We start from the raw sequence: 115,343 nt of genomic DNA, 5'->3' as shown, positions 1-115,343 counted from the left end.
AACAATAATTTTGTACCTTGTCGATTCAGAATAGAACAACAATGGAAGCATTAACAATACATCCGCAAAACAACGAACAATTGAAGGCGATTAAATCTGTTTTAAAAGCTATGAAAATACCTTTTGAAAAAAGCCCTTACAATCCTGATTTTCTAAAAAAAATTCAAGAATCAGAAAAACATCAGGAAGGTGCAGTTATCTTAAAATGCGAGGAAGATGTCAGCAACTATTTAAAAAATCTTGATACCGATGTACAAGATTAAAATTTTGCCGCAAGCAGACAAAGATATTCGAAGCTACCATAAAGCCGGAAATAAAAAAACAATAGGGAAAATCCGCAAGATTTTAAAAGAGTTACAACTTCATCCAACAACAGGGATTAGTCAGCCGGAACAATTGAAATATGAACTTTCCGGTTACTGGAGCCGACGAATTGATAAAAAAAACTTTATTGGCTGGTATACCCGGAGGTTTTGGTTTCTTGAGCAAAACTACAGGCAAAAAATTTTCTGTAAGCGCTGTTCGGGTGAAAAAGTTTTGTGCCACCACTCGATTTGATTCCACAAAGGCACACAACATTAGATTATTTGGATAAAAACCGGACAAAAAGAGAAATCTTGCAATTCAGTCAGAAAACTGAAATTATAATACAATCAAATAAAAAAATCCGGAAATTTTTGCCCGTTCATCGAAGCATGCCAATATTCGAAAAGTGATCATTGATAAAAATAATTCACTCTTTTATCAGGTTGACAATAAACGAAAAAGAATATATTTATTAACTTTCTTCGACAATCGCCAAAATCCGAACAGTCTAAAACTAAATCCAATTTAATAAATTAATCCACGTTGTATACAGCATCGGGAATTCTATCCGGCCACTGATGGGAAAAGATAAAAAGAAGGAATAACCTTTGAGTTGGAGTAGCCCATCCACTCCGGGCTTCTTTCATCTGGTGACTGGAGTTCACCTGATGAATATTGTTGAGTTTTGATTGAAGCGAGCAGAAAATTGTTATATCCGGTAATATTATTGTCTTTTCCAGTATCATTTTACCCTCTTCCAGTTGAACAGGAAGCGTCCCTGTACTTACAGGACCAGTCCGGGAAACAACAGGAGAAGGCTGAAAGTGAAAAGGAACGGAAAAAAAGGTACAGGAGAACCTGTTTGAACTTACAGGGAAGAGAATAAGTGCTACAGGGAAGGCGGGAAAACAACAGGGCGCCCCGTTCGCTTACAGGACGCCCCAAGTTTCAACAGGAAGTTGTTAATCAGTGTTTTCCGAAATGGATGCTTCCTTTTGGTTGTTTTTCTTTTTCCAGTACTGGCTGGAATAGCCTTTTAGCCTTTGCGGATTTTTCCAGAACAGGTATTTCCCGGCTTCCCGGATTTCATCCACCAATTCTTTGAGGTGGGTATAGGCCTGGTCACGCAAAACCTTTGCTTCATTTTGTTCGGCTTTGTCGCCGTTGGCAGTGGCCAGCAGGTCGGCCATTTCATCGGCCATTGTTGCAGCCTTATCCAGTTTGGTTATATCAAAACCAATAGCGCTTAAAGCATTGGCATTTTCACGCCCCAGGACTGCTAAATTGTTCAGGTCTTGTAGCATATCTGCATGTCCGCTACCTTCGGCAACTTCTGCCACTCGGTTCAAAATTGCCGCATCATCCCGATAGGCAAAACGAAATACATGAAGCAGCTCGTCACGCAGGTCATAGGCCAGGGGTGATAGTTCGCCCCAATCCCGTTGAGCCTCCTCCTGTGAATAGCGCTGTTTAAACCACAATGATTGTGCTTCACGTAAAGCTCCGGCCCGAACGGGAAGGTCGTTTATCTGTTCTTCGCTGATACCGGTAATCACCAGTTTTTCCTTGTCGGCCAGACACCAGTGGTAAAGATTCTCAGCTTCCTGCAGAAAAACATCCACAGGCAGCGTAGGGGTTTGTACTTGTTCGTTGGGGATGGCTTTGAGCACATCCAATTTCGTTTGAAAATCATCAGAATTACTCATAATAATAGATTTAAAGTTTAACATATACCATCAGGTCCCGGGGTAAAAGTTGTGGAAAAAGATTTACCGGAAAGTGAATCTGGTGGTTTTTTTCACTTTTATGAATTAATTGTGTTTATGGTGATTTAAAAGTAGAATCTTTTTTTGTAATTAAGTAGAAAATCAATCAGTTATGTAACATATGGATTTTTGTAACCCTGGAGGAGAGTGCTGTGTTTTCGTTGCACCGAATAAACCCGGTAAGGGTTCAATAACAATAGTCCCCGGTTTTAACCGGGGGAAGGAATACCAATACGCAACCCAGGCCGGCGAGGCTACCCGGATTGAAAAGGCGCCCTTCTCCCGGCCGCAATAACAGACCAAACAAAAGAATCATTTGCACAAATCTAAATTCTGCGTAGCTGGTCAACGAAGCAAAGCGAGTCTATATCAAATGAATTCAGGATATTATCAGGAAGCACATTGAAGGCCCCTTTAGGGGTTTGGGGTAGCTGGCAGCAGTGTTTGCGGCGCATACCACGCCTCTTTTTCAAAACGCTGGCTACGGTGCACCTGTTTTTTGTGCGGCACTTCCTCCCCGGCATAAATGCCGGAGTTATTGTAGTCAAACCCGCTGGAGTTTATATTGGGGAATGACATGATGAAGAAATAATTCCTCATGGAATACAAATCACAAAAAATTGTATCTTACAAAACCCGGTAAGGGTTTAATAACAATAGCCCCCGGTTTTAACCGGGGGAAAATAGACGGGAATACAACCCCGGCCGGCGAGGCTACCCTGATTGAAAAGGCGCCCTTCTCCCGGCCGCAATAACAGACCAAACAAAAGAACCATTTGCACAAATTTAAATTCTGCGTAGCTGGTCAACGAAGCGAATCTTTATCAAATGAATTCAGGATATTATCAGCAAGCACCTTAAAAGCCCCTTCAGGGGTTTGGGGGAGCTGGCAGCAGTGTTTGCGGCGCATACCACGCCTCTTTTTCAAAACGCTGGCTAGCGTGCGCCTGTCTTTTGTGTAGTTGCTTCCTCCCCGGCATAAATGCCGGAGTTATTGTGGTCAAACCCCGATAGGGTTGATTGAGGATGAGATGATGTGAAAGCAATCTGCCTTGGAACCCGAATCACAAAAAATTGTACAAGTATAAACCATAAGGGTAAATAAAAATAACTCTGGTTTTAGCCGGGAGGCCACAATTCAATTCTTTTTTTTGAAAAAGAATTTTATCGTTTTTCTTTCGTTTTACTTTCTTAAAGTTTTTACTTTTGACGACTTTTTTGAACAAGCGTCATACTCCTTTTCGTTTGAGATTTCCAGGGCCCAAATGTAATTGAGGTGGCGGAGCATTGAAAAGGGGTATCATTTTATTATTAAATTACATATGATAAAGGGAAACACTCGTTTGAGTAAAAATCTTAAAGAGACCAGCTAATCACTAATCGTTTTATCTTTGCAAAACAATGATTACGTTAGAATTTTAGTCGGATTAGCAATCTTTGTGCTGGCTGTAAAAAAAAGCAAGGGAGTACGATTGATTCAAACATATGAAAGACCAAGCGGAAATAAGATATCATTCAAGGGAAACTGATATAGAAGATGATTTTGTTGAACTTGTAAAAACGATATGGCAAGGTCGGAAAGTTATTGTTATATCTGTTGTTATAAGTACCTTTCTTGGACTGATGGTAGCCTTACTTTCTCCAAAAGAATTTACAGCCTCTGTTACGTTGGTACCCCAAACATCTGGGAACAGCGGAAATCTCGGCGGACTTTCGTCGTTGGCCGACATGGCAGGGTTTAATTTGAATTTGACTAATGGAATGGCAGAGCTTTCACCTCAAATATATCCACAAATAGTGCAGAGTATACCATTTCAGATGGAAATAATGAACACCTCTTATACATTTCCGGGAATAGATAAAAAGATGAGTCTGTATGCCTATTATACAGAAGTGTACAAGCCGGGAATCCTTGTTCATTTTAAAAAATACACCATTGGCCTGCCAGGGGTTGTTTTGAAAATGATTAGAGAAGAAAAAGATGTTCCTTTAGAGAAAAAGGAAAGTGAAAACAGCGGGCCGTTGAAACTCACAAAAGAACAGAATGATGTTCTAAGAATTATTGCTCAAAATATTTTGCTTTCAGTTAACGACAGGGATGGTTTTATGGTTTTATCAGCGCGATTTTTTGACCCGGATTTATCGGCGCAGGTTGCTCATAAAACACAAATATTGCTTCAGAATAGTATTACCAAAATTAAGATTGAAAAAGCCGTCGCTCAATTGCAATTTGTCGAAGAACGTTATGATGAGAGCAAAAAGGAGTTCGAAACAGCACAGAAAAAATTGGCTACTTTCAGGGATAGAAATAAAAATGTAGTCAATGCTATGGCTCTTGCAGAGGAAGAGCAGTTGCAAAATGAATATCAACTGGCATTTAACGTTTATTCCCAACTGGCTCAGCAGCTTGAACAGGAACGAATCAAAGTTAAAGAAGACACACCGGTGTTTTCAGTGGTTAGTCCCGCTGTCGTCCCGCTCAAAAAATCAAAGCCTAACAGGCTCTTGATTCTTGTCATATGGATTTTCCTTGGTGCGATAACAGGTGTGGGCTGGATTTTGGGAAGAGAATTTTTTAATGGGATCAGGGAACTGGAATAGAAAATAGAACGGTGCCCTAATGATCGAATTGTTACATACGAACTGTTGAGGAAAGTAAACGAATGTATGCGCCAGATAGTTTACCAAATAAATAAATGTGAAACAGTAAAAGCCATTGGTTTTCTTGCACCAAATTTTTTCTAGAGAATTTCATACGTAACCATTAATACAGGGGAATAGTTTTTTATAGCAGGAATGGTACAATGGCTTTTATCCCACCTATAGTTAAATTCTAAAGGAGTAGTCGGTTAACTAAAGAAATATTTAGAACAGGAAGACAGGTTTGTGGAGCTATATAAAAGTGCAGGAAGGAATGTTCAAAAAAATAGAAAGGCGAATACGCAGACAAAATAGTAAGGGACCTTATGTCAAATTAATATAAGTAGCAGAAAGCGATTAATACCATTTTTAAATGTAATAATGGGAGAAATTTCAGAAAAAAAATCCTACAGACAAATATTTAAAGCAACGACCATTTTTGGAGGAGTTCAGATTATATCAGTTTTAATAAACCTCCTGAAATCCAAAATAATTGCAATATTTCTGGGGCCTGAAGGAATGGGCATTTTTTATTTGCTTCAAAATCCGATAAAGCTTATTTCGCAGGTTTCAGGGCTGGGAATTAATATTAGCGGAATCAGAGAAGTTTCAAAATCAACAAACGAACACGATATTGATGAACAAACAAAATCAATCATTACTGTTCGTCGCTGGACGCGTGTATCCGGGCTGATCGGAACAGTTTTAACGATTATACTATCAAGCAGCCTAAGCAAATGGTCGTTTGGAAATACTGACTATACCTGGTCTTTTTGCCTGTTATCCGTCGTAGTGTTGTTAACGGCTCTGGGAAATGAAAATGACGTTATCCTAAAAGGAACCAGACAAATTAATAATATTGCCAGGGCAGGTATATACAGTGCAGCATCAAGCTTGGCAGTAACATTTCCTTTATACTATTTTTTTAAGCTTCAGGGAATTATTCCTGTTCTTATCTCTACAGCTTTATTTGTTTATGTTTTTAATCGAAATTATTCCCGTAAAGTACCACTTGGCAGAGCCTCTTTATCCTACACAGAAACATTTCAACGCGGAAAAAAAATGGCTTCACTGGGAATAATGCTTGTAATTGCGGGTTTTGCAGAGACACTTGCTATGTATCTTGTCAATATATTTATTCGTAATGCGGGAAATATTGAGGATGTCGGACTTTTTCAGGCTGGAATGCAAATTACAAATGTTTCCATTTCACTCGTCTATACTGCAATGGCAGGAGACTATTTTCCCCGGCTGTCAGCTATTTGCCACAGGACAGGTGAAATGAATAAGCTGGTTAATCAACAAGCTGTAATAGCGGCATTAATTAGCACTCCAATTTTAATGATGATGATTACATTCGTTTCCCTGCTAATACAGGTTTTTTTATCAAAGTCATTTTTACCCGTGAGTAATTTTATTCACTGGATATTGCTCGCTGCTGTGTTTAGAGCCTCTACATGGACTATTCATTATATTATCCTTGCGAAGGGAGATTCAAAGCTTTTCCTGAAATTAGTGCTGCTGACAAATTCTCTTCAATTGATGTTTTATATCGGCGGGTATAAAGTATATGGATTAATGGGACTTGGTTTAGGATATCTTGTTACTATGACGAGTAATGCCGCTTTTATGTATTATATCATTCATCGAAAGTATCATTTCTCATTCAAAAGGGAATTTATACAATTGCTAACTTTTGGTTTTATAATGACAGCAATGTGCATTATCTCAGGTTTTGTTTTCAATGATTTATATAAATACATAACGAATTCTTTTATTATTGTAATAACAATAATTATTTCGATCCGAAAATTAAATCAAAAAATAGATCTCCTTGATATACTTAAACAATACAAGAAAAATAAATGAAACCTAGACAATTGATAAACAAGGTTTTTTCAAAATTGGAGCATTACATAAGCAAAAAGAAACTCCACATCTGGAACACTTTTTATTTTAATTTTCGAACACTACCTTTTAAACAAGCGCGAAAATTTCCGGTATATATCTACGGGAAGGTAAAATTTCTTACTCTCGGGGGGAAGGTAATTATTAACAGTAAGGAAATAAAGCCGGGTATGATAAAGTTAGGCAGAAATACTGATGTATTTGGTGGTTCGAATGGAGCAGCTATTATTTTGTTATCACAAAAAAGCCAAATAATATTTGATGGTTTTTGTTCTATCGGTATTGATTATGCTTTAAGAGTAACGGGTGGAAAATTGCATTTTGGAAATTATTCTCGTTTGGGGTCATATGTTTTAGTTTCTTGTAGTACATATGTTCGAATTGGTGCAAATACAGATGTAACATTTGGATGTCAAATTTTGGATTCAAATTTTCACTACATTCATTATATTGAAAAAGGTTTAACAAAAAGACATAGTGAACAAATAATAATTGGAGATTCCAATTGGATTGGAAATCATTCGTCGATTATGAAAGGCTCAAAAACAGCTGCAAATACGATTGTTTCACTTAATAGTCTTCTCAACAAAGACTATTCAAAACTTTATAACCAAGAGAATATTTTATTGGCAGGTTCTCCTGCTCAAAAAGTGATGGACAACTGTAAACGAATTTTTTCATACAAAAAAGAAGCTGAAGTAAATATATTTTTCAAAAAAAATCCTAAAATTCATACTTATGATGTCAAAAGTGAATATCGGGATAAAATTAATGATATGATTAGCTTTTTTGAATAAGAATGTGGTCGGATTCATTATGTTTTAAGACAAAGAACATGAGAAGAATTATTTATTTTATCTTTTTATTTTTCCCGGTTTCGAATTTTTTTGAGAAGTTTAGAAACAGGAAAAAGGCATTGTTCGGAAAGAATTCAATAATTAAAAATTGTTGTTTTGAGGAGCGGAATACAATTAGTCCTAATGTATTTTTGTTCAATTCTGAAATAGGATACGGCACATATATAAATCATCGTTCCAAAATTTTTAATGCAAAAATTGGTCGTTTTTGCAGCATTGCCGATGATGTGAAAGTTGTATTAGGCAATCATCCAACCTCGAAAGTGGTTACTACACATCCATCGTTTTACAACAATACCCAAAGTCACTTCAATTTTACATTTCATAAAGGCCCGGAGCCAAAGTTCCAAATTAACAGACTGGTTAATAATAAGTACAGCGTTATTATTGGAAATGATGTATGGATTGGATCAAATGTAAAAATAATTGAAGGTATTACCATTGGCGATGGAGCAGTAGTTGCGGCGGGAGCAGTCGTGACTAAAGATGTAGCTCCATATGAAGTTGTAGGAGGTGTGCCGGCCCGAAAAATCAAAAGCCGTTTTACACAGGAACAAATTAATTGGCTGTTGGAATATAAATGGTGGAACAAAGACTTTGAGTGGCTCAAGAAAAATAAGGACTTATTTCTGAATATAGATGATTTTATTTTTCAAAACAGCTAGAATCAATGAAGAAGAAAAAGATATCAGAGTTGCAAATCTCTCCTGTTAAAACTAACAATCTGGATATAAATAGAGAATGAAAACATTAATAATCAAAGTGATTACCAGGCTAAGATGGAAACTTCAGTACGGGAAATACGAATCCCGAATTCATTCTGGTGAAGAATTGGATAAAAGGGTGGCTAAAAACCAACGTGTAAATATTATATACAGAATTAGTGACGCAGGTTATAAAAAAAGAAAGCCGGATTATATCAATAATGAAAATTGTTTAGCCAATGCAGTAAAAAATTTTCCACTGACCCAGCATAACTGGGTTATTATTGCTGATAATTGCTGTGATGCAACACTGACCATAATCGAAAAATATATTCCAAAAGAAAACATCAAAATTGTAAGCATTGGACACGGTGCCGGAACTTTTAATCTTGCATTAGACATTGCACTGGGCTTGGGCAAAAATGAGGTTGTATATTTTTTGGAAAATGATTACATACATCGCTCTAATGCTTCCAAAGTTCTTGGCGAGGGATTTTGTTTAGACGATGATGGCTATTTTACGTTGTATGATCATCCGGATAAATATTATATCAGGGAAAGAAGCATTATGCATTTCACGAAAAGTACGCATTGGAGAGAATCAAACTCAACAACAATGACTTTTGCCACAAAGGTAAAGACATTAAAATGTGACGAAAAAGTATTGAGGAAATGGACAAAAGGTAAACATCCGCTTGACTGGCAAATGTTTTTAGAGTTAAAGTACTTCAACAAGAGAAAACTTTACTCTTCTGTACCTGGATATTCGACACACGGTGAGACAATTTGGCTTTCTCCTGTAATTGACTGGGATATCGTTAGTTCGGAATTTGAATAAAACTGACAAAATAATGGAAAGTGTACTTATTACCGGCGGAGCCGGATTTATCGGTTCTAAATTAGCATTACAATTGATTAACAAAGGATACAAAGTAACAATCCTTGATAATTTGTCTCCTCAGATTCATGGTGATAATCCGGAGCAAACTTCACCGCTTTATCAATCGATAAAAGACAAAGTTCATTTTATCAAAGGTTCAGTTACAGAGCAAGATGACCTAATACGGGCTGTCGATAATCAGGAAATCATTGTGCATCTGGCGGCAGAGACAGGAACCGGCCAGTCAATGTATAAGATACATAAATATACTGATACGAATGTTGGCTCAACGGCACTTCTTTTGGATATATTAACAAATGAAACTCATTCTGTTAGAAAAGTTGTTGTTGCAAGTTCCAGGGCAATTTACGGAGAAGGCCGTTATTACTGTGAGGAAATAGACAGTTATGTCTATCCTACGGTTCGCCTGCAAAAACATTTAAGTGTTGGAGACTTTGAAGTAAAATATCCAGGATGCAAAAATATTCTCAAACTGGTTTCTACCGCTGAAGATTCCAAAATTCATCCGACTTCTGTTTACGGGATTAGCAAGCAGGTGCAGGAACAATTGGTAATGACCGTATGTCCGAGTATTGGAATTGCCCCCGTTGCTTTTCGGTATCAGAATGTTTACGGACCGGGGCAATCACTAGCAAATCCATATACCGGTATTTTATCTATCTTCTCTACACGTATCAAAAATGGGAATGGCATCAATATATTTGAAGATGGTAAAGAATCACGTGATTTTGTGTTTATTAATGATGTCGTGTATGCTACAATTTTAGGAATTGAAAAAGAAGAAGCCAATGGTTTTGTTTTTAATGTTGGAACTGGCGTGCCAACAGATGTATTAACAGTCGCAAATATACTTATTGATAAGTACGGTATCAAGGTTCCACTTAAGATATCAGGAAATTACCGATTAGGCGATATTCGTCATAATTATGCTGACATTAAGTTAATTAATAAGAGATTAGGTTTTTCCCCTAAATGGAGTTTTGAAAAAGGAATTGAGCAGTTTGTAAAATGGGTCAATGAGCAAAATGTTCAAAAGGATAATTATGAACAATCAATCAAAGAACTAAAAGAAAAAGGATTATACCAATAATGATTATACCAAAAACTGCTAAAATCGGGATTGTAACCGTATTATACAACAGTGAAGAAGTCCTTCCTGATTTTTTTAAATCGCTTGAAGAGCAGAATTATCAAAATATTGAATTATATGTGGTTAATAACGCATCTCCAGACAATTCATTACCATTAAGTAAAGACCTAAGCAAAAAAGTTTGGTTTCCGGTAAAATTTATCGAGTGTCCGGAAAACTATGGAATTGCAAAAGGAAATAATCTTGGAATATTTGAGGCCTTATCCAATCGATGCAGCTATATACTTCTTGCAAATAACGACATTGAACTGAATCCCAATACCATTTCAATACTTTTTGAAGAAATGATGCAAGAAGATGCAACAATGGCTGTTCCTAAAATATATTATCATGGAACAAATATTATCTGGGCAGCAGGGGGGAAATTTATTTACCATACAGGAAGTGTCAGACATATTGGTGTAAGAGAAGAAGATAAAGGACAATTTGAAAAACGCTGTAATATTCCTTATGCACCAACCTGTTTTATGCTAATTGATGCGTCTGTATTTCAACGTATAGGTTTCATGGATGAAAGATACTTCGTTTATTTCGACGACACTGATTTTGTTTATCGTGCTGTGATAAAAGGTAAAGAGAACTTAATATATATACCCAGAAGTATTGTCTGGCATAAAGAAGGAGGCTCAACGGGTGGATTTAAGAGTGATTTTAGTATCAGATATCAAACGCGAAACATGGTGTATTTTACATTAAAACAATATACATTTTTTCATCAACTCGTTGTATTTGCTTTTAATTTTTCTTATTACTTACTGAAAGCATCTTTTAAGATGTCTGCCCGCCAGCGTAGAATAATGCGTCGCTCATATTGGGATGGGGTAAAAGTTTATGTGCAAAGTAAAAAGGAGTCGTCTTCGATTTCATATTCAGAGCGTATTTCTAATATAACAGGAAGAAACGATAATGGGGGAAGCCTATAGCTATTTGTATTCAATTCCATATGTTATATACATGCTCTTCCTTATTGGCTGTTTTTATTTTGAGAAGAAGAGGTTAGCACAGGGAGAAAATGCAGAAGACATTCGTAAGGTCGTTTTGTTCAGTGCGTTGGTATTTATTGGCTTGAGAGGTCACGTAATGACCGATTATATTTCCTATTATCCCTATTTTAAAGAAATGCCAACTTTTCAAAATGGGAAACTAACCGATTTTAGCAGGTATGGAAGAATTGAATTCGGTTTCTTGTATTATACTTATTTTATTAAGTCAATATTTCGTAATTATTTCATTTGGGTTTTTATCAATACGCTCATTGATTTATTCATTATTAATCAAATATTTAAGAAATACACTTCTTATTATGCACTGGCATTTATTGTTTTCATTGGTTTTCAAGGATTGGGGCTGGAAATTAATACCTATCGGAATATAAAAGCTATTGTTCTTTTTATGCTGTCTCTGCAATACATTCGGAAGAAGAAATTTGTTCCGTATTTATTGCTCAATTTATTAGGCTTTACTTTTCACGCGAGTGCACTAATCTACATCCCAATGTACTTCATTTTGAACCGGAAGATTTCAAAAATGATGATATGGGCTCTCTTTGTTATTAGTAATTGTATCTTTCTTTTACATATAAAGCTTAGTAGTGTCATTATCCCTCCGCTAATTGATTTAACAGGAATGAGTGTTTCTATCTCTAAAATTATGACATATCTGAATACTTCGAGTTCTTACGGAATATCAGTTGGGTATGTGGAACGTATCCTCTCTTTTACTCTTTTTACGATTTTTAGTGATAAGATGATTGAGAAGACAGAAATGAACAGGATTTTTTATAATTCTTATTTGTTGTACTTTTTCTTTTTCTTTTTCTTTTCAGACATGAGTGTTTTTGCCGAAAGGTTTTCGGGATTATTTGTTTTTTCATACTGGGTCTTATATCCCAATGTCTATAAGTGCATTAATAAAGTTGAAATAAAGAAAGTATTCATTTCATATTTATTGTTTTTAAGCCTGTTTAAAGTGATAACGGGTAATTCTGTAATTTTTTCAAAATACGACAACTTATTGTTTGGAATACAAAGTTTTGAGCAAAGGGAGTCTGTTTTTAATCAGTACAACAAACAAATATTCAATCAGTAGGATGAAAGTTATTTTTGATCACCAAATATTTTCATCGCAAAAACATGGAGGCGTTTCGAAATATTTTGTCGAATTAATCAGGCATCTCCCAAAGGAATACTGGAGAACTACGACTTTTTTCTCGAATAATGAATATGTGAGACATTATCGCCTGTTTCATACGTTCCCGTTTTTCCCGGGAATAGAATTTCCCGGAAAGGGGCGAATTATTTCCGAATTGAATAAGCCTTATTCGATTATAAAGTTGGGGAGTCAAAAGTATGACGTGTTTCATCAGACGAATTTTGATCCATACTGTATCAAACCAATCGGTTCAAAGCCTATGGTTACCACTTTTCATGACATTAATTTTGCAACTATAGACAAAAATGAGTCAAGGGTGGTATTTCAGAGAAAATCGCTTAATCGGGCCGATAAAATTGTGGCTATCAGCCACAACACAAAAAAGGATTTGGTGGAACATTACTCTGTAGAACCTTCAAAAATAGAAGTAATTCATCATGGTGTGTCACAAACCACAATTCCGGGGGGACTAAATTCTCGTATTCTGAAAGCTCCCTATCTGTTGTTTGTAGGATTAAGACGTGAGTTTAAAAACTTTAAGCGATTTATTGAAGCATTTGCAGTTTTTCATCATAAATACCCTGATTTACATGTGATATGCACCAGGAATGATTTTTCAAAAGCAGAGTTGATTTTATTTGAAGAGTTGAAGATACGTAAAAAAATCCATCATATTAACGCCGATGAAATAACAATGGCCCGACTATACAGAGATGCAGAACTTTTCGTTTTCCCATCTTTATATGAAGGCTTTGGAATGCCTATTCTCGAGGCAATGATCAATAACTGTCCGGTAGCTATTTCTAGTACCAGCTGTTTTCCTGAAATCGCAGGTGACGCTGCGTCTTACTTCGATCCATATCAAGTTGATGATATAGTTTATGCAATTTTAAAAGTTCTGGATAATCCCTCTTATAAAAAAAGACTAATACAAAGAGGAAAAGCCAGGGCACTGGAATTCACATGGGAAAAAAGTGTAGAAAGACACGTTAAACTTTATGAATCTCTTTTATAAACAATCTTAACCTTTTGAAACCTTAAAATAGTTATAAGGACAGACGGATATACCCACCAATTTATGTCAGGAAATAAAAAAAATACCTCGTAAAAAAAAGTAAATTAAACAAATATATTTTGACGCGAGAAGCACAAATGTTGCTCTTTCGTATGAATATCTGGAAACAGATGCACTTGGTTTAAGTTTGGAATATTTAATGTTGTTTGGGAGAGGGATTACGTTTCTGTAATTTAGAAGTTCTGTCTATGTTTCCTTTTAAGAAATTCCTTGTAGTCTATAAAATGATGAATTGGGGATGTAGGCCATATCTAAAGAACGGTTTTGAGAAAAATATTCAATTAGGGAAAATCTAACTTAACTTTGTAGAAGTGTTATCTTAATTAAGGGAAGTAACATCAGTTTATAAAAGGCTAAATCATTAATTATTTTTAATATCAGTTTGTTATGGAAGTGGTTTTTTTGACTAAATATTTTTCAGAGGGGCCTTCCTCCAGATATCGATCTTTCAATTATTCCAAATTTTTTGATGCTGAAGGAGTTTTTTATACATTTTCTCCTCTTTTTTATGATGGATATGTTTCCGATTTGTATTTAAAGGAGATACCTTTTTATAAGGTAGTAAAGTCCTACCTTAAAAGATTTTTGTTTTTAGCGTTTACGCCCAAAAAAAATAGGTTTTTTGTTATCGAAAAAGAATTATTTCCCAACATACCTTTTTTTATTGAGCAGATATTGTTAAGAAATAAAAATTACAGTATAGATTATGACGATGCTGTTTTTATCAAATACAATAAAAATTTTTTGTTAAAAAACAAGCACTTAAAGTTAGCCCGAAAAGCAAAATTTTTGTCTGTTGGAAATTACTGGTATTTTACGCAGTTTTCCAAAGACAAATGCGTGTATTTACCAACTGTAATTGATATAGGAAAGTATCCGCCTGTTTATAAAAAGGAACAAAATAAGCCTCTAATAATATGCTGGATTGGAACACCTTCGAATATTAAATACTTAAAAGCGCTTATACCGGTTTTTAAAAAGCTTCGTGATTCAAAAATTGAATTTAAGTTACGGATAATAGGAGGAGAACTATATGAGCCGGATTTAAATATCGAAAACATTGAATGGCGTGAAAAAACAGAACACTTAAACCTTGCTGGCAGTGACATTGGTATTATGCCACTTTTCGACTCAAAATGGGAAAGTGGAAAATGTGGATTCAAACTCATACAGTACATGATATCGCACTTGCCTGTAATAGCCAGTCCTTCGCCGGCAAATAAAGAAATTATTTCCCATGGCGAAAACGGTTATATCGCTTCAACGGATACGGAATGGATATTTTATCTTTCAAAACTATGTGAAGACTCAAAATTGAGAGAAGAAATTGGGCAGAGAGGACATGACACAATAATTGAAAACTATTCTTACCAGAAATGGGGTCCTAAATATGTGAATTTAATAAAGCAACAAACAACAAATTAAAAGATGGAATGTAAGAGGCAGATGGTGGAGTAAATTTGTTGAAATCTGCTTATAGATGGAATCACATTTTGATAAAAAGAAAAACGGACGAATCGTAAGTACGGGAGATCGGAAATAGTTGAAATGGAAATAAAAAATAAATTTTTACAGAAGAAAATCAGTTTAAGGTCCTTTGTGTTATTTTGGGTGTTGTAAACTTGATTGGTTACCCATTATTTTTTAATTTCTATTGTTTTTAAATAGTCAATAGTTTATTTATTCACGCAACCTTATTTGGGATCTCTTCATCATTAAATTTTACGTTTTTTATGGCGATTAGAAATTAAAAAATTATGGCCAGCACTTTTTTTATTAATTTTGGGTCAAAGTTTACATTTAGAATTAAATATTTACATTTTAAATTATGTCTGTCGAAGCTATGGAAATCAATTAAAACAATTGATATAGTGGGAGCTTTGATACATGGCTTGAAATTTGTTAGACAAAGAAAAACTAAGAACGCTAAAATTTTTTATTGTAAAATAGCGTTATATTTAAAAGGTTATAACAGGCTGGTTTTTCTTTCAGGACAAGAGAAGGAAATTGAACGTTTGTTAAAGTTTTCATTTAAGGATTAGCTCTCAAATGATGGAAAAGAAAATAGTTATACTACTCAATACTTCCTGGTATATTTACAATACGCGGAAGAATCTGATAAAAATACTTATCGCAGAAGGGTTTAAGATATATACTGTTGCTCCTTATGACAGTAATTATTCAGAAAAACTTAAAGCGCTTGGTTGTGAGCACCATGATTTGCCCATCGATTCAAAATCAAAAAATCCATTTTCTGAAATTGCTTTAATTTGGAGGATTAGACGCAAGCTGAAGGAAATAAAGCCGGATGTTCTTTTAAATTTTACCATAAAGCCTAATGTTTATGGGACCATTGCGGCATCGAGTTTGAAAATTCCGTGTATAAATAACATCTCAGGTTTGGGAACTCTTTTTTCCGAAAATCCGGTGTCCAGAACTATTTTCAAAATTTTATTTAAATTTTCTCAAAATAAAGCTAAAACTGTATTTTTTCAAAATCCAGAGGACTTGCAGCACTTGACCGGACAAAGAATTGTAAGGAAGGAGATTGCGCGTTTGCTGCCTGGTTCTGGTGTAAGTTTAAATGAATTTTCATTTTCTCCTGCAGTAACCAATGGAACCACAAAATTCCTTTTGATGGCAAGAATGATATATCCAAAGGGGATTGATGAACTCGTTTCGGCTTCGCATATATTAAGAGAAAAAGGATATGATCATTTTAAGGTACTTCTTCTGGGAGAGCTTGGGGTAAATAATCCTTTGGCTATATCGCAGAAAAAGATGGACGAGTATTGCCGGAACGAATATGTTAATTATCTGGGAAAAACGGATGACGTAAAAACAGTAATTCAAAAGTCGGATGCAGTCGTTTTACCTTCTTATTATAAAGAAGGAACCCCCAGGAGCCTTTTGGAGGCGCTTTCTGTGGGGAGACCGGTAATCACTACGAATATGCCCGGATGTAAAGATACGGTGGTTGATAACTCTAATGGTTTTATCTGTGCTCCTAAGTCGGCAAAAGAACTTGCACAAAAGATGGAGTTATTTTTAAAAATGGATCAAGTGGCAAGATTGAAAATGGGGGAGCAATCCAGAAAAATAGCAGAAGAGAAGTTTGATGAAAAGATCGTTATTGATTTTTATTTAGATGCCATTCAAAGTGCTATTTAGATATAAATCAATTATTGATTTGCCGCAAGAGATATCCGATTGTCAAAATACGTTAATTTTTATTTTTGTATTGTCTCTTTCCCCTGGCATAAATGCCGGAGTTATAGCAGTCAAACCTTGCTATGGTTTATGTTTGGAATGACCTGAAATGAAGTAATCCATACCGGGGATTCAAATAACAAAGAACTGTACCAGTTAAAAACCCGGTAAGGGTTTAGTAACAATAGCCCCCGGTTTTAACCGGTACCAAATCCCGTTCGTAACAACAAATAGAAAATAATCCTGAAAACTTTTTTTTTTGATCGTTGTTTAACGATATATCACTGGTCATTCCTATTTTTTTAAGTAATTTTAGTAAAACTCAAATCAGTGAATGAAGCTAATAATCAAAAAAATAACAATACCAATGCTTCGGTTTGTGTTCCCCCGACAGACATAAACCGGTTTTTAAATCCAAATTTTTTTAAATAATGAAAAAAGCACTTATTACAGGAATCACAGGGCAGGATGGAGCCTATCTGGCTGAATATCTGATAAAAAAAGGATATGTCGTTCACGGTATCAAACGCCGTGCCTCCATGTTTAACACGGAACGAATAGACCACCTGTACCAGGATCCCCACGTGGAAAACCGGAATCTGATTTTACATTATGGCGATCTTACCGACAGTATGAACCTTACCCGTATTATTCAGGAGGTGCAGCCGGATGAAATATACAACCTGGCTGCGATGAGTCATGTAAAGGTAAGTTTTGATACACCGGAGTATACCGCCAATGCCGACGGAATAGGAACCCTCAGAATTCTTGAAGCCGTTCGTTTGCTGGGTTTGGTTGATAAAACCAGGATCTACCAGGCTTCTACCTCTGAACTCTACGGAATGGTGCAGGAAGTCCCGCAAACCGAAAAAACACCTTTTTATCCCCGGTCGCCTTATGGTGTGGCAAAACTTTATGGTTACTGGATTACGGTAAACTACCGCGAAGCGTATAATATTCATGCCAGCAACGGGATTTTGTTTAACCACGAATCGCCCATCCGGGGTGAAACTTTTGTGACCCGGAAAGTGACAAGGGCAATTGCCCGGATTGCACTCACCCAGCAGGATGCTCTGTTTTTGGGGAATATGTCTTCAAAACGCGACTGGGGACATGCAAAAGATTATGTAAGGGCCATGTATCTTATTCTTCAGCAGGAAAAACCGGATGATTATGTGATCTCAACCGGTGTTACAACTACCATTCGCGACCTTGTGAAAATGGCCGCCGCAGAAGTGGGACTGGAAATTACCTTTACCGGAGAAGGAGTGGACGAAAAAGGTTTTCTGACTGCTGTGGATGAGAAAGTATTTGTTAAAAAAGTGGGAGAAAAATACCTGGAGGAAAATAAAAAGCGCATCTCAACAAACCCCGCAACGGAAACCGATAAATCAAAGGTGATTGTTGCTGTTGACCCGACTTATTTCCGCCCCACAGAAGTGGATTTGCTGATCGGCGATTCAACAAAAGCACGTAAACAACTGGGCTGGGAACCGCGTTACGATTTAAAAGGATTGGTGGAAGACATGATGCTGTCGGATGTAAACCTGATGAAAAAAGACAGCTACCTCAACGAAGGTGGCTATCGTACACTGAATTACTTTGAGTAAATGTTTGAATACCGGTTAACGCGGATGAAATCCGTTTAGGAAACATGAGACCACTTCATCGTTACACTTTTTCGTGGAATCAGTTTACCGGACAATTTTTACGGAATGATTTCCCGGAGAGCTAAAACGACATAGAATCTTTTTTATAACGAATGTCAGGCTGGGCTTACATAACAACAAACAGAAATAATCGTGTTTTGTATACAGGTGTTACAGGGGATCTCAGAAGCAGGATGGAAAACCATAAAAAGAAAAAAAATCAAAGCGGGGAACCGTGCAAAAAAGCTGTGGTTGACTGATGGGATGAATCCGGACTGGAATGATCTTTATGATGAAATGTATTGATACCGGTAGGTGGCTTTGTCAGCTTCTCTTTCAAAAGAATTTATAGAAAAAAGATTTTGCGAGCGGAGTAATCTTATTATTAACCATACCAGGTGATTTAAAATGAAAAGAGATGAACAAGAATTCAAAAATATACATTGCGGGCCACAGGGGACTGGTAGGGTCGGCTATTTGGAAAAACCTGGAAAATAAAGGGTACAACAATTTGATTGGCCGTACATCGGCGGAACTGGATCTTCTGGATCAAAATGCCACAGCGGCTTTTTTTGCGGAAGAAAAGCCGGAGTATGTCTTTCTGGCTGCAGCAAGGGTTGGAGGCATTGTTGCCAACAACACCTATCGCGCCGACTTTATCCATCAGAATCTGACCATTCAAAACAATGTGATTCATAACGCCTGGAAAACCGGTGTAAAAAAACTCTTGTTTTTGGGAAGTACCTGTATCTATCCGCGTGAGGCAACCCAGCCGATGAGAGAAGACTCGCTTTTGACCTCGCCACTGGAATATACCAATGAACCCTATGCCATCGCTAAAATTGCGGGGATAAAACTTTGTGAAAGTTACAATATACAGTACGGGACCAATTTTATTTCCGTGATGCCTACCAATCTGTACGGGCCAAACGACAATTTTGATTTGGAGAAATCACATGTACTGCCTGCATTGCTGCGTAAAATTTATATCGGGAAATGCCTGGAGGACAATAACTGGGAAGCCATTCGGAAGGATTTGAATCAGCGGCCGATAGAAGGAATTGATGGCGGGAGCGACCAAAAAGATATGGAAGCAATCCTGCAGAAGTACGGTGTAACAGCTCCCTCGGAAAACAACAAGGGGGCCGTTGAAATATGGGGGACAGGAAAACCCATGCGCGAATTTCTGTGGAGCGAGGAAATGGCCGATGCCTGTGTATATATAATGGAGAATATTGATTTTTCAGATGTAACTCCTCAGTCTGATCATCCGGATAAAAAGGTTGAAATAAGAAACACCCATATCAACATTGGAACAGGAAAAGAGATCAGCATCAAAGAGTTGGCTGAGCTGGTGAAAAAAACAGTCGGATTTAAAGGTGACCTGGTTTTTAACACTTCCAAACCCGATGGTACCCTGCGAAAATTAACCGATGTTTCCAAACTCAATGCCCTGGGCTGGCGCCATAAAATTGAAATTGAAGAAGGTGTACAAACGATTTTTGAGTGGTATACGGGAGAGGGTGAGAAGTGAGAGGGTGAGCACTGTGAGAGATGAGAGATGAGTTGTGAGACTGTGAGCACTGAGAAGATGAGAAGTGAGACGGTGAGATTGTGAGAAGAGAGATGAGAATAGGATTAAAATTTGTAGGAGGAAATTAGGAAAGGATTCGGAGATTTAACGGCTAAAATATTTATTTTTGTGTTATGGTTCAAATTAATAGTTTTCAGGATTTAATTGTGTACCAAAAAGCATATAAAACCTCAATGGAGATATTTTATTTGACCCATACTTTCCCAAAAGAAGAAAAGTATTCACTCACCGACCAGATACGAAGGTCATCCCGTTCTGTTTGTTCCGGTATATCAGAGGCTTGGGCAAAAAGAATTTACCCGAAATCATTTGTTAATAAACTGACAGATTCCCTGGGAGAAGAATACGAAACTGAAACATGGTTAAATTATTCAAAAGATTGTAAATATATTGACGAAAAAACATTTGAAGAGCTAATGGATAGGTACAACGAAGTGCGCAGAATGCTAATATCTATGATTAATAATTCTGATAAATTCTGTAAAAACAGAAGTTGAATATGGTTTTTTCAAATCTGTTTACTCATCTCTCATAACTCATCTCTACTTTATGAAGCATCTTATATCCCTTCCTCCGAACGTAGTAAAACATTTTCACTCGATATCCGGATTATCACCTGACAATTGGTTTGTCGCTTCCGATCCTGAAAATAAAAGAGTAGGTTCGGGTGGTGGTACTTCCTATATTCTCTCTGAAATGTGGGAGACGGAAAAAACAGGCAGTTTTGAAAAGTGGCTAACAGCGGAAAAACGAATGATTGTCCATGCCGGGGGAAACAGCAGGCGTTTACCGGCCTACGCACCGGTCGGGAAAAGCCTCATGCCTATGCCCGTATTTCGCTGGTCGCGCGGGCAGGATTTATCCCAGCGCCTGATACATCTTCAGGTGCCGCTTTTTGAACAGATACTGGAAAAAGCTCCGGAACGTTTAAATACCCTGGTTGCCAGTGGCGATACATTGATTTTTAGTGAAAAAACGGTTCCGGAGATTCCCGATGCCGATGTGGTTTGTTTTGGAATGTGGCTGGAACCTGAAAAAGCAACGCATCACGGTGTTTTTTTTACCCAAAGCGATGCCCCGGACAAACTGCAGTTTATGCTGCAGAAACCCTCCATCTCAAAAATAAGGGATTTGATTCAGAGTTATTATTTTCTGATGGATATCGGTATCTGGTTGCTGAGCCCCAAAGCGGTTCAGCTTCTGATGCAAAAAAGCGGCTGGGATGGGAGTAAATATAAAAATACAATTCCTGATGAGTATGACTTGTACAGCGAGTTTGGGATTTCCATGGGCAATAATCCTGAAGGCGATGACAATAAAATAAATGCACTAAAGGTTGCTGTTGTTAACCTGGAGGGAGGTGAGTTTTATCATTTGGGAAATACCTCTGAACTGGTTTCTTCCAATCTGGCGATTCAAAACCGGGTTACCGATCAACGGGAAATATGGCATAAACGAATTAAACCACATCCGTCAATTTTTACACTGAATGCGGATACCCATGTGGAATTTAGCATCCAAAACAAAAATATCTGGATTGAAAATTCCTCTATCCCCGCTACCTGGAGTCTGACCGAAAACCATACATTGACCGGGGTGCCGGAAAACACCTGGAAGATTGAACTGGCTCCCGGGGCTTGTCTTGATTTTGTCCCTCTGGGTGGCACGGAGCTGGTTATCCGGAATTATGGCTACAGCGATCCCTTCAGAGGCGGGTTAAACGATCCGGATACCCGTTTTATGGAAGAACCGCTGCAGCAGTGGCTGGCAAAACGTAAGCTCTCAGAGGCTTTTGATACCATCTCTCCGGAGACAGATATCCATCATGTACCATTGTTCCCGGTGGTAGCAAAGAAGGACATTCAACAGGAGTTTATTCAGTGGTTGCTGGAAAAAAATCCAAAGGAGAACAAGACATTTTCAGAACAGTGGATTTTATCCAAACGGATGAGTGCCGCCGGTTTAAGCGAGGCCTGCAATTTACAGCAATTGGAAAAGCAGCGGAAGAGAAATCACATTCAAAACCTGGAGTTTCTGGCCAAAAATCACAAACGGTCGGTCTTTTACCAGCTGGATCTAAAACGACTGGCTCAGGAATATGCCGGAACAGGCTTGTCTCTGCCTCCCGTGTTGGAGGATACTTCGTCGGAATGGACACCCATCCATGATCAGATGTTCAGGGCCGCTTGTTTGCGTTTAAAAGATGAGGATGCAAGTGCTTATGAAGAGAAATCCTTTTTGCTCTTACGCAACAATGTACTCCGCCCTTTTTATCAGAACACGGTGGATCCGCGTATCAACCTGCTTCCCGATCAGATTGCCTGGGGACGAAGCCCGGTGCGACTGGATATGGCTGGCGGATGGACCGATACACCGCCCTACTGTATGTTGCATGGAGGCAAAGTGTTAAATGTGGCGGTGGAACTTAACGGGCAACCCCCATTGCATTGTTATGTCAGGGCAATTGAAAAAACGGAAATTGTATTACGTTCGATTGATTTGGGAGCACGCGAAGTCCTGACCACATTTGAAGAAGTCAATTCATTTACCAAAATACAATCCGCTTTTTCGATACCTAAAGCCGCACTGGCTCTGGCCGGTTTCCTGCCGGAATTTTCTACCCGCAAATTTTCGTCTTTAAAAGAACAGCTGGAACATTTACAAAGCGGGCTGGAAATTACGATTCTTTCAGCAGTGCCCAAAGGTTCCGGACTGGGAACGAGCTCGATTCTGGCAGCAACTGTTTTGGGAACACTCTCGGAAGTATGCTGTTTGAAATGGGATAAACAGGAAATCGGAAACCGCACACTGGCGCTGGAACAGCTTTTAACAACAGGTGGGGGCTGGCAGGATCAGTATGGTGGTTTATACGAAGGAATAAAACTACTGGAAACCATTCCGGGAAAACAACAACTTCCACGCGTGAAATGGCTACCCGATTCGCTGTTTTGTGATCCCTTTTATAAAAAAAGAATGCTCTTGTATTACACCGGGATTACCAGGGTGGCAAAAAATATACTGGCAGAAATTGTCAGGGGAATGTTTCTGAATTCCAGACAGCATCTTTCTGTTTTGGAGGAAATGAAACAGCATACCGAACAAACCTATGAAGCGATTCTGCAAAAAGATTTTGACCGGCTGGGAGATAAAATAGCCAAAAGCTGGCAACTCAATCAAAAACTGGATGAAGGAACCAATACGACCGAAATTCAGCGGGTTATTGAGATGATAGAACCCTATATTTTAAGCCAGAAACTGCTGGGTGCAGGAGGTGGCGGGTTTATGTTTATTTTGGCAAAGGATGAAGCGGCAGCAAACCTTATAAAAACTATTCTGCAGCAAAACCCAACCAATAAACGCGCCCGGTTTGTTGATTTTAAAGTATCTCAAACCGGACTGCAGGTAACGAAAAGTTGATTTCGAGCCGGGAGAAGAGAGAGATGAGAAGTGAGTTGTGAGACAGTGAGCACCGAGACGGTGAAAAAAGGCAGATATGAGAGATGAGTTGAGAGACAGTAAGCACTGAGACGGTGAAAAAAGGCAGATATGAGAGATGAGTTGTGAGACAGTGAGCACTGAGACGGTGAGAAAAGGCAGATATGAGAGATGAGTTGAGAGACAGTGAGCACTGAGACGGTGAGAAAAGGCAGAGATGAGAGATGAGTTGTGAGACAGTGAGCACTGAGACGGTGAGAAAAGGCAGAGATGAGAGATGAGTTGAGAGACAGTAAGCACTGAGACGGTGAGAAAAGGCAGAGATGAGAGATGAGTTGAGAGACAGTGAGTGCTGATACGGTGAGAAAAAACAGAGATGAGAAATGGTTAAGAGATAAGAAAATAAAATAGAAATAAAATGATAAAAAAAGGCCCCTGCTTTTATTTGTTTTTGAGTTTTTTGATTTTTTATTTGTCCGTAAAAGGGCAAAATGAGCCGCAGTTTTCAATTTCAAATTCGACCTTTGCTTCTTCCGAATCCAGCCTTCCTTTTGGCCTGTGGGCCAATCAGGACGGGATGGTAAAACCGGGAGAATCGTTTCTGAATCTAACGACCATAAGTGGCAGCGTAAGTGGTGCTTTTACCAACAGCAATTCCTGGCACTATAAAGCGGGAACAACACTGGCGGGTGCTTTGGGGAACGACAACTATTTTCAGTTTAATCAGCTGTTTGCCGGTGTTGATTATAAAGGATGGGCGCTGGAGGCTGGTATGTTTTACGATGAAATGCGGTTTGGAGGACTTTCTTCATCCAACGGGAATCTGGCCCGCAGCAGAAATGCGCGACCGGTGCCAAAGATACGAATTTCCACTTCAGGATACAAGCCTGTGCCCGGTTTGCAAGATTGGTTGTTCTTTCGTTTTGAATTTGATGAAGGATTTTTAAATGATGAACGATATGTGGATAAAGCACACTTGCATCACAAGTCCTTGTATTTAAAAATAGCGCCTGCTGAAAACTGGACCATTGAAATGGGGGCCGAGCACTTTGTTATGTGGGGAGGAACTTCAAGGAATCCGGAATACGGAGCACTTCCTGATGATTTCTCTTCTTATCTCAAATATATTACCGGGAGGTCGGGAGGCAGTGAATTTCCGACAACTGATCAAAAAAATGTGGCGGGAAACCAATACGGAACCTATCAGTTGGAAATTTCCAGAGAGTTCAGAGACTTTTCCGTTCATTTTAACCTCAGTCACCCCTTCGAAGACCTCTCCGGAGTAAACTGGAGAAACTGGCCGGATAATTTACTGGGCTTGCATATCAAATTTAAAGACAATGAGCAATTTTTGTCTGAAGCTATATATGAATTAACAAATACAAGGCAACAAAGTTATATAGAAACATCCCAGAGATGGGACAATTATTATAACAATAGTGTCTATAATTCGGGTGTTACCTATTTTCAAATGGCGATGTCCTCACCTTTGTTTTATCCCGTAAAAATTACAGATGGTATCAGCCGGGGTTTTGTTTCAAACCGTTTTTATGCGCATCATGCGGGAGGGAAAGGACGACTTCTTCCCTATATATACTGGAAAGCGCAGGTTACTTATCTGGAACATTTTGGTACTTATTCCAGTCCTCTGCATGAAGAAGAAGTGCTGCTTATGGCGAAATTTGACTACAAAAATCCCTCTTTCCCATTCTGTGTGGCACTAAGCCTGGCAGCGGACTTGGGATATAACCCGGGGGATATTTACGGGGCGCAACTTTCCCTTTCCAAAAGCTGGTAAGATTTATTATATGAGTAAAGGTCAAAATCCTGTCGTTTTTTACAGATGCTTTTGTTTCTGAATTTCGAACACGCTTCTGTTAATGTTCCACAATCAGTGCTTTACTTGCTCAAACGATGTAAATAAACGTGTACTTTAAACTTAGGTGTTTTCAATGCATCGTGTTGTTTTCAATCCTTTCATTGGGAATAAAACTTAAATGCGATGCCGGTACTTCGGCCGTAAAAACACTGTTGATTTGTTGAAAACGAAGAATAAATTTGTTTTTTCCCCTTATCTCCATCAGTTCCCCGCGCATACCCAACATTGGCCCTTCAATGATTTCTACCTGTTTTCCGGGTTCAAACGTTTCATGACTTACCGAAACCTCAAAATCCTGTTGTTTTAACATCTGTTTTAGTGCATCAATCTGTTGGTCGGGTATAATGGCTGCCTTTCCTTCAAAAGTGATATAACAAACCACGTTGTTGGTCTTTAGCACTTCATCGTATTCTTTTAGGGAGATTCGTACAAAACAGTAGCCCGACATCAAAGGCATTTCCACCCATTTTTTTCTGTCTTTCCACTGACGAAGTTTTTTTTGAAGAGGTAAAAAACTCTCAATTCCCTTGATTGTCAGTTCATCCCATACCTTTTTTTCTGCCCTTGAGCGGGTATATATCACATACCAGTATTTTTTTTTATTGATATTTATTGTCCTCATTGGGTTAAAACGATGCTAACATATTTTTATTTCGAGCGTCAAAAGTAACACTTTTTTATCACAGTCGGTTTTATTGTCCGGTTAAAGGTAAAACCCCGAATTTTGAACCTGTGCATTTTCAATGTATGGTGTTTTCGTTTTATATCCGTATTATATTTCGTCTTTTTGTACAACGAACTAAATGAAGTAAGCTTTTTGGGGTTAATACGCAGTAAATTGCCGGTAAAATCCTGAAGGTAAATTCCGCTGCAAGATGATTTTGGGTATAAACGGGATATAAATAGGTTTAGAAACTTTTTCTTTAGAAAGCGCTTCTGTTATTTTTGTTAAAAATTTAAAATAACAGCGATATGGCAGTTTTAAAATTTGATGAAATTCCTTATGAAAAAGTAAGGGAGGGTTTACAAAGAAAGATAATTCACCGGGATAATTTAATGACCGTGTTGATTGATTTCAGTGATGGTCCCTGGGATGAACCGGAACCTCCGCATTCACATCCGCACGAACAAACTTCTTATGTGGCAAAAGGAGAAATTATTTTTTATTGCGAAGGAGAAGAGGATCAACACTTAAAAGCGGGAGACATGTTTGCTGTTCCTTCGGGCAAAATGCATACGGTAAAACTTCTGACACCCAATGTAAGACTGGTCGACAGTTTTAGCCCCATCAGGGAGGACTTTTTATAAAGCGGATACGGTTTAAAAGGTATAAACCAGTGTCAGTCCTTTTTGATTTCCAATTTGGAATGGGAAAATATCCAGGTTTTTGATGTGTTTGTTATCCCACTTATATTGGTGGGTGAGGTATATCAGTTCTGTGGATAATATGCCGGTACCTGCACCCGCCAGCACATCAGAAATCCAGTGGGCATTTTTGGCAATCCGCATCAAACCGACTGTTGTTGCACACGAGTAGGCGCCAATACTAAACCATATACTTTTTTCGCCATATTCTTTGTGCATGATATGTGCCAGTGTAAAAGCCTTTGAAGTGTGTCCTGAAGGAAAGGAATATAAATCTCCCCCGGGGCGCTCTTCTCTGACCCAGCGTTTAACACCGGTTGTTAATACGGCGTTTAGTGCAAAACTTTTTAAGGCAATAGCAGTCATGTTGCCAAAATTGTTTTTGCCTTTTATTCCAAGCGCATGAAGTGAATACATAACCACGACCGGCGTATAATAGGCGTAGTCGTCAAAATTACCATGCCAGGCAAAATGTTCCTGGGCAAAATCCCTGAATTGGCGTTTGGTTTCGGGCATAAAATGAAGCGCCGTTCCGGTGCCAATCAAAAGCGCAGGAGCAATGTAGGGGCTGAGGCCTCTTTTTTTGTCGGCATACCGGAAATTTAGTTTATGGATCGAGTCGTTGTGAAACGGCTTTAGAAAACTTTCTTTTTTTAACTCAGATTCAGATAAAAAGAACGATTTGCTTTTTGTTTCCGGCAGGGATACTTCCCCAAAATCAGGAGAAAATGAAATTCGTTTGTGCAGGTAATTAAATTGCTCAATTGTTTTGGGCAGATTTGCACCGTGTGATTCTTCCCGAAAAAGGACAATCAGTATCACGATACTAAAAATAAGCAGAATACTCTTTTTTTTCATTGACATGGGTTTTCCGCGTAAAAATAGGGAATAATTTTGAGCTTGAAACTATCCTTTTTTTGCGGGTACCTGTCATTTTAAACAAGATGAAAATGTTCTTAATAACAGTGGATTAGCTATTTTTTCGTTTAATCCCATTTTTGTTAAAACTGCTCTGCAAAAATCCATGGATTGTACACTGTTGTTCTTTTCGGCTACTTTTTGAACAGTATTTCTGATTTGAGAGACATAATTTTTGCTTTGCTCAAGCAAACCCGGAATTTCATTTTGAAAGCGCGGTTCGTCCCATGCGGAGTAAATTACTTTCGGTTGAATTGTTTTAATTTTGTCCAAAGACCTGAAATAAGCTTGAATGTCATCAAAAATGGGAATTTCTCCCGGCAGTAAAATGGCATCTCCGGAAAACAATGCTTTTTGTTCTTCGAGAAAAAATGAAACCGAACCTGCTGAATGACCGGGAGTGGAAAGAACCCTTATGGTTGTATGTTCCTCCGGTTTAACGATATCTCCTTCTTTTACCGGTAAGTCAACTTTTACCGAACCTGCAACCAAATGGTGAAATCCCGGAACCGGACGTTGCTCGTATTGCAGTTCTGTGTCTTCAATCCAATTTAGATCCTCTTTTCCTGCTATGATTTTACATCCTGATTTTTGTTGAATCAGTTTTGCGGCTCCAATATGATCGGGGTGGGCGTGTGTAAGCAGAATATCTTGCACTTCAGAAAGTTTCTTTCCTTTTTTTTCCAAAAAAGTTTTAATCTGGTGCAGTCCGTCAGCTACACCGGTGTCGATAAGATGAATTTTCTCCCCGGTGAGGATAAAAAGGTAAACAAAACGGGGCAGTCTGATATCTTTTGAAAACGGAATTTCAAAATTTATTTTAAGGGGATAAATAGCAGCAGGAGTTGTCATTGGTTTGTTTTTTAAGATAAAAAAAAACCTGCCCGAAATTATCCGGACAGGTTGGTATTTATGAATCGTTGGATAATTCTATTGTCCTGGTCTCAGTTTACGGACGGCAGCACCTGCCTGCCACAATTCTGATTCACGCATTTCTGTGAGTTCAGCATTAAGGCTGGTCTTGTAATCCAGACTGCTGGTAGAGTCAAGTACCCGTTTTGTTTCGGCACCTGTTTTAACACTGTTATACAAGTCGTTAAAAACAGGAAGAGTTGCTTCACGGAATTTATGTCTCCAGTCCAGCGCTCCACGCTGTGCAGTAGCACTACAATTGGCGTACATCCAGTCCATACCGTTTTGGTCAACCAAACGGATCAAACTTTGTGTCAATTCTTCCACTGTTTCGTTAAATGCTTCCGAAGGGCTGTGGCCATTGTCGCGCAATACTTTGTACTGTGCTTCAATAATACCGGCCAGGGCACCCATTAAAACACCACGTTCACCGGTTAAATCTGAGTATACCTCGTTTTCAAAAGTGGTTGGGAAGAGATAACCCGACCCAATGGCAATTCCCAGTGCAATAGTGCGTTCTTCAGCTTTTCCTGTGTAATCCTGGAAAATCGCATAGCTGGAGTTGATACCGTTTCCGGCGAGGAAATTGGTACGAACACTGGCCCCAGATCCTTTCGGCGCTACCAGGATAACATCAACATTTTTGGGAGGGATAACTCCGGTTTGTTCTTTGTAGGTTACTGAGAAACCATGAGAGAAATAAAGGGCATCTCCTTCATTCAGACAAGGTTCCAGAGCAGGCCACAGGATACGTTGTGCTGCATCGGATACCAGATACTGGATGATGGTTCCTTTTTTAGCCGCTTCTTCTACCGGAAAAAGTGTCTCTCCGGGAACAAATCCGTCACGGATAGCTTTGTCCCAGTCTTCTTTAAACTCTGGAGCCTGTCCGATAATAACGTTAAATCCGTTATCTTTCATATTGAGCGCCTGGGCTGGTCCCTGCACTCCGTAACCAATAATTGCAATCGTTTCGTCTTTTAATACTTCCCGGGCTTTTTCTACCGGAAACTCTTCGCGGAGAACAACATTTTCCATTTCACCGCCAAAGTCAATCTGTGCCATAATGTTTATTTGTTATTGTAAATTTTTAATTTTTATTCTAATGCGCTGCAAATCTATAATTTTTTTATCAGAAATGCTTTTGAATTATAAGTAAGCTTTCGATATTAATAAGAATTAATCTAAACTATTTAAAAAAGCATCTCTTTCTTTCAAAAATTCTGAAAGCCGTTCAATCGGGTCACGCGTAATGGCTATCCTTCCTGAACGAATAAACTGCATAACTTTAAATTTGTTCAGCTCGTTAAATAAAGCCTGCGTTTCTTCCTTGTGACCGGTTTTTTCAATCACCGTGTATTCGCGTGTAATTTCCAGAATTCTCGCCCCGCCGTTTCGGACAATCTTTTCTATTGTATCATTTTCATAGAGCGATTCTGTTGCTACTTTGTAAAGCGCAATTTCCTGATATATCATCTCTTCGTTGGTGTGATAAAAAGCCTTTAAAACATCGATTTGTTTTTCTATCTGGCTTACAATTTTTATTGTTTGCTCTTTTGTAGCTTTTATTACTATCGTAAATTTAAACACTCCGGGTATCGCCGACTCTGATACGGTAAGACTTTCTATATTCACTTTTCGGCGGGTGAAAACGATGGTAATCCGGGTCAATAATCCAATATGGTTTTCGGAATAAACGGTTATAATAAATTCTTGTCTCATTTCAATTCGTTTTTTGATTTCTTAATCTTTACCTTCATCATAAATCCTTAATTTCCTGTCAGGGTTCAAGAATTACTTCAGAAACTGAAGCACCAGTGGGTACCATCGGGAACACGTTGTCCTCTTTTTCGATAACCACCTCCAATAAATAAGGACCATTATGATCAAGCATCTTTTGAATTCCACCGTCCAAATTGTCTCTTTTCTCCACTTTGTGACCGTCAATTCCAAACCCTTTGGCAATGGTTATAAAATCAGGGTTTTGTAACTCGGTAAAGGAATATCTTTTTTCAAAGAATAACTGTTGCCACTGGCGTACCATTCCAAGAAAATTGTTGTTTAAAACAATAATTTTTACCGGAAGTTTATTTTGTGCTATCGTACCTAATTCCTGTATTGTCATTTGGAAACCACCATCACCAATTACCGCAATAACAGTACGTTCCGGTTTTCCGAGTTGCGCCCCCATGCTGGCCGGAAGACCAAAGCCCATGGTTCCCAATCCGCCGGAAGTAACGTTACTTTTTGAGTTTCTGAACTTAAAGTAACGTGAGGCTATCATCTGGTGCTGCCCAACGTCGGTAACCAGAATGGCTTCATGATTGGTTTTATCTGCCGCTATCCGGATAACTTCACCCATGGTCAGACCCGGTTTTTCAGGATAAAGATCTTTGTGAATGATTTTTTCATTTTCAATCATGTCGCACTTTCTGAAACGTTCAATCCATTCATCGTGACTGTTTTCCTTTACGTTGTCAGTAAGCATTTTTAACGACTTTTTTGAATTTCCCAGAACGGCAACAGTAGCTTTTACGATTTTATCTATTTCTGCTGGATCTATTTCCAGATGAATAATTTTTGCATTTGTTGCATAGCCGCTAACCTTTCCGGTTACACGGTCATCAAAACGCATCCCCACGGCAATGATTACATCCGCTTCGTTGGTTAGCAGGTTGGGCCCGTAATTTCCATGCATGCCCAACATCCCCACATTTAAAGGATGGTCGGTAGGGATAGCCGAAAGTCCAAGCAGGGTCCAGGCTGCCGGGATACCGGTTTTTTCAATAAATGCTTTTAATTCATCTTCTGCATTACCGATAATAACGCCTTGTCCAAAAAGTATCAGCGGCTTTTTAGCCTGATCGATAATTTCGGCGGCTTCTTTTACTTTGAACGGATCAACCGGCATTTCCGGAACATAACTTCTGATTTTGGTACATTGTTTATACTCAAATTCCAGTTCTCCAAACTGTGCATCTTTGGTAATATCAATTAAAACAGGCCCCGGGCGCCCGGTTTGTGCGATATAGAATGCCTGAGCAATGGCTTCCGGAATTTCTTCCGGAGTTGTAATCTGGTAATTCCATTTGGTTACCGGCATTGAAATGCCCACCACATCTGATTCCTGAAATGCATCTGTTCCCAAAAGCGGAGAGGCTACCTGTCCGGTAATACAGACCAAAGGAGTGGAGTCGATCATCGCGTCTGCAATACCTGTAATCAGGTTGGTTGCCCCCGGACCTGATGTGGCAAAACATACGCCGGCTTTACCTGTGACTCTCGCATACCCTTCGGCCGCATGGACAGCTCCCTGCTCATGACGGGTTAGAATATGTTTCACATTTTTGTCAAAATCATACAAGGCATCGTAAACGGGCATTATCGCTCCGCCCGGATATCCAAAAATGGTATCTACTCCTTCCTCCAGTAATGAAAGGATAACTGCCTGTGAACCGGTAACTTTTTTTGTTGTCATATGTTAAAAATTTAGCTTTTAGCTATGAGCAATTAGCCACTAGCTTTTAATTATTTTTCTTGCGTTATTTAATCTATTAAACGTATGGCACCTTTGTCGGCTGAAGAAACCAGGCTTGCATATGCTTTTAATGCTTTTGAAATATTTCTTTCACGTCCTGCGGGCGTAAAAGCTTCATTGCCTTTTGCTTCCTCTTTTTTTTTGCGTTGTGCCAGCTCCTCTTCTGAAATAAGAAGATTTATCGAACGTTTTGTAATATCGATTTCAATTTTGTCGTTGTTTTGAATCAGTCCAATCGCTCCTCCCGCAGCCGCTTCCGGCGATACATGCCCGATGGATAACCCGGAGGTTCCGCCGGAAAACCGGCCGTCAGTAATCAATGCGCAGTATTTATCCAGCTGTATCGATTTCAGGTAAGAAGTCGGATAAAGCATTTCCTGCATTCCAGGACCACCTTTCGGACCTTCGTAACGGATAACAATAACATCACCTTTTTGAACCGTATCTCCAAGTATGCCGTTTACTGCTTCTTCCTGTGAGTTAAAAACCTTAGCTGTTCCGGTAAACTGAAAGATTGACGCATCTACCCCCGCTGTTTTTACAATACATCCGCTTTCTGCAATATTTCCGTATAAAACAGCCAAACCGCCATCTTTGTTGTAGGCATGTTCAACATTGCGGATACATCCTTTTTCGCGATCGGTATCAAGTTGGGTATAATAGTTATCCTGTGAGCCCATAACCAGGTTTCTGGACCCATCTCCCGGAGAGGAAGAGAAGCGTTTTTTTGCATCTTCGGTTGCGGTGTCACTTACAATATCATATTCCAAAATGGCTTGTTTAAGGCTTCTTCCATCGATACGGTTTACCGATGTATCGATCAATCCGCCGCGATCAAGTTCAGCCATAATGGATAAAATTCCTCCGGCGCGGTTTACATCCTGAACATGATAACTCGAACTGGGTGCAACTTTACAAAGGTTAGGTGTAATTCTTGAAAGATTATCGATGTCTTCCATTGTAAAATCAACACCGGCTTCATGAGCAATGGCCAGCAGGTGAAGTACGGTATTGGTTGAACCGCCCATTGCAATATCCAGTTTCATAGCATTAAGAAAAGCTTCCCGGGTGGCAATATTTTTTGGCAGAACTGTTTCATCGCCTTCAAAATAATAGGCTTTCACCGCATTCACTATTTTTTCCACCCCTTCTTCAAAAAGTTTGGTACGGTTGGCATGAGTGGCTACAATTGTTCCGTTTCCGGGAAGTGCCAGACCAATGGCTTCCGCCAGACAATTCATTGAATTGGCGGTAAACATACCTGAACATGACCCGCAGGTGGGACAGGCATTTTGTTCAATAACCGAAAGTTCCTGGTCGGAAATGGATTTGTCGGCTGCCAAAACCATCGCATCCACCAGGTCGTAATGTTTGTTACCAATTTCCCCGGCTTCCATTGGTCCGCCGGAAACAAAAACAGCCGGGATGTTCAGCCGCATAGCCGCCATTAGCATTCCGGGAGTAATTTTATCACAGTTTGAAATACAAACCATTGCATCCACCTTATGCCCGTTGCACATATATTCCACACTGTCGGCAATAACATCGCGCGAAGGAAGTGAGTATAACATGCCGTCGTGTCCCATGGCAATTCCATCATCAATAGCGATGGTGTTAAACTCTGCAGCAAAAAATCCCTGCTTTTCAATTAGTCCTTTTATGTACTGTCCGATTTTATGTAAATGGGCATGCCCGGGAACAAATTGCGTAAATGAATTGACAACCGCAATAACCGGCTTTCCAAAATGTTCTTCTTTCATTCCGTTGGCACGCCAAAGACTTCTGGCCCCGGCCATTCTTCTGCCTTGAGTAGTTGTGTTGCTTCGTAATGGTACTTGCATTTTTTAAGTCTTTTTAAACTGTTTATTCATTAAAAAAGCCTTTCCCGAAATTGAGAAAGGCTTAAATTTATATCTTTTGCTCTATATAATACGCTAACCTTTCTCAGTGAAACCAAGAATGACCACTAGAATGACTAGAATATATGTAGAGAATAATTTCATTTCAAAACGTTGTTGAGGCAAATGTAAAAAAACTATTCAAAAACCAAAACGATTTATAAGTAATATTCGATATTTCCTGCGAAAATTAAATTTTAAGTTCATTTTTAATTAGAAATATTGGTAAAAATCATCATTTTGTTTCCAATATAACTTCTGAATTCTTTTGGGTACTTCTAACTTTTACAAGATAGTTTTGGTCTGATTCTTCTATTTCGTATTCAAAATCACCCGAACTTTTTACAAGCGGTTCCCCATAGTTTTTTGCCCATTGGATTTGTTGTTCTCCCGGTACCGTCGTTTTTATTGATAATTTGTTTTTGAGAAATGTTATATCGTTAACAGGGACAGTTGAAGAAATAACGGAAATCCCCGCATTTGTGTTGTCATTTGGCAAAATATAAGCCGCAAGTGAAGATTCCTTTTCTTTAAAAGAGAGTGGTATTTTTACATTATTCCCTCCACTGGTATAGGAGCAATTTAAAACACCCAATAGTTGTTTTGTGTCTAATTCAACAGTATGTTCCTCTCTGGAAGGATTTTCAGAAAAGGCGATTACCTGCCCGGCTGCTTTTTCCGGGTTTACGATCGTATATATTTCAGGCGAATCACCAACTTTACCCAAAACCAGAGGTTTGGTATCAAGAATATAGGGCAAAATTCTTTTTGAATTGATAAGCTGTGTATTGACCCATTGTCTGTCTTTAGTTGACATAAGTTGCAGGTTTCCCCAAAATCCATGCCCCGCCAGAACGGAGTTGTGTACATTATAATTCATTGCACTTTCTTCGTTTTGCGGATAGTTGGCATAAGTAAAAAGTTCAAGCGGAATAGTACCGTTAAATTCGTTGGCAATCGTTCGCATCGATTTTGCGCGGTAAGTGCTGTAGTCGTTATACCAGCTGGCTCCGTTATTCATCCAGAACAGTTTACCCTGGCTTAATGGTGCCAGTCCGACCATTACCCGGCGTGCTTCTGTAAGATCAACTTCTATAACCAGTTCGGGTTCATAATTGGTGAGGATTTCCATCGCACGCACAACATATATGGGGAGTAAATATTCATAACGTGCCCGCAATTCTTCTTTTGAGTAGCTATCGGAACCATGTTCCAGATTTGGCAGGCTGCTGTAAAATGTATTTATCGCATCCCATTTCATAAACCGGCATCCCACGTCGATCATTTTTTTACAATCGTTGATAAAAACGTCAAAGAAGCCACTTACAAAATCAAATGCAGGATGCCCCCACTGGGCCTGAATCGGGTTTCCTTCAGAATCCTTGATTACCCACCCGGGATGTTCTTTATAACGCTGTGTAGTAGAGTCAATACCCATCGGCGAATACCAAAGCCCCATTTTTATTCCGTACTTATCCAGCTGTTTTTTTATTGGCGCCAATCCTTCAGGAAATCTTTCCTTGTTTGGAAACCATTCGCCCATGGCATTTTCCCAGCCATCATCAAGAACAAAAATATCAACCCCAAGCTCTGCTGCATATTCAATTTCTTCAAATATCCGTTCGTAAGTTAAAATGCCCCGGAGTGGTTTGTTTCGGTCTTGCCGTTGTAAACCCCAGGTATTGTAATAGTACTCGGGAATTCGAGAAGCCGGTTTTTCGCATATTTGGTTAAAAAGATAATTGCGCAACATTGCTTTACCCGTCTCCAAATCTTTACCTGTATAGAAGCCAGCCGCTGTCCAAACCGTGGAATAGGGACGTTTGTTCTCTATCTTTTCTCCGTCAAGATACCCTCCCCGCAAAATATCTACGGAAACGGAAAATGTTTCCTTCTTTGTTTCTGCACCAATCCCTATAAATTTGAAATCATCTTCGGAAATAGGAAAGTTAAAGATTCCTTTTGTTCCCTGCATGGCATCGTTTATCATATTTCCTGAACCTTTTTTCTGTTCGTCAAACAAACCGTTCAGGTCGTCCTGCGATGCGTGTTCATAGGCGGTAAACCAGCTGATGTCACCGTTGGAAACTATGCTAACCGGGCCCTTTACGGGAGAAAGATTTTGTATGGCTGGGTGCTGAATGATATCGGGGTAGTACATGTGGTTGCCTTTTTTTTCATCTCCAAATGTAACCGGTTCTTTTTCCCATGAAGCCATTCTTATTTCGGTTGCATCAACATGCTTTGTGTTTGTGTTTAAAATGGAATAGACCGGAAATTTAAAATAAAGCTTTCCGTCTTTCTTATTCAATTCAAACGTTTTGTTCGGGGGTTGAAGTACCATTTTTTCTCTCATTAATGTTGAATTGGGAAAAATTTGCTGAAAAAGGATAATTTGTAGCCCTTTTACAGGATTCTTCTTTCCTTCAAAAACAAGGCGGTATTCTGTTCCTTTGTTTTGCATCTTCCGGCTTGACTGTTCTTTAAATACCCAAAGCGGGTCGTTGGCCGTAATAATTTGTTTATCAATTACAAATTCAAAATAAGGTTCCGGTTGTTTCGATGTCAGAATCTTATTTCCCGGTTTTGATCGGAATAAAACTTCGATTTTATCCGGCTTTTCAGCGTTGGAAAAAATTGTTTTTGAGAAAACGTTATTTTCGATAACTATTTTATCCGTTTCCGAGGCATTTATATTTCCGCTAAAAAGGCAGACCGAAATAAACAGAAAGAAAATGAGTATTCTAAAATTCATACGGGTTTAATTGATTTACAGCAACAAATCTAATCATTCAAAGCAAAAAGTAAAACCTTATGCTAAATGAATTCGATCTTTATTTATTCCAATAGAGAAAACCTATAAAGAGTTTATCTCTGTTGTCGATTGTAGTGTATTTTAATTATTTTTGCTGAAATTCTACGCTTATGGAAATGAGAAGATTGGCATTTTGGGTGGTATTGCTTGTTGTCTTTAGTGCCTGCAAAAATAAGCCGGATGGGACAAGTGCAAAAGTAAACAAAACCCCTAAAATTAGTCCTGATTATTCCCAGCTCACTTTACCCTTGAATATTGCACCTTTAAATTTTAAGATTGAAGAAGAAGGAGATGCTTATTTTGTTGAAATAGGAAACAATCCGGAGACATCGATTAGAATCTTTTCATCTGACGGAATAATAAAAATTCCCGAAAGGAAATGGACAGAATTGCTGGCGAAAAATGTAAATGGTGAAATTGAGTATGCGGTTTTTGTAAAAAAAGAGGGAAGTTGGAATCAGTTTCAGTCGTTTACAAATCAGGTCTCTGAGTCAAAAGTTGATCCTTATTTGTATTATCGTTTGTTATACCCGGGGTACGAAAGCTGGACCGAAATTAGTATTAAACAACGTAGTTTGGAAAGTTTTAAAGAGCGAACGGTGGTAGAAAACAATGCCGTAAGCCAGAATTGTGTAAACTGTCATGCTTTTAACCAACAAAATCCTGACAATTTTATGTTTCATATGCGTGGTTCGATGGGCGGAACTTATTTTGTGACCGATGGAGATTTGGAAAAGTTTAACTTAAAAACCAGCGAGATGGAAAATGGGGCGGTTTATCCCCGGTGGCATCCCTCCGGAAGATATGTGGCTTTTTCTTCCAATAAAGTGGTACAGCAGTTTCATTCCATGGCAAGTAAAAAAATTGAAGTTTCGGATTTAAATTCAACTTTAATTTTATTTGACCGGGACAAAAACGAGATATTGGACATACCCGTGAATAAAGAGAGAAAATTTATGGATACCTATCCTGAATGGTCTCCCGACGGAGAGTTTCTTTATTTTTGCCGGGCAGCACAGATTGGGCCGGGCTACGATTACAGGGATACAAGATACGATTTGTATCGCGTACATTTTGACGCTGAAAATTGCGAATTTGCTGAGCCGGAACTGGTGTTTGACGCTTCCGGCAAATCCAAAAGTGTATCGTTTCCAAGAGTTTCACCCGACGGGAAGTCGCTGGTATTTACCTATCACGATTACGGCTGCTTCCCAATTTGGCACAAAGAAGCTGATTTGTATCGTGTTAATCTTGAAAATCTGCAAACAAACAAACTGGATTTAAACAGCAATTTTACCGACAGTTATCACTCCTGGTCCTCCAATGGAAGATGGATGATTTTTAGCAGTAAACGCGGAGATGGCCTCTCGGCACGACCATATATTTCGTATATCGATGATACAGGGAAAGCACATAAACCGTTTGTTTTACCTCAGGAAGATCCGACATTTTACAGTCATTTTTTAAAAACATTTAATATTCCTGAATTTGCCAAAATGGAAGTTTCATTTACTCCCGGTGAATTAAGAAAAGCAGCAGCAAAAAAGGCAGTACAGCCGGAATGGGCGTCAAACTAAAGAACGGAAATTAAAATGAACAACAAAAACCAAAAGTCCAAACTATTTTTTATCTATTTTCCTTATCTCCTGTTTTTTATTTCAGGAGTTTTTTATTTGTCGTGGTTTACGAGTTATATTTTTTTCTATCAGGAGAAAGCCGTTTTATTTCAAACCACCTATCCCTTTTTTATTGAGAAGGTAAGTCAACCCGGAGGCTTTCTGGAGTACCTCGGAGAATTCCAGACTGCCTTTTATTATTATCCTTTGCTGGGAGCAGTAGTGGTAACATCTGAACTGGTAGCTGTTGTTTTTGTTATTGCCGCTATCGGACGAAGAATATCCGGAAACCGTACTTTTGTATTGCCGTTTCTGGTAGGAGGAGTTTTGTTTTTTTTGCAAACGCACTATCAATACCGAAGTTTGAATACTATTGGAGTACTCGTTCAATTGTTTTTCTTTTATTCAACGGTTAAGGCTTTTAAGAAAAAAACCGAATGGGTTCCGGTGTTTTTATTTCCTCTTAATTATTTCCTTTTTGGCAGCTTTTCCTATCTGTTTTTGGTTTTGTATATTCTATGGCAGATTCAAAAGGGAGGAAAATACGGGTACTACAAAATTACAGGGATGCTCACAGCGGGAATTTTGTTTTTCTACATAGGGGAAGAGTTTTTATTTTTCCAAACCGTTGGGCATTTGGTTGTGTTTCCCTATGAAACTGCTAAAACCGGCAAGCAGGTGCAGGTGTTTTTGCCTTTAATTTTTCTGATTTCAGTTCTTCCTTTGTTATTTAAGATCAAACTCAAAATAATTGAAAAAATAAGGAGCAAAAAGTTTCCTTTTTTACAACTAGTGCCACTTGTTTTGATTTTGGCGCTTACCATACTTAGCGTGGGCAGAATTGATAAAAAGAACAGCCATTATTTTTATGTGGAAAAGCTTTTTTATCAGCAAAAATATGATGAGATCATTGCCTTTAATTCAGAATTTCCGTCAAATAATATCCTGACAAACTACCTGAATAATATAGCATTGGCTGAGACAGGGCGGTTGGATGATATGTTTTTTAGTTTTCCCCAAAGTGTAGACGGTGCTACATTATTTTTAAAGTGGGATTTGGTGACAGAAGTTTTGAAACGGGGTGGTTACTATTACTATACGCTTGGTATGATCAACGAGGCACAACGCTGGGCCTATGAATTTATGGTAATGCATGGTTTAACTCCGGAAGGTTTGAAGATGTTGATAAAAACAGAGTTGATAAACGGGAATTACAAAGTAGCGCAGAAATATACATCAATCCTGGGAAACACCATTTTTTACCGAAACCAGGCTAAAGAATTCGAGATACTTCTCTTCAACGACGAAGCGGTAAATAAACACGTGGAATTAGGAAAGAAGAGGGCCTCAAAAGTGCAACAGGACTTTTTTGTTCTTTCAGATGACCCGGCTGCCAATCTTGATTTTATTATTGAAGCAGACTCAACCAATTATACTGCGCTGGAATACAAGCTGGCCTGGTTGATGCTACAGAAGGACATGGCGCAGGTTGTTAAACAATTGCCCATTCTTGAAAGATGTGGCATCCGGAAAATCCCTAAGAATGTAGAAGAGGCCGTAGTTGCTTATCAGCAGCTGAAAGTGGGGGAGATGCCGGAGCTGGAGAGACTGACAGTAACCCGGGAGACGGTTCAGCGTTTCAGACAGTATTATCAGGTTTTTCAACAAAACAGTTCAAACAGAGAACAGGCCAAACGGGCACTTTCACAGAATTTTTCAGATACATTCTGGTTTTATGTGTTTTTTAGCTAAGATTTCTTTTGGTAAAAGAGCTTTTTTTCGCAGGAAGCCAGATAATAATCGCGGCGTATCAGATGTATTTTAAAGCATCAACAATTACAAAAAAACCAAACAACGAAATTACCACTGCAAGAATAATAAAGAGCCGGCTTTGTTTTTTATTTTTTATTTCAAAATACAATGCAGGTATCGCTGTTATTCCTGAAATAACAAAACTCCAGTAGGCCGGTAAAATCATCCCTTCAAATGGAATTTCTTCCACCAGTTCGCCATCCAGCTCCTCATTGATTACCTCGTCGGGTGTTAAAAAGTTGTGGGAGTCGAAATAACCTTTCATAATGGCATACAAAGAAAAAAGGGCCAGCGCAATTAAAATAATCAACCCGATAATACGGAATGGTTTCTTTTTTTCAACCCATCCGTAAACCATTACAAGTACCGAAGAAAAAATAAACCATTGAGGTAGTGTATATAAAAAAACGTTTTCGTGCATTAAATATTAATTTACCGAGAACAAAATTGTCAAAATTTAATTAATAAATAAAGGAAAACAGACACTGAATAAATAATATTAATTTTGAGCTCTTTCTTGAAAATTATGGATAACAAAATACTGGATATTTTTCCCGGAACAAAAGCGATCATTTTTGATTTGGATGGTACACTGGCTGATACAATGCCGGTTCATTTTTTAGCGTATAAACAAGTTTTAAAAGAATATAAAATAAATTTTACACCTGAATTGTTTGCTACACTGGCCGGTATTCCTGCTGTTGAAACCATCGAAAAAATAAACGAGATGTTTGGCACCAATATGGATGCCAAAACGGTGGGATATACCAAGGAAAATGAATATGAGAAGCTGATGCATAAGATGAAGCCTGTGGAGCCCGTAGTAAAGCTGATGAAGAAATATCACGGGAAATTGCCCATGTCGGTCGGAACGGGGGGATACCACCGGCTTGCCTGGAAAACCATGGAGATTCTTGAGCTGGATAAATATATCGATATTCTTGTTTCAAGTGAAGATGTTACCCAACCAAAACCCCATCCGGAGACATTTCTTAAATGTGCTGAAAAGATGGGTGTTGCTCCGGAGGCCTGTCATGTTTTTGAAGACGGCGAACCGGGAATGCAGGCTGCCGGCGCTGCCGGAATGAGAGCTACCCTGGTGACTGATTTTTATCAAGTTACGATTGGCCAGGAATTATAATTTTGTAATTGATTTCTGAACTTATATTTTTTGATCCCATGAAACATAAGTTGTATTTATCTTTTTCTGTTATCATTTTTATCGGATTCGTACTTTTTTCATCGTGCTCAAAAGAAAAAAGTGAAAACAGAAAGAACCTTACCATTGCGTTTTACAATGTTGAAAATTTGTTTGATACTGTTGATGAACCCGGAAAAATGGATGAAGAGTTTACTCCCGGAAGTGATAAGCAGTGGACGGATGAACGCTACCGGAAAAAGCTGCAAGATATTTCTGCCGTATTAAGTTCAATAGATAAAAAAGAACTGCCGGAGATCATTGGCTTGTGTGAAGTGGAAAATAAAAAGGTAGTATCAGATTTGGTTCATACCGACAAATTGGCTGCCGGGAAATACGGGATAGTTCATTACGAAAGCCCTGATGTGCGCGGTATTGATTGTGCATTGGTTTATCGCCCCGATGAGTTTAAAGTGCTTGATTGCCTCCCGGTTCACATCACTTTTAAAAATGAACCGGATTATAAAACCCGTGATATTTTGTATGTAAAAGGAAGAACAAAAAACAGGGAAGTGTTTCATCTTTTTGTCAATCACTGGCCTTCACGGATTGGCGGTGAAGAACAAACGGAACCCAAACGGGTGGCAGTGGCTGCTGTTCTTCGCGCTAAAATTGATTCCGTTTTGCACGTCAATCCTAAAGCAAAAATTATTGTAATGGGGGATATGAATGATGAGCCTGTCAATAAGAGTTTGTCCGAGACACTGAGTGCAGGAATTCCCGGGAAAAGCAACAAGGAATTGGTAAACCTGATGTATCCGGATGATTTGCAAAATTTAGGATCTTATAATTTTCGGGGAAACTGGAATATGTTGGATAACCTGATCGTTTCGACTAATCTGCTTGATGAAGAGGGTTTTCAATGCAAGGATAAAAAAGGTTTTGTTTTTCACGAGGAGTGGATGGAATATAAAAACAACCGAGGAGAGGTATCGCCCAACCGCACCTATGGAGGACCCAATTATTACGGTGGTATCAGCGACCATTTCCCGGTCTATTTTAAACTTCAGCGATAATTACAAAAATAAAGGAGCATATAAAAATTATACACTCCTCTGCTTTTTATTAAAATAAGTTTTTTTACCATCCCATATCGTCACAGATACTTTGGCTGAATTCCTTTCTTACATTGACTTTGATTCTGGCTTTGTTTTCAATGTATTCCGAGGTGATTTCTGTGTCCGCATAATCAGGACCTGCATAACTTCCGTCAGATTCGTTAAAAATTGTTGAGAAGGTTGCATATTCCCATTCACTGTCCCAGAGCAGCCGCATTTCATATTCCTGATCGGGTTTTGCAAGAATATCAACTTTCCCGCCAATCATATCTATTCCCTGCCATGGTTCACTGCTTCCTTTTATTTTTATTTCTCCGCTGTAGGTTGGTGCAACTCCCACAGTCATATTGTCCGGGCAAAGTGCTCTCAAAACGATCTGGTATTGTTCGTATCCACTGGCCGGAGTTACACTCACGTTATAATCTCCCGTGCAAAAATTATCAATTTCTAAATCAGAAATTTTGTTAAATGAAGGATTATTGTTCCTGAATACCAGTTTTACGGGAGCTGATTTTGCGTTTTCAACAGTAAAAGTTTCAGGGAAATTTCCTTTGAAGTTTATCGCCTTAATTTTTGCTCCATCAGCGTTAAAGACGTCGGCATCAATTGAAAAACTTGAAACAACAGAAGAGCTGAATGTTATGTTACTTCCGGTCCCGCAAAGGCCTTCACTTGAAGCTCGTGCAAGTGTGTAATTGAAGTTCAGAGTTTCATATAAAACAGTATCTTTAAGATCATCAGAAGGTTCATAAAAATACCATGCGCCATCGTTTGTGTCAAAATCAGTAAAACCAAAAAGATCATACTCGGCATCTCCGGCGTAGCTTCCCAGTACTTTTATTTTTGCCCCGTTTAAGTTGGTTACTTTATATCCGTTTATTTTTAAACTGACCAGGCTTCCTGTTTCCAATTTATGAAAAGAAGTAAAAATAAAGGCTCCTTCGTTATATATTACATCTTCATCCTCGTTGTATGCGGAATATTTACTGACAGTAAAAATCACAGATAAAGTTCCTACATCGTTTACACTCTCAAAAGGAACAACGCTCCCGTTTTCATATTCCATATTTACAATGTAGGACTTGTCGGGTACTGAAAGCAAATATTTAATCTCATAATCTCCGGCTGTGCTTGCCGATTTAACTGAAGTTCCCGCTATTTTCGAAATTGCAGCTGATTTACTGGCACCTGTTATTTCGATTCCTCCCTCAATATCGGATTCTTCTTCATCCGATTTATTGAGCAGGTATAGTTCAAATGTTTTTTTCCCTGTTGTATTTATTTGAAAACCTTTGCTTAAACTGTTGTATCCATCGATGTCAACATTAATCGCAAACTCCAGAGGCGACGACGTTGAGAAATCAATATTTGGATCAACGGTTAATTCCATTTGCCCTTGAGTAGTGGAATGTGTCGTCTTTTTTTCGCCGGCAAAAGTAACAATGTCATCGCCGTTTTTTCCTGAAAATGAGATTTCTGCGGTGGAGGTAATTAGCGAGCTGTCTTTTGCATCATAAAGTTTAAAAGTCATTCGCGTAGTGAAAAAATTGAAGTCAACCAGAAGGAGGTTAACATCATCGCCGGTTTCTTTGTCTTTTAACGGATTGTCAAAATATTCACTACATCCGGCCAGTAGAACTGCAACCACAGCCAGTGAAACAATTTTGTTTACATATTTTTTGAAAGAATTTTTCATTGTTTTACAAATTTTTGAATGGTTTACATTTAGAAAATTTTGAAAGCAAGATTAAATTTTAGAACAGGATAAATCTTATAAGCATCAAATTGATTTTCCAAATATTCAGCCTGTCCGTGAGCCGGATCACTTGTGGGCAATAACAGCCCTGTAGTTTCAATTTTTAGCTTGGGTGCTCCCATATAATACATGCCTACTTCAAAACTGTAGACCAGTTTTTCGTTTTTGCCAATAAAATGTCGGATACCTGCTCCTGCATAAGGAGAATATTTTAGCCCGGATTCAACACCAAAATTAAATGTCCCAACTTCTTCTGCGGGGATTACTATATCACCGTATTCCAAATCACTTATCGCATATCCTTCCATGTTGGGTTTAAAAGAATTTACCAGGCCGCCAAGCGTAACATAAAGCCGCGATGTGTAATAGTAATCGGCAAGCAGAAAAATGCCCCCTGTTTTGTAATGCAGATCTGCATTGTAAGAAATATCGTTTTCGTCAAAATCGAAATTGCTGTTTAGTTTCATTGTTTCAAAACCGGTCCTAAAAGTAAACCGTTTATTTACAACATAACCAACATTAACGCCAAGACCATTTGTTGAAGCGTGTCCTCCGGTATATAAACCAACATTCTGCGGATGAATCGTTCTATCCGGTATCAGTTCCTGTGCATTGGAATTAAAAATCACACACAGAAATAAAAACAGTAAACCAAGTGTTTTTACTTTTTTCATTATTTAAAAGGGTTTTAAATTTATTCTACGTCCACATTATCACCGAACAAATTTACAATTCCAAACTAAATCGAAAACGAAATTTTATAAAATAAACAAGTTTATAAACAAATTTCAGCTTTATAAACCTTTCATATCAGAAAATATGGAATTATTGTCTAAGTAAAATGCAAAAAGAAGCAAACTTGAGTCTGATCATTTTACGTAACTTCTTTGTTAAGACTTGTTTTTATATGGTCGGTTGATTTTACAACTACTTGTTCTTTAGATAGCTTTGCAAAAAAAAAACAAATGATTTGCAGCGTAGAGAGGAAAGAGATTGAAGCAATCAAACCAACCAATGTTTTGCCGCAAACCCCTTTTTGGGGGCGGGTAAAAGGAAGCCAGGGATTTACACCCGGCGGATTTGAACTTACAGTTTCAAACAAGTTGCCTGATTCTTCCCTTAAAGCATCAACAAACAGCCAGGAAGATTTACTGATACTCGTAAAGTATATCAATAGTACCCAGTGTTATGCATATGTTCCTTATGGTCCAAAGATGGAGCCTGATTTTGAAGACCACGGTGTTTTTTTAGAAGAGCTGTCGGAGACATTGCGAAGTTATTTGCCGGCTAATTGTATTTTTATTCGTTACGATTTGTTGTGGCAAAACCAGTGGGCACAGGAAGAGGAATATTTTGACAGGAAGGGGAATTGGATTGGTCCACCTGAAAGCAATATTCAGGAATTTAGGGTAAATTTCAAAACTGCTAAGTGGAATCTACGAAAAAGTCCGGTTGACATTTTGCCTAAAAATACCTTTTTTCTGGATTTAAACATAGAAGAAGATGATTTGCTCTACAACATGCGATACAACACCAGGTATAATGTCCGGCGCGCAGAAAAAAAAGGCATAAAGGTAACGGAACATGGCATGGAGCATATGGATGAATGGTACCGGTTGTATGTCGAAACAGCTAGCCGTCACAAGATGCCGCTTCAGGATGAAGAATATTTTTCCACCATTTTAAAAAATCAGGATAATAAAAAAAACGGTGTTCATGTTAAAATGCTGATGGCAGAGTACGAAGGCCGGTTTTTAGCTTCCATGTTTCTTGTATTGTCCAACAAAAGAGGAACCTATCTTTACGGAGCCTCTTCAACACACAACCCTCATTCGCTTGCAAGCTATGCCCTTCAGTGGGAAGCCATAAAAACAGCAAAAAAGTGGGGGTGTTCAGAGTACGATATGTTTGGTTCGGCTCCCAACATTAATCAAAGACATCCGTTACACGGTGTTCACGTTTATAAAAAAGGTTTTGGTGGTAACTTGTATCACCGAATGGGATGCTGGGATTATCCTTTTTTGCAAAATGATTACGAGATGATTAAAATGCAGGAGATGAACAATTAACAACATCGTTGCAGGCACATTCACTGCAATGTCCACACTACACGTTTTTTAGTCTTTTAAGAAAAGCAGAGCGGCTTTTGTGTCAGGATAATTTTTATTGAACGCAACCCAATCGCCCGCAAAAGTATCTGTAAGGCAGAAACTTTAGAGTGGTATGAAAATATTCCTGTATTTGGTCTTTTTTATCCTGGTGTTAAACAGCTGTAACGATAGTGATGGGTTGGTAGGATACCAGAAAATCGATTTGGATCCTTATATCATTGAATCATATCTGCATGATGCCAAGCAATTGTATATGGATGAAATATATCATAATGAAAATCATTTTAATTACAGCGACCCTTCTCTGGATAATGAAGAAATTGATAAAATTCTGAAAATAATTCAGGCAGTCTACGACTCCCGTTCTCCACAGCGAGATACGGTCTTTGATGTTTATCAGATTCACGGTTATTACTGTTACAGCTTTAGTTCTGTAGGTTTAATGGTAGAAACAGAACGACCTGAAATTCAAAGTTTGTCAGAAAATGTTTTCCCGACCGGAGACGAGGAATTGGATAATTTATTAACTGCTTACGGCTTTGATTCGGTAAGAACTGCATACAGTTATCCAAATTTTCCGTGGTTAACGGTATATACGCAACAAGAGTTTAATATGCTTCCTGTTGAAAAGGAGTTTATGGAAATAGAGTCAGTTGTACTTGCAGAGTTTAACAAGGGTTGTATCGGAGACGGGAACAACATTACCCTGAAACGAGACAGTGATTCAGCTGTTATTACTTTTAGTATTGGTATGGGCGACTGTCCGGCCGGATGTATATATCATAAATATTGGGAATTTAAAGTTACAAACGGAAAAGCCAGATTTATTAAAACATATTAAAACCAATAACAATTGCAATAATCCAAACCAATGAAACCAAAAAAACTGATCTTTTCCTTGCTGTTTATCTTTCCTTTTTTGCTAAATGCCCAGTCCCGGTTTTATTATGGAATTACTGCAGGCGGTGGTTTAACCGGGTGGCACGAGAAATATAATTCGAATTACAGTGAACAGGGAAGAACAGAAGGACACCAGTTTACATACGGATGTGGAGCAGGTGTTTTTGTGAAATATAATTTATGGAAGAGATTTTCCATACATTCAGAACTTTTATATCTAAACAGCGGCAGTAAATTTGTTGATAACTGGCAAGGCGGAGTTACTGAAGTTTCAGGAGAACCTTTTAAAAGAATTACGGAGATAAAGTATAGGCTTCATAATGTTCAAATACCGATCAGCTTGTCCTTCGATTTTTATAGAAGCGGTGTTGTGCCCTATTTAAAATTGGGTGTCGTTCCCAATTATGTTGTTGGCGGTGAAAAAGATTATTCCTTTTATCTTTCCACCACCGGAGAAAATACACATACCAATGAAAAACTCAATTTTAACGGGAAGAATAAGGATTTAAAATTTGAAATAAAGCCGTTGCTGGGAATTGGAGTAAGCCTGAAAGAACATATTTCTGCGGAGGTAACTTTGAGCATGGGTGAGTCTTTTACATATTATCTGAACCCAAAAGCAGTTTATAATTCACTACATCGTATTGACATGGCTGTTGAGACAGATAAATCATATGTGAATCGTTCCATTATGTTTATGATAAAATATAATCTAAATTGATAATAAAACTACCCGGATACACTGATAAATAGTATATTTCGAAATAGTGTTCACCCATAAAAAAGGCTGGTGAAACGGATGTATCTTTATTTGTATCTAAAGATTCTGGTTCAGGAGGGATTTCGTGTTCCCTGACTCATTTGTTCACAAAATTTGAAAACAGACTGATATGGAAAATTCAGAATATGTTCATGGTTATTCTCCGAGAGAAGCGTTGAGATTGAACGATCAGGCAAATACGCTCGATGAAATTATTCATAATGATTCGCTTTTTGCAAAAGACAGTTTTGTTTTGGAAGCAGGATGCGGAGTGGGGGCACAAACAAAAATTATTGCTGCAAAAAACCCCGGTTCGCATTTTATATCTGTTGATATATCTGAAGAATCCTTAAAAGAAGCCGGGAAAACCATCAAATCTTTGGGGATACAAAATGTTGAATTCAGACGAGCTGATATATTTGAACTACCATTTAAAGATGAAACTTTTGACAGTGTAATCATCTGTTTTGTGTTGGAACATCTTCATAATCCTCTGTTGGCACTCCGGGAGTTAAGTCGGGTGTTGAAAAAAGGCGGAATAATGATGGTTATTGAGGGAGACCACGGTTCAACATTTTTTTACCCCGACAGCAAATATGCTCACATGGCCGTCGATTGTCAGGTAGAGCTTCAAAAACAAAATGGCGGAAATTCAAATATAGGAAGGGAATTATATCCCTTGCTTGTTTCTGCGGGGTATTCAGATGTTGCGGTATCGCCACGTATGGTTTATGTTGACGCAAGTAAACCTCAGCTTGTTGAAGGATTTATAAGAAATACTTTTACTGCAATGATTGAAGGTGTGGGAGAACAGGCAGTCCGGACAGGTATAACGGAAAAGTCAGTCTTTGAACAGGGAATCAAAGATTTATATCGCACGGCAGAACCGGATGGCGTATTTAGTTACACTTTTTTTAAAGGATTTGCTGTAAAAGAATAGCTTTTTATGTGGTTAATTTTTTAAACCGTTAAACCTTCTGTTTTCTATTTCGTTTTTATCAACCAGTATTGTAGTTTTACCACATGCAATTTAAAGTAGTTTCAACTTATCAGCCTACCGGGGATCAGCCGGAAGCAATCCGTCAACTGGCAGATGGAATTGACGAGGGGGAGCGGTTTCAAACCTTGTTGGGGGTTACCGGCTCGGGAAAGACTTTTACAATGGCCAATGTCGTGGAAAAGGTGCAACGGCCAACATTAATATTGAGTCATAACAAAACGCTGGCGGCACAATTGTACGGGGAAATGAAACAGTTTTTTCCTAATAATGCCGTTGAGTATTTTGTTTCATATTACGATTATTACCAGCCGGAAGCCTATTTGCCCACAACCGATACGTATATCGAAAAAGACCTTTCCATCAATCAGGACATTGAAAAATTGAGGCTAAGTACTACTTCTTCTCTGTTGTCCGGCAGGCGGGATGTGATTGTAGTCTCATCGGTGTCGTGTTTGTACGGAATCGGAAATCCCGAAGATTTTCATGCCAATATCACCGAATTGAAAGTCGGACAGACTGTTTCGAGAAATGCCATGCTACACCAGCTCGTGGAAGCACTATATTCGCGAAGTGAGGTTGATTTTCAGCGCGGGACATTTCGGGTAAAAGGTGACACGGTTGATATTTTCCCCGCTTATGCCGACACTGCAATCCGGGTTGTTTTTTGGGGCGATGAAATTGAAGAAATTGCCGGTTTTGATCCCGAAAGCGGGCAGCTGTATGAAACACTTGATGAGATAAAAATTTACCCCGCCAATATTTTTGTTACCACAAAAGATCGTATGAAATCAGCCATCCACACGATCCAGGATGATCTGGTTGCACAGGTAGATTATTTTAAAGATATCGGAAAACCTCTGGAGGCGAAACGTATTTTGGAACGTGTGGAATACGATATGGAAATGATGCGCGAACTGGGGTATTGTCCGGGTATTGAGAATTATTCCCGTTATTTCGACGGGCGTGCGCCGGGCACCCGTCCTTTTTGCCTGCTTGATTATTTTCCTGATGATTTTCTTTGTATTATCGATGAGAGCCATGTTACGATTCCACAAATCAGAGCCATGTACGGCGGTGATAATTCACGAAAAGTTACGCTTGTGGAATATGGTTTCCGTTTACCGGCTGCCATTGACAATCGCCCTCTAAAGTTTGAAGAATTTGAAAATCTGACACACCAGGTGGTTTATGTAAGTGCCACACCGGCTGATTACGAGCTGGCAAAATGCGAAGGGGTGGTAGTGGAGCAAATTATACGGCCAACAGGATTGCTCGACCCAATCATTGATGTCAGGCCAAGCAACAATCAGATTGATGATTTAATGTATGAAATCAATCTCCGGATAGAACGGGATGAAAGAGTACTGGTAACCACGCTAACCAAACGCATGGCCGAAGAGTTATCAAAATACCTGGTAAATATGGGCGTAAAAACCCGTTACATTCATTCAGATGTGGATACGATGGAACGTGTTGAAATTATGGAGCAACTTCGCAAGGGGGAATTTAACGTTTTGGTGGGGATTAACCTTTTGCGTGAAGGTTTGGATTTGCCCGAAGTTTCGCTGGTGGCCATACTTGATGCGGACAAGGAAGGATTTCTTCGTTCCGAGCGCTCACTGACACAGACTGCCGGAAGGGCAGCGCGAAACCTCAACGGAATGGTAATTATGTATGCCGATAAAATTACCGACTCTATGCAAAAGACAATCGATTCTACCAATTACCGTCGCGGAAGGCAGTTGAAATACAATGAAGAAAACAACATCACACCAACACAAATTGTAAAACCAACGCGGGAAATTATTGGGTACGAATACCGAAGCGATAAACAACCGGAATATACGGGAGGTATGGGACAACCCGATATCGCCGCCGATCCGGTAGTGCAATATATGAGTATAGACGGGCTTGAGAAAGCCATCGAAAAAACAAAAAAACAAATGCAGGCTTCCGCGAAGGAGCTCGACTTTATTGAAGCTGCGCGTCTTCGCGATGAAATGTTTGCCCTTCAGAATATTTTAACAGAAAGGAAACATAAAAAGTAATCGGTGCAATTCTTTTTGTGTTCTGTTTTTAAATGTAATTTTGCCGGCAAACAGGGAGGAATGGAAGCAAATAACAAAAAAAAGATAGTTACAACCCTAAAAGAAAATATTCTGAATCCAAAGGATTTTTGGATGACACAGAAAGAATCAACAGAAACACATGCTCAACGAATTACCGGCTTTTTTCTTCCGCTTTTGGGGCTTGCTGCAGTAGCTGTTTTTTTAGGAGAATTTTTTAGAAGCTCGCATTTTTATATGGGGTATGCCGTGCTAAAGGCAATGCGTGAAATTGTTCTTTTTGTATTGCAGTATTTGTTGGCTGTATATTTTACAAACGAGTTGATAAAAACTTTTAAGGGAGAAAAGAATATCGAAGTAGTGAGAAAACTCGTGCTTTTTTCGATGACACCTTTTTTAGTGGTTTCAATATTAACGGGGTTGTTTCAGTTTTTATATGTTCTTGATATTCTGGGTATTTATAGTTTCTATATTTTTTGGTTGGGTGCAAATGAGTTGCTTGAACTCCCCAAAGAAAAAAAAGACAGCTATATTATCATTACCATTTTGGTGAACTTTTTTGTATTTAGTTTTTTAAGTATAATACTTTCCAAACTTTTAACCGCATATTTTTAAATGGCACACAAACAGGCAAATATTAATATAAAAAACCGAAAGGTTACTTTTGAATACGAACTGATTGAAAGGTTTACGGCGGGGATGCAATTGCTGGGCACCGAAATAAAATCCATCCGCAACGGAAAAGCAAATCTTTCTGATTCGTATTGTCAGTTTTACGGTTCCGAGTTATACGTGAAAAATTTGCATATTTCAGAATACGAAATGGGAACTCATAACAATCACGAAGCAAAACGCGACAGGAAATTGTTATTAAACCGAAAAGAACTCCAGAAACTGGAGAAAAAAGTTAAAGAGTCGGGACATACTATTGTTCCCGTTAAACTTTTTGTAAACGACCGTGGCCTGGCAAAGTTGGAAATCGCCCTCGCAAAAGGTAAAAAGGTGTATGACAAACGTGAAACCTTAAAGCAAAAAGATGCCAAGCGGGAGATAGACCGTATGATGAAAATGTAGTTTTAATAATTGATTACAGAAATTTTAGGGTTGTTAAAACGAATTCGCAGCCATTCATTTATCTTTTGGTTTTCATCAGCAGCTATTTGCGGACGAATTTCTGATTTGTAGTTTACAAGAAAAGTAGGAATAGTATCTATCCTCATAGTATCGTTTATCACTTTTAATTGCCTGATGTTTGCGAAAGCGAATTTTTCGATGTTATCAAAATGGAACTTTAATTCTGAATTTATCTGTTTAAAAGGAATCGTATCCTGTACACTGAGTCGCATAATTTCTGCTTCCAGCAATTGGATTTTTAACTCCTTGTCGTTTATAATTTGTTCGTTTTTGGTATAAATATCCTCCAGGATTTTAAGTCTGAGATCGTTATTCATGTCGGTCATTCTTTGTTCAAAGTCAGCCTCGTTATTTTTATTCTGATGTACCCGGACCCGGGTTTTTTTTGTAATAGCAAATGTTTTTTTTCCATTTAAACCGTAGGTTGTTAACATATCCTGTAAAAACATCTCTTTTTCCTCCGAAATTTCTTCCCCGATATAATAGAGGTCTATGGTAGAAAGCGTATCGGAATATGTAATTTTTTTGTTGATAAGCTCGCTTCCGGAAAAGCTTGCTTTATCGTTTACAAAATTTTCAGCTGCAATTGAAAAGCGGGTTTCCTGAATAACATTGTAGAAAATAATCCCACTGGGAATAATTGTTACAATTATAAATGCGGTAACAATTATCTGGTAACGTTTGGCTTTTAACGGATTTAGGTAGTTGACAAGCGGGAATTTCAGATATTTCACCACAAGAAATGTGGCGAGGCTGATAAAAACAGAATTGATAAAAAAGAGATAAAATGCACCCAGAAAATAATGCATTTTGAAAGTAGCCAGGCCATAACCGGCGGTACAAAGTGGCGGCATAAGTGCAGTTGCGATAGCCACACCCGGAATAACATTGGTTTTTTCCTTTCGCGAACCTGCTACAATGCCGGCAAATCCGCCCAAAAGTGCAACCATAACATCCAGGATTGTTGGCTTTGTACGGGCCAGCAGCTCCGATTGTTCAATATTTAAAGGTGTTACTAAAAAATACAGAGTAGATGTAATTAGCGCGATGGAAACAGCAATACCAAGGTTTTTAAGTGAACGGATAAGCGTTTCAAAATCGTTGGTTCCAATGGAGAGCCCAATCCCAAGAATAGGACCCATTAACGGAGAAATTAACATCGCGCCGATTATTACTGCGGTTGAGTTTACATTGAGTCCGATAGAAGCTATAAAAATCGAAAAAATCAGAATCCAGGCTGTGGGGCCACGGAAACTAATGTCTCGTTTTATTCCGGCAATCGTAGAATCAATATCTGTGCCATCGGTAATGCTTAAGATTGAACGTAAAAATCTTCGTGCCGCAATAACCAAATATTGTAATTCGTTCTTTTTTTTCATTTTTTTCAATAAAAAGCGGCGAAAGATAGAAAAAAAAGAAATACAAAAAACTCGTTTTTTCGACGACTGGTGATAAAATACCTGTTGTTGTTTCTGGGTTGATTAACAGTTGGTTGTAAATTACGTTTGCTAGACGCTAACCAGGTTTTCAAAAGGTATTATTTTGTCTCCTTTGTATTTTAGTAAAAGGTTGGCAACTGCAAGTGTGTCTTTTTCACAGTAACGAATAATACGGTCAATATCATTTTCTTCCCAGTAAATTTTAGCTACCTGGCTTCCATCAATATCATCCTTGGGAGTTGGAATGTTAAATAATTCACATAGAAGAGAGAGCGAAGTGTAGTGTTTGTAATCACCAAATTTCCATAGCTGGAGTGTATCAATTAACTGCTCTTTTATTTCCCATGGTTTTGCTCCGGCAATATCCAGAATTTTTGGCAGGGGAACATTATTTACCAATGCGCGCCGGGCAATATAAGGGAAATCAAATTCCTGTCCGTTATGCGCACAAAGTCTCCTTTTACCTGCCTGAGCAAATTTTTTCCAGGCATTAAAAAAGTTTTTTATTAGTTTCTTTTCATCATCATCGTAAAATGATTTTACCCTGAAAAATGGCTCACCTTTTTTTTGTGTTACATATCCTGCTGAGATACAGATAATCTTTCCAAATTCGGCATAAATTCCTGCACGATCGTATAAATCTTCAGCAGGCTCTCCATTGGTAATGTGGTATTGCATTTTGTGTTCCCACAACTCTTTCCATTTTTCTGTTAACTCTCCGTATTCCGGAGCCAGCGGCACTGTTTCAATGTCGAGAAACAGAATTTCTTCAATGTTCAAATTTTCAAGCATTTATAATGTTTTTAGTGTTTGGTTTATATGATTGGTTAAAATATTAATTGCAACCTGGTTCATCCCTCCCTGAGGAATAATAATGTCAGCAAATCTTTTAGTTGGTTCAATAAATTGTATATGGCTCGGGCGAACTGTTTTTTCGTAACGGGTCAGCACCTGTTTTACATTTCTTCCCCGTTCGAGAATATCACGCATTATCACTCTTGACAAACGGATATCAGAGTCGCAGTCAACAAATACTTTAATATCCATTAAATTACGGAGTGCTTTGCTGGTCAGACATAAAATTCCTTCAATTATCAGCACTTTTTGCGGTGTGACGAGGTTGGTTTCTTTTGAGCGGGTACAGGTAATAAATGAATAAATTGGTTCTTGTATACTCTCTCCGTGTTTTAGCTTTTTTACATGCTCAATCATTAAATCAAACTCAATTGAATCCGGGTGATCGAAATTTTTTTTTCGTCTTTCTTCCAGGCTTAAATCACTGTTGTCAAAATAATAGGAATCGTGGGATAAAACGGCAACTTCCTTTTTGGGAAACTGTTCGGTTATTTTTTTTACCACGGTTGTTTTTCCTGATCCTGTGCCGCCGGCAATGCCAATTACGAGCATTTTCTTTGAAAGTTTATTGTTATATTTAACTAATTAATGACGTCGGTTTTAAAACGTACCGCTAAGAAAACACTATTTTCGCAGCGATAAAAATACAAGATACAAAAAATAGACAGTAATGATTAATCACGTAGTTCTTTTTAAGCTGAATGACTATTCAAAACAGGAAAAGCAGGCTGTGATAGCAGAATTGAAAGCTGCTCTTGAAGGGTTAAAGGGAAAAATTGAAGAAGTAAAGTACCTTGAGGTTGGTGTTAATTACGAGCTTGAAGCCAAAAGTTACGATCTTGTTTTAATTTCTCATTTTGAGTCACTTGAGGATTTGGATGTTTATCGTGTTCATCCCGAGCATTTGAAGGTGGTGAAACGGATTGGTGAGACCACTTCGGCACGTGCTGCCGTGGATTATGAGTTTTAATGCTGTTTTTCTTGTATCAATTTTTAAAAAGTAAACAAAATGAGTGGTTTATATCCTTTAAAATTTAAACCCCTTTATCATGAAAAGATTTGGGGCGGAAACCGAATGAAGTCGTTGCTGAATAAAGATTACGGTTCTCTTTCCAATTGTGGTGAGAGTTGGGAGATTTCGGGCGTGGAAGGAAATATTTCAGAAGTGTCTAACGGATTTCTTGCCGGAAATAATTTACAGGAACTGGTTGAAATATATATGGGCGATCTGGTTGGGGATAAAGTTTTTAAAAAGTTTGGAGTTGAGTTCCCGCTGCTTATTAAATTTATCGATGCTGCTGATGATTTGTCGGTGCAGGTTCATCCGAATGATGAACTGTCGAAAAAACGGCACAATGCTTTTGGGAAAACTGAAATGTGGTATGTTGTTGGCGCTGAAAATGACGCACTGATAAACTCGGGATTTAGCCAGGAAGTGACAAAGGAAAAATACCTTGAATATTTTAGTTCCGGGAAATTAATGGACTTGCTCCATTACGACAAAGTTTTGGAAGGCGATGTTTTCTTTATTCCTGCAGGACGTGTCCATGCGATTGGAAAGGGTGCTCTTGTTGCAGAAATCCAGCAAACCTCGGACGTGACCTATCGTATTTTTGATTACAACCGAAAGGATGCCAACGGTAACGAAAGAGAATTACATGTTGATTTGGCGCTCGATGCCATTGATTTTTCGTATAAAGAAGATTACAAAACAAAGTATACGAAGGAGAAAAACTTGTCATCCGAGATTGTAAGCTGCGAGTATTTTACAACAAATTTCCTTGAATTTGATAAAATGCTTGAAAAAGAATATAACCGGCTTGATTCATTTATAATTTATATGAATCTTGACGGTGAGTTTGAAGTTGAATTTGAAGACGGAAGGGAACAGGTGAAAAAAGGCGAAACAGTTTTAATTCCTGCAAGTCTGGAAACCTATAAGTTGAAGCCGCTTTCAGCCGGTGTAAAAACACTTGAAGTTTACATAAAGTAGAAAATTCCATATTTTCCTTTTTTTCATTAAATTCAGAAGGTAAAATCATTAAATTAATTTTCAGAAATGGAAATTAAAGAAGCACGTTTTATTGTTAGCAACACCGATGTGAAAAAGTGTCCGAAGCCGGACAGGCCGGAGTATGCATTTATTGGGCGATCCAATGTTGGAAAGTCCTCGCTGATAAATATGCTGACCGACAAAAAGTCGTTGGCAAAAACATCAGGAAAGCCAGGTAAAACACAACTAATTAATCATTTTTTGATTAACGAAGAGTGGTATCTTGTAGATTTACCTGGGTATGGCTATGCAAAAGTACCCAAAACGGAACGGTTAAAATGGGAAAAGTTTCTTCGGAAATACATTCTTCGACGCGAAAATTTATATTGTCTGTTTGTGTTGATCGATATCAGGCATAGTCCGCAGAAAGCCGATCTGGAGTTTATGGAATGGCTGGGCGTAAACGGAATTCCGTTTGTGATTGTATTTACCAAAGCCGATAAATTAAAACCCGAAGAACAAGAGAAAAATTTAAAAAACTACCAGGAGGAAATGTTAAAAACATGGGAAACAATGCCTGGTTTTTTTGTGACTTCGTCTACTTTGGGAAAAGGAAAATCAGAGATCCTGAATTTTATAGAAACAACAAATCGTTCTGAATCAAAATAAGTTTTAAAGGAAATGTTCTAACTTTTTAACAACAAAAAATATGAATAGCAAAGTTTATTAACTTTGCAGCAAATTCGATTTTAATGAATAAAAATAGTGAAATGGGCAGTAAAAGTCACCCTTTGAAAATTTTTTCCGGAAGGAACACACGGTATTTAACAGAAAAAATTTGCGACAGTTTAAATGTGGATTTGGGTTTGTCCTCATGTCCGGTTTTTGCGGATGGCGAATTTGAACCCTGTTATGAAGAAACCATTCGTGGTTCTCATGTATTTATTGTACAATCTACTCCGCCTCCCGGTGATAACTTGCTGGAATTATTATTGATGATTGATGCAGCCAAAAGAGCCAGTGCATATAAAATAATTGCAGTAGTTCCTTATTTTGGCTATGCCCGTCAGGACAGGAAAGATAAACCCCGTGTTTCAATCGGAGCTAAACTTTTTGCTGACGTTTTGTCTGTTGCCGGAATCGATCGGCTGATTACACTGGATTTACATGCCGACCAGATTCAGGGCTTTTTTAATGTACCGGTAGATCATTTATATGCTTCGGCAATGTTTGTTCCTTTTATCGAAAAAATGGGACTGGATAATGTTGTGATTGCATCGCCTGATGTTGGTGGAACAAAAAGAGCCAACACCTATGCGAGGATGTTGGAAACCGAAATGGTGATTTGTCATAAAACAAGGGCAAAAGCCAATGTTGTTGGCAGTATGTCGGTAATCGGCGATGTTAAAGATAAGGATATCATTATTGTTGACGATATGATAGATACAGCCGGCACGATTACAAAAGCAGCTAATTTAATGAAAGACAAAGGGGCGGCAAGTGTAAGGGCATTTGCAGCGCATGGAGTGCTTTCCGGTCCGGCAATTGAGCGAATAGAAAAATCGGCATTAACTGAAGTATATTTTACCGATTCAATTCATCCAAAAACTGAAAGCGAAAAGATAAAATATATATCCGTGGCTGATGCATTTGGGGAAGCTATTCAACGGGTTTATAAAAATCAATCAATTAGTTCGTTATATTACAGGTAATTTATATATTTGCACCGCTTTTTCCATAGGCAGAGGCATTAATAATATGCATGCTGTTTGTCCCGAAACCTCGGGAAGGACTGAGTACCATAATTATTAACGTAAATTATTACAAATGAAATCAGTAACAATTAAAGGACAGGTTAGAGAGTCCTTAGGTAAAAAAGAAGCTAAAAAACTTCGCGCTGAGGAGTTGGTTCCGGCTGTATTGTATGGCGGAGAAGATGTATTACACTTCACAATTCCTTTTAGTGAATTAAGAAAATTGATCTATACACCCAGTGTATATTTAGTGGATATTGACATCGATGGTAAAACTCATCAGGCCATTATGCAGGATATTCAGTGGCACCCTGTTGAAGAAGTTGTTCTTCATGTCGATTTTATGAAAGTTGTAGAGGGAAAACCAGTTAAAATTGCAGTACCGGTTAAATTGAATGGTTTGGCCAGAGGAGTAAAATCGGGTGGTAAACTCAAACAAAACCTTCGTTTACTGAAGGTAAAAGCATTGGCTGAGAACCTGCCGGATGTTATTAACGTCGACATTACGAAATTAGCAATTGGTCAGAGTATAAAAGTTGCCGATTTGAAAGTTGAAAATATTGAGTTTTTGGACAGTAAATCAAATATGGTGGTTTCAGTAATCACTTCAAGAGCTGCAAAAGCTGGTATGGGAACACTTCCTGAAGATGAAGAAGATGAAGCCGCTGAAGGAGAAACAGCTGAAGGTGAAGCAACTGAAACACAGGCCAGCGAAGAATAATCTTAAAATACAAATTCTGTGAAGTACTTAATTGCCGGTCTCGGTAATATAGGGCCAGAATACAAAAATACTCGCCATAATATTGGCTTTCAAATATTGGACGCACTCGCTGAGGCGTCCAATATTAGTTTTAATGACAAGCGATACGGATTTGTAGCTGAGTATAAATTTAAAGCCCGAACGTTTATATTATTAAAGCCAAGCACTTATATGAATTTAAGTGGCAGGGCTGTAAATTATTGGATGCAAAAAGAAAATATTGGTATTGAAAATATACTGGTGCTGGTTGATGATATTGCACTACCATTTGGAACGATTCGGCTAAGGGCAAAAGGTAGTGACGGTGGCCACAACGGATTAAAAAACATTAATCAGGTGCTGGGCAGGAATGATTATGCACGGCTTCGTTTTGGTATCGGCGATGATTTCCACAAAGGATTTCAGGTTGATTATGTACTCAGTGACTGGACCAAAGACGAACAAAAAGAAATGCCGGAAAAATTGGATCATTGTATTGAAATGATTAAAGGTTTTGGCACCATTGGTATCGAACGAACAATGAATTTTTTTAATAAAAAGAAATAGATGGCGGAAAATGTGCGTGTGGATAAATGGTTATGGGCCGTTCGTATTTACAAAACGAGAAGCCAGGCTACTGATGCTTGTCGTAAAGGTCATATTTCTATCGATGATTTGCCTGTAAAGCCATCACGTATTGTACATGCCGGAGAAACTGTTAAAGTTAGAAAAGATCAGGTGGTGAGGAGTTTTAAGGTAGTAAAGCTGGCCGAAAAAAGGATGTCAGCTAAATTTGTTCTTGATTTTCTGGAAGATGTTACACCACCGGAGGAACTCGAGATTATTGAAATGCAAAAGAATATGCGCTGGATTACCCGTGAAAGAGGAACCGGCCGGCCAACCAAAAAGGATCGTCGTGATTTAGACGAATTTTTTGACTTCTGAAATTTCCATACCTTTATCCCGGAATTTATTAGGAGAGAGCCTTTCTAAACCTCAGAATGAATATTTTAAAAGACGATTATCATGCTCGTAGCAAAAAAGAAAAGAAAAGAAAATATTGCAGAATATATTTTATATATCTATCAGGTTGAAGATTTAATCCGGGCTTTTCGTCTGGATATGAATCTGATTGAGAACCAACTGGTGACAAACTACCGTGTAGACGAAAATACTTCAAAAGAGATAACGGATTGGTACAGCAACCTGGTTATCATGATGGACAAAGAGGGGATTCGGGAACAAGGGCATTTACAGTTTTTGGTGAACCTGATAAATGATGTAAATCAGATCCATCTCAAACTGATGGAGACCGGAATTGACGAAAATTATATCAGCACCTACCAAGCAGTAGCAGGTTTAATTACTGAATTGAAACAAAAGAATAAGGAAGCCCAAAATGATGTGGATTTGGCTATTACAGCCATTTATGGTTTTCTTTTATTAAAGATGCAGAAAAAGACCATTTCTGATGAAACAACGGAGGCGATAAAACGCATTAGTAAGTGGCTGGGACTGTTGTCTGAAATGTATAAAAAATACGAAGAGGGCGATTTAGAATTTTAGGTCATCCGCTTCAGGAAAGAACTGTTTTTCCTGGGGGGAGGGAAGACGGCATGTTTGTTTTTGGCCAAACCATCGATAACGGTTTTTAGCTATCCAGCGGTAAATTTTATCTCTTGGTTTTTTCGGAATAAATTTGAATACCACCGCCCATTTCCATGGAGCGGGAAGTAAACGAACAATTTCAAGTGCTGCTTCCGATTCAGTAAAGAGTTCCTTTTTCCAATATAGAATTACAGAATCTGTTTCAGCAGGAATTTGAAGTTCACGAAGAACTTTTTCTCCGGCTTCCGACTGAAGCGTGACAAAACGGAATTGCTTTTGATAGTCGCGGCTTAAAACAAAATCAACTGCGCCGTTGCATAAATTACAAACACCGTCAAATATTATTAGTGGATATTTCATCATACTCTACAGAAAGAACAAGAAAATTAAAATTCAGTTCGAATCGGGACAATCTTTGAAATATGTGAATTTAAGTTATTATTCCGGAGAAATATTTTTCGACGTGGCCAGTGCAATTACTCTTCCCTTATCTCCAACCGCATTGTAAAAATGATAAACAACCCCTTCCCATTTTATCACCCATGGTTTATGCGCATATTGTATATCGTAATTTTCTGAGGGAGCAATTAAATCAGGACCATTCCATTCAGTCCAGTTTACCAGATCATACGAGCATGCAAATCGTTCAAAAGCTCCCGGCTTCCAAAATGCACCAAAATAAAACATAATATAGAGATTGTTATATTTTGCGATTTGGGCGTCACCACAAATTCCTTTGTGTTTGGTTATTACAGGATTTTCTCCGAAACGTTTCCAGTTTGTCATATCGTCGGAAACAGCCATTCCTATACTTTCATAATTACTTGTATCTCCCTTTGCATTATAATACATTACAAAAGGATGTCCTGTTTGGTTTGAATTATCATAAATAACCAAACTTTTATAAATGGTCTTATTTTCGAACCAGCGGGCATTTGTATCCAAAGGTGAGAGGATTGGCTTATCAGCAACATTCCAGTGCTGAGCGTTTGTCAATGTTGTTGAATTGGCAATACCTGTTTTTAATATCCCGGTTTCGTAACCTGCTGTATTTCCTCCCAGGTAGGTCATCCAGTATTTTTCCTTAAATTTTTTAACAGAATATTCACCACCCCATTTTATGTCAACCAGTGCAACATATCCTGCCTTTTGGTTTGCATCCCAGGTATTTTCTGTGAACGAAAGTATTTTTCCTTTGGTTTCCCAATTCAGGAGGTTGTCGCTTTCAGCCAGCCAGGTTTCATAACCATTGCCATCGAATACGATATAAGTCATATACCATTTGTTATTTTCTCTGAAAATAGTCGGAGAGTCGACCATTTTGGATGAGTCAGGATGCTGGTATACAATACCATATTTAAAGGGAGTTTTTACTTCTTCATAAACCTGATTCATCGTTTCCTGAGGTACGGTGTCAGGTATAGATTTGTTTTCTCTGTTACAAGCCAAAAAAGAGATTACCAGTAGAATTAGAATAAAGTTTGTGTTTTTCATCGTGTATTGTACGTTTATTCTCCTAAACTAACTAATTTGAGATTACATACATCTTTTTTTGTTCATTCGTGACTAAATAAGCACATTTTTGTATCAAATATTTTTATATTTAGAATGATTAATTGAGTGTAAATCAATAACAAACCATGTCAATTGTTATCGGAATCTTTTTTATTTTGCACGGGCTTGTCCACTTTTTATATTTTGGGCATAGCGCACGCTTTTTCAAGTTACAGCCTCATATGCAATGGCCGGATAATTCCTGGCTCTTTGCTCCTTTTTTTGGAAAAAAGGCAGTTCGTGCTTTCGCAGGCAATTTTTGTATTTTGGCAGGTGTTGGTTTTATCGTATCAGCAATAGCTGTTTTCGCTCAACAAGGCAATTGGTATTTCCTTGCCGTTGGTTCTGCTGTTTTTTCTTCTTTTCTTTATTTGGTTTTTTGGAATGGCAAATACGAAAAATTAAACGACCAGGGAGCAATCGCTATAGCCATCAATTTTTTTATTACGATTGGAATACTCTTTTTTCACTGGCCGAAATTAAATTTTTAAGAAAATCTGTCCGACCGGCCTTTTATTCAGAAGGATTAGTCTCTTCTTCCAATTCCAGAAACCAACTCACTGAAGCAAGACCGGAAGGTACTATGCCTCCAATATGGTCTGTTTCGGGTAAACCCAGCCATGTAACTTGCTGCAGGTCAATACCAAGAGATAAAAATTCCTGGTGAATGTCAGTGGAAACTTTTGACGGTACATAATTATCAGCCAGGCCGTGAATCAAAAGAGTGGGTGTGGTTGTTTCCCAGGCCGTTATACTGTTGGCTTCCAGGGAATTTATAACCGATGTGTATTTTTCATCGGTTTTGAAATTTGTAATATAATCATTTGTAAGCAAGTCGCTTACATTTGTGGTTAGTTCAGCATTAATTTCCCCACTAGATTTCGATCCGTCGTACAGACTCAAAATTTTTGATGCGTAAGGTTCTTTAAAGACCTCGTTAACGGGTGTTGTTATATTTCCCAGGTTCAAATAACTGTTGAACATATATCCCAGATAATAGGGCATAGGATAGATTGTTTGCGCGGTGATGTATTCGTTCACATAGTTTAGGTCATAAGGGCCTGCTCCACATGCGCTGGCTTTCAGGTTAAATTCTCCGGAGTACCGGTTTTCAATTTCTTTCTGGAGCTGAAGTGTTGCCCATCCGCCTTGGGAATAACCGGCAATGTACAAATCACCGCTTAGCTCAGTATCAATATGATTTTCGGCAAGTTCCTGCGCTGCCCGAAGCATATCTAAAACAGATTTATTTGACGATTCTTTATCAAGGTAAGGATGAAACATGTCTGATGACTCACCAAAACCCAGATAATCCGGAATTACAACCACAAAACCGGTCGATGCTACTGCTTCAAGCAAAAGATAAAGTTCGTAATCGGGATTTACCGACGGCGCATTGCTGTTTAGAGTATTTGTTCCGTTTTGGTAACTCATTAACGGAAAGGAGCCTTCACCGGTGGGAATACAAACCAAGCCGGAAGCTGATTTTAGCTGGCCTTCAAACGAAGTGTTGTAAGTAATCTTATAAACAAGTACTCCGTGTTGAACTTTTCCTTTAATATAGTCCAGTTCCGGATAATCACCGGGAATCTGATCCAATGCCAGATTAATTGTTAACGGAATAAAAGTATTCACTTGCTCATAACCTGTCAGAAAACTATCAGCCGACTTATCGTCTCCACCGTTGTCTACGAGATCGCAGGATGAAAACAGATATACTACAAAAGCTAATATTGCCAGTTTGCTAAGAATGTATTTCATGGTCTAAAATTATGTTACTATGTCAAAATTAGTTTAAATAGATCGAATAACAGTGGCTATTTATCAAACAATCAGGGCTTGTAACAGTTCATGTAAAAAAAATATTTAGTCTTTTGAATTTTCTTTTTCTATACCGAGAGCTTCTTTTGTACCTGTTAATATTGATTTCCACCAGTAATTGATTATCGAACGCTCCACATCTCTTTCATAATAAATTTCAACCGGGTTAAATTTGTCACCTTTGGGATTTTTGGAATTTAGAAGCATTTTGTTGGCCCAAAAAGATGCCAGTTTTGATTTTTTTGCTCCGTCCGCATTTAATTCAAGCACATTGATTTTAAAATTATCATAACCAAAATAGAGCGCACCTTCTGCGTATTTATCATTCAAATTGAATTTAAAATCAAAACGGTTGATATAGCCACTTTCAATTGAAACGGGCGCCGCTTTTTCCAACATCGGGTTAATGGCAGTAAACGGCATTTCTCCCACGTTGCCTGCAACCGAGTGTTTATACTTGTTGCTGGTTAAGTCAAAAATAAACCGGGCGTTAATTGTCGCTTGTTCAAATATTTTTGTTGAAGCAATGATTTCAAGATTTTTTTGCTGATTGATAATTTGAGGCTGATTCGAGATTTTACCGGTTCTAAATTTGAGATTTTCGAATTTTATTGTACCCGGTTCATCCGAAATATCCATCAGTTCACTGTATTTGATTGTTGACGGTTTAAGAATGAGTGAATCAAAAACAAACTGCTGTTTGATGTTTCGGAGCAAATCCTGTGGCCATGGAGGGCGTTGGTTATGGTCAAACGGGTATCTTTTGTTTCTGAAAATTTCCACATCCGTTTTTCCAACGATGGCTGCGTCGGCATCAAGAATATTGTTTTTTACCCACAAATTTTCATTAATACCTTTTACTTCAACAAAATCGGTTCTGGCTTTCAAAAAATCAACCTGAAATCCTTTTTGCCTGGAGAGTTCCTCACGGCTCAGGAGCGGGTTTACCTGTATATTTTTAAAAAGAATGTTGTGTTTATGCGAATTGTAAATCAACGAATCCGCTGTAAATTCATAAAGATTGTTTTTTGTTGTGGTTTTTAATCCCGTGGTTAAAATTTCAAACTCTTTGGAATGAAGAAAGTTTTCAGGATTTTGGTTTTCACCAATGTTGATTTCGTGGAAGACCAGGTTAAAATCTCTTTTAAACAATTGTTTTTTGAACCAGCTGAAATCGAGCGTTATATTTTCAAAATTTAGTTTTTTTACTAATATTTCATCTACATAAGAGTTAACATAAGGATATAAATCCAGGGTTTTTGCTTTTTCCAGGTTCTTACCTTTTATCGAGTCATTTATTTCAATTTGTAAATCCGGATTAACAAAATCAATTTCATCAAAGGAATAGGTGTTGGCCTCTAAAACTTTGTTAATATCAAAATTGTGAAAATTGATTTTTGGGATAGAAATTGAAAACCTGTTTTCAGCCTGACTTTGGGTAAATGGATTTACCTGTAAACCCGAAATAGAAATTGTTTTTTGTTTTTGATTGTAATCAACCTGCTGAATGCCTAATTCATGTGTTTTTCCCAGTGGCGATTTCAAATCAGAAATTTTTGAAATTAAATTCCCGGTTGATATCTGTAACTGATTTTTGTTGTCGTTTTTTATTGAAATTTTTGGGATGGTTAAATCGAGGTTGAAATAGCTTTTTGCATGTTGGTCTATTCCCCGGGTTTCATAAGTTAAAACCTCGGCACCCGATATTTTTAGCTCGCCAAGCTGTAAGGCCTCTATAAATGAAGGCAATGGGAATTTATACTTACTTAAATCAAGCGATTTTGTTTTTTCTGACCGATTGTAAACCTGAAATTTTGGTTTATTTAATTCAAGTTTATTAAAATTCAGTTCTTTGGAATAGTATGCTTTTAAAAAATCAAAATTACTGATTTCGAAGTTTGGAATAGAAACCTGAAATGTAGTAGGAAGCTGTTTGTATTTTTCGGATGTAATTACAGGATAAAGCAACGCATTACTGATTTTTATTGTTGATTTTGCAGTTGAGAGGTTTATTTCCCCTGCCTGTAAAATATGCACGCTGTCAGACAAATGGAAAAGCTGGTCTTTTACCGAGATATCAAAGTTGTCGGAAAATAGTAAACGTTTCTTATTCAGTTCATTTTCATTTAGCCTGAAGTTCTCTAGAGTAGCTGAGAATTCATTGTCAAACGATGTCGTCTTCCCTTTTTTGGTGTGATTTATCCACGCAAATTCTCCGTTTGGAATATCGATTTGACTGATGTTAATGTCCGCTAAATAGTTAAACACCAACTGCGAAAACTCTGAAAATTCTTTTTTCTCCTGCGACTGACGCAGGGCGCCAAAGTTTTCAAAATATATCTCAGGATTTAAAATCTGGAAACGTGAAATATTCAGTTTGTTGTTAAAAAATGCATTTCGAAGGTTTACCCCCCACAATATGATCCGGGGAACTTTAATGTTATACAACTCCGAGCGGTTAAAACGATTCATTGTCGTTTCGTCAGCGTTTTCAATAACGGGTTGCAATTGTAAGTTTTGAATCTCTACTTTTCGTTCAAAACTTAAAATTGAAATTTGGTCGACATTTATTTTATGTAAATCATCAACCAGTCGCATCTGGTAATCATTAAATTCAAGGTCAAAATTTGTGGCGTAAAAAAACTTGTCGGTTTGTTCAATGCTTGTTGAATCGAGTGAAAAGCCGGTAAGGTTAAATGTAAAACCGGTCTCGAAATATCCTTTAACACTGCTTTCTGCTAAGTTTTGAATATTTAGTTTTCCCTGTTTTACTGTAACCAAATCAGAATAAACACCTCTTAAATAGGCCGTAATTAGTTCAAAAAGCAGACCCGTTTCCTTTGTTTTTTTTATTTTTTCAGCATCAGTATGAACCTGCAAATTTACAATTGGTTTGGTAACCAATATCTCGCGGGTAGGTAAGGTTCTGGTGTGATATAATTTTTTTAAATCCACATCGCTTACTTCAATTGCCTCGCAATCGATGTTAACATGAATACGTGGATGTTTTTTTGTTGTAGTAACCGGCGAGATATTTATTTCTTTTACTCCCAAAGTGTTTGAATAGGTAGAGAAGAACATAGAGCCAGCACTAAAATCGTGTGCATTGTCCTCAAGTTTTAAATGATAGTCGCTGACTTCCATCTCCAAATCGTCGGCATACAATAATTTTTCCGGGTTTTTCGAAGACAATGAGTCCAGTTCAAATCCATTAAGATTAATTTCCAGTGATTCAAACTTTTGCTGATAGTTTACAATATCGGGTTGTCGGTAAATTTCCAAATCGGCATTTGAAAGGTAAAAGCTGTCAACTACTACTTTTGTAAATTGATTGTCAATTAGTGAGTAAAAATCAAAATTGCTAATATCTTCAATTTGTAGTTTCTGAGGATTTTCTTTTTGATAAAAGCGGATTCTTGGGTTTTCAAACTTTAAAAAATCTACATCAATCGAGTCTTTTACTGTTAACCGGCTAACGATATCACTTTTCATATACATGCGGGGTACAAAAACATCGTATAAACTTTTTTCACTGTTTTTATCAAGGTAGGTAAGATGAAAACTCCTGGCGCTGATATCAGAACTTAGTAAAGAGTACTCAAGTGTATCAATCTGTAGCACGTGCAAACTGTCGCCAAAATTAAAACGGAAATCATTCATCTGTACCAGAATGTCATCGGTGTCGAAAAGTTTCGAATTTTGAAAAATCATTGTTGAGTCGGTGCGAAAGTTTTTAATGCCGACTGAAATATGTTTTGCATTTGAGACAACAGAGGAATCTCCGGGAGTGTTAAAAAACTGGTAGTGTGCATTAACAAAATCAATTTCGTCAACCTGAATATCTTTTACATATTTTTGAAACAGCGGTCGGATTTCGTAAAGAATTTTATCGGCAGTTTGAACAGAATCCTTTAAAATAAGTTCGTCTCCCCTTATTTCAAGAAGAGGATCAGCAATAATTATTTTATTTGTATGGAATCTTTTGTTTCTCAGAATACTTTTTACTGAAATTCCCCTGACTTCGATTTTTTTTGATTCAAACGAATAAACGACTTTGTTTGCAGATTCTTTCAGAATTTTTATTGACAGGCTTTCGTCGGGAGAAAGTTGAATCTCGGAAACGACTACCGACAAAGGAAATAGTTCGATGTCAATTTTATCAAAGGAAAGCTGATAGAGTTGATTTGAACTTTTTGCTACAATTTCCGATAAGTTTTTGTTGATATAATTTTCTGCTTTAAAAAATACAAAAATACCTGCTCCTGTTATCAACAGCAGAAAAGCCAGCACAATCCAGGCAAATATTTTCAGTATTTTTTTTTGGGTTCTTGCCATTTGCAGTTTGTAAACACCTTATAAAGATATATGAATTTAGACAGGGTTGCTTTGTTGTTCAAAAAATATCATTTTTTCCTGTATGAATTTCGGTTTTGGAATTAGAAAAACGAATGCAGAATCAATTTATATTTGCCAATAAGAGGAAGACATTTTTATAACAAAATCCTGTAAAACAGATTTATTATTTTTTGTACTTAAAAAATTTAATTTTAGTAAATTATAGCCCAAAATAAAAACCACCGGGATTGCTTTATGTAATTTCGGAATTTAAACCAGAGTTATGAAAAAAGTTTTACTTCTTTTGTTTTTTTCCATTTTTTCTTTTTGTGTTTTTTCACAGGCGCCTATACAAATAATGTTGGTAACAGGCGGGCATTCCTACGACACGCTTCAGTTTATGGAAATGTTTGATAATTTGGAAGGTATCGAATATCAGCATTTTGAGCAACCAGTAGCCAACCGGACTATTGCAAACGGTTTGGCCGAATATTTCGATGTTTTGGTTTTTTATGACATGTGGCAAGATATAACGCCGGCAGAAAAAAGTGCTTATATACACCTTACAAAAGTAGGGAAACCTTTGTTGTTTTTGCATCATTCGTTGGTTTCCTATCAAAAATGGAACGAATTTGAGAAAATTGTCGGCGGGAAATATATTGAGAAAGATCCCGGTGTTCCGGAGTCAGAGTATTCCACTTATGATCATGATGTTTGGGTGTATATAAATCCCGTGGGAAATCACGCTTCTGCAAAAGGTTTTCAAAGCTTTCGTTTTTTTGATGAGGTATACGGAAATACCAAAGTGTCGGATAGTGTTATTCCAATTTTGACAACAAAACACCCCAGAAGCACCGAAACAATAGGTTGGGAAAATCATTATAATTCATCAAAAATTGTTTATCTTCAACCAGGCCATGATCACCGTACATACGAAAAAAAAGAATACAGAGAACTTATAAAACAAACTATCGTTTATTTGGCAGGTAAGAATTTAACTGCAAAGTAGATTTATTGTTTCGAATTTTTATTCTGTTTTTAACTGTTACAGACTAATTAATTGGATCTAATTATGAATAATGTAAATCAAAAAAGGCTTTTTATCGCCAGTTGTCTGGCGTTGCTGGTAACAGCAATAACATTTGCCATCAGAGCAAAAATCGAAGGAGTATTTACCGAAGACTACGGGCTGAGCAAAGAACAAGTTGGCCGGGCATTTGGACCGGCATTTTGGGGATTTGCCGTAGCCATGTTTGCCGGTGGTTATTTTATCGATATTGTAAAAACAAAAACCGTTGTTTGGATGGCTTTTTTCCTGCATCTCGTAGGTATAATTCTGTTGCTGATGGCAAAAGATTACTTTTCACTTTTTTTGGCCAATGTGTTTATCGGCCTTGGGAATGGTAGTGTGGAAGCCGCTTGTAATCCGCTGGTAACAGCTCTTTTTCCGGATAAGAAAACAAAAATGTTAAACCGTTTTCATGTCTGGTTTCCCGGAGGAATTGTAATCGGAAGTTTGCTGGCAACTTTGATTATGGATGAAATGAATTTTTCGTGGCAGGTTCTGGTAAGTATTTTGTTTATTCCGCTTGTTTTATACGGCTTTTTGTTTTTTGGACAAAAAATTCCTGAAACAGAACGTGTTACAAGTGGTGTTTCATATAAGGAAATGATGCGAAATGTTGGCGCTCCCGTTACCATTACCATTGCGGTTATTTTGATGATTCTTGTTGCTACTGTTCCTTCATTTACAGTAAGCTTCGACAGCGCTTTGCCATTTGTAATCGTAGCCGCTGTTGCAGTTGCCATTGTTATTGAAGGAAGACTTGTAAATAAAATTACTTTGCTTTTCCCCTTTATATTCTTTTGCATGTTACTCACTGCTTCAACTGAATTGGGAACCACACAATGGATCAACGCTTTGCTGGCTGAGAACGGCATAGGACCAATGATTATTTTGGCTGTTGTAACCGGAATTATGGCAGTTGGTCGTTATTTTGCAGGTTCTTTGATTCATCGTTTAAATACTACAGGTGTACTGCTCGGTTCTGCAATTATATCAACAGCCGGGCTGCTTTTGTTAAGTATCGCACAAGGACCCGTTATGACGGTGGTTTCTGCGGCTGTATTCGCAATTGGAGTTTGTTACTTCTGGCCTACTATGATTGGTGCTGCCTCGGAATTTACACCCAAAACAGGTGCGCTGGGAATGTCGATATTGGGTGGGGCAGGTTTTGTTGCTACATCCATGGTTTTACCCATAATGGGAAAATCAATTGAAACTGCCGGGTCACAAATTACTTTGCGTAATATGTCTGTTTTGCCCATTATATTGATTGTTGCTTTTGTTGTGCTTTCAATCATTATTAAAAATCGAAAAGCTATCAAAGAATGATATAAAACTACTCCCTTGCTTTTGAATAAAAGGGAGTAGTTTTTTTGCTTTTTATTTCTCAAATTGTAAGAATGTTGTACATTTTAATCATCGGACTGGCAGCAGGGGCAATTGCAGGTTTGATTATGCGCGGGAAAGGATATGGTTTTATTGTTAACCTGATTATCGGTATTGCCGGCGCATATTTTGGACACTGGTTATTTAATCAAGTTGGAATTCACATCCACGGGGGAACAATCGGAACTTTATTTCTTTCTGTAGTTGGCGCTGTAGTATTACTATACTTATTTAGCCTTTTTAAAAAGATTTTGGATAAATAGTAAAACCGATTACTCTTCAAAACGTTCCCTATATAAATTTTTTTCTTCCTCGGTGTAGCGGTGTTTTGCATTTTCGGGAATCTGGGTAAGCTCTCTTATTTTGTTTATTTCAGGTGATTCGATGACTTTGTTTATGCCTTTTTTATTTTTTTCAAGGCTAAATGAATCATACAACTCTCCGGTTACAGTATAAACATCAACCTTCAATTTATTTTCATCAACTGAAACATTCTGGTACAATTGTATCTGCGACCCTGCTCTTTCACTCCATCGCTCAACGTTCAAGCCATACATTTTAGGGCCAGCTACTGATACCATGTACATGGGAGGATTTATACAATTTTCTCCAATATTTTCCAGGTTTTGTCCGCGACAGTAAGTGTGATCGTGTCCCTGCAAAACCAAATCAACACCATATTTTTCCAGAATAGGCTGGATAACTTTTCGGTAATCTTCGCTATCTCTTCCCTGAGAACAGGAATAAACCGGATAGTGCGTAAAAACTACCGTCCATTTATTGGGATTATTTGCCAGTACTTCGTGAAGCCATTTTTCTGTATTTATCCTGGCATTATCATAATATCCGGTTACGGGAGAGTCAAATGATACAAACCGTACGCCCTGGTAATCAATATAAAATGATCTGTTTTTAATACCCTCCGGCCCGTTTGAAGGATTTACAAAAATTTGGTTCCAGTGTTTTGAAAATACCCGCATATCATTCTCGGAGTGATATTCATGGTTGCCGGGTGTAGCCATCGTAGGAATTGTTCCGTAAATCCAGTCTCCGGCATAAAAAAATTCATTCCAGTAATCTTCATTGCTTCGGCTGACCAAATCACCTGCCATTAATATAAACTCGGCATTGGGAAAATGGGTATATGCCTGTCTGATAAGACGGGAGCAATGTTGTTTGATATCCGTCTGGAAATCGCCCAGATATAAAAAATGAAACGGTTCTGTATTTGCCGACGAAGTGGTAAACTGAAACCATTCGCTCCAGTTGTCACCATTTCCAACACGGTAAGTGTAGGTGGTATTCGGACTCAGGTTGTCAAATACAACTTTGTGCCCCAAAGCGGAAGCATCTCCTTCTTCCCAAAATGACGAAGTACCATTGACCGTAGCTATGTTTTCAGAAAAGAAAGGCCCTTCACTTGCTTTAGCAATTTGTCCTAAGCTAACTGCGACACCGGCGCTTGTCCGCCAGCTTACAGCTCTCTCACTTGCCGGGTTTCCAGAAATGCTGAGCATAACTCTGTCAGGAAAAACAGTTGCATTGTTGGTGGATGGTTGCTCCTGTGCATTAACCCGACCATGGAAAACAAAAATACATCCAATAAAAACTATTTTAAACCATTTCATAATGTTTCAATTTTTAGATTTTCCTGAATCTGAACCTCAATCTCGGAAAAATTAGTTTGATTCAAAAGTATGTTTTTCCCCAATACATCACCAATATAATTATTCTCATTTATGATGATATTTTTGCATGCTTCAAATGTAAAAGTGTATTTGCGCTGGTGATAAGGAGCATATTTTTTACTTCTTTTTATGGTATTCTTGCTAAATGAAAGTCCGTCAACTGATCTGGCAAAAACAACGGGATAATCGAAAGGATTAAATTTGTTCCCTGTAATTCGGATGTTTTTGTGAAAAAAGGGTGTGTTTTTATTTAATTCAGGAATTTCCGGATATATAGAGATAATACCTTCGCAAAATTGATAAGAACTTGTGTTACACAGCTCCGTGAAGGTATTATTTCGGATGGTTACATCTTTTACAGCGCCTGATTCAAACCAATTGTTGGCATCACCTGCAATCAGAATTGCACTTCCGCTCGATTCAAAGGTGTTGTTTTCTATCATTACTTTTCCCGGCGTGGAAACCAGTATTCCACGAGCCCTGCAGCTTTTAAAGTGAGAATTCTGAACGGTCAAATCCGACACCCACGTTAGGTTTTCAAGCGCGTCTCCTGTTTCAAGGTTTTGAGGCAGCTCCTCTTTTAAAGTTAAAATAAATTCCTGTCGGTTTGTTGGTTTAAAACTTTCAGCTTCACCAAAAGCAAAAGTATTCATCGAAGTGTTTTCTATAAATCCGATTTTGTCTCCGGCATGTCCCCATTGTAATCCTTCACTTTGGTGGTGCATAAACTTACATCTTATCTTTTTATCCGGCAAAATTTCAATAACCTGAACACTGGTTCCATGAACATTTATCGGGTCGTCCATTAAACCTGCAAATTCGCAGTTACTAACGGTTATTTGTCCCTTACAGTTTGAAACCTGTAAACCATCATCTCCACCCCCAAAATAGCGGTTTTTGGCTGCATTGGGAATGGCTTTGTATTTGTCAAAAGTAAGATTCTCACTAAATTGTGCCAGAATTCCCAGCCCGGTGGCATGATATAATGTTACATTTTTTATGTTTATATTTTTTGAGTTCTGAATAAAAATTCCCGAATGAAGCCTTTCGCTGTGCCGCATCACCAAATAATTTCCAACCTTTGGTTTTCTTTCAAAATTATTCTCTAATCGAATCAGACCGGGGATGATACTTTTGGCCTCGTAGTTTTGCCAGTTTTTACCCAGGCAGCCCCAATCGCCTGTTTGTGGAACAACATACCGACCTTCACGGTCAAACTCCATGGTTCCTTTCCATTGTTCCTCCCAGTCTTCGCCATTAAAAAAAATTTTACCGTCGGTTATTTTATATGAATATTCTTTTTGGTTGATGTTTAAATCAATAAATTTTTCACCTGTTTCGGCTACTTCAACCTGGGCTGTCAAGGGATTTTCCCAGTCGATTTGAATATTTTTTAATGTAATATTCTCACAGTTGTCAAAGGTAAAGGGCTGCATTTGTCCGTGAAATATAAAATTGCTGCCATTTCCTTCAACAACCAGATTTTTGGCTCCTTCAAAAAGAAAAGCGCAAATTCGTGGGTTTATATCGGTAGTGTTCGATTCAAAATAATTTCGTTGTTCACAACCTTCAGGGTAAAAATGATACGTGCCGGGTTTAAAAACCAATATCTTTGGAAATTCTCCTCTAATGTCATTTAAGACTTTGTTGGTCAGTGAGATACAGTTTTCTTTTCCTTTTAAGGGTAATCCCAGGTAGTCGACATGATAAAAAACCGTATCGTTTAAAGCCGTGTGGCGTTGGTTAATTTTATTTTGAGGGATTAAAAAACTTTGTACAAAATACGCAGACAGGTAAATGAGAAAAAAAGATAAGGTCAGCTTCATTGCTTGTAAATTATTTTATGCGAAAGTTAAAAAAAGAGTTTGATTTATGTGTATCTGCTTTGAATGAATAAAAGTGCTGGTAACTCTAAAATGGGATATATTTAAAGCGCGCCTGGATGCTAACTTTTTTTCTGTTGTTGAAATTGATAACACAAGAACAGCTGGTTTGGATAAATTTACGAAACAAAATTTGAAATAATCATTTCGTTGTTTTTCCTTCGTACATTTGAGTAAACGAGTCGTCAACCGGTTCCCAAAGTTCTATTTTATTTTCTTCCGGATCAAGAATGTGAACAAATTTTCCATATTCATACGATTCTATTTCATCTAAAATTGTAACGCCGGACTTGCGCAATTCTTCAACCAGCTTTTCAATATTTTCTACACGATAGTTTATCATAAATTCCTTTTCCGAAGGCTGAAAATAATCTGTATCGATGGAGAAAGGGCTCCAAACAGAATAACCTTTTTTCTCCGGCTCATCAGAACTCCTGAATTCAAAAACTGAACCATATTCATTGGTAACCAGGCCCAGATTTTTATTGTACCACTCTTTCATTTTTTCTGGATCCCGGGTTTTAAAAAAGATTCCGCCAATGCCAGTTACTTTTTTCATTTTATTTTGTTTTTACAGAATGCTTAAGGTAAAACATTTTTGAATTGCGAAAGAAAAATTGTTATTTAACTTACCGTTAATTTTAGTTAAAAATGTTTGCTGTTAAGTAGCTGTGATGAATTACAAAGAGATTTTTTTAAAATTCTGATATTCAAACCAATCTTCTCCGTTTGAACCTATTTTCTGAGAGGAATTTATTTTACTTAATAAAAGATTAATTGTTTAGAAATATTTTTCAGATACAATTCATTTTTCTTTGGCCTGCCAATTAAATCAATAAAGAAAATCTTATGAATATTGCTAATCTGGTTGATTAACAAGTTTTTGCTGTAGTGAATGTTTGTGTAGCCAGTGATTATATGTTGTTTTTTAATCACATTTATAAAACAAGACTATAAAGGTTTATCAAAAATTTAAAAGAATAAGCAGTCGAACAAAATAATAACTAAAAAAATGCCTATGAAATAAGAGATAAAAAATGCCGGAAGATGCTGCTACATCGCCCGGCAAAGAGATAAAAACATTTATGAAATATTATTATCAAAATTCAAATTTATGAAAAAAAAGTTCATTAATGAACCACTATGTGTTCATATGTACAGGTTGGTTTACTTTCTACGAATTTCAAGTTTTAGCGTTTTGTTTTTTTTAATGTCCGTCTCTGGACTATTTGCTGAGTCGTTATCGCAAAACGCTGAGTTACTCTCTAAAAAAGAGATTAAAAAGGAAAATCCTTTGATTAGGGAAATGACCGGAACCCAACAAAATTATACTGTTTCCGGTAAGGTCACAGATGAAAGCGGTGTGCCCCTGCCGGGAGTTTCTATTTTTTTAAAAGGAACTACTACCGGAGTAACTACCGATATTAATGGTAATTTTACTATCGAAGTTTCTGGTGAAGATCAGGTTCTTGTTTTTTCTTTTATGGGAATGAAAACATTGGAGCTTGAAGTGAAAGATCAGCAATTACTCAACGTAGTTCTTGAAGACGATGTTATTGGTTTGGAAGAGGTTGTTGCCGTTGGTTACGGAACGCAAAAAAAAGCTAACCTTACCGGTGCCGTAACACAAATCGATGCCGAACAACTTGAAAGCCGACCCGTTTCGAGCTTTTCTCAAAGTCTCCAGGGAACAATGCCCGGTTTGACACTTACGCGGTCGAGTGGAAGAGACAATGTGTCAACAAGTATAAATATTCGTGGTTTTACATCCATTAACGGAGGAAGTCCGTTGGTTTTAATTGACGGTATTGAAGGAGACATCGATGTAATTAATCCCAGAGACGTTGAGTCGGTAACTGTGTTGAAAGATGCTGCAGCATCCGCTATTTATGGTTCGAGAGGAGCTTTTGGTGTTATACTGGTAACAACAAAAAATGCAAAAGAAGGAACCGTTCGTGTAAATTACGACAATAACTTTTCCTGGTCAACTCCAACCACAAATACCAATTTTATGACAGACCCTTATGAGACTATTATGTTGGTTGATGAGTCGTTTAGAGGAAGAGTCGGGCGTACTTATACCGGATATAGCGAAAAAGACTATGAAGAGTTGAAAAAGCGTTCTGAAGACCCGTCTTTACCCGATTATGTAGTTGAGAACAGAAAGGGTCAGGACCAGTATATTTATTATGGAAATACAGATTGGTATCATACTACATTCAGAAACTGGCGACCTTCCCAAAACCATAATTTTTCGGTGATTGGAGGAAGTGAAAAAGTAAGGGGCTTATTATCCGGGCGTGTTTACGATTCGAAAGGGATTCTGAAAATTCAGGATGATGAATTCAAATCACATAACATCAGGGGAAAAATTGAAATTGATGTAAAAGATTGGCTGACACTGTTTGGCAATTTGCAGTACAACAATAATTCGAATATCGAACATGGTGGTTCGCATAACGGTTGGGCAGAGCCATGGGGATCTTATATATGGGTACATGCCCTGCCAAGTTACCTCCCGAAAAATCCTGACGGGACTGCGACTTACAGGACCGAGCTAAATAATTATACCATTGGAGACGGTCTTTGGTCTCAATTGTATTATGGAAAAACTTTTAGGGAAACAAAATTTAATCAACTGGTAAATACCATTGGTGCAAATGTGAAACCTCTGAAGAATTTCGATATCCATTTTGATTATACTGCAAAACTCGATTTCTCCAACACATATACACGAACAGTTAAATCTCCCTGGGCGATATACCCTGATGAGATTTCCTACCTTGGAAACGATAGCTACCGGGAAGTGATCGATCATGACGAGTTTCACGCAATTAATTTATACGGAACCTATTCTTTAGAGAAAGAAAAACATAGTTTAAAGGGTATGGTCGGATTTAACCAGGAAGATAAACTATATAAAACTATTGATGCAAGGAAGAAAAACTTAATCTCCGACGATTTAAATGCACTGACATTGGGAACGTCAGACCCGGAAGCTTACGGAACCTTAACAGACTGGGCTGTAAGAGGATTTTTTTACCGGCTTAATTATAACTTCGACAGGAAATATCTTCTTGAGCTAAATGGTCGGTATGATGGAACATCGAGATTTCCCGAAGACTTTCGCTGGGGATTTTTCCCTTCTGCTTCTGTAGGCTGGTATGCCAGTAACGAGAATTTCTTTCAGGGAATAAAAGATTATGTGAACGAATTTAAATTGAGAGCATCCTACGGTTCCCTGGGAAATCAGGAAGTAGGGGCATACGACTATTCCCCTACAATGAGCCAGGGGACGTCTGATTCGTATATTGTTGATGGACAGAGAGTAAATTACATTACACCTCCGGGGCTAAATCCGCTTGACATTACCTGGGAAACAGTAAATACAATAGACTTTGGATTTGACATGGCTTTTTGGCGCAACAGATTTGCCCTGAATTTTGACTGGTTTGAAAGACAAACAACAGGGATGTTAACAAAGGGGAAAACACTTCCGGCTGTAATTGGAACTGGATCTCCTAAAGAGAATGCAGCCGACTTAAGTACGAAAGGTTTTGAAATTACCTTGTCTTTTCACGAAAGTTTTAATCTGGCAGGTAAACCACTTCGTATTGATTTAACGGGAGTGTTATCAAACAGTAAATCAGAAATAACACGTTTCGATAATCCGAACAACTACCTGGGAGACTATTATGTTGGCCAAACCATCGGCGAAATTTGGGGGTATACCATTGACGGACTTTTTCAGTCGGACGAAGAGGCAGCGGTCTATGATGTTGACCAAACCCGGGTGAACAGTAGTATTCAGGCATCTCCGGGTGAGTATGGAAAGCTTCTTGGCGGCGATATGAAATACGTGGATTTGGATGGCGATAAAGAAATCAGCAACGGTGAATATACTTTGGAAAACCCAGGAGATATGAAAATTATAGGAAATTTTTCCATTCAATTCCCTTACAGTTTTGTTTTCAACGCCGACTGGAATAATATTAACCTTTCTTTGACCATGCAGGGCGTAGGAAAACAGGATTGGTATCCGAGTACAGATTCCCGAATTTTTTGGGGACCTTATGCCCGTCCTTATGTTTCTTTTATACGAAAAGATTTGGGAAAGGAAGTTTGGTCTGAAGATAATAAAGACGCATATTTCCCCTCGGTGTACAGAGGTTACGGTGCTCTGGGGTCAAACCGTCAGATGGGAGCGGTTAACGATCGTTACCTGCAGGATATCAGTTATCTGAGGTTGAAAAACCTTACCGTTAGTTATACCATTCCGTCAAAATTAACCCAAAAGGTTTCTATTCAGAAGTTAAAAGTCTATTTCAGTGGAGAAAACTTGTTAACATTTTCAAAACTGACTGATTACATTGATCCGGAACAGGCTTCTGCAACCAGCACAGCTCAAACGTATCCCTTTAGCAAAGTGTATTCAATGGGATTATCAATTACACTATAATTTATTTCTGTAACGAAAAAGAAAAAAATGAAAACAAATATTATTAAGTATACCCTATTCGCATTTTTGTTTGTTGTAATATCCTGCGATGATGACTATTTAGACAGGAGTCCTCTGTCTGAGGTTTCTTCTGATGTGTTTTTTCAAAAAGCGAGCGACCTTGAACTATACACCAATGCATTCTATTTTATGTTTCCCGAAATTTCCATATATGACGGAGATGCTAATTCGGATAACATCATACTCTATTCACCGTCCGATTTGGTAAGGGGAAGTCGTGTTGTGCCCACCAGCGCCGGTGATGCGGGTTGGAACTGGGATGATTTACGTGATATTAATTTCTTTTTGGCAAATTATGAAAAATGTATCGACGAAAGCGCCAGAAAACATTATAGCGGAGTCGCAAAATTCTTCAGGGCATATTTTTATTTTGAAAAAGTAAAACGTTTTGGCGATGTTCCGTGGTATGAAGGAGTAATCGAACCGGATGATGAAGAAGCACTGCAAAAGGCAAGAGATTCAAGAACGCTGGTTATGGATAATGTTTTAACGGATATTGATTATGCTATTACAAACATGAATAATAACACATCTGTTTACACTGTAACAAAATGGACTGCGCTGGCGCTAAAATCGAGAATTGGTTTGTTTGAAGGAACTTTTCGTAAATATCATGGTATCGAGGGCTACGAGAAGTTTTTAAATGCCTGTGTCAATGCGTCGGAAGAGTTGATGAATTCGGGTACCTATAATATTTACAGCACAGGGAATCCTGAAGTAGACTACAGGGATCTATTCACAGCGCACGATGCAATTGGTGAAGAAATTATTCTGGCCCGTCAGTTTTCTGGTGAACAAAGTATTGATCATAATGTGAATTATTATACCATAACGTCTTCTTACGGAATGCCTGGCATGCCAAAGGATTTGGTAAATAGTTATCTGATGACAGACGGATCGCGGTTTACTGACAAGGCAGATTATAATAAAATTGAATTTACGGAGGAAGTGAAAAGCAGGGATTTACGACTTACTCAGACTATTCGCACACCTGGTTACACCCGGCTGGGAACAAGCCAAACCCTTCCTCCCGATCTGGCAGCAACCATAACAGGATATCAATTGATTAAATATGTAAATGAAACAGTGTATGATTCATACGATACCGGTATCAACGATCTACCTTTGTTTCGTTTTGCAGAAGTGTTGTTAAATTATGCAGAAGCAAAAGCAGAACTTGGTACTTTAACCCAAAACGATCTCGATATTTCGGTTAACAAATTAAGAGACAGGGTGAATATGCCTCATATGTCGCTGGCGGAAGCCAATGCAAATCCTGACAATTTTCTTGCTGCACAATATGTAAATGTTGGAGGTAGCAATAAAGGAATCGTTCTGGAAATCAGGCGTGAAAGAAGAATTGAGTTGTTTATGGAAAATTTCCGTTGGTATGATTTGATGCGCTGGAAAGAAGGACAGAAGATTGTGCAGGATTTCCGTGGTATGTATTTCCCCGGTCCGGGTTCGTACGATTTGGAGAATGACGGCGATATTGATGTTGTTATTTATACTGAAGAGCCCGCTTCAAAACCCGAAGGCACTTTGTTCCTGAAATTAGGTGAAGATATTGTTCTTGATGAAAATAATTTAATTAATCCGCAGCCCGAAATAAACGACAGGAAATTTGATGAGAGCAAAGATTATTTGTACCCGTTACCCATAACTGAGCTTTTATTGAACTCAAATTTGACCCAAAATCCCAATTGGGAATAGTTTGTAAGTTATAAGTTAACAGCATGGAGAAGAAGTTAAGGTTTTGATTCTAAAGATTTATAATCACCTTACTTCTTCTTTTACCTTTTGAATACAGTTTTCCAAAAGTTGGACTGGCAAATGTTCCAATAATACTCTTTTTGTAACCCAATATTTAACGTTTAAAGTTATGAAAGCATTTAAAATACTGTTACTGCTCATTGCCTGGTGTTCTGTAATGGGTGGATACTCGCAGGTAGAGGCACTTCATCACAATCAACTTATTTTACCTGATAAGATTGGTGATAAGCTTTTGTTAAAGGGCGATTTTCATATGCATACTGCTTATTCCGACGGGCACGTGATGCCTGACTATCGTGCTTTTGAGGCGATTAATGACGGCATGGACGTCATCGCTTTAACTGAACACATTGATTTTGAATTGTACCCCGATGAACTGCATAACGATTACAATAGGCCTTACGAAATGGCGAAAGCATATGCACAACAGGCCAGATATTCCTCTCCCAACGATTCGTTAACTGTTGTATTGGGAGCCGAAATTTCTCCCCGGGTTAGTCCTTTTCATTGTAATGCCGTTTTTTTAAAGGATGCCAACGCTATTCCCACTGAGTACATGGCTGAAACAAAGAAGAAATTTATTATGAAACAAGGAGAATTGACCGGGCTGATATACAAAGCATTTTATGAAGCCAAAAAACAAGGGGCGTTTATTTTTTATAACCATCCCGGTTATAAATATTGGGACTACAATAAATACGGCGTTGATTTATTTACCGATATTCATGAAGATTTGCTGGAAAAAGGATTAATAAATGGTATTGAAATCGTAAACAGTGGAAAATATTTTGTTGAGGCACACCGAATTGCCATTGAAAAAGGACTTACTGTTTTTGCCAATTCTGATGCACATTGGGGAACACTTAGAACCATGGGCACGACTGCCCGCTGTGCCACACTTGTTTTGGCCGACAATAAAAGTGACGATGCCATAAAACAAGCGCTTTTTGATAAACAGACAGCTGCTTATTGGGATAACCATTTGGCGGGATCAAAAGAAATTCTGACTAAAATATTTAGAGCCGGAATTGAAATAAAAAGTGAAAAAGGAAAAGCTGCCGATGCCGAATTAGTTGTTGTTACGATAGTAAATAATACAAGCATACCGTTTGTAATCGGAGAAATAGATTTGAAATATGACCTTTTGTTTCAACCAAAAAATTCAGTAGTGCTGGCAGCCAATAGTGAAACCGTTTTAAAAATTAAGACTTTGCTGGATAAACCGGAAAAGATTGATATTGGGTTAACCATTTTGAATGCTCTGGTTGCACCCGGCCAACCTTTAAAAACCAACATTAGTGTTGAAGGATTCTAAAAATAAAGAATGTAAATAAAATGTATCTTGTCAAATCTTTCTCAACATCAAAAGCCGGAAGTCCATAACCTGAGATCCTGGCATTTCAAGTGCTTTCAGTGTTAACGTTCCTTTTCCTTTTTTTAATTCAATTGTTCCTATATTCAATGGTTTGAATTCTTTTACATATGATTCCCACCTCGGGATCAGATCGTGTTCCATTCCGGTTAAAGGAGGATCATGTGCTTCTTCTATTTTTGAAATCAATTTTTCATTTCCAAAACTTAACTGGAAGGTTGAACCCACATCTGAGGCAGGGCAGGTATAGTAAATTGTTACATCGAACTTGCCATCGGCGAGTACCTCTGCGTCCCAGGTAATACTGTCCGTGGTACTCATCCAGTTGGTAAAAAATGTACAATTGGGATAACGGTTTGAGCGTTGAATATTTCCATGCGCTGTGCCATCACGAGCCGGAATTTGTGTCCATATAAAATCAGGATGGGCAATAGTAAATGCACGAGGATCCTCTTCGGGGAGTTCTGTCAATATTTCTTTTTCCCATTTTTCTTTAGCCGCAATCAGCTGTTGGGTTATTTTTGGCTGATTGTCAGATATGTTGGTGTCTTGACCCGGGTCGTTTTCCATATCAAACAATTTATCGTCGTTATCCAACCTGTATTTCTGATTACGTACACTTGTTCTTTTTCCCCAGTGGTTAAAAATAAACCGGTCATTCCACTTCGGGTTTTCTTCCGTTAAAAGACGTTTTAAACTCAAGCCGTCAAGTGGTTTTTTTGTTTGATATTTAATGCCTGCAAGATCTGTTAAAGTTGGCAAAAGATCGATCGCTGAAGCAATGGTTGTAATTTTTTTTCCGCCTTCAATTTTGTCGGGCCATTTAATAAAGAAGGGAGAACGGACACCTCCTTCATCAGTCGATCCTTTCCGTCCCTTCATGCCGTCGTTCCAGCGCCAACTGTTTGGGCCGTTGTCCGAAAAATAAATAACGATTGTGTTTTCTGAAAGATCTAGTTCATCTAATTTCTGAACAATTCGGCCAACGTTCCAGTCAATATTTTCGCACATCGCGAGTGCCGATTTTGTAAACATTATTTCTTCTTTATCCTGATCGTGGTGCTTCATTCCCAGTTCTTTGTTTTTGAATTTCTGCCACCAGCTATCAGGAACCTGCATTGGAGCGTGCGGAGTATTAAAAGGCAGGTAAAGAAAAAACGGGTTGTTTCTGTTTTGCTCTATAAATTGGAGACCATGATTCGTTAAATCGTCAATGATAAAACCATCGCCTTTTACAATTTCTCCGTTATGCTCCAGCATCGGGCTATAATAATTTCCCCAGTGGCCGGAACAAAATCCGTAAAAATCTTCAAATCCCCGGGCATTGGGATGATACGGAGCCTGCATACCATTGTGCCATTTGCCATAGGCAGCGGTTTTGTAACCTGCATTCCTGAACACATCGGCAATGGTTGTTTCGTCCAAATCAAGTCGTTCGCCACCTGCTGATGTTGAATATACGCCTCCGCGCACGTGGTAGCGTCCGGTCAAAAACTCAGCGCGGGTAGGAGAACACACCGGGCAAACATAAAAACGGTCGAAAAAAACACCTGTTTCAGCAATTTTATCAATGTTTGGAGTACTGATATTTGTGTTACCTGTATAACTTAAGTCACCCCAGCCCTGGTCATCTGAAAGGATGACAATTATGTTAGGAGGTTTTTGTTCTGTATTTTTTTTGCAGGAAGATATAACCAAAGTTGCGACTATAAAAAAAAGAATTATGCGGTTCATAATTTTGGTTTTAGGTTGTCTAAAATTATGCAATTTGCCTGATAAAACCCAGAAAAAGAAAAGACGGAGTATAAAAAAAAAGGAAGATTTAACCCTTCCTTTTTTTTCCTGGTTAGTTACTATCTCTTTCTGTCAGCTCCCTGACGTTCAATCATCCATCCCGGATACTCCGGAGTCAATTTACTCACCTCATCCAACTGTTTTAATTCGTCTTTCGTAAGTCTGATATTAACTGAATCAAGGTTGTCGCCTAGTTGTGTCGGTTTATTTGCTCCAATTATAACAGTTGTAACTGCCGGTTGATGAAGCAACCATGCCAATGCGATTTGAGCCACAGTAACCTTTTTCTCCTTTCCGATTTTTTGCATAACATCAATAATATCAAATGCTTTGTCTTTATTGACTGGAGGAAAATCAAAGTTAACTCTGCGTCCACCTTCCTTCGACTCAGAATTTCGATCGTATTTTCCGCTCAATAAACCACCTGCTAAAGGGCTCCACACCATTAACCCAATTTTTTGGTCGAGGAGGAGAGGAACAATCTCACGCTCCAGATCACGACCTGCAATGGTATAATACGCCTGTAGTGAAACAAATTTACTCAAGTGATTTTGGGCTGAAACTCCCAATGCCTTCATTATCTGCCATGCCGCTAAATTGCTGCAACCAATGTATCGTACTTTTCCGCTTTTTACCAATAAATCAAGGGCCTCTAACGTTTCTTCCAAAGGTGTAGCAGGATCAAAACCATGAATCTGGTATAAATCGATATAATCCATATTCAAACGACTCAAACTCTCGTCAGCCTGTTGGAGAATATGTTTTTTTGTTAATCCTGAGTTGTTTGGACCATCACCCATTTTTCCGCGCACTTTTGTTGCAATAACCAAATCATCGCGTTTCAATCCGAGAACCCGGATCGCCTGACCAGTCATTTGCTCGCTTAATCCTTCGCTGTATACATTAGCCGTATCAATGAAGTTTATTCCGCCGTCAACAGCTTGTTTCATCAAAGCATTTACCTGTTCCTGTGGCAGGGTGCCGATAGCTGTCCACATTCCACGCCCGCCAAATGTCATTGTGCCCATGCATAGTTCCGAAACTTCCAAGCCTGTGTTTCCTAAGAAATTGTATTTCATAATTTTTTGAATTTTGATATTTGTTGGTTGTAAGTTTTATATGTCTTTTTTGTTCTTTATAAGGTATTTTTCTCTTTGAAACAGCGTTTGATTTGTTCAAAGCTGCTTTTTATTTCTTAAAAATAACATTTGTTTCTATTTATAGTTCAACAAAAAGATAGTTGAATAATCGGTTTATTTTATATCATTTTTTTGTCTGTTTTTTTTTAAAACGAGATTTTGTTTTTGTTAATAAAAGATATGCTGTTTTTTTTATTATTATTCTGTTTTGTTTTGTAATTCATTTATTATTAGTGATTTGTGATAAGGTTTGTGTCTTGGCATGGCTTGGTGTTGTTATGTTTTATTTTAAAACAAAGAGAGATGAAAAAAATTTACACTGTAATTTTAGCCCTCATAATTATGGTTTGCGCATCGCATATGAATGCGCAGGAGAATGCAAAAATAAAGTACATGGTTTGGGAAGTTCAGTTGACACCGTTGCAGCTTGAAAATGCTCAAAAAGTAATTGCTGCTGAGAATGTTTTTTACAAAGAAAACAATCACCCCTATATGAATGCTACGCAATATACAAACGACCGGTACTTATGGTATTCGGTACCATTTACTGAATTCGGAGATTTGGATGAAATGCAAAAAGCGATGATAAAAATGTATGAAGAAAATCCGGAACGTACAAAAGAGATTCAAAAACTGTTTGATATTTCTTATACAAAGGTAGGACGAATGATTTTGGAGTCACAGCCGGAGCTTTCGGTTGCCGGTGAGCAGATGACAAATACTCCGACGGGATCGAAATTTCGGTTTTTTGAGAAATTTTATATAAAACAGGGAATGTGGGATAAGTTTCAGGAATTGACTAAAAAATATGTTGATTTACGCAGGAAACATAGAATAACCTCGGCCTTTTACACATTTTATCCTGTTTTTGGAGCTGATATGAATACCGTTTATTTTATTGACGAAACCGGCAATAGTCCCTCAGAACATTGTAAATTAAATGAGGAGCAATGGGCCAAATTTGGGGAAGAAGGAAAGAAGCTTTGGCAGGAAGTTTTACCTATCGTTTAAAAAATAGAAACGCATCTTGGTCAAATTGACTTTGATTTGATGTATATGCCGGAAAATTAGATGGTTGTCGCTATCTTTTACAGACAGGCCTAGCTGAAAAATCACCGGGGTATTCTTTCCCGGTGATTTCTGTACCTCAAAAAGTTAGTCGGCAGGATGCCCCCCTGCCATATTTTTACTTCTTTCAATGGATTGTAAAGCCAGGTAATTATCGCCAAACTTAGCGAGATTTTCCAGTTCAACATCATACTGGTCGCCATGGCGCTCCTCATCTTCCACCAACGATTCGAATAGTTTTTTCGACATGGCGTCAGCATTTGCGGAGCACTCGTTGGCCCATAGGTTGTAGTCACGTGCACTTGCTTCTTCCATCTCTACAGCTACTTTCAACATTTCTTTAACATCGAGAATTTTTTTTACGTCTTCAGAGGCAGCCATTTCAACTTCGCCTTTCAGAAATAAAATTCTTTCAGCAAGCTCTTCAATATGCATCATTTCTTCAATGGCTGTTTTTTTGAACAAGCCTGCAAGTAAATCATATCCCTGATCATCACAATGGAAATGAAAATACATATACTGGTGAACCGCAGAAAGTTCATCGGCAACAGCTTTGTTTAATAATTCAATACTTTTTTCTTTCATGATTTTTGTTTTTATTATTTGGTATTTTTCTGAGTAGTTTTTGTTCAAGGACAAACAACAATTGTTATTAAAGCTACCGCATACAAAATTGTAAAAAATATAAAAGTGAGCCAAGAGAGAAAAGAATAATTAAACTCAATTTTACTTATTTTTATTTTTAGCTTTCAAATTGTAAACATGAATTTATTAGTTTATTTTCATTGCACAGTGAAATATCTTTTTTAAGTCTTTATTGTTCCGATTTTCTGTTTGAATACCAGCTGTCCGATTTTTGGTGAAGAATATAAATAATACGATGTTCTGAATGAAAATTGTGCGCAACTACTTTACCTTATGTTGTTATAGTGTCTTGTTATGTGTTCCATTATTTTGTATCTTAAAAAGATAAAGTATTATATGTTTTTATAATAAAAAATTATAAGCATATAAAAATTATAAATATTATTTATTTTATGTTTGTTATAAAAAGGAAAACACTCAAAAGCTATAAAGTATGGAAAATAACTCAAATCCTCACAAATCAGTTTACGACATGAATGACGAAAGTAAATGTCCGGTTACCGGCGCGTCAGCAAAGCACAGTGCTGGAGGTGGCACATCAAACCGCGACTGGTGGCCTAAGCAATTAAATTTAAACATACTTCGGCAGAATTCCTCTCTTTCTGACCCTATGGGCGAAAGTTTTAATTATGCTGAAGAATTTAAAACCCTCGATTTGGCAGCCGTAAAAAAAGATCTTCTGGATTTAATGACAGATTCAAAAGATTGGTGGCCAGCCGATTTTGGTCACTATGGACCGCTATTTATTCGTATGGCATGGCATAGTGCCGGAACATACAGAACAGGTGACGGCCGCGGAGGGGGTGGTGCTGGTCAGCAGCGTTTTGCCCCCCTGAACAGTTGGCCCGACAACGTTAGTTTAGACAAAGCACGCAGGCTTATTTGGCCCATTAAACAAAAATACGGAAAGAAAATATCCTGGGCAGATTTAATGATACTCGCAGGAAACGTAGCACTGGAATCTATGGGATTTAAAACTTTTGGTTTTGCCGGAGGACGCGAAGATGTGTGGGAACCTGAATTGGATGTGTATTGGGGGGCTGAGACTACATGGCTGGATGACGAGCGTTACAGTGGTGACAGAGATTTGGAAGACCCTCTGGCGGCAGTTCAGATGGGATTAATTTATGTGAATCCGGAAGGCCCCAATGGAAATCCCGATCCTATTGCTGCTGCAAAGGATATCCGCGAGACTTTTGCCCGAATGGCGATGAACGACGAAGAAACAGTGGCCCTCATAGCAGGAGGTCATACATTTGGAAAAACACATGGTGCCGGCGATGCTGCACATGTTGGTCCGGAGCCGGAGGCTGCTCCTATTGAAGAACAGGGACTGGGTTGGAAAAGCAGCTTTGGAACAGGGAAAGGCGGCGATACGATTACCAGCGGTTTGGAAGTAACCTGGACAAATACGCCCACCAAATGGAGCAATTACTTTTTTGAAAATTTGTTTGCTTATGAATGGGAGCTTGAAAAAAGTCCGGCCGGTGCACATCAGTGGGTAGCTAAGGGGGCTGATAACCTTATACCCGATGCACACGATCCTTCAAAGAGCCATCGCCCTACCATGTTAACGACTGATTTGTCGTTACGTTTTGATCCAGAATACGAAAAAATTTCACGTCGATTTTATAAAAATCCCGATGAATTTGCTGATGTTTTCGCACGTGCCTGGTTTAAATTAACCCACCGCGATATGGGGCCAAAAGTACGTTATCTTGGCCCTGAGGTGCCGGAAGAAGATTTGATTTGGCAAGATCCAATTCCTGCTGTTACATACGAACTAATCAATGAACAGGATATTACTGGTTTGAAAGATAAAATAAAAGCTTTGGATTTATCTGTTTCTGAATTGGTATCTACAGCCTGGGCTTCGGCATCAACTTTCCGTGGTTCCGACAAGCGTGGTGGAGCAAATGGAGCTCGTATTCGTTTGGCACCCCAGAAATTTTGGGAGGTTAATAATCCTTCGCAGTTAGGGAAAGTGCTGAGTGAGCTTGAAGGAGTTCAAAAAGAATTTAACGATGCTCAATCCGGAAATAAAAAAGTCTCACTGGCTGATCTTATTGTTTTAGCAGGGTGTGCCGGCGTTGAAAAAGCTGCAAAAAGTGCAGGGTATGATGTTACGGTTCCCTTTTCTCCCGGGAGGAGTGATGCGTCGCCTGAACAAACAGATGTGGATGCTTTTGCTGTTCTGGAACCCTTGGCTGACGGGTTCAGGAATTATTTAAAAGCAAAATATACCCTGCCTGCAGAACGAATGTTGATTGACAAGGCTCAATTGTTAACTCTGACTCCGCCTGAAATGACAGTTTTAGTTGGAGGTATGCGGGTTTTAAATACTAATTTCGACAAGTCTCAGCATGGTGTTTTCACAAATAAACCGGAAACACTTAGCAATGATTTTTTTGTCAATTTATTGGACATGCGGACGAGTTGGAAACCTGTTTCAAAGGATGCAGACATATTTGAAGGTAGCGACCGAACTACTGGTGAAAAAAAGTGGACCGGAACACGTATTGACCTCATTTTTGGTTCAAATTCAGAACTTCGTGCACTTGCTGAAGTTTACGGCTCCGCAGATGCTGGTGAAAAATTTGTAAATGATTTTGTTTCAGCCTGGGATAAAGTGATGAATCTTGATCGTTTTGACCTTAAGTAAAGCTGTTAAGGACCAAACAAGAAAATAGTAAAAAAAGGCAGTTCATTCATTCGAACTGCCTTTTTAAATTTATGGAGTAAATTTATTTTTCTTCTTCGGTTACAGGCATGGTAAACGACCCGAGATTGGTAATTTGATAGTTTCCTAATGAAAAAGATACATTTGAATTATTGTCAACTTCGGTGACCTGCATGGTGGTTTTTTCATTGTTTTCGAGATTTTCTGTAGTTGCCTCCATCATATACCCCCAACCCATTCCGTGCGAGTACAGGTTCGTTTTAAAAAGCGTGCTGAAAAAGTCTTGTGTGTTCATCTTTAAATCTTTGGTAATCCAGATATTTGATTTTGTTTTATTTTCTTCATCTGTATAAACATACTCTTCGCACTTATATCCGGCAATATTCTTTGTTTTTCCGGTCTTTTTTACATTTGGATTTGCGAGATAATTATCCGGAGTATCTTCCAGTTCTTCGTCAATATAGGTTTCTCCAATGGTCTGAAAGAATGAGCCAATACCATAAACAATACCGGTTTTTTCTCCTTTTTCATCATTTAAAATTATCATGGCATCGTTTTCTGCGTCAATGATAAACATACCCTGTCCGTCTTTTGCCATATCACCGGAAACAAATTCATAAGCCATACTTTTGGTTTTTGGGTTCAGATGGGTGATAAATTCACCGGTACTTTCCTGTTTGCCCTTCTTATCATATGACTCGATGTGCATTTGAATTTTGTAATCAAAATTGTAATTGTCAGCTACCGGAACCGGTTCTCCCGACATTCCCATTCCCTTCAGCAACCCTTGCATTCGATTTTGCATTTTCGCGCTACGGTCAGCTGAAGATTCCTCAGAACCGGCTGTCTCGCTATCGTTTTTTTCCATTGAATCTTCAATCTTATCAAGGCTTTCGTCAATTTTTTCATCCATCTTTTCTTCCGCCCGCTCCTCAACTTTTTCTTCAATTTTTTCCTGGGCTTTTTGTTTTAGCCTTTTTAGAATATTTTGCCCGTGAACTGGCTGAAAAACCAAAACAGAAAAGAAAAAGAGCAGAATTACTTTACATAGCGTTTTCATAATTTGTTAAATTTTTTGGGATTAAATACTATTTTGTCTTAGTATACGGCTTATTTTTATTTATTACAAATTTAAATTATTAAAATTTAATTTGAAATAGGAACTGGTAGTTTAAAACGTTATTTCAGGTAAGAACAGGACACACATTTTTGTGAAAAATCATTATTTTGGAAGACAAATAAAAACAAACCGGTAAAATGAGCAAACAATACTTTCTGGCTTTTGATTTAGGTGCATCGAGCGGCCGTGCAATCCTTGGAATTCTTGAAAATAAAAAATTGGATTTGGTAGAAGTACATCGTTTTAAAAATCAAATGTTACATATACACGGAACGTATTACTGGAATATTTTCAGTTTGTTTGAAGAATTAAAGACAGGATTGAAAAAATGCGTAAACGAACAAAATGTGCAACCTGAATCAATCGGAACAGATACATGGGGAGTTGATTACGCATTATTAAACAAAGAAGGCCAGGTGGTTGGGCTTCCGTTTGCTTACCGCGATCACAGAACTGACAATTCAATGGAGGAGTTTTTCGAAGTGCTGTCCAAAAAAGAAACCTATTTGCTTTCAGGAATTCAGTTTATGCAGTTTAATACACTATTCCAATTATTTTCATCTGTTCAGACAGAATATTCAGGTTTAAAAGTCGCAGAAAGTTTGCTGTTTTCTCCTGATTTTTTGAATTACCTGTTCACTGGTGAGAAAAAAACAGAATACACAATTGCAAGTACTTCGCAATTATTAAAGCCGGGTAAGGCAGAATGGGAATCCAAACTTTTTGAGGCAGCTGGAATCCCGGTTAATATAGTGGAGGAAGTTATTCAGCCGGGTACGGTGTTGGGAAAAGTCCTTCCTGAAATTCAGGAAGAAACAGGTTGTAATGCTATTCCCTGTGTTGCTGTCGCTTCGCACGATACTGCCTCTGCTGTGGTTTCGGTGCCGGCAAAAGGAGAAAATTGGGCTTATCTAAGTTCAGGTACCTGGTCGTTGCTGGGAATTGAAAGCGAAGAACCATTGGTTTCGGAAAAAACGCTGACAATGAACTTTACAAATGAAGGTGGGGTGGAGGGAACCACGCGTTTTTTAAAAAATATTATGGGCATGTGGCTTATCCAGGAGTGTAAGCGAATATGGGATGAGGAAAAAGAACTGGAATGGCAGGAAATTGTGGATATGAGTAACATGGCTGAAAGTTTTAAATGTTATATTAATCCGGATGATCCTTTGTTTTTGAATCCGGGAAATATGCCCAAAGCAATACAGGAATATTGCGCCAAAACAAACCAGTATGTTCCTCAAACCAAGGGCGAGATTGCCCGTTGTATATACGATAGTTTGGTGTTAAAATATAAGTTTACTATAAAACAGATAGAATCGGTAACCGGGAAAAAAATTGAAAAACTTCATATTATAGGAGGTGGAGCAAATAACAAAATGTTGAACCAACTTACGGCCGATGCATTGGGAATTCCCGTGTTTGCAGGCCCAACTGAAGCAACAGCCATTGGGAACATAATGTTACAGGCAAAAGCTGTCGGAGCTGTTAGCTCTCTTGAAGAAATACGGCAGATTATTTTTGATTCGTTTGAGGTTGGGGAATATGCGCCTACACCAAAAATGGATTGGAAAACAGCTTATCTTCATTTCGAAAAGTTAAATTGATGTAACCCGGAAAATTTTAGTGGAATGGGGAAGAAGTGTCCCCTAGTTAAGAAAATGGAATTTGATTTTTAGTTTAAGCTGTAAAGAACTGAAAAGAAATGCATTATACTTCCGGCCAAAACAAACAGGTGCCATATTCCGTGGCCGTATTTTAAATTACGCCACGCGTAAAATAATACACCAAGCGAGTAACAGCCACCGCCGATAAAAAGAAAAGCGATGCTGCTTCCCGGAAGGTTTTTTACAATTGGAACGATGGCAATAAGAAACATCCATCCCATAGAAAGGTAAATGCCTACCATTAATTTGCGAAAACGTGTAAGATAAATTGAACGGATAACCACACCAGCAATTGCCAGCCCCCATATAATGCCAAATAAGGTCCAGCCCAGTGGTCCGCGGATGGTGGTGAGCACAAAGGGGGTATATGTTCCTGCGATAAGCAAAAAAATAGCAGCATGATCAAATCGGACAAAAAGATTTTTAATTTTTTCTTTTGTAAAACTGTGGTAAAGTGTTGACGACAGGTAAAGTAAAACCAATGTACTTCCAAAAATGGAGAAGCTTACCACATGCCAGGCATTTCCCCTGACAGCTGCAAAAACAACCAAAATAACCAGAGCAGCAATACTCAACAGGGTTCCAACTCCGTGTGTTATACTGTTAAAAATTTCTTCTCCCAACGAAAGTGTTCTGTATTCTGCTGGTCGTCTTTTTTGATTTCTCATATTTCTTTTACGTGTTTCGAACAAAATTAAATTTTATTCGAAATTAGCAAAAATAAATAGTTAGGATTCGTTTAAAATTGATTTCAAATAAAAAACATCTTCAATGATTTGAAAATCAATAATGAAGATGTTTTAAGAAAATGTTATTTAGAATGTTGTTTATTCCGGTCCAATAATTTCAATAAATGTTCCATCGGGGTCTTGTATCAGGATAAATTTGTTTCCATTATCAAGTGTCGATGGTTTTCCACTTAAAATCTTTATCCCATTTTCCTGAACCCTTTTCATTACGGGAAGCAAATGTTTCACAAAAACAGTGATGTACTGCATTCCGGTATCGTCACTCATGTATTTCTGTTTCGGGTGTTTGGCTTTTGTCCCCAAACTCATTAGCTTCCATTCGTTCGAACGTTCGCTGTTTTCCAGCTTTAAAATCGTTACATCCAACCGGTAACTGTTTGTTAACCCCAGTTCAGTGCATTTTTCTTTTGTTACAGAAAACTCGCCTGTTTTTGTCATTCCAATGATATTGGTATAAAAGTCAATCGATTTTTCCAGATCTTCCACTACCACCCCTACGCTTATGGTTGGACTTGAAAATTCGCTATCAGGAGGAGCCATTTGTGCAGAAAGTTGTAGGCCCCAAATAGCAAAAAGCAAAAATGTGAAAATGTTTTTCATATTGTTAAATTTAATTGATTTAGGATTTTATTAAGGATTAAAAATAAGCTTTTCAAGTTTTTATTTAAACGATTTTTTCAAAATTTTAAATTCCGAGGTTTATTTCTTTTTTAAAACGCAGAATAAAAAATTTTGACTGCTTCCGGAGGGAGTCTTATGATCCTCCGAAAAGCACCTGATTTTGTTGAATCTTTGAGTACTGATGTACATCCAGTCCGTTGTGTTGAATGAAGGCCTTGTTCGAAAAATATTTTCCCAATGCTTTTCTTTTTAATATTTCCATATCCAAATCTGAAATAAATTGAAGTTTTATTTCACCCGTTTTGGCGGAATCCAAATTTCCGGTAGCTTTGAACAAAAACAAAAAGATGACATTTCCACAAATTAATCATGATAACGTTTCTCAATATTTAGATCGGGCTGAAATTGTAAAAGAAACAGCTGAGCAGATAATGAAAGACTTTGGTATGTTTGGCGTTGAAATCACTTTTTCGGGTGATACAAGTCATGCATATGATGAGTTGCATCAACAACTGATTGTGCAGATAGCCCGGTTGTTAGATCAAAATTATGATCTATTACTTTCGGTTTTATATCAGGTTGATATCACCGACCGGGAAATGGCACGAGCTGAGCTGGAACTGCCGCATTACAACCACGTTGAAATTATTGCTCACCAGGTAATAGTGCGCGATTTAAAAAAGGTATTGTTGAGAAGATATTTTAAAACACAGAATCAGCAGAGAGACGAATAATATTTAGCAGCTAAACTATTCATATATTTCAATGTTTAAGGAATTTTAAAATATATTCTAAAACTTTTGGGGCTATGATTCCTGCAATTTTGATTGTTTTTTTTATCGGATTCTCAATTTTTGTTTTTTTGCGTCATCCAAAATTTGGAAAAACACCTCGTGGCACCAGATTGGAAAAAGTCAAAAGTTCTCCCAATTATAAAGACGGTAGTTTTCAAAATCTGACCATAACGCCGCAATTGGCAGAAGAGGCAACTTTTTCTAAAATGTTTCACGATTTTTTTTTCACAAAGAACAAACGCCCAAAAGGAAGAATACCTTCACAAAAGACAAATTTGTTTGATTTGAGTCCCGAAGAGAATGTACTCATTTGGTTTGGACACTCTTCGTATTTTATTCAAATTGACGGGAAAAAAATTTTGGTTGACCCTGTGTTTTGTGGAAATGCATCGCCTTTTTCTTTTATGATTAAAGCTTTTGACGGAACAGATGTTTACACTACCGAAGACATTCCGGCAATCGATTACCTTTTTATTACACACGACCACTGGGATCATCTGGACTATAAAACAATGCGTGATTTGAAACCCAAAATATGCAAGGTTATAACAGGCTTGGGGGCGGGAGAACATCTAGAATACTGGGGATTCGAGCACGAGCAGATAATCGAAAAAGAATGGTACCGGCTTGTTGAATTAGATAAAGGATTTACAGCTGCAGTAACACCAGCCCGCCATTTTTCAGGACGGGGATTAAAATCAAAACAATCGTTATGGGCATCTTTTGTTTTACAAACAAAGACATTTCGTATCTTTATTGGCGGCGATGGAGGATATGATTCGCATTTTAAAGAAATAGGACAGAAGTTTGGAAGGTTTGATTTGGCCATCCTTGAAAACGGACAATACAACACCAGTTGGAAATATATTCACATGATGCCTGAGCAGGTTTTACAAGCCGCTAGAGATTTGGGAGCAAAACGTTTGTTTCCGGTTCATAATTCAAAATTTGCCCTGGCAAACCATGCCTGGGATGAACCGTTAAAAAAAATTACCGCATTAAATTCCAACTCAGACCAGGCAATAATTACTCCAATGATTGGTGAAAAAGTATTTTTAAAAAATGAAACTCAGGATTTTTCCAAATGGTGGGAGACAATAGTCTGAGTTGTATTAATTATTTTGGACGACTATAGCCCTGTTTTTTATATCTCTTTAGCATTGTTTTTAATTCCTGTACAATATCCGGATGTTTGAGATAAACATTTGTAGTCTCTGCCGGATCGGAGGCCACGTTGTACAATTGAATTGAATCCTGAAGGACCTCTTCCCTGATTTGAGCAAAACCACCATGTCCTTTTGCATCAATATATTTCCAATCTCCTTTTCTGATCGAAAAATCGCCGTTTAACGAATGATGAATGGTAGCTTCCCTGATGGGCGAATTGTATTCTTCGCCTTTAATAACCGGTAAAAAACTGTAACTGTCATGAGCTTCTCCAAAAGTCATCTCGTGCCCCAATAAATCAGCAATTGTTGCGTATAAGTCTGTTGTACAAACAATTTCATCTGAAGTTGTTCCGCTTTTTACATGTTCAGGCCACGAAACAAGAAAAGCCACCCGGTGCCCTCCGTCGTAGGAATGGGATTTTCTTCCCTTAAAGCCATTGCTGGTATTGTGGTTATATTCAATTTCTTCCTCAATCGGGAATCCATGTGGTGAACTTCCATTATCAGAAGTTAAAATAATGAGTGTATTTTCGTACATTCCCTTGTCTTTTAAAGCCTGAACAATCTGTTCGACGGTATTGTCGCATTCCACCACAAAATCGCCGTACTTTCCGGCTTTACTTTTTCCCCGGAATTCATCGTTGGGAACAACCGGTGTGTGTGGTGCCGACCAGGGAAAGTATAAAAAAAATGGTTCTCCGTTTCGTTGATTTTTTATGTACTCAACTGCTTTCCTGGTAAAATCAGGCATTACGTTTTTGGCCTTGAATCCGGGTACTGTTAATCCCGTTCTCCCACCTTCATTTGTAATTTCTGTAGGAATTCCCTGTGCAAACTGGTTCTCAAAATATAAATAAGGCGGCATGTCGAGTGAGGCGGGAATTCCAAAATAATAGTCAAACCCAACATTGTTGGGGCCGGAAAGAATTGCTTTTGAATAATCGATCTTTCTATTGTCTTTAGCCCAGTTATCTGTGAGCATAACTCCGGGTTCTTTGCTTTGCCATCCCAAGCCTAAATGCCACTTTCCAATTCCGGCAGTCTTATATCCGTATTTTTTCAGGAGTGCGGGAACTGTTGCTGTTCCTTCTTCGATGAGAGGCTGTGAACTGCCCCACAAAACCCCGGATTTTAAACGCGTACGAAATGCATATGTACCGGTTAAAATTCCATAACGTGTAGGCGTGCAAACTGCCGAATTGGTGTGCGCGTCAGTAAAGATCATTCCATCATTTGCCAGTGCATCCATTGCGGGTGTTGGTATCTTTGAATCGGGATTATAACACCCCAAATCGCCCATTCCCATGTCATCAGCAAGAAGTATGATAACATTGGGGCGTTCCGGCTGGTTGTATTTTTTATCCTGACAACCGGTGAGGAGCAGAATAAAAGGTGTAAGTATTAAAGTTGTGAATGTGAAAATTTTCATTTTTTGAATGTTCGTTACTTAGTTGGTTGATTGGGATTTATTTTTTTAACTGTTTAGTATGCTCTGATTTCTTCCAGTTTTGTTTTTAATTCTTCAACTTTCTCAGGTTTTGAAAAATAAAGATTTTCCTTTTCTGCCGGGTCATCTTTTAAATTGTACAATTGGTCTTTGGGCTCACCTGGTTGTGGCTTGGGATTTTTAGGTTCAGAAAATCCACCGGAGCCCAATCCCTCAATTAATTTCCAGTCTCCATCGCGAATCGCAAATTTTCCACTTCCGGAATGATGAATTACCGGTGCCCGCTGAATTGATTCTTGTTTTCCTGTTAGAATCGACAATAAAGAAAAACTGTCCTGTGGTTTTTCATTTGCGCTTGCGCCGAGTAATTCACGGACGGTATCAAAAAAATCGGTGAGCGAAGTAGTTTGATTCGAGAAGGTCCCTGCCTCAATTTTTTCAGGCCATTTCACCATAAGTGGAATATGGTGGCCCCCTTCCCATGCATCGCTTTTCATTCCACGAAATGTAAAATTGGAGCGGTGGTTATAATTTTTGATAAATTCGGGTCTCCAATACGCACCGTTGTCACTGGTAAAAAACACAATGGTATTTTCTTCCATTCCGTTTTTTTGAAGGGTTTCAAGGATTTGTCTCACCTGGTCATCAACTTCTTTCACATAATCGCCATATTCATCTACCTCGGTAGTCCCTTTGAACTCATTCGTTGGTACCCAGGGGGTATGTGGTGCATTCATCGGGAAATAGAGGAAAAAAGGAGAGTCAGCGCCTTTTTGTCTGTTTATAAAACTAATTGCTTTGTTTGTAAAAGTGGGCAAAACGCCCTCAAAACTAAAGGAAGGAGCCATTCGCCCGGGACGCCAGAAAGCACCGGTCGCATATATTTCGGCATCAAGTGCACTTCCCGGAGTCGAGTCGGTAGGTGCTTCAACAGCCAGGTTATTCTCCAGATACATGTAAGGTTCAAAATCGAGCGAAGCAGGTAAAACATAAGAATATTCGAAACCTGCTCCCAGTGGCCCTCCTTTGGCTGGTTTACTAAAATCAATTTGTTCGTAATCGTTAAAACCGCGTAATTCCTGAGTAAAATCTACTCCGGGAGTTCCAGAATGATATGTTCCGTTTTTAAGCTTAAAATCAATCCCCAAATGCCATTTTCCAATACAGGCGGTTGTATAACCTTGTTGCTGCAAGAACGCAGCGACTGTTGGTGTTGATTCTTCGATCAGCGATGGACTGTACCCAAGAAGAACACCACTCTTTATGCGGCTGCGCCAGGCATACTGACCGGTAAGAATTCCGTAACGGGTGGGGGTACAAACCGACGAGTTGGAATGAGCATCCCTGAAAACCATACCTTCCGATGCGAGTTTATCAATATTTGGTGTTTTGATTTTTGAATCGGGATTCAACGAAGAAATATCGCCATAACCAAGATCATCAGCCAGAATATAAACGATGTTTGGTTTTAATGTTTCGTTACTATCTTTTGTTTGGCACGAGTTCAAAAAGAAAATTAAAACAAATATTCCGGCAAACGGATAAAACTCTTTTTTCATTGAATTGTACTTAAAATATTTTACGAATTTTTTTTAAATCTACAGTGGGCGGGCTACCATAACCCCGGTAGCCGATTTACTTTTTGAAAGATAATCTTCGAGTGTATTTTCTGAAATAACCACTTTTTCGGCAGTTGAAGATGCATGCAAGATATGAATTCTTCCTTCCTTACGAATTAAAAGGACCACATGTAAAATATCAAGACCTCCTATATTCGTTGTAATTCCGGCAATATCTCCATCCTGAAACTTGTTTTCAACTTCAGCAATTTTATTTTTCGGAATGTAATACATGGTTCGCGAAGAAATTTCCTTTTCCTGTTCTTGCAATTGTTTTACAAATTCAGGATTGTTTTTGAGCTGTTTATAACTGTCGGGATGCGTACTCATAAAACTAACTTTCAAATCATACTCTGTATCCGCAATTTCTTTCGAAATTTTTTTTACAATTCCTTTTTTGTCGTTGGTGAAAATCCAGTCGCTGAAATAATGAATACGAGATGGGTACGCCTCAATTTTTTCATTTATGTATCTTATTTTTTGAAGCTCTTTTGCGAATTTTTCAAATCCCGGATTTTTACTTTTTATTGTTTTGGAAATAGCCAGGCAATTTTCGGCAAAAGTTGTACAATCCATTTCACGGAGATTTATAACCAATTGTTCCGGTTCGGTTTCAAGCGTGCGAGCTACATAAGGCGTTTCTTTAAAAAACGTTCCAACTTTTATTATTAAAACCGGAAGGGGGCTATCTTTCTCGCCAGAAAAGAGTTCGAGGATTTCTTCCAGTATTTGTTTATCTTTTGCTTGTACAACGATCTTTTCCTTTTCCTCTGCTTTATTTTCTTTTGCAGCGTTGCAGGCAAAAAAAAGCGGCAAAGCCACAAACAATAGTATTTTTCTTTTCATCACTTTTATTTGTATTCTTTCAAAAGTACAAAAGAAATTGCTTCATAAAAACAGATGCCTTTTCTTGTAACCGTGGCATCTGTTTTCCGGACTTTTAATATTTTAATGTTGATGAAATGTATCGGAAATAAACGAAAGAACAACCGGCAATGATTCCCGCCAATAGGTCCAGTTGTGCGCTCCGTTTCGAATTCTGAATTCGTGTGGAATTTCTTTCTTTCGCATTTCGATATGAACCAGCGAATTGCCCTCATACAAAAAGTCATCATCGCCACAATCGATAAACCAGCGCACAGCATTCTTCTGTTCATCAGGCATATTTTTTATCATATCAAGAACACTGTATTTTTTGAACCAGTCTTCTATTTGGGCATTCGTAGCTCCTTCCATTCTACCACGTTGTTTGTACCTTTCCATATCATCCATGTTTAACGGACCGGTAGCTGCACTTAACGGGCAAGCCGAGGAAAATAGTTCCGGGTGATGAAGTGCATAATAGAAGGTTCCGCCACCCCCCATGGAAAGACCGGCAATGGCCCGATATCTCTTTTCTCTCTTTATCCGGTAAGTTTCTTCAACATAGGGCATCAGCTCTTTAAAGAAAAAATCTTCATAACGCCATTCTCCTTTTGCGTCGTTGTTATATCCTCGTTGCCCGGTATTGGCATCCGGCATAACAATAATCATTGGAGTTGCCTTCATTTCTTTAATAGCTTTGTCTGCAAGGTACAAGACCTCGCCAAATTGTACCCAGCCGGTTTGGTCATCACCTGCACCGTGTAACAGATAAAATACAGGATAGCTCCGTTCTGATGTCTCGTAATCAGGTGGCAGATAAATGGCGTACTTACGTTCCATTTTAAGGATTTCGCTTTTCATAGACAGGTTGTCGAATACCTTTCCGGTTTGAGACAGGGTTATTACCGGAATGAGAAAAGTAAGAAATAGCGGCAAAATTTTTTTCATGTTTTTAAATTTTAGTTTGATTGATAAAATGGTTAAAAATCAGTATCGAAATTTTCAATTGTAAGTTCTTCTATCCAAATATTACGATATAAAACTTCATGACCTTCCGCCTGTAATTTTATTCCACCCGGAGTATCAGTAATTCCCTTCCCGCCATCATTTCCACCGTCGATGCCTGAATTTGGACCGCCCCAAACCTGGTTGATGGGAACATTAGTATGTACTTTTTGTCCATTGAAATACATCGTAACCAGTGCTTTTTCTGTCCGCTTTCCGTTTTCAAAACGGGCAGCCCTGAATTTGATATCGTATGCGTTCCATTTTCCAACTCCGTTATAAGCAAAATACGGAGATTCCGTTTCGTTGATCACCGCACCTAAACCATGCCGGGTAGTGTCTCCGTCAAGAATTTGTATTTCGTAGCGGTTTTGTAAATATACACCGCTGTTTCCTCCCTGTTTTTTTATCAGGAATTCAACGTGTAGCCTGAAATCACGATATTTCTTTTTAGTAACAATATCTGCTGCCCCGTATAAACCTCCATCTGCTGCCGGATCCTTACTATTTACAACCGTTCCCTTTTCTAACGGATCTTTTTCTATTTTCCATTTTATTGGTAATTCAGCAGAAAAACGCGGCCCTTCCCAGTAGGTCCATTTTTTATCAAGCATTTCCCGGGAACCATCAAAAAGAATCTCAGCAGATTTTGGCGCTTTTATCCCCGCTCCGGTTTTTTCTTTTTGAATATTTTGTGCATTTGTAAAACATGGATATACAAATATGGCTATGGAAATCAGCAGAACGTTTTTTACAAGTTGTTTCATGTTGGTTTAGCTTTTAGTTTCGTCGGTTAAGTTAATGAAAGTTCGGTAAAGAGATGAAAAAAAAAATTATTTGCACAACATTAACCAAAGATTACTATTTGCGATCGGTGCTGAGTATATAGTCATTCATACGCTGTGAGTTTTATGTGAACAAAAAGTCAAATTTGAAACATACTCTTTTCTATCTCGTCGTATTTTTCTATTTTTAACCAAATTGAAAAACGAAAAGTCATGTTAAAAGAAAAAATGCTTAATGCGCTGAACGAACAGATTAATGCAGAACAATATTCAGCTTTATTATATCTTTCAATGTCTGCCTGGTTTAATGATAAAGGCTTGCCTGGCTTTGCCAACTGGATGTATGTTCAGTATCAGGAAGAATTGACTCATGCCAACAAAATATTTAATTATGTGAATGAGCGTGGAGGAAAAGCAGTGATAAAAGCTATTGCTCAAGTGGATACTGAATTTGATGGGATTATTGCCGTAGTTGAAAAAACGTTGGCGCACGAACAACATGTAACGGGTTTGATAAACGACCTGGTTGATATTGCAGCTGAAGAACGCGACCATGCAACTCAAAGTTTTTTACAATGGTTTGTTGACGAGCAAGTAGAAGAAGAAGCGAATGTTGAGGAAATGCTGGATACATTAAAGTTGATTAACGGACAGGGGAATGGTATTTTTATGTTGGATCGTGAATTGCGTCAGCGTAAATTTGTTGACGAAACACAAGGAGCAGAATAGATAAAGTAGACATATATTTTACGGGAAGGCTGCTCTTTTGCAGCCTTTTTTTTGTTAATAAATGGAAGTAAAAGAACAAATATACACGAGATACATATATCTGAAAGATTTTTTCAGGATAGGTTGGGATGACGATGCCACGTCAAAAATTGAAAAAGCTTTTCAATTTGCTCAGTCGTTACTCGGAGAGGAGACTTTTAACTCGGGTGAAGTTATTTTAAATCATTCTATTGATGTGGCTACAATAGTGGCTACTGAAATTGGTATGGGAATTGACTCTGTGGTGACTGGATTGTTGCATAACGTAATGTACGCCGGGCTGGAAAGAAAGGCCACCCGGGAAGAGATAGAAGAAAACTTTGGCGAATCTGTATACTCTATCCTTAACGGGATGGCAAAAATAAATGCCCTGGGAACTGATACGGTCGATTTACATTCCGAGAATTACAGGAAACTCTTGCTTGCGCTTGCCGGCGATGTGCGTGTTATTATTATTAAAATTGCCGATCGCCTGCAGGTAATGCGTAATCTTGATATTTATGATTCGGAAAGTCGTGAACGTCTTGTAAGCGAGACTTCTCATTTGTATGCTCCTTTGGCGCATCGTCTGGGATTGTATGCAATAAATTCAGAATTGCAGGATTTATGCTTAAAATACCAAAAGCCTGAAGCCTATAATTATGTTTTAACCAGGTTAAAAGAAACAGAAAATGAACGGGCAAATTTTGTTGCGGAGTTTGTAAAACCAGTTGAAAAGAAACTAAAAAAGCGCGGGCTTAACTTTTCGATGAAGGCACGTACAAAGTCCGTTTTTTCCATTTGGAATAAAATGCACAAAAAAAATGTCTCTTTCGACGAGGTAATGGATTTGTTTGCCATTCGTGTTATTTTGGATTCAAAGCCTGAGGATGAAAAATCGGACTGCTGGACAGCTTATTCATTTGTAACGGAAGAATATCAGGCCAATACAGAGCGATTGCGCGACTGGATAACAATTCCAAAATCGAATGGGTATGAATCGTTACACACAACGGTGATGGGGCCGCAGGGAAAGTGGGTGGAGATTCAGATTCGCACAAGGCGGATGGACGAAATAGCCGAGAAAGGACTGGCAGCACACTGGAGATACAAAGGAGGAAAAGACAGTTCGAACTTTGATGGGTGGTTGGCCGGAATTCGGGATATCCTGGAAAATCCGGAATTAAACGTAGTGGATTTTATCGATCAGTTTAGAATTGATATTTACAGCGACGAGATTTTTGTTTTTACACCAAAAGGAGATTTGAAAAAATTACCGCAAGGTGCAACGATGCTTGATTTTGCTTATGAGATACATTCCGAACTGGGAGATCATTGCGTGGGAGGAAGAGTAAACGGGAAAAAAGTAACGCTGAAGTATAAGCTGAAAAACGGAGACCAGATTTCGATTGATACATCGAACAACCAAAATCCGAAAATGGACTGGCTTGATTTCTTGGTAACATCAAAAGCCAAAAGCAGAGTAAAAGCAAGTTTAAATGAAGAACGTAGCAGACAGGCAGCACTCGGAAAGGAAATTTTGGCCCGGAAATTTAAAAATTGGAAAATTGAATTAAGTGACGAGGCAATCCGAAAAATGCTTAAAAATTACGGTTTTAAGCTTGCAGCTGATTTGTATTATGATATCGCTACCGAAAAAATCGATCCGCTGGATATAAAGTCGCTTTTTACAGAGAAAGTTGCGGAGGAGGAGAGCGCCAAAAGGACGCTCGAAGAGTTGTTGCCAAAAAGCGAGGTAAAAGATCTGGCTTTTGAAGGAGGTGATGATTTTTTAGTTATCGATAACAATCTTAAAAATCTAAATTACAAACTGGCACCCTGTTGTAATCCTGTTTTTGGTGATCCTATTTTTGGATTTGTGAGTATAAAAGAAGGTATAAAAATTCATCGGAAAAGTTGTCCGAATGCTTTACAAATGAAAGAAAGGTATCCGTATCGAATTATCAAAACCCGGTGGCGGGATGAAGCAAATGCAAATCAGGGGTCTTTTCTTGCAACGTTATATATTTCAGGAACCGATGAGTTAGGAATTGTTTCTGAAATATCACATATTATTGCGAAAGACATAGGAACACAGATGAGGTCCATTAATATCGAATCGGATAAAGGGAACTTTGAAGGTGTACTAAAAGTTCTGGTTTATAATCTGGATCATCTTGAATTTTTAATTCATAAACTCAAAAAAGTAAAGGGCGTAATTTCTGTTAGCCGTGGTGAAAAATAGAACGAATATCGGTGAAAATGAAAAAGGAATAAAGTGAATTACATTTGCATATTTTGCAAAGACAAAAATAAAAAAGATATTATTTTTATATTGATCCGAGGGTACAAATATGAATTGTAATCTATACGAATGAAAATACTTATTGCACCAAATTCAATGAAGGGGAGCCTTAACGCTTTTGATTTTGCTGACTCAATTGAAAAAGCATTTTATGACTGTTCCCCCGGCTTTGATATACGAAAAGCACCGGTTGCCGATGGAGGCGATTTTACAGGTGAAGTCTTGCGGCGAAATTTAGAAGCAACTGAAATTGACATCGACGTTATAGGCCCACTGGGAAAAAAAATAAAATCAAAATATTGTATTTCCGGAGAAATTGCAATTATTGAAATGGCTGATGCTTCGGGGATGAAAATGGTTGAAAGCAGCCAGTTAAATCCGATGAAGGCATCAACTTACGGAACGGGGGAGTTAATAGCTGATGCAGTATTCAATAAGGGGTGCACCAAGGTTTTTTTAGCAATAGGGGGCAGTGCCACAGTGGATGGAGGAACCGGAATGATGGAGGCATTGGGGTTTAAACTTCTTGATGAAAATGAGAATGTTTTGGCAGGAAATGGGGAAAATTTACAAGCCATACAGAAAATTATTACACCCGAAATTCCTGAAAATATATCCGTAAAAATAATTTGTGATGTTGATAACCCTTTGTTGGGCGAAAAAGGTGCAGCAAATGTTTTTGGTCCGCAAAAAGGGGCAAGTGAAGAGATGGTTCCGCAACTTGAAAAGGGCTTGGAAAATTGGTCGGAAGTTATTCAAAAACAAACAGGCATTAATTATTCAAATGTTAAAGGGGCCGGAGCTGCGGGTGGAATAGCAGTGCCGCTTATGGCTTTTTTTAATGCTGAAATTGTTCCGGGTGCCGATTTTATTTTATCACAAATAAATTTTAAAGAGGATGTAAAATGGGCAGATATTGTAGTAACGGGAGAAGGAAAGTTGGATAGCCAGACCTTAAACAATAAAGCTCCTTTTGCTGTGGCAAAGATGAGCCGAAAATATAATAAACCAGTATTTGCCATAGCCGGGAAAACGGAACATCAGGCTTCAAAAGCTTTTGATGGTATTTTTAGTTTGGTTAACGGACCAACGACATTGGAGTTTGCTATGAAAAATGCCGGTGAGCTGGTGTATAACTTTTCTTATGAGTTGGCAAAACTGATACAGAAGTTACGGTCATAATGTCTGATATGGATAAAAAATTGCAGTTTGTTCTTGATTTAATTAAACGAGAAAAGACGGAAGAAGCCAGGGAAGAATTCAAAAAAATAGAAACGGTTGAAACGGTTGAATACTGGATGATAAAAGGTAAGTTGGAACAAAAATTTCAAAATTGGGGTGAGGCGATTAATGCATTTAATAAAGTTTTGGATTTAGATGAAAATAACCAGGAAGCACAAAACAATCTTCATTTTATTCAAAATATTATAAACTTTTGGAACCCCGAAATGTTTAATCCTTAAGGGTTTATCATTTTGTTTAGTTGGTTGTTTAAAATTGACTCCAAATAGAATGGCGAAATTTTTGATTATCACAACATCGTGTCAATCAAATCATTAATCTTATAAATAAGTTTTAGGTTTTTAATTCATAATTGTTATTTTTGGAAGCTTGATGAAAAAATTGATTAAAATAAATTGAAATAGTATAAATAAATTAAATGAAAAACTAAAAGATGAAACGAGTAGTATTATTAGTTGTCGGAATTTGTTTTACCGTATTTTCGTTTGCCCAGGATGCGGCGGAAAAAATTAACCAGGCAAATGAGGCTTTAAAAGCTCAGGATTATGCAAAAGCTTTTGAATTGTATGATGATGCCATGAACAATCTTGGAGATGTTCAGGTAGATGATGCCATTAATTTTAATATTGGATTTGCAGCTTATAAAGCAGGAAATGTTGAGGGTGCAGTTAAATACTTGGATAAGGCGATAGAACAAGGAACAAATGTTTCTAAATCACACGAATATAAGGCTTTGGCTTATCTTGATAAAAAAGACTATTCCAATGCAGTCGGCTCTTTTGAACAGGCAATTGCCACTTCAGAAGAAGATTCAAAAGATTTGGTTTATAATGCGGCCATTGCTGCATACCGTGGAAATATGCTGGACAAGGCAATTGAGTTGTTCGGTAAATCTGTTGAAAACGGATACAAAGGCGAAACAGCCCAATACTATAAAGCAGTTGTTTTAAAAAAACAAGACAAGGATGATGAATACAAAGCGGCTTTGGTTGAAGGAGCAGAAAAATTCCCGGGAGATGACAAAATTACATCAGCTTTGGCAAATGTGTATGTTTCAGAAGGAAATGAATTGTATAAAAAAGGAGCTGCTATTTTAAGCGCTGCAAACCAGAAAGTTAACGATGGAGCTATGACTACGGCAGACGATGCTTATACTGCAGAAGTGAACAAAGCCAAAACTGAATTTCAGGCAGCTGTTGACGTTCTGGAAAAGGCAAAAAATCTGGATGCTTCAAATGCCAACGCACAAAAACTACTTGACGCTTGTAAAGCTGTTCTTTAATTTTAGAAAAAAATATTATGAAAGTCGCTTCATTTTTCTGAGGCGACTTTTTTGTTTCATGAGAAGACAATAATAATTAGATAACTAAAATATTCAATTGTCACGTATTGGATTAAAAGTTTCGGTAACTCTCGGTATTTCAAGCCTTTTTATAGTACCGATACCGTCTTTATAAGCATTGTTTTTTAACTTTTACAATCTATTCTTTTTGTTTAAGATATTGTTGTTTCAAAGAGAAAACATCACTTAATGTTTTTCCTCCTTTAATCCCAAAGTCCAGTGTTCTGATTGGGAAAGGTATGGTAATATCGTTTTTATCGTAAGCTGACTTAATTCTCTTAATCCCTTCGCTTAAGGCACGTAAATAATCGGTTTGTTTTTCAAATATTACCCAGTATCGTACAACAAAATTTATGGAACTGTCGCCAAATTCCTGATAGTATAAATCGATGGGTTTGTTCTTTTTTAAGGAACTGATACTTTTAATTGCAGAAAGTGTGATGTCCTCCACATGTTGTAAATCTTCGCCGTAGCTTACGCCCACATTTAAATCAATCCGACGTTCCTTATAAATGGTAAAATGAGTATAAACATCTTCAAATATTAAACGATTGGGAATAACTACTTCCTGGCCCTGGAATGTTCGTATTTTTACAGCGCGTAAACCAATAGAACTTACTGTTCCGTAATAGTCGCCAAACTCAACAATATCGCCTACATTTACTGTACTCTTAATTGCGATATAAATTCCCGACAAAAAATTGGCAATGGTGTCCTTAAATGCAAATCCAATAGCTAAACCAACAATTCCGACTCCGGCCAGAAGTGAAGTAACCGTTTTTTCAAGCTCCAGAATGCCAAGTGCGATAAAGAGTGCGGCTGCCATTATGGCTATCCGGGTTAAAGAAACTACCAGTTTTATTATTGCAACATTTCCGGAAAAGCGCGATAAGGTTTTTGAAACCAAAGCCGCTGCCAGACGCGCCAGTAAATAGAAAAAAATTAGAATGAGAATAGCAATAACAAAGTTGGGTAGCATTGAAACAATTTGCTCTACCCAACCTCCTACTTTTTCCGTAATTATCTGATATGCGTTATCTAAATAATTCATTCTTTAATTGAAAAAAAATCAGGTCTGTAACAACCTGATGTAAAGTTTAACGTTGATTTTAGGTCGTAATGTCGCGTAACGATTCCTTGAAGTTTTCAAAATCTTCTTTTATCTCATTGCCAAGTTCTTCCATGTTGTCGCCGGTTTTATCTGACCACTGTGAAACTTTGTTTTTTAGCTCACGGGCTTCCTGACGGACATTTTCCATAGAGTCGTTGAATTTTTGAGCAGTTTGGTCACCTGCTTCGTCTACATTTTCTCCTAACTCTTCCATGTTGTTTTCAAATTCAATGAGTTTTTTCTCGAGTTTATCCACAAATTTAGGATCGTCTTCAGACAGGTCTTCGATATCTTCCTTAAACTTCTCAAATTTTACTTCGGCTTTGTCCAGCGTGTCGTCCAAACTATTATCCTGCTTTTGGCTGTTCTGACATGAAAATAGAATTCCACTCCCTATCAGAGTTACAATTGCCAGTACGATTGTCATTTTCCTTTTCATATTCATAATACTTCGTTTTAAAATTTCACATTAATTGTTTTCACTCTTACAATGATTAAAAATGGTGCCAAAAGTGGATTTTGATTTTGTGTTTGATTGTAAGTTGTTTGTTATTAGTTGTTTAGTGTTTTTGTTTGCTGCTATGCCTAAAGAATTCACAAAAAGAAGCTTTTTGTTGGAATGTGGATTTATGTACTCAATATGTAGAGAATTGTGTTCAAAACAAACCATACATTGAAAATGGTTGCTTAAATAGGTGTACGTCTGGACTATTTGCGAAACAGAACCATTTGTTGCTATTCTTTTATAAAATGGGCCTACCAATATAATGTACAGCAATAAATATGTGAATTTCAGTACCCAAAGAGTGACAATTATTCTACACAAAAATTTGTTTTTTAATGTGTGTTTGTGGTGTAAGGTTTTGTTATTTAATTGTTTATATGTTTTTTGTCGACTTGGCAAGATATTTTCAATATAGATATAAATGCTAAAGCGAAAGAGATGAAAAAGAAAAATAATAGTTACGACACACTTGTTGAAGCCATAGAAATACTAAAAGAACAGGGATATACTCATAATTTCAGAATAAACGAAAATGGTTTGCTGGTTGAAGGAAAAGAAGAGGGATATATTGCAGGCGAAGTTGAACTTCATGAATTTCATCGGTTTGAAGGGAATACTAATCCAGCTGATATGAGTATTGTTTATGCGGTTCAGACAAGTTCAGGGAAAAGAGGCTTAGTTGTCGATTCATACGGAGTAAACGGTTCTGAAATAACATCAAAATTTATGAATAAAGTCGCTCAGAAACAATTTGATGTGCACCATTAGAAATACCAAATAGTTTTAGAAAACTTTATTGATACGTCCCGGCGGCTGGAAACGGCAGGGGAAAAGTATATCAAATAGAAAGACAAAATTTATTTGAATCAAAAATCTCTCAAAAATGAAAAATATAATAGTTTATATCTCACCGCTTGAAAAAGGTTTTGACATCGTAAATTATTCGGTTCAGGTAGCCGAACGTTTAGGATTAAATATTCATTATGTGTACAATGTCGACCCCGAAGTTGTCGAATCTTTGCGGGAAGACAACAACATTTCCAAAGAAGAACTGGAACAAAAGATTATTGAAGAGAAAAAGATAGAAATCGGCAAACTGGTTGAGAGTCAGAATTGGAATGAGAAGGACATTACAGCCGTCTATTCCATTTATTCGGGGGCTTTTGACAAGATGTTTAAAACAATTGCTTCCCGGAATCACTGTGAATTGGTACTTTTTCCTGTTTCGGAAGCAGGAAAACAGCTTCATATAAAATCAATCTTTCATATTTTGGATATAATGAAATTACCGGTATGGTGTTTTCCCGTGGGTACAGAGTTTCGGCAAATAAAAACCATTGTTTATGCTTCAGACTATAAAAAACAGGATGTTGATACAATAAAAGCACTTTCTGTTTTTGCAACTCATTTCAAGGCAAAAATCAACATTTTACATGTGTTTAAAGGTGAAAAATTCAAACAACAACTTATTGATTCCGGCTTAAAAGAGTTAATCGGAAAGAAGATAGCTTACCAGAATATTGAGGTCCACAGTAAAAAGAAAAACAGTATTACCAAAGGAATAACGGATTTTTCGAAGGCTGCTTTTGCCGATTTGCTGGTATTGCTCAAGCGAGATAAAAATATTTTCAGGGATCTGTTTGCTAAAGGAACTATCGTAAAAATGCTGAAGAAGAGTGAGCTGCCGATACTCATTTACAAAAAGTAATTCACCTTTTCGGGTTTTAATTCTGTAAGATGAAAAAATTAACGAATCAAATAAAAATTTCGGTAGAAGATTTTCTGGTTGAGCTGGGAAACATAGTTCTTTTTACATTAAATACAATTAAGCAATTTTTTATTGCTCCGTTTGAATTTAAGGAACTTGTTAAGCAAGGATACATTATTGGAAATAAGACCTTTCCGTTGATTGCTATAACTGGTTTTATTATGGGGCTGGTTTTAACACTTCAGTCGCGTCCGGTTTTGGTTGATTTTGGAGCCCAGTCGATGTTACCCGGAATGATAGCTATTTCAATAATCAGAGAGATTGGCCCGGTGATTACGGCTTTGTTGTGCGCAGGAAAAATAAGTTCCGGAATTGGTGCAGAGCTTGGGGCTATGAAAGTTACAGAACAATTGGATGCGATGGAAGTTTCGGGAACAAAACCCTTAAATTTTGTAGTTGCCACACGTGTTATGGCCACAACTCTTCTTGTGCCGATACTGGTTTTTATTGCTGATGCCGTTGGACTATTGGGATCATTTTTGGCTGTAAGAATGTATGAAAAGGTGTCGATTGTTTTATTTCTTTCGCAGGCTTTTGATTCGCTGAGCTTTTACGATGTTATTCCGGCGACCATAAAATCAGTTTTTTTCGGATTTTTTATCGGATTAATAGGTTCTTATAAAGGGTATACCGCGAGCAGAGGAACGGAATCGGTTGGACTCTCAGCAAATTCAGCAGTTGTAAGCGCGTCATTGGTAATTTTTATTATTGATTTGATTACCGTTCAGTTTTCTGAATTATTATTTGCATAAGAAATACAGATATGAAAAATGTAATTGAAATACAGGATTTAGAAAAGGCTTTTGGGAGTAATGTTATTCTGAGAGGAGTGAATATGAAGCTTCATAAGGGAGAAAACATTGCTATTCTTGGAAAATCGGGAACAGGTAAATCAGTGCTTACCAAATGTATTGTACGGTTAATTGAATGCGATTCGGGTAAAATAAATGTTTTTGACAATGATATTACAGAAATGGAGGTCGACCAGATTGATGAAATAAGAAAAAGAGTAGGATACCTCTTTCAGGGCGGTGCTTTATACGATTCGATGACGGTAAAAGAAAATCTTGAGTTTCCCGTTCGGCGTACCCAGCTTTCCAAAAATAAATCGGAAGTAAATGATATGGTTGACGAGGCATTGGAAAGCGTCGGTTTGCTTGAGGCAAAACACAAAATGCCTGCCGAATTGTCGGGAGGAATGAAAAAACGAATCGGGCTTGCAAGAACTTTAATTCTTAAACCGGAAATTATTTTATATGATGAACCCACTACCGGACTCGACCCTGTAACGTCGGGAGAAATAAGTGAGCTTATAATGCGAATCAGAGAGAAATACAATACTTCTTCGCTAATTATTACGCATGATATGAAATGTGCTGAAATAACAGCTGACAAATTGAAACTCCTTAAGGACGGAAAATTTTATGCCGAAGGTAGTTTTGATGAATTGCGAAAAAGTGACGACCGTGAGGTTGCTGCTTATTTTAACTAAAATATAGAAGACATGGCAAATTCGAAAAATAAAACATTGCGGTTAGGGATGCTGGTTGCTGCCGGACTATTCCTTTTTATTATTACCATTTATTTTTTAGGGAGTAAACAAAATCTGTTTTCTTCAACAGTAATGGTTAAAAGCTACTTTAACAATGTAAAAGGCTTAGTTGAGGGAAATAAGGTTCGGTATTCAGGTATCACCATCGGAACCGTTTCGGAAATTAATATTGTAAGCGATTCAACCGTACTTGTGGAAATGCTTATAGAAAAAGATGTTAAAGAATTTATACGAAAGGATTCAAGAGTCAAAATTGTCAGCGATGGCTTAATGGGGAGCAAAATTGTTGAAATACAACCCGGGAGTTCAAGCGCCGGTAGTATAAACGATAATGATATGTTGAATAGTGCAAATTCTATCGACATGGACGAAATTCTAAAAGAGGCGAAAGGGGTAATCGAAGACGGGCGACTTGTAGCGAAAAATTTAGTGGAGATTAGTGAGAAAATTAATAACGGGAATGGAGATTTGGCCATTTTGCTAAATGAAAATACAATCTCAAAGAAGCTAAATCAAACAGGCGATGAATTGCTCACTTTTACTAAAAACCTGAATGATATATCCGGAAAGATTAACAACGGAGAAGGTGATTTAGGTCGTTTTATAAACGACACAACATATAGCCATCAAATTGGTGAATTGCTGGTAAACATTGACAGTATAACCGTAAAAGCAGATTTGTTTTCTGAGGAACTTTTAACCCTGGGGAGAAATCTTAATTCGGGGAATGGTATAATTCAAAGACTTGTTTATGATTCAGTAATGGCAGATAATATTGATACGGCAATCGTAAAAGTAAATTATGGTATTGATAACGTAGCAGAAGCTGCTGATGCAATTGAAAGCAGCTGGTTACTCAATCTCTTTTCAAAAAAGCGGAAAGACCGCGAAAAAGATCAATAGACTGAAATAATTGTTGAAAAACTTCAGCTGGGTTTTGCTTGTACGTTTTTTGTCATGTAGCATTCCTTTCACAAAGTGTGGAAAAATTTCAATACACAGTGTGGTCCCGAATCAACAACTCAATAAAATCACTGGGGAGTGGTTTTTCAAGATATGCACTTACAAAGGGGTATTTCATTACTCTGTTTCGGTCATCCTTTTTTCTTGATGAGGTACAAACATATATCTCTATTGAATCCTTCAGTTTGCTAATTCTTTCAAAGTATTCCAAAAATTTAAATCCATCCATTTCAGGCATATACAAATCCAGAAGAATATAGTCGGGGAGTTTTTCTTTGTTTTTAATTCCTTTCAAATATTCGAGCCCGTCCTTTGCATTTTCGAAATGCAGCAGATAATCTGAAAGATTTTTCCTTTCCAAAATTGAGTTATAAATACTTACCAACTCAGTATCATCATCTATAAAAATTATCTTTTTATAATCTGTACTTATACTCATTGTTCTCACGTTTAAAATGTTTAAGTTCAATTTCTGTTCCAAAAACAATACATCTTGAAACACAATTTTGTAAACTGAACTATAGTTTTATATCGTATAATTTTAATTTATTATAAAGTGTTTTTCTGTCAATATTTAAAATTCTTGCAGCTTTGGATTTGTTAAATCCGGCTTCTCTGATGGTTTTTATAATGAGTTGTTTTTCTATTTCATAAGAAGCATTTTTTAGTTTAGAGTCTGATGCTTTTACCTCAATTGTTTCAGCTCCGTTTGGCCTGTCGTAATTTTGAGGAAAAGTTATTTCCTCCGGAAAACAAAATTGGTCGAGCATTTCCCCGTCGGCCATTAAAACAGCACGTTTTATAACATTTTTTAATTCGCGCAAATTTCCGTACCACGAATATTCCATAATAATTTTTTTGGCGTCAGGGGTTACTCCTTTAACTTCTCTGTTTAACTCATTATTTGCCATTGAGATAAAGTGTTTTACAAATACTTCAATATCTTCCGGCCGTTCCCGCAGGGGAGGAATTTCAATTTTAAATTCATTTAGCCGGTGGTATAAATCTTCCCTGAACGTATTATTGTGTACTTCACTTAGCAAATTGTCGTTGCTTGCTGCAATTATCCTTATGTCGTTTTGAAAAAGTTTGTCGTCTCCCAAACGCGAAACTACCCGCTCCTGTATGGCCCTTAACAATTTTAGCTGAATATCGTAACTTAAGTTTCCGATCTCATCTAAAAATAAAGTACCGCCATGTGCTTTCTGAAACATACCGTCTTTATCTGAGATGGCTCCTGTAAACGAACCTTTTACATGGCCAAAAAGAACGCTGTTTGCTAAATCTTTTGGTATCGCTCCGCAATCTATGGCAACAAAAGGCTTGTCCTTCCGCAGGCTATTTTCATGGATAAACCGGGCGATGTACTCTTTCCCGATCCCGGTCTCTCCACCAATTATCACCGACATATTGGTTGGTGCAACCCGGCGGGCGAGTTTTATTACGAGTTTTATTTTTTCGCTGTCGCCAATAATAAAATCACCGTTTATATATGTAGAATGGGTAGGCTGTGGTTTTGGCTGTTTTTCTTTTTTTACCAGCTTTTTGATTAAAGAAAGCAATTCTTCTTGTTGAATTGGTTTTGTAATATAGTCGCTGGCACCCATTTTCATCAGTTTTACAGCCATTCGAACGTCAGCATAAGCCGTCATAATAACAACCGGAATTTCTTGTTTGATTGCTCGTATTTTTTGTAACAATTCAAGTCCACTGGTGTCGGGAAGACGAAAATCACAAAGTATTAAATCAAAATTTGATTTTTTTATGGTTTGCTCCGCACTTTTTCCGGTGTATGCTATTTGTACATCATATTTATGATTTTGAAGGTGTTTCTTCAAAATCTCGCAAATAAAATTGTCATCATCAATAATTAGAACTTTGCTCATGCGATTTTAAATTGGGTTATTGTTTTTATATCTTTTTATACTACAGCCATTCATTCTTTAATGTTTATTTTCATGAATCGTATTTATTCGGTTTTTGCTGTTTCTGCTTTCTTTATAACTTTTTCAATCTCGAGGATAGTCTGGTTTGTTAGTTCAGGAAGCTCTTCAAAGTGTTTTTTGCGTAAGGCCAAATCTTCTATTTTTTCAAAATTTGATGCTAGGTTGGTTAACCCAAAAAATTTAAATGAAGGAATTGCTTTGTGTGCCTTTTCTCCAATTTCCTGCCAATTTTTAATTTTTAAAGAGGAGTTAAAAGCCTTTAACATGGTGCCGGCATTTTTTATAAAATTGTCTAGCATCATATTATAAAAACTATTGTCGTTTCCGGCAGCCTTTTTTAGTTCCTGAACATTAAACTTGTCCTCGGTATAAATTGACTTTTCTTCCATAGGTGGTTTTTCTTGATTGGTTTTTTTTATTTCTTCCGATTTAATTCCTAAAATATTACATAATTTATTGTATAACTCGTTTTCTTTAAAAGGTTTTATTACATAATCGTCAAAACCGGCTTTCAGGTATTTATGAATGTCGCTTTTTAAGGCGTTGGCCGTTAAAGCCACGGCAGGCGTTTTGTAATTGATTGCGGTATTGTCAGAATGCATGTTTTTTACAACCTGAACACCATCCTTTTCCGGCATGTGGATATCGAGAAGAACTAAGTCGAATTTTTCGCTGCTTAATTTTGTTATCGCTTCCATTCCGTTTTTTACCAACGTGTAATCGGTTCTCCAGTTTTTTAGCAGCATCTCAGCCAGAATAAGATTGTGGTCGTCGTCATCTGCCAAAAGTATTTTTTTGCCTTTTAACAGCTTTTCAGCCAGATCAAATT

Annotated in this window: 100 protein-coding genes (1 of these 100 only partly in view); 61 read left to right on the top strand and 39 right to left on the bottom strand. The window is 37.9% G+C overall.

The window, feature by feature from the left end; all coding sequences use genetic code 11:
- Positions 1–41: 41 nt before the first annotated feature.
- Together K5G00_RS13615 and K5G00_RS30060 are read left to right on the top strand one after the other, a co-directional pair.
- Positions 42–263, top strand: a complete 222-nt coding sequence (locus tag K5G00_RS13615; protein WP_238766704.1) for a DUF2683 family protein — start codon at positions 42–44, stop codon at positions 261–263.
- Positions 250–558, top strand: coding sequence for a type II toxin-antitoxin system YoeB family toxin (locus K5G00_RS30060; protein ID WP_317235549.1), 309 nt, complete (start codon positions 250–252; stop codon positions 556–558). Before K5G00_RS13615 ends, K5G00_RS30060 begins: the two co-directional genes overlap by 14 nt.
- A 281-nt stretch (positions 559–839) precedes the next feature.
- Here K5G00_RS30060 and K5G00_RS13605 read toward each other — a convergent pair whose 3' ends face one another.
- Positions 840–1,052, bottom strand: a complete 213-nt coding sequence (locus K5G00_RS13605; protein ID WP_238766703.1) for a hypothetical protein — start codon at positions 1,050–1,052, stop codon at positions 840–842.
- A 216-nt stretch (positions 1,053–1,268) separates the two neighbouring features.
- Positions 1,269–2,012 (bottom strand): hypothetical protein, encoded by a 744-nt coding sequence (locus tag K5G00_RS13600; protein WP_238766702.1) that lies wholly within the window; start codon positions 2,010–2,012, stop codon positions 1,269–1,271.
- Between the two features lie 1,545 nt (positions 2,013–3,557).
- Between K5G00_RS13600 and K5G00_RS13595 the strand changes: the two genes are divergently transcribed.
- The 17 genes from K5G00_RS13595 to K5G00_RS13515 all read left to right on the top strand — a co-directional run bounded on the left by K5G00_RS13595 (position 3,558) and on the right by K5G00_RS13515 (position 25,144).
- Positions 3,558–4,673 carry a GNVR domain-containing protein gene (locus K5G00_RS13595; protein WP_238766701.1) on the top strand — a complete coding sequence of 372 codons (1,116 nt, stop codon included), beginning with the start codon at positions 3,558–3,560 and terminating at the stop codon, positions 4,671–4,673.
- 420 nt (positions 4,674–5,093) lie between these two features.
- Positions 5,094–6,581 (top strand): oligosaccharide flippase family protein, encoded by a 1,488-nt coding sequence (locus tag K5G00_RS13590; protein ID WP_238766700.1) that lies wholly within the window; start codon positions 5,094–5,096, stop codon positions 6,579–6,581.
- 209 nt (positions 6,582–6,790) lie between these two features.
- On the top strand, positions 6,791–7,417 hold the full coding sequence (locus K5G00_RS13585) for an acyltransferase (RefSeq protein WP_238766698.1): 627 nt from the start codon (positions 6,791–6,793) through the stop codon (positions 7,415–7,417).
- Positions 7,418–7,455: 38 nt separating this feature from the next.
- Entirely contained in the window at positions 7,456–8,142 is a 687-nt protein-coding gene (locus K5G00_RS30185) for a CatB-related O-acetyltransferase (RefSeq protein ID WP_262921360.1), read from the top strand.
- A 76-nt stretch (positions 8,143–8,218) separates the two neighbouring features.
- Entirely contained in the window at positions 8,219–9,019 is an 801-nt protein-coding gene (locus tag K5G00_RS13575) for a glycosyltransferase family 2 protein (protein ID WP_238766697.1), read from the top strand.
- A gap of 13 nt (positions 9,020–9,032) precedes the next feature.
- Complete coding sequence (locus K5G00_RS13570) at positions 9,033–10,172, top strand: NAD-dependent epimerase/dehydratase family protein (RefSeq protein ID WP_238766696.1); 1,140 nt, start codon at positions 9,033–9,035, stop codon at positions 10,170–10,172.
- The gene (locus K5G00_RS13565; RefSeq protein WP_238766695.1) at positions 10,172–11,155 is read left to right on the top strand and encodes a glycosyltransferase family 2 protein; all 984 of its coding nucleotides are present in this window, start codon (positions 10,172–10,174) and stop codon (positions 11,153–11,155) included. Before K5G00_RS13570 ends, K5G00_RS13565 begins: the two co-directional genes overlap by 1 nt.
- Positions 11,139–12,320 (top strand): EpsG family protein, encoded by a 1,182-nt coding sequence (locus K5G00_RS13560; RefSeq protein ID WP_238766694.1) that lies wholly within the window; start codon positions 11,139–11,141, stop codon positions 12,318–12,320. Before K5G00_RS13565 ends, K5G00_RS13560 begins: the two co-directional genes overlap by 17 nt.
- Position 12,321: 1 nt before the next feature.
- Complete coding sequence (locus K5G00_RS13555; protein ID WP_238766693.1) at positions 12,322–13,398, top strand: glycosyltransferase family 4 protein; 1,077 nt, start codon at positions 12,322–12,324, stop codon at positions 13,396–13,398.
- A gap of 447 nt (positions 13,399–13,845) precedes the next feature.
- Complete coding sequence (locus K5G00_RS13550; RefSeq protein WP_238766692.1) at positions 13,846–14,883, top strand: glycosyltransferase family 4 protein; 1,038 nt, start codon at positions 13,846–13,848, stop codon at positions 14,881–14,883.
- Positions 14,884–15,507: 624 nt separating this feature from the next.
- A complete protein-coding gene (locus K5G00_RS13545; protein ID WP_238766691.1) occupies positions 15,508–16,629 on the top strand; it encodes a glycosyltransferase family 4 protein in 1,122 nt (373 codons plus the stop codon).
- Positions 16,630–17,096: 467 nt separating this feature from the next.
- A complete protein-coding gene (gmd, locus tag K5G00_RS13540; RefSeq protein ID WP_394800863.1) occupies positions 17,097–18,278 on the top strand; it encodes a GDP-mannose 4,6-dehydratase in 1,182 nt (393 codons plus the stop codon).
- 152 nt (positions 18,279–18,430) lie between these two features.
- Positions 18,431–18,577 (top strand): GIY-YIG nuclease family protein, encoded by a 147-nt coding sequence (locus K5G00_RS13535; protein ID WP_394800862.1) that lies wholly within the window; start codon positions 18,431–18,433, stop codon positions 18,575–18,577.
- 158 nt (positions 18,578–18,735) lie between these two features.
- A complete protein-coding gene (locus K5G00_RS13530) occupies positions 18,736–19,851 on the top strand; it encodes a GDP-L-fucose synthase family protein (protein WP_238766688.1) in 1,116 nt (371 codons plus the stop codon).
- Between the two features lie 173 nt (positions 19,852–20,024).
- Positions 20,025–20,408 (top strand): four helix bundle protein, encoded by a 384-nt coding sequence (locus tag K5G00_RS13525; protein WP_262921359.1) that lies wholly within the window; start codon positions 20,025–20,027, stop codon positions 20,406–20,408.
- Positions 20,374–23,328, top strand: a complete 2,955-nt coding sequence (locus K5G00_RS13520; protein WP_317235550.1) for a bifunctional fucokinase/fucose-1-phosphate guanylyltransferase — start codon at positions 20,374–20,376, stop codon at positions 23,326–23,328. Before K5G00_RS13525 ends, K5G00_RS13520 begins: the two co-directional genes overlap by 35 nt.
- 436 nt (positions 23,329–23,764) lie before the next feature.
- A complete protein-coding gene (locus K5G00_RS13515) occupies positions 23,765–25,144 on the top strand; it encodes a capsule assembly Wzi family protein (RefSeq protein ID WP_238766685.1) in 1,380 nt (459 codons plus the stop codon).
- Between the two features lie 151 nt (positions 25,145–25,295).
- Here the strand turns inward: K5G00_RS13515 and K5G00_RS13510 are convergent, their stop codons facing one another.
- The gene (locus K5G00_RS13510; RefSeq protein ID WP_238766684.1) at positions 25,296–25,847 is read right to left on the bottom strand and encodes a UpxY family transcription antiterminator; all 552 of its coding nucleotides are present in this window, start codon (positions 25,845–25,847) and stop codon (positions 25,296–25,298) included.
- A 350-nt stretch (positions 25,848–26,197) separates the two neighbouring features.
- Here K5G00_RS13510 and K5G00_RS13505 point away from each other — a divergent pair, with 350 nt between their 5' ends.
- Entirely contained in the window at positions 26,198–26,533 is a 336-nt protein-coding gene (locus K5G00_RS13505; RefSeq protein ID WP_238766683.1) for a cupin domain-containing protein, read from the top strand.
- A 12-nt stretch (positions 26,534–26,545) separates the two neighbouring features.
- Here the strand turns inward: K5G00_RS13505 and K5G00_RS13500 are convergent, their stop codons facing one another.
- The 7 genes from K5G00_RS13500 to K5G00_RS13470 all read right to left on the bottom strand — a co-directional run bounded on the left by K5G00_RS13500 (position 26,546) and on the right by K5G00_RS13470 (position 36,611).
- Positions 26,546–27,448: a phosphatase PAP2 family protein gene (locus K5G00_RS13500; protein WP_238766682.1), complete on the bottom strand. Its 903-nt coding sequence runs from the start codon at positions 27,446–27,448 to the stop codon at positions 26,546–26,548.
- 72 nt (positions 27,449–27,520) lie between these two features.
- A complete protein-coding gene (locus K5G00_RS13495) occupies positions 27,521–28,360 on the bottom strand; it encodes an MBL fold metallo-hydrolase (RefSeq protein ID WP_238766681.1) in 840 nt (279 codons plus the stop codon).
- 78 nt (positions 28,361–28,438) lie between these two features.
- Positions 28,439–29,485, bottom strand: a complete 1,047-nt coding sequence (gene ilvC / locus K5G00_RS13490; RefSeq protein ID WP_238766680.1) for a ketol-acid reductoisomerase — start codon at positions 29,483–29,485, stop codon at positions 28,439–28,441.
- A gap of 114 nt (positions 29,486–29,599) precedes the next feature.
- On the bottom strand, positions 29,600–30,142 hold the full coding sequence (gene ilvN / locus K5G00_RS13485; protein WP_158862457.1) for an acetolactate synthase small subunit: 543 nt from the start codon (positions 30,140–30,142) through the stop codon (positions 29,600–29,602).
- Between the two features lie 58 nt (positions 30,143–30,200).
- A complete protein-coding gene (ilvB, locus tag K5G00_RS13480; protein WP_238766679.1) occupies positions 30,201–31,898 on the bottom strand; it encodes a biosynthetic-type acetolactate synthase large subunit in 1,698 nt (565 codons plus the stop codon).
- A gap of 68 nt (positions 31,899–31,966) precedes the next feature.
- Positions 31,967–33,799, bottom strand: coding sequence for a dihydroxy-acid dehydratase (ilvD, locus tag K5G00_RS13475; protein ID WP_238766678.1), 1,833 nt, complete (start codon positions 33,797–33,799; stop codon positions 31,967–31,969).
- Positions 33,800–34,091: 292 nt separating this feature from the next.
- Positions 34,092–36,611 (bottom strand): alpha-galactosidase, encoded by a 2,520-nt coding sequence (locus K5G00_RS13470; RefSeq protein ID WP_238766677.1) that lies wholly within the window; start codon positions 36,609–36,611, stop codon positions 34,092–34,094.
- Between the two features lie 170 nt (positions 36,612–36,781).
- Between K5G00_RS13470 and K5G00_RS13465 the strand changes: the two genes are divergently transcribed.
- Positions 36,782–38,248 carry a TolB family protein gene (locus K5G00_RS13465; RefSeq protein WP_238766676.1) on the top strand — a complete coding sequence of 489 codons (1,467 nt, stop codon included), beginning with the start codon at positions 36,782–36,784 and terminating at the stop codon, positions 38,246–38,248.
- Positions 38,249–38,263: 15 nt separating this feature from the next.
- A complete protein-coding gene (locus tag K5G00_RS13460) occupies positions 38,264–40,039 on the top strand; it encodes a DUF6057 family protein (protein ID WP_238766675.1) in 1,776 nt (591 codons plus the stop codon).
- 58 nt (positions 40,040–40,097) lie between these two features.
- Here K5G00_RS13460 and K5G00_RS13455 read toward each other — a convergent pair whose 3' ends face one another.
- Complete coding sequence (locus K5G00_RS13455; RefSeq protein ID WP_238766674.1) at positions 40,098–40,520, bottom strand: hypothetical protein; 423 nt, start codon at positions 40,518–40,520, stop codon at positions 40,098–40,100.
- A 105-nt stretch (positions 40,521–40,625) separates the two neighbouring features.
- Between K5G00_RS13455 and K5G00_RS13450 the strand changes: the two genes are divergently transcribed.
- Complete coding sequence (locus tag K5G00_RS13450) at positions 40,626–41,240, top strand: HAD family hydrolase (protein ID WP_238766673.1); 615 nt, start codon at positions 40,626–40,628, stop codon at positions 41,238–41,240.
- 38 nt (positions 41,241–41,278) lie between these two features.
- On the top strand, positions 41,279–42,313 hold the full coding sequence (locus tag K5G00_RS13445; protein ID WP_238766672.1) for an endonuclease/exonuclease/phosphatase family protein: 1,035 nt from the start codon (positions 41,279–41,281) through the stop codon (positions 42,311–42,313).
- A gap of 64 nt (positions 42,314–42,377) precedes the next feature.
- Here the strand turns inward: K5G00_RS13445 and K5G00_RS13440 are convergent, their stop codons facing one another.
- Both K5G00_RS13440 and K5G00_RS13435 read right to left on the bottom strand, forming a co-directional pair.
- Positions 42,378–44,051 (bottom strand): hypothetical protein, encoded by a 1,674-nt coding sequence (locus K5G00_RS13440; RefSeq protein WP_238766670.1) that lies wholly within the window; start codon positions 44,049–44,051, stop codon positions 42,378–42,380.
- A 29-nt stretch (positions 44,052–44,080) separates the two neighbouring features.
- Positions 44,081–44,785 (bottom strand): hypothetical protein, encoded by a 705-nt coding sequence (locus K5G00_RS13435; protein ID WP_238766669.1) that lies wholly within the window; start codon positions 44,783–44,785, stop codon positions 44,081–44,083.
- A gap of 291 nt (positions 44,786–45,076) precedes the next feature.
- On the opposite strand from K5G00_RS13435, the gene K5G00_RS13430 reads away from it, so the two are divergent.
- From K5G00_RS13430 to smpB, 7 genes are all read left to right on the top strand, one after another.
- The gene (locus tag K5G00_RS13430; protein ID WP_238766668.1) at positions 45,077–46,180 is read left to right on the top strand and encodes a lipid II:glycine glycyltransferase FemX; all 1,104 of its coding nucleotides are present in this window, start codon (positions 45,077–45,079) and stop codon (positions 46,178–46,180) included.
- A gap of 154 nt (positions 46,181–46,334) precedes the next feature.
- Positions 46,335–47,063 carry a hypothetical protein gene (locus K5G00_RS13425; RefSeq protein ID WP_238766667.1) on the top strand — a complete coding sequence of 243 codons (729 nt, stop codon included), beginning with the start codon at positions 46,335–46,337 and terminating at the stop codon, positions 47,061–47,063.
- 30 nt (positions 47,064–47,093) lie between these two features.
- Positions 47,094–47,843: an outer membrane beta-barrel protein gene (locus K5G00_RS13420; RefSeq protein WP_238766666.1), complete on the top strand. Its 750-nt coding sequence runs from the start codon at positions 47,094–47,096 to the stop codon at positions 47,841–47,843.
- 169 nt (positions 47,844–48,012) lie between these two features.
- Positions 48,013–48,822 (top strand): class I SAM-dependent methyltransferase, encoded by an 810-nt coding sequence (locus K5G00_RS13415; RefSeq protein WP_238766665.1) that lies wholly within the window; start codon positions 48,013–48,015, stop codon positions 48,820–48,822.
- 83 nt (positions 48,823–48,905) lie between these two features.
- Complete coding sequence (gene uvrB / locus K5G00_RS13410) at positions 48,906–50,930, top strand: excinuclease ABC subunit UvrB (protein ID WP_238766664.1); 2,025 nt, start codon at positions 48,906–48,908, stop codon at positions 50,928–50,930.
- Positions 50,931–50,990: 60 nt separating this feature from the next.
- Positions 50,991–51,563, top strand: coding sequence for a Yip1 family protein (locus K5G00_RS13405; RefSeq protein WP_238766663.1), 573 nt, complete (start codon positions 50,991–50,993; stop codon positions 51,561–51,563).
- The gene (gene smpB / locus K5G00_RS13400; protein WP_238766662.1) at positions 51,564–52,022 is read left to right on the top strand and encodes an SsrA-binding protein SmpB; all 459 of its coding nucleotides are present in this window, start codon (positions 51,564–51,566) and stop codon (positions 52,020–52,022) included.
- A gap of 2 nt (positions 52,023–52,024) precedes the next feature.
- On the opposite strand, the gene K5G00_RS13395 is transcribed toward smpB, so the two are convergent.
- The 3 genes from K5G00_RS13395 to udk form a co-directional block, all read right to left on the bottom strand.
- Positions 52,025–53,461: a DUF389 domain-containing protein gene (locus tag K5G00_RS13395; RefSeq protein WP_238766661.1), complete on the bottom strand. Its 1,437-nt coding sequence runs from the start codon at positions 53,459–53,461 to the stop codon at positions 52,025–52,027.
- Positions 53,462–53,590: 129 nt separating this feature from the next.
- A complete protein-coding gene (locus K5G00_RS13390; protein ID WP_238766660.1) occupies positions 53,591–54,313 on the bottom strand; it encodes a 3'-5' exonuclease in 723 nt (240 codons plus the stop codon).
- Positions 54,314–54,928, bottom strand: a complete 615-nt coding sequence (gene udk / locus K5G00_RS13385) for a uridine kinase (RefSeq protein WP_238766659.1) — start codon at positions 54,926–54,928, stop codon at positions 54,314–54,316.
- 118 nt (positions 54,929–55,046) lie between these two features.
- Here udk and K5G00_RS13380 point away from each other — a divergent pair, with 118 nt between their 5' ends.
- The 8 genes from K5G00_RS13380 (at position 55,047) to K5G00_RS13345 (ending at position 60,428) form a co-directional block, all read left to right on the top strand.
- The gene (locus tag K5G00_RS13380) at positions 55,047–55,346 is read left to right on the top strand and encodes a Dabb family protein (RefSeq protein WP_238766658.1); all 300 of its coding nucleotides are present in this window, start codon (positions 55,047–55,049) and stop codon (positions 55,344–55,346) included.
- A 39-nt stretch (positions 55,347–55,385) separates the two neighbouring features.
- Positions 55,386–56,369, top strand: a complete 984-nt coding sequence (locus K5G00_RS13375) for a type I phosphomannose isomerase catalytic subunit (protein ID WP_238766657.1) — start codon at positions 55,386–55,388, stop codon at positions 56,367–56,369.
- A 66-nt stretch (positions 56,370–56,435) separates the two neighbouring features.
- A complete protein-coding gene (yihA, locus tag K5G00_RS13370) occupies positions 56,436–57,038 on the top strand; it encodes a ribosome biogenesis GTP-binding protein YihA/YsxC (RefSeq protein ID WP_238766656.1) in 603 nt (200 codons plus the stop codon).
- 83 nt (positions 57,039–57,121) lie between these two features.
- Positions 57,122–58,081, top strand: a complete 960-nt coding sequence (locus K5G00_RS13365; protein ID WP_238766655.1) for a ribose-phosphate pyrophosphokinase — start codon at positions 57,122–57,124, stop codon at positions 58,079–58,081.
- 115 nt (positions 58,082–58,196) lie between these two features.
- Positions 58,197–58,844: a 50S ribosomal protein L25/general stress protein Ctc gene (locus K5G00_RS13360; RefSeq protein WP_238766654.1), complete on the top strand. Its 648-nt coding sequence runs from the start codon at positions 58,197–58,199 to the stop codon at positions 58,842–58,844.
- Between the two features lie 18 nt (positions 58,845–58,862).
- On the top strand, positions 58,863–59,429 hold the full coding sequence (pth, locus tag K5G00_RS13355; RefSeq protein WP_158862410.1) for an aminoacyl-tRNA hydrolase: 567 nt from the start codon (positions 58,863–58,865) through the stop codon (positions 59,427–59,429).
- Entirely contained in the window at positions 59,430–59,807 is a 378-nt protein-coding gene (locus K5G00_RS13350) for an RNA-binding S4 domain-containing protein (protein ID WP_238766653.1), read from the top strand. It begins immediately after the preceding gene.
- 81 nt (positions 59,808–59,888) lie between these two features.
- Positions 59,889–60,428 (top strand): DUF4924 family protein, encoded by a 540-nt coding sequence (locus K5G00_RS13345; RefSeq protein WP_238766652.1) that lies wholly within the window; start codon positions 59,889–59,891, stop codon positions 60,426–60,428.
- On the opposite strand, the gene K5G00_RS13340 is transcribed toward K5G00_RS13345, so the two are convergent.
- Together K5G00_RS13340 and K5G00_RS13335 are read right to left on the bottom strand one after the other, a co-directional pair.
- The gene (locus tag K5G00_RS13340; protein WP_238766651.1) at positions 60,417–60,833 is read right to left on the bottom strand and encodes a thiol-disulfide oxidoreductase DCC family protein; all 417 of its coding nucleotides are present in this window, start codon (positions 60,831–60,833) and stop codon (positions 60,417–60,419) included. The genes K5G00_RS13345 and K5G00_RS13340 overlap by 12 nt on opposite strands.
- Before the next feature lie 75 nt (positions 60,834–60,908).
- Entirely contained in the window at positions 60,909–61,964 is a 1,056-nt protein-coding gene (locus K5G00_RS13335) for a glycoside hydrolase family protein (RefSeq protein WP_238766650.1), read from the bottom strand.
- 146 nt (positions 61,965–62,110) lie between these two features.
- On the opposite strand from K5G00_RS13335, the gene K5G00_RS13330 reads away from it, so the two are divergent.
- Positions 62,111–62,515 carry a hypothetical protein gene (locus tag K5G00_RS13330; protein ID WP_238766649.1) on the top strand — a complete coding sequence of 135 codons (405 nt, stop codon included), beginning with the start codon at positions 62,111–62,113 and terminating at the stop codon, positions 62,513–62,515.
- Between the two features lie 22 nt (positions 62,516–62,537).
- On the opposite strand, the gene K5G00_RS13325 is transcribed toward K5G00_RS13330, so the two are convergent.
- Together K5G00_RS13325 and K5G00_RS13320 are read right to left on the bottom strand one after the other, a co-directional pair.
- Positions 62,538–63,785: an alpha/beta hydrolase family protein gene (locus tag K5G00_RS13325; protein WP_238766648.1), complete on the bottom strand. Its 1,248-nt coding sequence runs from the start codon at positions 63,783–63,785 to the stop codon at positions 62,538–62,540.
- A 105-nt stretch (positions 63,786–63,890) separates the two neighbouring features.
- Positions 63,891–68,180 (bottom strand): AsmA family protein, encoded by a 4,290-nt coding sequence (locus tag K5G00_RS13320; RefSeq protein ID WP_238766647.1) that lies wholly within the window; start codon positions 68,178–68,180, stop codon positions 63,891–63,893.
- 283 nt (positions 68,181–68,463) lie between these two features.
- On the opposite strand from K5G00_RS13320, the gene K5G00_RS13315 reads away from it, so the two are divergent.
- The 3 genes from K5G00_RS13315 (at position 68,464) to K5G00_RS13305 (ending at position 70,895) form a co-directional block, all read left to right on the top strand.
- The gene (locus tag K5G00_RS13315; RefSeq protein ID WP_238766646.1) at positions 68,464–69,189 is read left to right on the top strand and encodes a ThuA domain-containing protein; all 726 of its coding nucleotides are present in this window, start codon (positions 68,464–68,466) and stop codon (positions 69,187–69,189) included.
- A 63-nt stretch (positions 69,190–69,252) separates the two neighbouring features.
- The gene (locus K5G00_RS13310; RefSeq protein ID WP_238766645.1) at positions 69,253–70,575 is read left to right on the top strand and encodes an MFS transporter; all 1,323 of its coding nucleotides are present in this window, start codon (positions 69,253–69,255) and stop codon (positions 70,573–70,575) included.
- A gap of 71 nt (positions 70,576–70,646) precedes the next feature.
- On the top strand, positions 70,647–70,895 hold the full coding sequence (locus K5G00_RS13305; RefSeq protein ID WP_238766644.1) for a GlsB/YeaQ/YmgE family stress response membrane protein: 249 nt from the start codon (positions 70,647–70,649) through the stop codon (positions 70,893–70,895).
- Positions 70,896–70,904: 9 nt separating this feature from the next.
- Here K5G00_RS13305 and K5G00_RS13300 read toward each other — a convergent pair whose 3' ends face one another.
- From K5G00_RS13300 to K5G00_RS13290, 3 genes are all read right to left on the bottom strand, one after another.
- Positions 70,905–72,260 (bottom strand): purple acid phosphatase family protein, encoded by a 1,356-nt coding sequence (locus tag K5G00_RS13300; RefSeq protein ID WP_238766643.1) that lies wholly within the window; start codon positions 72,258–72,260, stop codon positions 70,905–70,907.
- Entirely contained in the window at positions 72,257–74,146 is a 1,890-nt protein-coding gene (locus K5G00_RS13295; protein ID WP_238766642.1) for an alpha-1,3-galactosidase-related protein, read from the bottom strand. The genes K5G00_RS13300 and K5G00_RS13295 overlap by 4 nt, the downstream gene beginning before the upstream one ends.
- A gap of 199 nt (positions 74,147–74,345) precedes the next feature.
- Positions 74,346–74,762, bottom strand: coding sequence for a VOC family protein (locus K5G00_RS13290; RefSeq protein WP_238766641.1), 417 nt, complete (start codon positions 74,760–74,762; stop codon positions 74,346–74,348).
- Between the two features lie 555 nt (positions 74,763–75,317).
- Between K5G00_RS13290 and K5G00_RS13285 the strand changes: the two genes are divergently transcribed.
- The 3 genes from K5G00_RS13285 to K5G00_RS13275 all read left to right on the top strand — a co-directional run bounded on the left by K5G00_RS13285 (position 75,318) and on the right by K5G00_RS13275 (position 81,810).
- Positions 75,318–78,662, top strand: a complete 3,345-nt coding sequence (locus tag K5G00_RS13285) for a SusC/RagA family TonB-linked outer membrane protein (protein WP_238766640.1) — start codon at positions 75,318–75,320, stop codon at positions 78,660–78,662.
- A gap of 27 nt (positions 78,663–78,689) precedes the next feature.
- Complete coding sequence (locus K5G00_RS13280) at positions 78,690–80,435, top strand: RagB/SusD family nutrient uptake outer membrane protein (RefSeq protein WP_238766639.1); 1,746 nt, start codon at positions 78,690–78,692, stop codon at positions 80,433–80,435.
- A 169-nt stretch (positions 80,436–80,604) separates the two neighbouring features.
- Positions 80,605–81,810 carry an Sb-PDE family phosphodiesterase gene (locus K5G00_RS13275; protein WP_238766638.1) on the top strand — a complete coding sequence of 402 codons (1,206 nt, stop codon included), beginning with the start codon at positions 80,605–80,607 and terminating at the stop codon, positions 81,808–81,810.
- A 30-nt stretch (positions 81,811–81,840) separates the two neighbouring features.
- On the opposite strand, the gene K5G00_RS13270 is transcribed toward K5G00_RS13275, so the two are convergent.
- A complete protein-coding gene (locus tag K5G00_RS13270; RefSeq protein ID WP_238766637.1) occupies positions 81,841–83,601 on the bottom strand; it encodes an arylsulfatase in 1,761 nt (586 codons plus the stop codon).
- Positions 83,602–83,720: 119 nt separating this feature from the next.
- Positions 83,721–84,740 carry an aldo/keto reductase gene (locus K5G00_RS13265; protein ID WP_238766636.1) on the bottom strand — a complete coding sequence of 340 codons (1,020 nt, stop codon included), beginning with the start codon at positions 84,738–84,740 and terminating at the stop codon, positions 83,721–83,723.
- Positions 84,741–85,103: 363 nt separating this feature from the next.
- Between K5G00_RS13265 and K5G00_RS13260 the strand changes: the two genes are divergently transcribed.
- Positions 85,104–85,811, top strand: a complete 708-nt coding sequence (locus K5G00_RS13260; protein WP_238766635.1) for a hypothetical protein — start codon at positions 85,104–85,106, stop codon at positions 85,809–85,811.
- Between the two features lie 144 nt (positions 85,812–85,955).
- Here the strand turns inward: K5G00_RS13260 and K5G00_RS13255 are convergent, their stop codons facing one another.
- Entirely contained in the window at positions 85,956–86,453 is a 498-nt protein-coding gene (locus K5G00_RS13255) for a bacterioferritin (protein WP_238766634.1), read from the bottom strand.
- Positions 86,454–86,946: 493 nt separating this feature from the next.
- Between K5G00_RS13255 and katG the strand changes: the two genes are divergently transcribed.
- Positions 86,947–89,175, top strand: a complete 2,229-nt coding sequence (katG, locus tag K5G00_RS13250; RefSeq protein ID WP_317235547.1) for a catalase/peroxidase HPI — start codon at positions 86,947–86,949, stop codon at positions 89,173–89,175.
- An 82-nt stretch (positions 89,176–89,257) separates the two neighbouring features.
- On the opposite strand, the gene K5G00_RS13245 is transcribed toward katG, so the two are convergent.
- Positions 89,258–90,253, bottom strand: a complete 996-nt coding sequence (locus K5G00_RS13245) for a DUF4412 domain-containing protein (protein WP_238766633.1) — start codon at positions 90,251–90,253, stop codon at positions 89,258–89,260.
- A 197-nt stretch (positions 90,254–90,450) separates the two neighbouring features.
- On the opposite strand from K5G00_RS13245, the gene rhaB reads away from it, so the two are divergent.
- Entirely contained in the window at positions 90,451–91,920 is a 1,470-nt protein-coding gene (gene rhaB / locus K5G00_RS13240; RefSeq protein WP_238766632.1) for a rhamnulokinase, read from the top strand.
- Positions 91,921–91,988: 68 nt separating this feature from the next.
- On the opposite strand, the gene trhA is transcribed toward rhaB, so the two are convergent.
- Both trhA and K5G00_RS13230 read right to left on the bottom strand, forming a co-directional pair.
- Positions 91,989–92,648 (bottom strand): PAQR family membrane homeostasis protein TrhA, encoded by a 660-nt coding sequence (gene trhA, locus K5G00_RS13235; RefSeq protein ID WP_238766631.1) that lies wholly within the window; start codon positions 92,646–92,648, stop codon positions 91,989–91,991.
- Positions 92,649–92,807: 159 nt separating this feature from the next.
- Positions 92,808–93,329, bottom strand: a complete 522-nt coding sequence (locus K5G00_RS13230) for a VOC family protein (protein WP_238766630.1) — start codon at positions 93,327–93,329, stop codon at positions 92,808–92,810.
- 368 nt (positions 93,330–93,697) lie between these two features.
- On the opposite strand from K5G00_RS13230, the gene K5G00_RS13225 reads away from it, so the two are divergent.
- Together K5G00_RS13225 and K5G00_RS13220 are read left to right on the top strand one after the other, a co-directional pair.
- A complete protein-coding gene (locus K5G00_RS13225; protein WP_238766629.1) occupies positions 93,698–94,084 on the top strand; it encodes a hypothetical protein in 387 nt (128 codons plus the stop codon).
- Between the two features lie 74 nt (positions 94,085–94,158).
- Positions 94,159–95,250 (top strand): MBL fold metallo-hydrolase, encoded by a 1,092-nt coding sequence (locus tag K5G00_RS13220; RefSeq protein WP_238766628.1) that lies wholly within the window; start codon positions 94,159–94,161, stop codon positions 95,248–95,250.
- Positions 95,251–95,260: 10 nt separating this feature from the next.
- Here the strand turns inward: K5G00_RS13220 and K5G00_RS13215 are convergent, their stop codons facing one another.
- The 5 genes from K5G00_RS13215 to K5G00_RS13195 all read right to left on the bottom strand — a co-directional run bounded on the left by K5G00_RS13215 (position 95,261) and on the right by K5G00_RS13195 (position 101,015).
- Positions 95,261–96,742: a sulfatase family protein gene (locus tag K5G00_RS13215; RefSeq protein WP_238766627.1), complete on the bottom strand. Its 1,482-nt coding sequence runs from the start codon at positions 96,740–96,742 to the stop codon at positions 95,261–95,263.
- A 53-nt stretch (positions 96,743–96,795) separates the two neighbouring features.
- Positions 96,796–98,319: a sulfatase family protein gene (locus tag K5G00_RS13210; protein ID WP_238766626.1), complete on the bottom strand. Its 1,524-nt coding sequence runs from the start codon at positions 98,317–98,319 to the stop codon at positions 96,796–96,798.
- 39 nt (positions 98,320–98,358) lie between these two features.
- Positions 98,359–99,225 (bottom strand): N-acetylmuramoyl-L-alanine amidase-like domain-containing protein, encoded by an 867-nt coding sequence (locus tag K5G00_RS13205; RefSeq protein ID WP_238766625.1) that lies wholly within the window; start codon positions 99,223–99,225, stop codon positions 98,359–98,361.
- Between the two features lie 102 nt (positions 99,226–99,327).
- Positions 99,328–100,191 carry an alpha/beta hydrolase gene (locus tag K5G00_RS13200; protein WP_238766624.1) on the bottom strand — a complete coding sequence of 288 codons (864 nt, stop codon included), beginning with the start codon at positions 100,189–100,191 and terminating at the stop codon, positions 99,328–99,330.
- A gap of 32 nt (positions 100,192–100,223) precedes the next feature.
- Positions 100,224–101,015, bottom strand: coding sequence for a 3-keto-disaccharide hydrolase (locus K5G00_RS13195; protein WP_238766623.1), 792 nt, complete (start codon positions 101,013–101,015; stop codon positions 100,224–100,226).
- A gap of 231 nt (positions 101,016–101,246) precedes the next feature.
- Here K5G00_RS13195 and K5G00_RS13190 point away from each other — a divergent pair, with 231 nt between their 5' ends.
- From K5G00_RS13190 to K5G00_RS13170, 5 genes are all read left to right on the top strand, one after another.
- Complete coding sequence (locus tag K5G00_RS13190; RefSeq protein WP_238766622.1) at positions 101,247–101,762, top strand: ferritin; 516 nt, start codon at positions 101,247–101,249, stop codon at positions 101,760–101,762.
- Between the two features lie 61 nt (positions 101,763–101,823).
- A complete protein-coding gene (locus K5G00_RS13185) occupies positions 101,824–104,025 on the top strand; it encodes a RelA/SpoT family protein (protein ID WP_238766621.1) in 2,202 nt (733 codons plus the stop codon).
- A 129-nt stretch (positions 104,026–104,154) separates the two neighbouring features.
- Entirely contained in the window at positions 104,155–105,267 is a 1,113-nt protein-coding gene (locus tag K5G00_RS13180; protein ID WP_238766620.1) for a glycerate kinase, read from the top strand.
- An 8-nt stretch (positions 105,268–105,275) separates the two neighbouring features.
- The gene (locus tag K5G00_RS13175) at positions 105,276–105,548 is read left to right on the top strand and encodes a hypothetical protein (protein WP_238766619.1); all 273 of its coding nucleotides are present in this window, start codon (positions 105,276–105,278) and stop codon (positions 105,546–105,548) included.
- A gap of 212 nt (positions 105,549–105,760) precedes the next feature.
- Complete coding sequence (locus K5G00_RS13170; protein ID WP_238766618.1) at positions 105,761–106,609, top strand: tetratricopeptide repeat protein; 849 nt, start codon at positions 105,761–105,763, stop codon at positions 106,607–106,609.
- 199 nt (positions 106,610–106,808) lie between these two features.
- On the opposite strand, the gene K5G00_RS13165 is transcribed toward K5G00_RS13170, so the two are convergent.
- Positions 106,809–107,720 (bottom strand): mechanosensitive ion channel family protein, encoded by a 912-nt coding sequence (locus tag K5G00_RS13165; RefSeq protein WP_238766617.1) that lies wholly within the window; start codon positions 107,718–107,720, stop codon positions 106,809–106,811.
- Between the two features lie 58 nt (positions 107,721–107,778).
- A complete protein-coding gene (locus tag K5G00_RS13160; protein WP_238766616.1) occupies positions 107,779–108,225 on the bottom strand; it encodes a hypothetical protein in 447 nt (148 codons plus the stop codon).
- 498 nt (positions 108,226–108,723) lie between these two features.
- Here K5G00_RS13160 and K5G00_RS13155 point away from each other — a divergent pair, with 498 nt between their 5' ends.
- The 5 genes from K5G00_RS13155 (at position 108,724) to K5G00_RS13135 (ending at position 112,508) form a co-directional block, all read left to right on the top strand.
- Complete coding sequence (locus tag K5G00_RS13155; RefSeq protein WP_238766615.1) at positions 108,724–109,053, top strand: hypothetical protein; 330 nt, start codon at positions 108,724–108,726, stop codon at positions 109,051–109,053.
- 115 nt (positions 109,054–109,168) lie between these two features.
- Positions 109,169–109,993, top strand: a complete 825-nt coding sequence (locus tag K5G00_RS13150) for a hypothetical protein (protein ID WP_238766614.1) — start codon at positions 109,169–109,171, stop codon at positions 109,991–109,993.
- A 29-nt stretch (positions 109,994–110,022) separates the two neighbouring features.
- On the top strand, positions 110,023–110,805 hold the full coding sequence (locus tag K5G00_RS13145; RefSeq protein WP_238766613.1) for an MlaE family ABC transporter permease: 783 nt from the start codon (positions 110,023–110,025) through the stop codon (positions 110,803–110,805).
- Between the two features lie 11 nt (positions 110,806–110,816).
- Positions 110,817–111,545: an ABC transporter ATP-binding protein gene (locus K5G00_RS13140; RefSeq protein ID WP_238766612.1), complete on the top strand. Its 729-nt coding sequence runs from the start codon at positions 110,817–110,819 to the stop codon at positions 111,543–111,545.
- Between the two features lie 12 nt (positions 111,546–111,557).
- On the top strand, positions 111,558–112,508 hold the full coding sequence (locus tag K5G00_RS13135; protein ID WP_238766611.1) for an MlaD family protein: 951 nt from the start codon (positions 111,558–111,560) through the stop codon (positions 112,506–112,508).
- Between the two features lie 88 nt (positions 112,509–112,596).
- Here the strand turns inward: K5G00_RS13135 and K5G00_RS13130 are convergent, their stop codons facing one another.
- From K5G00_RS13130 to K5G00_RS13120, 3 genes are all read right to left on the bottom strand, one after another.
- A complete protein-coding gene (locus K5G00_RS13130) occupies positions 112,597–113,007 on the bottom strand; it encodes a response regulator (RefSeq protein ID WP_238766610.1) in 411 nt (136 codons plus the stop codon).
- Positions 113,008–113,086: 79 nt separating this feature from the next.
- Positions 113,087–114,454: a sigma-54-dependent transcriptional regulator gene (locus K5G00_RS13125; protein ID WP_238766609.1), complete on the bottom strand. Its 1,368-nt coding sequence runs from the start codon at positions 114,452–114,454 to the stop codon at positions 113,087–113,089.
- A gap of 83 nt (positions 114,455–114,537) precedes the next feature.
- Positions 114,538–115,343: the end of an ATP-binding protein gene (locus tag K5G00_RS13120; protein WP_238766608.1), read on the bottom strand. It continues 1,636 nt past the right edge of the window; 806 of the gene's 2,442 nt are visible here — the last part of the coding sequence; its start codon lies off the right edge, out of view; its stop codon occupies positions 114,538–114,540.

Source organism: Maribellus maritimus (assembly GCF_022267315.1).
Taxonomy (GTDB): domain Bacteria; phylum Bacteroidota; class Bacteroidia; order Bacteroidales; family Prolixibacteraceae; genus Draconibacterium; species Draconibacterium maritimum.
This window is presented reverse-complemented; position numbering and strand designations above follow the sequence as displayed.

Coding starts and splice junctions, on each gene's coding strand:
- K5G00_RS13245 (WP_238766633.1), bottom strand. CDS start 90,253: ATGAAAACGCTATGTAAAGTAATTCTGCTCTTTTTCTTTTCTGTTTTG.
- K5G00_RS13130 (WP_238766610.1), bottom strand. CDS start 113,007: ATGAGTATAAGTACAGATTATAAAAAGATAATTTTTATAGATGATGAT.
- K5G00_RS13600 (WP_238766702.1), bottom strand. CDS start 2,012: ATGAGTAATTCTGATGATTTTCAAACGAAATTGGATGTGCTCAAAGCC.
- K5G00_RS13230 (WP_238766630.1), bottom strand. CDS start 93,329: ATGAAAAACATTTTCACATTTTTGCTTTTTGCTATTTGGGGCCTACAA.
- K5G00_RS13450 (WP_238766673.1), top strand. CDS start 40,626: ATGGATAACAAAATACTGGATATTTTTCCCGGAACAAAAGCGATCATT.
- K5G00_RS13275 (WP_238766638.1), top strand. CDS start 80,605: ATGAAAGCATTTAAAATACTGTTACTGCTCATTGCCTGGTGTTCTGTA.
- K5G00_RS13515 (WP_238766685.1), top strand. CDS start 23,765: ATGATAAAAAAAGGCCCCTGCTTTTATTTGTTTTTGAGTTTTTTGATT.
- K5G00_RS13435 (WP_238766669.1), bottom strand. CDS start 44,785: ATGAAAAAAGTAAAAACACTTGGTTTACTGTTTTTATTTCTGTGTGTG.
- K5G00_RS13500 (WP_238766682.1), bottom strand. CDS start 27,448: ATGAAAAAAAAGAGTATTCTGCTTATTTTTAGTATCGTGATACTGATT.
- uvrB (WP_238766664.1), top strand. CDS start 48,906: ATGCAATTTAAAGTAGTTTCAACTTATCAGCCTACCGGGGATCAGCCG.
- K5G00_RS13155 (WP_238766615.1), top strand. CDS start 108,724: ATGAAAAAGAAAAATAATAGTTACGACACACTTGTTGAAGCCATAGAA.
- K5G00_RS13335 (WP_238766650.1), bottom strand. CDS start 61,964: ATGAAAAACACAAACTTTATTCTAATTCTACTGGTAATCTCTTTTTTG.
- K5G00_RS13585 (WP_238766698.1), top strand. CDS start 6,791: ATGATAAAGTTAGGCAGAAATACTGATGTATTTGGTGGTTCGAATGGA.
- K5G00_RS13300 (WP_238766643.1), bottom strand. CDS start 72,260: ATGAAATGGTTTAAAATAGTTTTTATTGGATGTATTTTTGTTTTCCAT.
- K5G00_RS13560 (WP_238766694.1), top strand. CDS start 11,139: ATGGGGGAAGCCTATAGCTATTTGTATTCAATTCCATATGTTATATAC.
- K5G00_RS13340 (WP_238766651.1), bottom strand. CDS start 60,833: ATGATGAAATATCCACTAATAATATTTGACGGTGTTTGTAATTTATGC.
- smpB (WP_238766662.1), top strand. CDS start 51,564: ATGGCACACAAACAGGCAAATATTAATATAAAAAACCGAAAGGTTACT.
- rhaB (WP_238766632.1), top strand. CDS start 90,451: ATGAGCAAACAATACTTTCTGGCTTTTGATTTAGGTGCATCGAGCGGC.
- K5G00_RS13210 (WP_238766626.1), bottom strand. CDS start 98,319: ATGAAAAAAGAGTTTTATCCGTTTGCCGGAATATTTGTTTTAATTTTC.
- K5G00_RS13195 (WP_238766623.1), bottom strand. CDS start 101,015: ATGAAACAACTTGTAAAAAACGTTCTGCTGATTTCCATAGCCATATTT.
- K5G00_RS13150 (WP_238766614.1), top strand. CDS start 109,169: ATGAAAAATATAATAGTTTATATCTCACCGCTTGAAAAAGGTTTTGAC.
- K5G00_RS13380 (WP_238766658.1), top strand. CDS start 55,047: ATGATTAATCACGTAGTTCTTTTTAAGCTGAATGACTATTCAAAACAG.
- K5G00_RS13200 (WP_238766624.1), bottom strand. CDS start 100,191: ATGAAAAAAATTTTGCCGCTATTTCTTACTTTTCTCATTCCGGTAATA.
- K5G00_RS13140 (WP_238766612.1), top strand. CDS start 110,817: ATGAAAAATGTAATTGAAATACAGGATTTAGAAAAGGCTTTTGGGAGT.
- K5G00_RS13565 (WP_238766695.1), top strand. CDS start 10,172: ATGATTATACCAAAAACTGCTAAAATCGGGATTGTAACCGTATTATAC.
- K5G00_RS13390 (WP_238766660.1), bottom strand. CDS start 54,313: ATGCTTGAAAATTTGAACATTGAAGAAATTCTGTTTCTCGACATTGAA.
- K5G00_RS13465 (WP_238766676.1), top strand. CDS start 36,782: ATGGAAATGAGAAGATTGGCATTTTGGGTGGTATTGCTTGTTGTCTTT.
- K5G00_RS13535 (WP_394800862.1), top strand. CDS start 18,431: ATGTCAGGCTGGGCTTACATAACAACAAACAGAAATAATCGTGTTTTG.
- K5G00_RS13555 (WP_238766693.1), top strand. CDS start 12,322: ATGAAAGTTATTTTTGATCACCAAATATTTTCATCGCAAAAACATGGA.
- K5G00_RS13285 (WP_238766640.1), top strand. CDS start 75,318: ATGAAAAAAAAGTTCATTAATGAACCACTATGTGTTCATATGTACAGG.
- K5G00_RS13280 (WP_238766639.1), top strand. CDS start 78,690: ATGAAAACAAATATTATTAAGTATACCCTATTCGCATTTTTGTTTGTT.
- K5G00_RS13360 (WP_238766654.1), top strand. CDS start 58,197: ATGAAATCAGTAACAATTAAAGGACAGGTTAGAGAGTCCTTAGGTAAA.
- K5G00_RS13165 (WP_238766617.1), bottom strand. CDS start 107,720: ATGAATTATTTAGATAACGCATATCAGATAATTACGGAAAAAGTAGGA.
- K5G00_RS13445 (WP_238766672.1), top strand. CDS start 41,279: ATGAAACATAAGTTGTATTTATCTTTTTCTGTTATCATTTTTATCGGA.
- ilvD (WP_238766678.1), bottom strand. CDS start 33,799: ATGCAAGTACCATTACGAAGCAACACAACTACTCAAGGCAGAAGAATG.
- K5G00_RS13365 (WP_238766655.1), top strand. CDS start 57,122: ATGAATAAAAATAGTGAAATGGGCAGTAAAAGTCACCCTTTGAAAATT.
- K5G00_RS13440 (WP_238766670.1), bottom strand. CDS start 44,051: ATGAAAAATTCTTTCAAAAAATATGTAAACAAAATTGTTTCACTGGCT.
- K5G00_RS30060 (WP_317235549.1), top strand. CDS start 250: ATGTACAAGATTAAAATTTTGCCGCAAGCAGACAAAGATATTCGAAGC.
- K5G00_RS13125 (WP_238766609.1), bottom strand. CDS start 114,454: ATGAGCAAAGTTCTAATTATTGATGATGACAATTTTATTTGCGAGATT.
- ilvB (WP_238766679.1), bottom strand. CDS start 31,898: ATGACAACAAAAAAAGTTACCGGTTCACAGGCAGTTATCCTTTCATTA.
- K5G00_RS13510 (WP_238766684.1), bottom strand. CDS start 25,847: ATGAGGACAATAAATATCAATAAAAAAAAATACTGGTATGTGATATAT.
- yihA (WP_238766656.1), top strand. CDS start 56,436: ATGGAAATTAAAGAAGCACGTTTTATTGTTAGCAACACCGATGTGAAA.
- K5G00_RS13405 (WP_238766663.1), top strand. CDS start 50,991: ATGGAAGCAAATAACAAAAAAAAGATAGTTACAACCCTAAAAGAAAAT.
- K5G00_RS13265 (WP_238766636.1), bottom strand. CDS start 84,740: ATGAAATACAATTTCTTAGGAAACACAGGCTTGGAAGTTTCGGAACTA.
- K5G00_RS13145 (WP_238766613.1), top strand. CDS start 110,023: ATGAAAAAATTAACGAATCAAATAAAAATTTCGGTAGAAGATTTTCTG.
- K5G00_RS13615 (WP_238766704.1), top strand. CDS start 42: ATGGAAGCATTAACAATACATCCGCAAAACAACGAACAATTGAAGGCG.
- K5G00_RS13590 (WP_238766700.1), top strand. CDS start 5,094: ATGGGAGAAATTTCAGAAAAAAAATCCTACAGACAAATATTTAAAGCA.
- K5G00_RS13310 (WP_238766645.1), top strand. CDS start 69,253: ATGAATAATGTAAATCAAAAAAGGCTTTTTATCGCCAGTTGTCTGGCG.
- K5G00_RS13425 (WP_238766667.1), top strand. CDS start 46,335: ATGAAAATATTCCTGTATTTGGTCTTTTTTATCCTGGTGTTAAACAGC.
- K5G00_RS13330 (WP_238766649.1), top strand. CDS start 62,111: ATGTCAATTGTTATCGGAATCTTTTTTATTTTGCACGGGCTTGTCCAC.
- K5G00_RS13350 (WP_238766653.1), top strand. CDS start 59,430: ATGGCGGAAAATGTGCGTGTGGATAAATGGTTATGGGCCGTTCGTATT.
- udk (WP_238766659.1), bottom strand. CDS start 54,928: ATGCTCGTAATTGGCATTGCCGGCGGCACAGGATCAGGAAAAACAACC.
- K5G00_RS13550 (WP_238766692.1), top strand. CDS start 13,846: ATGGAAGTGGTTTTTTTGACTAAATATTTTTCAGAGGGGCCTTCCTCC.
- K5G00_RS30185 (WP_262921360.1), top strand. CDS start 7,456: ATGAGAAGAATTATTTATTTTATCTTTTTATTTTTCCCGGTTTCGAAT.
- K5G00_RS13460 (WP_238766675.1), top strand. CDS start 38,264: ATGAACAACAAAAACCAAAAGTCCAAACTATTTTTTATCTATTTTCCT.
- K5G00_RS13270 (WP_238766637.1), bottom strand. CDS start 83,601: ATGAACCGCATAATTCTTTTTTTTATAGTCGCAACTTTGGTTATATCT.
- K5G00_RS13205 (WP_238766625.1), bottom strand. CDS start 99,225: ATGAAAAGAAAAATACTATTGTTTGTGGCTTTGCCGCTTTTTTTTGCC.
- ilvC (WP_238766680.1), bottom strand. CDS start 29,485: ATGGCACAGATTGACTTTGGCGGTGAAATGGAAAATGTTGTTCTCCGC.
- K5G00_RS13575 (WP_238766697.1), top strand. CDS start 8,219: ATGAAAACATTAATAATCAAAGTGATTACCAGGCTAAGATGGAAACTT.
- K5G00_RS13530 (WP_238766688.1), top strand. CDS start 18,736: ATGAACAAGAATTCAAAAATATACATTGCGGGCCACAGGGGACTGGTA.
- K5G00_RS13525 (WP_262921359.1), top strand. CDS start 20,025: ATGGTTCAAATTAATAGTTTTCAGGATTTAATTGTGTACCAAAAAGCA.
- K5G00_RS13325 (WP_238766648.1), bottom strand. CDS start 63,785: ATGAAATACATTCTTAGCAAACTGGCAATATTAGCTTTTGTAGTATAT.
- K5G00_RS13260 (WP_238766635.1), top strand. CDS start 85,104: ATGAAAAAAATTTACACTGTAATTTTAGCCCTCATAATTATGGTTTGC.
- K5G00_RS13180 (WP_238766620.1), top strand. CDS start 104,155: ATGAAAATACTTATTGCACCAAATTCAATGAAGGGGAGCCTTAACGCT.
- trhA (WP_238766631.1), bottom strand. CDS start 92,648: ATGAGAAATCAAAAAAGACGACCAGCAGAATACAGAACACTTTCGTTG.
- K5G00_RS13455 (WP_238766674.1), bottom strand. CDS start 40,520: ATGCACGAAAACGTTTTTTTATATACACTACCTCAATGGTTTATTTTT.
- K5G00_RS13505 (WP_238766683.1), top strand. CDS start 26,198: ATGGCAGTTTTAAAATTTGATGAAATTCCTTATGAAAAAGTAAGGGAG.
- K5G00_RS13430 (WP_238766668.1), top strand. CDS start 45,077: ATGATTTGCAGCGTAGAGAGGAAAGAGATTGAAGCAATCAAACCAACC.
- K5G00_RS13190 (WP_238766622.1), top strand. CDS start 101,247: ATGTTAAAAGAAAAAATGCTTAATGCGCTGAACGAACAGATTAATGCA.
- K5G00_RS13305 (WP_238766644.1), top strand. CDS start 70,647: ATGTTGTACATTTTAATCATCGGACTGGCAGCAGGGGCAATTGCAGGT.
- K5G00_RS13595 (WP_238766701.1), top strand. CDS start 3,558: ATGAAAGACCAAGCGGAAATAAGATATCATTCAAGGGAAACTGATATA.
- K5G00_RS13290 (WP_238766641.1), bottom strand. CDS start 74,762: ATGAAAAAAGTAACTGGCATTGGCGGAATCTTTTTTAAAACCCGGGAT.
- K5G00_RS13295 (WP_238766642.1), bottom strand. CDS start 74,146: ATGAAGCTGACCTTATCTTTTTTTCTCATTTACCTGTCTGCGTATTTT.
- K5G00_RS13470 (WP_238766677.1), bottom strand. CDS start 36,611: ATGAATTTTAGAATACTCATTTTCTTTCTGTTTATTTCGGTCTGCCTT.
- K5G00_RS13570 (WP_238766696.1), top strand. CDS start 9,033: ATGGAAAGTGTACTTATTACCGGCGGAGCCGGATTTATCGGTTCTAAA.
- K5G00_RS13170 (WP_238766618.1), top strand. CDS start 105,761: ATGAAACGAGTAGTATTATTAGTTGTCGGAATTTGTTTTACCGTATTT.
- K5G00_RS13225 (WP_238766629.1), top strand. CDS start 93,698: ATGACATTTCCACAAATTAATCATGATAACGTTTCTCAATATTTAGAT.
- K5G00_RS13215 (WP_238766627.1), bottom strand. CDS start 96,742: ATGAAAATTTTCACATTCACAACTTTAATACTTACACCTTTTATTCTG.
- katG (WP_317235547.1), top strand. CDS start 86,947: ATGGAAAATAACTCAAATCCTCACAAATCAGTTTACGACATGAATGAC.
- K5G00_RS13220 (WP_238766628.1), top strand. CDS start 94,159: ATGATTCCTGCAATTTTGATTGTTTTTTTTATCGGATTCTCAATTTTT.
- K5G00_RS13255 (WP_238766634.1), bottom strand. CDS start 86,453: ATGAAAGAAAAAAGTATTGAATTATTAAACAAAGCTGTTGCCGATGAA.
- K5G00_RS13320 (WP_238766647.1), bottom strand. CDS start 68,180: ATGGCAAGAACCCAAAAAAAAATACTGAAAATATTTGCCTGGATTGTG.
- K5G00_RS13345 (WP_238766652.1), top strand. CDS start 59,889: ATGCTCGTAGCAAAAAAGAAAAGAAAAGAAAATATTGCAGAATATATT.
- ilvN (WP_158862457.1), bottom strand. CDS start 30,142: ATGAGACAAGAATTTATTATAACCGTTTATTCCGAAAACCATATTGGA.
- K5G00_RS13545 (WP_238766691.1), top strand. CDS start 15,508: ATGATGGAAAAGAAAATAGTTATACTACTCAATACTTCCTGGTATATT.
- K5G00_RS13160 (WP_238766616.1), bottom strand. CDS start 108,225: ATGAATATGAAAAGGAAAATGACAATCGTACTGGCAATTGTAACTCTG.
- K5G00_RS13605 (WP_238766703.1), bottom strand. CDS start 1,052: ATGATACTGGAAAAGACAATAATATTACCGGATATAACAATTTTCTGC.
- K5G00_RS13185 (WP_238766621.1), top strand. CDS start 101,824: ATGGAAGTAAAAGAACAAATATACACGAGATACATATATCTGAAAGAT.
- K5G00_RS13395 (WP_238766661.1), bottom strand. CDS start 53,461: ATGAAAAAAAAGAACGAATTACAATATTTGGTTATTGCGGCACGAAGA.
- K5G00_RS13495 (WP_238766681.1), bottom strand. CDS start 28,360: ATGACAACTCCTGCTGCTATTTATCCCCTTAAAATAAATTTTGAAATT.
- K5G00_RS13420 (WP_238766666.1), top strand. CDS start 47,094: ATGAAACCAAAAAAACTGATCTTTTCCTTGCTGTTTATCTTTCCTTTT.
- K5G00_RS13175 (WP_238766619.1), top strand. CDS start 105,276: ATGGATAAAAAATTGCAGTTTGTTCTTGATTTAATTAAACGAGAAAAG.
- K5G00_RS13135 (WP_238766611.1), top strand. CDS start 111,558: ATGGCAAATTCGAAAAATAAAACATTGCGGTTAGGGATGCTGGTTGCT.
- K5G00_RS13375 (WP_238766657.1), top strand. CDS start 55,386: ATGAGTGGTTTATATCCTTTAAAATTTAAACCCCTTTATCATGAAAAG.
- K5G00_RS13315 (WP_238766646.1), top strand. CDS start 68,464: ATGAAAAAAGTTTTACTTCTTTTGTTTTTTTCCATTTTTTCTTTTTGT.
- K5G00_RS13415 (WP_238766665.1), top strand. CDS start 48,013: ATGGAAAATTCAGAATATGTTCATGGTTATTCTCCGAGAGAAGCGTTG.